The organism is Nocardioides sp. LMS-CY (assembly GCF_018732145.1).
GTDB lineage: Bacteria > Actinomycetota > Actinomycetes > Propionibacteriales > Nocardioidaceae > Nocardioides > Nocardioides soli.
Genome location: NZ_CP076104.1, coordinates 3804958 through 3919526, shown reverse-complemented (window position 1 = coordinate 3919526; position 114569 = coordinate 3804958). Strand labels below are relative to the sequence as shown.

General features: G+C 73.0%; 106 protein-coding genes (2 of these 106 only partly in view). 79 read left to right on the top strand and 27 right to left on the bottom strand.

Features of this window, described 5'->3' with window-relative positions:
* The 11 genes from KM427_RS18645 to KM427_RS18595 form a co-directional block, all read left to right on the top strand.
* On the top strand, positions 1-2151 hold the 3' portion of the coding sequence (locus KM427_RS18645; protein WP_183593324.1) for a DEAD/DEAH box helicase. Its footprint begins 9 nt before the window's first position; only the last 2151 of its 2160 coding nucleotides appear in the window; its start codon lies off the left edge, out of view; it ends in the stop codon at positions 2149-2151.
* 85 nt (positions 2152-2236) lie between these two features.
* On the top strand, positions 2237-2749 hold the full coding sequence (locus KM427_RS18640; protein ID WP_183593325.1) for a sigma-70 family RNA polymerase sigma factor: 513 nt from the start codon (positions 2237-2239) through the stop codon (positions 2747-2749).
* On the top strand, positions 2746-3477 hold the full coding sequence (locus KM427_RS18635) for an anti-sigma factor family protein (protein WP_215524891.1): 732 nt from the start codon (positions 2746-2748) through the stop codon (positions 3475-3477). The genes KM427_RS18640 and KM427_RS18635 overlap by 4 nt, the downstream gene beginning before the upstream one ends.
* Before the next feature lie 94 nt (positions 3478-3571).
* A complete protein-coding gene (locus KM427_RS18630) occupies positions 3572-4576 on the top strand; it encodes an MDR/zinc-dependent alcohol dehydrogenase-like family protein (protein WP_252274654.1) in 1005 nt (334 codons plus the stop codon).
* Positions 4577-4960 carry a 6-pyruvoyl trahydropterin synthase family protein gene (locus KM427_RS18625; RefSeq protein WP_215524889.1) on the top strand — a complete coding sequence of 128 codons (384 nt, stop codon included), beginning with the start codon at positions 4577-4579 and terminating at the stop codon, positions 4958-4960. It abuts the gene before it with no gap.
* Positions 4957-5856 carry a glycosyltransferase family 4 protein gene (locus KM427_RS18620; protein ID WP_215524888.1) on the top strand — a complete coding sequence of 300 codons (900 nt, stop codon included), beginning with the start codon at positions 4957-4959 and terminating at the stop codon, positions 5854-5856. Before KM427_RS18625 ends, KM427_RS18620 begins: the two co-directional genes overlap by 4 nt.
* On the top strand, positions 5853-6617 hold the full coding sequence (locus KM427_RS18615; RefSeq protein ID WP_215524887.1) for a lysylphosphatidylglycerol synthase domain-containing protein: 765 nt from the start codon (positions 5853-5855) through the stop codon (positions 6615-6617). The genes KM427_RS18620 and KM427_RS18615 overlap by 4 nt, the downstream gene beginning before the upstream one ends.
* Positions 6610-7314, top strand: a complete 705-nt coding sequence (locus KM427_RS18610) for a RibD family protein (RefSeq protein WP_215524886.1) — start codon at positions 6610-6612, stop codon at positions 7312-7314. Before KM427_RS18615 ends, KM427_RS18610 begins: the two co-directional genes overlap by 8 nt.
* Positions 7315-7849: 535 nt before the next feature.
* Positions 7850-9541, top strand: coding sequence for an MDR family MFS transporter (locus tag KM427_RS18605; protein WP_215524885.1), 1692 nt, complete (start codon positions 7850-7852; stop codon positions 9539-9541).
* A 55-nt stretch (positions 9542-9596) separates the two neighbouring features.
* Complete coding sequence (locus KM427_RS18600) at positions 9597-9755, top strand: hypothetical protein (protein WP_215524884.1); 159 nt, start codon at positions 9597-9599, stop codon at positions 9753-9755.
* A 72-nt stretch (positions 9756-9827) separates the two neighbouring features.
* Positions 9828-11792, top strand: a complete 1965-nt coding sequence (locus KM427_RS18595) for a TIGR03960 family B12-binding radical SAM protein (protein ID WP_183593340.1) — start codon at positions 9828-9830, stop codon at positions 11790-11792.
* An 84-nt stretch (positions 11793-11876) separates the two neighbouring features.
* Here the strand turns inward: KM427_RS18595 and KM427_RS18590 are convergent, their stop codons facing one another.
* Positions 11877-13112 carry an MFS transporter gene (locus KM427_RS18590; protein WP_502887140.1) on the bottom strand — a complete coding sequence of 412 codons (1236 nt, stop codon included), beginning with the start codon at positions 13110-13112 and terminating at the stop codon, positions 11877-11879.
* A gap of 43 nt (positions 13113-13155) precedes the next feature.
* On the opposite strand from KM427_RS18590, the gene KM427_RS18585 reads away from it, so the two are divergent.
* From KM427_RS18585 to KM427_RS18530, 12 genes are all read left to right on the top strand, one after another.
* On the top strand, positions 13156-14358 hold the full coding sequence (locus KM427_RS18585; RefSeq protein WP_215524883.1) for a winged helix DNA-binding domain-containing protein: 1203 nt from the start codon (positions 13156-13158) through the stop codon (positions 14356-14358).
* Positions 14359-14367: 9 nt separating this feature from the next.
* A complete protein-coding gene (locus tag KM427_RS18580) occupies positions 14368-15078 on the top strand; it encodes a TIGR03936 family radical SAM-associated protein (protein ID WP_183593342.1) in 711 nt (236 codons plus the stop codon).
* A gap of 343 nt (positions 15079-15421) precedes the next feature.
* Positions 15422-18709, top strand: a complete 3288-nt coding sequence (locus tag KM427_RS18575; protein ID WP_215524882.1) for an Rne/Rng family ribonuclease — start codon at positions 15422-15424, stop codon at positions 18707-18709.
* A 205-nt stretch (positions 18710-18914) separates the two neighbouring features.
* Positions 18915-19223, top strand: coding sequence for a 50S ribosomal protein L21 (gene rplU, locus KM427_RS18570; protein ID WP_183593344.1), 309 nt, complete (start codon positions 18915-18917; stop codon positions 19221-19223).
* Between the two features lie 43 nt (positions 19224-19266).
* A complete protein-coding gene (gene rpmA, locus KM427_RS18565; RefSeq protein ID WP_183593345.1) occupies positions 19267-19521 on the top strand; it encodes a 50S ribosomal protein L27 in 255 nt (84 codons plus the stop codon).
* An 86-nt stretch (positions 19522-19607) separates the two neighbouring features.
* Entirely contained in the window at positions 19608-21167 is a 1560-nt protein-coding gene (gene obgE, locus KM427_RS18560) for a GTPase ObgE (protein ID WP_215524881.1), read from the top strand.
* The gene (proB, locus tag KM427_RS18555) at positions 21164-22279 is read left to right on the top strand and encodes a glutamate 5-kinase (RefSeq protein ID WP_215524880.1); all 1116 of its coding nucleotides are present in this window, start codon (positions 21164-21166) and stop codon (positions 22277-22279) included. Before obgE ends, proB begins: the two co-directional genes overlap by 4 nt.
* Positions 22280-22320: 41 nt before the next feature.
* A complete protein-coding gene (locus tag KM427_RS18550) occupies positions 22321-23283 on the top strand; it encodes an endonuclease/exonuclease/phosphatase family protein (protein WP_215524879.1) in 963 nt (320 codons plus the stop codon).
* 21 nt (positions 23284-23304) lie between these two features.
* Complete coding sequence (locus KM427_RS18545; protein WP_215524878.1) at positions 23305-24495, top strand: cysteine desulfurase family protein; 1191 nt, start codon at positions 23305-23307, stop codon at positions 24493-24495.
* Positions 24496-24499: 4 nt separating this feature from the next.
* Complete coding sequence (mnmA, locus tag KM427_RS18540) at positions 24500-25624, top strand: tRNA 2-thiouridine(34) synthase MnmA (RefSeq protein WP_215524877.1); 1125 nt, start codon at positions 24500-24502, stop codon at positions 25622-25624.
* 142 nt (positions 25625-25766) lie between these two features.
* Positions 25767-26780, top strand: coding sequence for a uroporphyrinogen decarboxylase/cobalamine-independent methonine synthase family protein (locus tag KM427_RS18535; protein ID WP_252274648.1), 1014 nt, complete (start codon positions 25767-25769; stop codon positions 26778-26780).
* Positions 26781-26816: 36 nt separating this feature from the next.
* Positions 26817-27356, top strand: coding sequence for a type 1 glutamine amidotransferase domain-containing protein (locus KM427_RS18530; protein WP_183593351.1), 540 nt, complete (start codon positions 26817-26819; stop codon positions 27354-27356).
* A gap of 64 nt (positions 27357-27420) precedes the next feature.
* Here the strand turns inward: KM427_RS18530 and KM427_RS18525 are convergent, their stop codons facing one another.
* Together KM427_RS18525 and KM427_RS18520 are read right to left on the bottom strand one after the other, a co-directional pair.
* Positions 27421-28992 carry an MFS transporter gene (locus tag KM427_RS18525; RefSeq protein ID WP_215524876.1) on the bottom strand — a complete coding sequence of 524 codons (1572 nt, stop codon included), beginning with the start codon at positions 28990-28992 and terminating at the stop codon, positions 27421-27423.
* 16 nt (positions 28993-29008) lie between these two features.
* Positions 29009-29626 carry a TetR/AcrR family transcriptional regulator gene (locus KM427_RS18520; protein WP_183593353.1) on the bottom strand — a complete coding sequence of 206 codons (618 nt, stop codon included), beginning with the start codon at positions 29624-29626 and terminating at the stop codon, positions 29009-29011.
* A 179-nt stretch (positions 29627-29805) separates the two neighbouring features.
* Here KM427_RS18520 and ligA point away from each other — a divergent pair, with 179 nt between their 5' ends.
* The 9 genes from ligA to KM427_RS18475 all read left to right on the top strand — a co-directional run bounded on the left by ligA (position 29806) and on the right by KM427_RS18475 (position 41197).
* On the top strand, positions 29806-31944 hold the full coding sequence (gene ligA, locus KM427_RS18515) for an NAD-dependent DNA ligase LigA (RefSeq protein WP_215524875.1): 2139 nt from the start codon (positions 29806-29808) through the stop codon (positions 31942-31944).
* A gap of 111 nt (positions 31945-32055) precedes the next feature.
* On the top strand, positions 32056-32355 hold the full coding sequence (gatC, locus tag KM427_RS18510) for an Asp-tRNA(Asn)/Glu-tRNA(Gln) amidotransferase subunit GatC (protein ID WP_183593357.1): 300 nt from the start codon (positions 32056-32058) through the stop codon (positions 32353-32355).
* Entirely contained in the window at positions 32352-33863 is a 1512-nt protein-coding gene (gene gatA, locus KM427_RS18505; protein WP_215524874.1) for an Asp-tRNA(Asn)/Glu-tRNA(Gln) amidotransferase subunit GatA, read from the top strand. Before gatC ends, gatA begins: the two co-directional genes overlap by 4 nt.
* Positions 33860-35353, top strand: coding sequence for an Asp-tRNA(Asn)/Glu-tRNA(Gln) amidotransferase subunit GatB (gatB, locus tag KM427_RS18500; RefSeq protein ID WP_215524873.1), 1494 nt, complete (start codon positions 33860-33862; stop codon positions 35351-35353). The genes gatA and gatB overlap by 4 nt, the downstream gene beginning before the upstream one ends.
* Before the next feature lie 443 nt (positions 35354-35796).
* The gene (locus KM427_RS18495) at positions 35797-36837 is read left to right on the top strand and encodes a prenyltransferase/squalene oxidase repeat-containing protein (protein ID WP_215524872.1); all 1041 of its coding nucleotides are present in this window, start codon (positions 35797-35799) and stop codon (positions 36835-36837) included.
* A gap of 10 nt (positions 36838-36847) precedes the next feature.
* The gene (locus KM427_RS18490; protein ID WP_215524871.1) at positions 36848-37735 is read left to right on the top strand and encodes a hypothetical protein; all 888 of its coding nucleotides are present in this window, start codon (positions 36848-36850) and stop codon (positions 37733-37735) included.
* Positions 37735-38829, top strand: a complete 1095-nt coding sequence (locus tag KM427_RS18485) for an energy-coupling factor transporter transmembrane component T (RefSeq protein ID WP_215524870.1) — start codon at positions 37735-37737, stop codon at positions 38827-38829. Before KM427_RS18490 ends, KM427_RS18485 begins: the two co-directional genes overlap by 1 nt.
* Complete coding sequence (locus tag KM427_RS18480; RefSeq protein WP_215524869.1) at positions 38826-40391, top strand: ABC transporter ATP-binding protein; 1566 nt, start codon at positions 38826-38828, stop codon at positions 40389-40391. The genes KM427_RS18485 and KM427_RS18480 overlap by 4 nt, the downstream gene beginning before the upstream one ends.
* Entirely contained in the window at positions 40388-41197 is an 810-nt protein-coding gene (locus KM427_RS18475) for an ECF transporter S component (protein ID WP_252274646.1), read from the top strand. Before KM427_RS18480 ends, KM427_RS18475 begins: the two co-directional genes overlap by 4 nt.
* Here the strand turns inward: KM427_RS18475 and KM427_RS18470 are convergent.
* The 3 genes from KM427_RS18470 to KM427_RS18460 all read right to left on the bottom strand — a co-directional run bounded on the left by KM427_RS18470 (position 41184) and on the right by KM427_RS18460 (position 43590).
* Positions 41184-42353, bottom strand: a complete 1170-nt coding sequence (locus tag KM427_RS18470; RefSeq protein WP_215524868.1) for a PQQ-dependent sugar dehydrogenase — start codon at positions 42351-42353, stop codon at positions 41184-41186. The two genes, KM427_RS18475 and KM427_RS18470, sit on opposite strands and share 14 nt — an antisense overlap.
* 30 nt (positions 42354-42383) lie before the next feature.
* Positions 42384-42602 (bottom strand): hypothetical protein, encoded by a 219-nt coding sequence (locus KM427_RS18465; protein ID WP_215524867.1) that lies wholly within the window; start codon positions 42600-42602, stop codon positions 42384-42386.
* A gap of 112 nt (positions 42603-42714) precedes the next feature.
* Complete coding sequence (locus tag KM427_RS18460) at positions 42715-43590, bottom strand: EamA family transporter (protein ID WP_183593366.1); 876 nt, start codon at positions 43588-43590, stop codon at positions 42715-42717.
* Between the two features lie 80 nt (positions 43591-43670).
* On the opposite strand from KM427_RS18460, the gene KM427_RS18455 reads away from it, so the two are divergent.
* Positions 43671-44744 (top strand): WD40/YVTN/BNR-like repeat-containing protein, encoded by a 1074-nt coding sequence (locus tag KM427_RS18455; RefSeq protein ID WP_252274644.1) that lies wholly within the window; start codon positions 43671-43673, stop codon positions 44742-44744.
* A gap of 108 nt (positions 44745-44852) precedes the next feature.
* Here KM427_RS18455 and KM427_RS18450 read toward each other — a convergent pair whose 3' ends face one another.
* The 3 genes from KM427_RS18450 to ilvD (KM427_RS18440) all read right to left on the bottom strand — a co-directional run bounded on the left by KM427_RS18450 (position 44853) and on the right by ilvD (KM427_RS18440) (position 50066).
* Positions 44853-47417: a glycoside hydrolase family 65 protein gene (locus tag KM427_RS18450; RefSeq protein WP_215524865.1), complete on the bottom strand. Its 2565-nt coding sequence runs from the start codon at positions 47415-47417 to the stop codon at positions 44853-44855.
* The gene (locus tag KM427_RS18445) at positions 47414-48148 is read right to left on the bottom strand and encodes an HAD family hydrolase (protein ID WP_215527675.1); all 735 of its coding nucleotides are present in this window, start codon (positions 48146-48148) and stop codon (positions 47414-47416) included. The genes KM427_RS18450 and KM427_RS18445 overlap by 4 nt, the downstream gene beginning before the upstream one ends.
* Positions 48149-48218: 70 nt before the next feature.
* On the bottom strand, positions 48219-50066 hold the full coding sequence (ilvD, locus tag KM427_RS18440) for a dihydroxy-acid dehydratase (protein ID WP_215524864.1): 1848 nt from the start codon (positions 50064-50066) through the stop codon (positions 48219-48221).
* Positions 50067-50110: 44 nt separating this feature from the next.
* Between ilvD (KM427_RS18440) and ilvD (KM427_RS18435) the strand changes: the two genes are divergently transcribed.
* The 14 genes from ilvD (KM427_RS18435) (at position 50111) to KM427_RS18370 (ending at position 64592) form a co-directional block, all read left to right on the top strand.
* Positions 50111-51805 carry a dihydroxy-acid dehydratase gene (gene ilvD, locus KM427_RS18435; RefSeq protein WP_215524863.1) on the top strand — a complete coding sequence of 565 codons (1695 nt, stop codon included), beginning with the start codon at positions 50111-50113 and terminating at the stop codon, positions 51803-51805.
* A 191-nt stretch (positions 51806-51996) separates the two neighbouring features.
* Positions 51997-52704: a VC0807 family protein gene (locus KM427_RS18430; RefSeq protein WP_215524862.1), complete on the top strand. Its 708-nt coding sequence runs from the start codon at positions 51997-51999 to the stop codon at positions 52702-52704.
* A 92-nt stretch (positions 52705-52796) separates the two neighbouring features.
* Positions 52797-53285, top strand: a complete 489-nt coding sequence (locus tag KM427_RS18425; protein ID WP_215524861.1) for a DUF5994 family protein — start codon at positions 52797-52799, stop codon at positions 53283-53285.
* Between the two features lie 27 nt (positions 53286-53312).
* On the top strand, positions 53313-53567 hold the full coding sequence (locus KM427_RS18420; protein WP_215524860.1) for a hypothetical protein: 255 nt from the start codon (positions 53313-53315) through the stop codon (positions 53565-53567).
* Positions 53568-53679: 112 nt separating this feature from the next.
* Positions 53680-54456 (top strand): IclR family transcriptional regulator, encoded by a 777-nt coding sequence (locus KM427_RS18415; RefSeq protein ID WP_215524859.1) that lies wholly within the window; start codon positions 53680-53682, stop codon positions 54454-54456.
* 100 nt (positions 54457-54556) lie between these two features.
* Positions 54557-55855: an ABC transporter substrate-binding protein gene (locus KM427_RS18410; RefSeq protein WP_215524858.1), complete on the top strand. Its 1299-nt coding sequence runs from the start codon at positions 54557-54559 to the stop codon at positions 55853-55855.
* Positions 55852-56793 (top strand): carbohydrate ABC transporter permease, encoded by a 942-nt coding sequence (locus KM427_RS18405; protein ID WP_215524857.1) that lies wholly within the window; start codon positions 55852-55854, stop codon positions 56791-56793. The genes KM427_RS18410 and KM427_RS18405 overlap by 4 nt, the downstream gene beginning before the upstream one ends.
* Positions 56793-57617 carry a carbohydrate ABC transporter permease gene (locus KM427_RS18400; RefSeq protein ID WP_183593375.1) on the top strand — a complete coding sequence of 275 codons (825 nt, stop codon included), beginning with the start codon at positions 56793-56795 and terminating at the stop codon, positions 57615-57617. The genes KM427_RS18405 and KM427_RS18400 overlap by 1 nt, the downstream gene beginning before the upstream one ends.
* A gap of 65 nt (positions 57618-57682) precedes the next feature.
* A complete protein-coding gene (locus KM427_RS18395; protein ID WP_252275426.1) occupies positions 57683-58621 on the top strand; it encodes an ROK family protein in 939 nt (312 codons plus the stop codon).
* Positions 58622-58628: 7 nt separating this feature from the next.
* Positions 58629-59624: a Gfo/Idh/MocA family protein gene (locus KM427_RS18390; RefSeq protein ID WP_215524855.1), complete on the top strand. Its 996-nt coding sequence runs from the start codon at positions 58629-58631 to the stop codon at positions 59622-59624.
* Positions 59621-60640: a Gfo/Idh/MocA family protein gene (locus KM427_RS18385; RefSeq protein ID WP_215524854.1), complete on the top strand. Its 1020-nt coding sequence runs from the start codon at positions 59621-59623 to the stop codon at positions 60638-60640. Before KM427_RS18390 ends, KM427_RS18385 begins: the two co-directional genes overlap by 4 nt.
* Positions 60633-61769, top strand: a complete 1137-nt coding sequence (gene nagA, locus KM427_RS18380; RefSeq protein WP_215524853.1) for an N-acetylglucosamine-6-phosphate deacetylase — start codon at positions 60633-60635, stop codon at positions 61767-61769. The genes KM427_RS18385 and nagA overlap by 8 nt, the downstream gene beginning before the upstream one ends.
* Before the next feature lie 5 nt (positions 61770-61774).
* A complete protein-coding gene (locus tag KM427_RS18375) occupies positions 61775-62803 on the top strand; it encodes an SIS domain-containing protein (protein ID WP_252275423.1) in 1029 nt (342 codons plus the stop codon).
* A 160-nt stretch (positions 62804-62963) separates the two neighbouring features.
* On the top strand, positions 62964-64592 hold the full coding sequence (locus KM427_RS18370; RefSeq protein WP_215524852.1) for an amidohydrolase: 1629 nt from the start codon (positions 62964-62966) through the stop codon (positions 64590-64592).
* A gap of 282 nt (positions 64593-64874) precedes the next feature.
* On the opposite strand, the gene mnhG is transcribed toward KM427_RS18370, so the two are convergent.
* The 6 genes from mnhG to KM427_RS18340 form a co-directional block, all read right to left on the bottom strand.
* The gene (mnhG, locus tag KM427_RS18365) at positions 64875-65240 is read right to left on the bottom strand and encodes a monovalent cation/H(+) antiporter subunit G (RefSeq protein ID WP_183593381.1); all 366 of its coding nucleotides are present in this window, start codon (positions 65238-65240) and stop codon (positions 64875-64877) included.
* Entirely contained in the window at positions 65237-65515 is a 279-nt protein-coding gene (locus KM427_RS18360; protein ID WP_252274641.1) for an MrpF/PhaF family protein, read from the bottom strand. Before KM427_RS18360 ends, mnhG begins: the two co-directional genes overlap by 4 nt.
* Complete coding sequence (locus KM427_RS18355) at positions 65512-66081, bottom strand: Na+/H+ antiporter subunit E (protein WP_215524851.1); 570 nt, start codon at positions 66079-66081, stop codon at positions 65512-65514. The genes KM427_RS18360 and KM427_RS18355 overlap by 4 nt, the downstream gene beginning before the upstream one ends.
* Positions 66078-67763, bottom strand: a complete 1686-nt coding sequence (locus KM427_RS18350) for a Na+/H+ antiporter subunit D (protein ID WP_215524850.1) — start codon at positions 67761-67763, stop codon at positions 66078-66080. The genes KM427_RS18355 and KM427_RS18350 overlap by 4 nt, the downstream gene beginning before the upstream one ends.
* Positions 67764-67830: 67 nt before the next feature.
* On the bottom strand, positions 67831-68277 hold the full coding sequence (locus tag KM427_RS18345; RefSeq protein WP_183593385.1) for a Na(+)/H(+) antiporter subunit C: 447 nt from the start codon (positions 68275-68277) through the stop codon (positions 67831-67833).
* Positions 68274-71171: a Na+/H+ antiporter subunit A gene (locus KM427_RS18340; protein WP_215524849.1), complete on the bottom strand. Its 2898-nt coding sequence runs from the start codon at positions 71169-71171 to the stop codon at positions 68274-68276. Before KM427_RS18340 ends, KM427_RS18345 begins: the two co-directional genes overlap by 4 nt.
* A gap of 164 nt (positions 71172-71335) precedes the next feature.
* On the opposite strand from KM427_RS18340, the gene KM427_RS18335 reads away from it, so the two are divergent.
* Positions 71336-72418, top strand: coding sequence for a hypothetical protein (locus tag KM427_RS18335; RefSeq protein WP_215524848.1), 1083 nt, complete (start codon positions 71336-71338; stop codon positions 72416-72418).
* Positions 72419-72716: 298 nt separating this feature from the next.
* Here KM427_RS18335 and KM427_RS18330 read toward each other — a convergent pair whose 3' ends face one another.
* Positions 72717-73607 (bottom strand): aldose 1-epimerase family protein, encoded by an 891-nt coding sequence (locus tag KM427_RS18330; protein WP_215524847.1) that lies wholly within the window; start codon positions 73605-73607, stop codon positions 72717-72719.
* A 46-nt stretch (positions 73608-73653) separates the two neighbouring features.
* On the opposite strand from KM427_RS18330, the gene xylB reads away from it, so the two are divergent.
* Genes xylB through KM427_RS18315 form a run of 3 tightly spaced genes read left to right on the top strand, consistent with a single transcriptional unit; the run spans position 73654 to position 77269 of the window.
* Positions 73654-75051, top strand: coding sequence for a xylulokinase (gene xylB / locus KM427_RS18325; RefSeq protein WP_215524846.1), 1398 nt, complete (start codon positions 73654-73656; stop codon positions 75049-75051).
* 8 nt (positions 75052-75059) lie between these two features.
* Positions 75060-76262 carry a kynureninase gene (locus KM427_RS18320; RefSeq protein ID WP_252274639.1) on the top strand — a complete coding sequence of 401 codons (1203 nt, stop codon included), beginning with the start codon at positions 75060-75062 and terminating at the stop codon, positions 76260-76262.
* Positions 76262-77269, top strand: a complete 1008-nt coding sequence (locus KM427_RS18315; RefSeq protein ID WP_215524845.1) for a S66 family peptidase — start codon at positions 76262-76264, stop codon at positions 77267-77269. Before KM427_RS18320 ends, KM427_RS18315 begins: the two co-directional genes overlap by 1 nt.
* A gap of 14 nt (positions 77270-77283) precedes the next feature.
* Here the strand turns inward: KM427_RS18315 and KM427_RS18310 are convergent, their stop codons facing one another.
* Positions 77284-77634 (bottom strand): UBP-type zinc finger domain-containing protein, encoded by a 351-nt coding sequence (locus tag KM427_RS18310; protein WP_183593392.1) that lies wholly within the window; start codon positions 77632-77634, stop codon positions 77284-77286.
* Positions 77621-78259: a Pr6Pr family membrane protein gene (locus KM427_RS18305; RefSeq protein WP_215524844.1), complete on the bottom strand. Its 639-nt coding sequence runs from the start codon at positions 78257-78259 to the stop codon at positions 77621-77623. The genes KM427_RS18310 and KM427_RS18305 overlap by 14 nt, the downstream gene beginning before the upstream one ends.
* Before the next feature lie 36 nt (positions 78260-78295).
* Between KM427_RS18305 and KM427_RS18300 the strand changes: the two genes are divergently transcribed.
* Complete coding sequence (locus KM427_RS18300; protein WP_215524843.1) at positions 78296-79030, top strand: GNAT family N-acetyltransferase; 735 nt, start codon at positions 78296-78298, stop codon at positions 79028-79030.
* On the opposite strand, the gene KM427_RS18295 is transcribed toward KM427_RS18300, so the two are convergent.
* Genes KM427_RS18295 through KM427_RS18285 form a run of 3 tightly spaced genes read right to left on the bottom strand, consistent with a single transcriptional unit; the run spans position 78984 to position 82333 of the window.
* Positions 78984-79646: a response regulator transcription factor gene (locus tag KM427_RS18295; protein ID WP_215524842.1), complete on the bottom strand. Its 663-nt coding sequence runs from the start codon at positions 79644-79646 to the stop codon at positions 78984-78986. The two genes, KM427_RS18300 and KM427_RS18295, sit on opposite strands and share 47 nt — an antisense overlap.
* Entirely contained in the window at positions 79639-81579 is a 1941-nt protein-coding gene (locus KM427_RS18290) for a sensor histidine kinase (RefSeq protein WP_215524841.1), read from the bottom strand. Before KM427_RS18290 ends, KM427_RS18295 begins: the two co-directional genes overlap by 8 nt.
* A 43-nt stretch (positions 81580-81622) precedes the next feature.
* A complete protein-coding gene (locus tag KM427_RS18285; protein WP_215524840.1) occupies positions 81623-82333 on the bottom strand; it encodes a hypothetical protein in 711 nt (236 codons plus the stop codon).
* 170 nt (positions 82334-82503) lie between these two features.
* Between KM427_RS18285 and KM427_RS18280 the strand changes: the two genes are divergently transcribed.
* The 5 genes from KM427_RS18280 to ilvC all read left to right on the top strand — a co-directional run bounded on the left by KM427_RS18280 (position 82504) and on the right by ilvC (position 87232).
* A complete protein-coding gene (locus KM427_RS18280; RefSeq protein ID WP_215524839.1) occupies positions 82504-82920 on the top strand; it encodes a VOC family protein in 417 nt (138 codons plus the stop codon).
* Positions 82917-83600, top strand: coding sequence for a 4a-hydroxytetrahydrobiopterin dehydratase (locus KM427_RS18275; protein WP_215524838.1), 684 nt, complete (start codon positions 82917-82919; stop codon positions 83598-83600). Before KM427_RS18280 ends, KM427_RS18275 begins: the two co-directional genes overlap by 4 nt.
* A 264-nt stretch (positions 83601-83864) precedes the next feature.
* Entirely contained in the window at positions 83865-85622 is a 1758-nt protein-coding gene (locus KM427_RS18270) for an acetolactate synthase large subunit (protein WP_183593399.1), read from the top strand.
* On the top strand, positions 85619-86173 hold the full coding sequence (gene ilvN, locus KM427_RS18265) for an acetolactate synthase small subunit (RefSeq protein WP_183593400.1): 555 nt from the start codon (positions 85619-85621) through the stop codon (positions 86171-86173). The genes KM427_RS18270 and ilvN overlap by 4 nt, the downstream gene beginning before the upstream one ends.
* A 30-nt stretch (positions 86174-86203) precedes the next feature.
* Positions 86204-87232: a ketol-acid reductoisomerase gene (gene ilvC / locus KM427_RS18260; RefSeq protein ID WP_286674201.1), complete on the top strand. Its 1029-nt coding sequence runs from the start codon at positions 86204-86206 to the stop codon at positions 87230-87232.
* A gap of 116 nt (positions 87233-87348) precedes the next feature.
* Here ilvC and KM427_RS18255 read toward each other — a convergent pair whose 3' ends face one another.
* Positions 87349-87828 carry a hypothetical protein gene (locus tag KM427_RS18255; RefSeq protein WP_183593401.1) on the bottom strand — a complete coding sequence of 160 codons (480 nt, stop codon included), beginning with the start codon at positions 87826-87828 and terminating at the stop codon, positions 87349-87351.
* A gap of 96 nt (positions 87829-87924) precedes the next feature.
* The gene (locus KM427_RS18250) at positions 87925-88278 is read right to left on the bottom strand and encodes a DUF6907 domain-containing protein (protein WP_215524837.1); all 354 of its coding nucleotides are present in this window, start codon (positions 88276-88278) and stop codon (positions 87925-87927) included.
* A 164-nt stretch (positions 88279-88442) separates the two neighbouring features.
* Here KM427_RS18250 and KM427_RS18245 point away from each other — a divergent pair, with 164 nt between their 5' ends.
* Positions 88443-88736, top strand: coding sequence for a helix-turn-helix domain-containing protein (locus tag KM427_RS18245; RefSeq protein WP_183593403.1), 294 nt, complete (start codon positions 88443-88445; stop codon positions 88734-88736).
* A 9-nt stretch (positions 88737-88745) separates the two neighbouring features.
* Here KM427_RS18245 and KM427_RS18240 read toward each other — a convergent pair whose 3' ends face one another.
* Positions 88746-89642 (bottom strand): hydroxymethylglutaryl-CoA lyase, encoded by an 897-nt coding sequence (locus KM427_RS18240; RefSeq protein ID WP_215524836.1) that lies wholly within the window; start codon positions 89640-89642, stop codon positions 88746-88748.
* A gap of 32 nt (positions 89643-89674) precedes the next feature.
* On the opposite strand from KM427_RS18240, the gene KM427_RS18235 reads away from it, so the two are divergent.
* The 3 genes from KM427_RS18235 to KM427_RS18225 are packed head-to-tail and all read left to right on the top strand — an operon-like array spanning position 89675 to position 92133.
* Positions 89675-90877: a CaiB/BaiF CoA transferase family protein gene (locus KM427_RS18235; protein WP_215524835.1), complete on the top strand. Its 1203-nt coding sequence runs from the start codon at positions 89675-89677 to the stop codon at positions 90875-90877.
* Positions 90878-90888: 11 nt separating this feature from the next.
* A complete protein-coding gene (locus KM427_RS18230; RefSeq protein ID WP_215524834.1) occupies positions 90889-91545 on the top strand; it encodes an isochorismatase family protein in 657 nt (218 codons plus the stop codon).
* Positions 91546-91554: 9 nt separating this feature from the next.
* A complete protein-coding gene (locus KM427_RS18225) occupies positions 91555-92133 on the top strand; it encodes a cupin domain-containing protein (protein ID WP_215524833.1) in 579 nt (192 codons plus the stop codon).
* An 84-nt stretch (positions 92134-92217) separates the two neighbouring features.
* Here KM427_RS18225 and KM427_RS18220 read toward each other — a convergent pair whose 3' ends face one another.
* Positions 92218-93558 (bottom strand): MFS transporter, encoded by a 1341-nt coding sequence (locus tag KM427_RS18220; protein ID WP_215524832.1) that lies wholly within the window; start codon positions 93556-93558, stop codon positions 92218-92220.
* 76 nt (positions 93559-93634) lie between these two features.
* Here KM427_RS18220 and KM427_RS18215 point away from each other — a divergent pair, with 76 nt between their 5' ends.
* Positions 93635-95266, top strand: coding sequence for a carbon-nitrogen hydrolase family protein (locus KM427_RS18215; protein WP_215524831.1), 1632 nt, complete (start codon positions 93635-93637; stop codon positions 95264-95266).
* Between the two features lie 24 nt (positions 95267-95290).
* Here the strand turns inward: KM427_RS18215 and KM427_RS18210 are convergent, their stop codons facing one another.
* On the bottom strand, positions 95291-96004 hold the full coding sequence (locus KM427_RS18210; RefSeq protein WP_215524830.1) for a GntR family transcriptional regulator: 714 nt from the start codon (positions 96002-96004) through the stop codon (positions 95291-95293).
* Between the two features lie 150 nt (positions 96005-96154).
* Here KM427_RS18210 and KM427_RS18205 point away from each other — a divergent pair, with 150 nt between their 5' ends.
* The 16 genes from KM427_RS18205 (at position 96155) to KM427_RS18130 (ending at position 113092) form a co-directional block, all read left to right on the top strand.
* Positions 96155-97432, top strand: coding sequence for a flavin reductase (locus tag KM427_RS18205; RefSeq protein WP_183593411.1), 1278 nt, complete (start codon positions 96155-96157; stop codon positions 97430-97432).
* Positions 97429-98727: an acyl-CoA dehydrogenase family protein gene (locus KM427_RS18200; protein WP_183593412.1), complete on the top strand. Its 1299-nt coding sequence runs from the start codon at positions 97429-97431 to the stop codon at positions 98725-98727. Before KM427_RS18205 ends, KM427_RS18200 begins: the two co-directional genes overlap by 4 nt.
* A 10-nt stretch (positions 98728-98737) precedes the next feature.
* Positions 98738-100222 carry an aldehyde dehydrogenase family protein gene (locus KM427_RS18195; RefSeq protein WP_215524829.1) on the top strand — a complete coding sequence of 495 codons (1485 nt, stop codon included), beginning with the start codon at positions 98738-98740 and terminating at the stop codon, positions 100220-100222.
* The gene (locus KM427_RS18190) at positions 100219-101112 is read left to right on the top strand and encodes an isocitrate lyase/PEP mutase family protein (RefSeq protein ID WP_215524828.1); all 894 of its coding nucleotides are present in this window, start codon (positions 100219-100221) and stop codon (positions 101110-101112) included. The genes KM427_RS18195 and KM427_RS18190 overlap by 4 nt, the downstream gene beginning before the upstream one ends.
* Positions 101109-102314, top strand: coding sequence for an FAD-dependent oxidoreductase (locus tag KM427_RS18185; protein ID WP_215524827.1), 1206 nt, complete (start codon positions 101109-101111; stop codon positions 102312-102314). Before KM427_RS18190 ends, KM427_RS18185 begins: the two co-directional genes overlap by 4 nt.
* Entirely contained in the window at positions 102311-103756 is a 1446-nt protein-coding gene (locus tag KM427_RS18180) for an aldehyde dehydrogenase family protein (RefSeq protein WP_215524826.1), read from the top strand. Before KM427_RS18185 ends, KM427_RS18180 begins: the two co-directional genes overlap by 4 nt.
* 168 nt (positions 103757-103924) lie before the next feature.
* Positions 103925-104740 carry a hypothetical protein gene (locus KM427_RS18175; RefSeq protein WP_215524825.1) on the top strand — a complete coding sequence of 272 codons (816 nt, stop codon included), beginning with the start codon at positions 103925-103927 and terminating at the stop codon, positions 104738-104740.
* Positions 104741-104744: 4 nt separating this feature from the next.
* A complete protein-coding gene (locus KM427_RS18170; RefSeq protein ID WP_215524824.1) occupies positions 104745-105734 on the top strand; it encodes an alpha/beta hydrolase family protein in 990 nt (329 codons plus the stop codon).
* A gap of 9 nt (positions 105735-105743) precedes the next feature.
* A complete protein-coding gene (locus KM427_RS18165; RefSeq protein ID WP_183593418.1) occupies positions 105744-106973 on the top strand; it encodes an aromatic ring-hydroxylating dioxygenase subunit alpha in 1230 nt (409 codons plus the stop codon).
* The gene (locus KM427_RS18160; protein ID WP_215524823.1) at positions 106970-107767 is read left to right on the top strand and encodes a hypothetical protein; all 798 of its coding nucleotides are present in this window, start codon (positions 106970-106972) and stop codon (positions 107765-107767) included. The genes KM427_RS18165 and KM427_RS18160 overlap by 4 nt, the downstream gene beginning before the upstream one ends.
* A complete protein-coding gene (locus tag KM427_RS18155) occupies positions 107764-108732 on the top strand; it encodes a hypothetical protein (protein WP_215524822.1) in 969 nt (322 codons plus the stop codon). Before KM427_RS18160 ends, KM427_RS18155 begins: the two co-directional genes overlap by 4 nt.
* Positions 108729-109535 carry an SDR family NAD(P)-dependent oxidoreductase gene (locus tag KM427_RS18150; RefSeq protein ID WP_215524821.1) on the top strand — a complete coding sequence of 269 codons (807 nt, stop codon included), beginning with the start codon at positions 108729-108731 and terminating at the stop codon, positions 109533-109535. The genes KM427_RS18155 and KM427_RS18150 overlap by 4 nt, the downstream gene beginning before the upstream one ends.
* On the top strand, positions 109535-110215 hold the full coding sequence (locus KM427_RS18145) for a hypothetical protein (protein ID WP_183593420.1): 681 nt from the start codon (positions 109535-109537) through the stop codon (positions 110213-110215). Before KM427_RS18150 ends, KM427_RS18145 begins: the two co-directional genes overlap by 1 nt.
* On the top strand, positions 110212-110958 hold the full coding sequence (locus KM427_RS18140) for a maleate cis-trans isomerase family protein (protein ID WP_215524820.1): 747 nt from the start codon (positions 110212-110214) through the stop codon (positions 110956-110958). Before KM427_RS18145 ends, KM427_RS18140 begins: the two co-directional genes overlap by 4 nt.
* Positions 110959-110990: 32 nt before the next feature.
* Positions 110991-111149 (top strand): hypothetical protein, encoded by a 159-nt coding sequence (locus KM427_RS18135; protein ID WP_215524819.1) that lies wholly within the window; start codon positions 110991-110993, stop codon positions 111147-111149.
* Between the two features lie 698 nt (positions 111150-111847).
* A complete protein-coding gene (locus KM427_RS18130; RefSeq protein ID WP_215524818.1) occupies positions 111848-113092 on the top strand; it encodes a DUF222 domain-containing protein in 1245 nt (414 codons plus the stop codon).
* 28 nt (positions 113093-113120) lie between these two features.
* Here KM427_RS18130 and KM427_RS18125 read toward each other — a convergent pair whose 3' ends face one another.
* Positions 113121-113774 carry a class E sortase gene (locus tag KM427_RS18125; protein ID WP_215524817.1) on the bottom strand — a complete coding sequence of 218 codons (654 nt, stop codon included), beginning with the start codon at positions 113772-113774 and terminating at the stop codon, positions 113121-113123.
* Between the two features lie 94 nt (positions 113775-113868).
* On the opposite strand from KM427_RS18125, the gene KM427_RS18120 reads away from it, so the two are divergent.
* Positions 113869-114569: the 5' end (the start) of a hypothetical protein gene (locus tag KM427_RS18120; protein WP_215524816.1), read on the top strand. 1360 nt of this gene lie beyond the right edge of the window; the window shows 701 of its 2061 coding nt (coding positions 1-701); its start codon is at positions 113869-113871; the stop codon falls past the right edge of the window.

Sequence of the window (114569 nt, the reverse complement as noted above, 5' to 3'; positions counted from 1 at the left end):
CAGGGCCAGCAGCAGACGGCGAGCCGCCGTACGTCCAACCGGTCGTCGCAGCGCACCGGTCAGCGCAACGGGCGGCGGCGCCCGCTCGACAACGACGGGATCATCCCGATCCTCGCCCGCGCCGTACGCGAGGTCGAGAACGCCGTCGCGCGGCGCTCGAACGTCCCCGGCGTCCGCAGCAAGTTCCAGGTCGTCGCGCTGCTGGCGCGCGAGGAGCGGGCCCGGGTGAAGGCCGACGCGGCGATGACCGACGCCCAGCGCAACGAGCAGCTCAAGCGGCTCGACGGCATCGCCACGATCCTCGCCAAGACCGCCGCCCAGGAGCCGTCGCTCTTCGCGCTGCTCGCCGAGGACGCGACCGTCTCCGACTCCGCCAAGGCGCTGCGCAAGGAGATGATCGCCGCCGCCGGGCTCGAGGTCGAGGAGGAGCCCGAGCCGGAGCCCGAGCCCGAGGTCGACCCCGGAGCCGAGCGCCGGGTGGTGCCCCAGTCGGTGCTCTCCCGGCAGCTCGCCAACCCGTTCCAGGTGCCCGACTTCACCGCCGTCGAGCACCGCAGGCCGCTGACCCACCGGCTCGCGACCTGGGAGCTCCTCGGCCCGCTCTTCCGCTCGTTCGAGTCGGCGGCCGCCGGCGCCACCTCCTGCATGGAGCTGCCCGAGCCGGCGTCGCTCCAGGCGCCCGGTGGGCACGTGCTGATGCGCCACCAGGCCGAGCTCGTCGAGGCCGCCCGCCAGGGTCACCGCACCTTCCTGCTCGCCGACGAGCCGGGCCTCGGCAAGACGGCCCAGTCGCTGCTGGCCGCCCAGGCAGCCGACGCGTTCCCGCTGCTGGTCGTCGTCCCCAACGTCGTCAAGATGAACTGGGCCCGCGAGGCCGGCATCTGGACGCCGCACCGCACCGCGACCGTCATCCACGGGGACGGCGAGGAGATCGACGGCTTCGCCGACATCGTGATCGTCAACTACGAGGTGCTCGACCGCCACGTCGGGTGGATGGCCAGCCACGGCTTCCGTGGGATGGTGGTCGACGAGGCGCACTTCATCAAGAACAAGACCTCCCAGCGCTCCCAGCACGTGCTGCAGCTCTCGGACCGGATCCGCGAGCGCATCGCGCGGCCGCTGCTGATGGCGCTCACCGGCACGCCGCTGATCAACGACATCGAGGACTTCCGGGCGATCTGGCAGTTCCTCGGCTGGATCGACGAGAAGAAGCCGCTCGCCGAGCTGATGGCCGCCCTCGAGGACACCGGCCTGACGCCCGCCGACCACGCCTTCTACCCGGCCGCCCGCCGCTGTGTCGTCGACATGGGAATCGTCCGGCGCCGCAAGGTCGACGTCGCCGCCGACATCCCGGCCCGCCGGGTCGCCGACCTCCCGGTCGAGCTCGACGACGAGGTCGGTCGCTCGATCCGCGACGCCGAACGCGAGCTCGCCCGCCGGCTCGTCGAGCGCTACGAGATGGCGCTCGCGACCCGCAAGTCCGGCAGCGTCGTCGACGGGATCGACCACGGGCTGGTGCGTCAGGTCGCGACCTGGGAGCGCGAGGACACCGACAGCTCGACCGGCGAGAACGTCTTCACGATGATGCGCCACATCGGCAAGGCGAAGGCCGGCCTGGCGGCCGACTACGCCGCCCAGCTGGCCCGCAACGTCGGCAAGGTCGTCTTCTTCGCCAAGCACATCGACGTCATGGACACCGCCGAGGAGACCTTCGCCCGGCGAGGGATCCGCTACGCCACGATCCGCGGCGACCAGACGACCAAGGCCCGCGAGAAGAACATCAGCGACTTCGTCACCGACCCCGAGGTCGAGGTCATCGTCTGCTCGCTCACCGCGGCCGGCGTCGGCATCAACCTCCAGGTCGCCTCGAACCTCGTGCTCGCCGAGCTCTCCTGGACCGACGCCGAGCAGACCCAGGCCATCGACCGGGTGCACCGCATCGGCCAGTCGATGCCGGTGACGGCCTGGCGGATCATCGCCGCGCAGACCATCGACACCCGGATCGCCGAGCTGATCGACAGCAAGGCCGGCCTGGCCGCCCGGGCCCTCGACGGCGCCGGCGAGACGGTCGCGACCTCGGTCGACGTCCAGCTCGAGGCGCTGATCACGCTGCTCACCGACGCTCTCGAGGAGAAGTCGGCCGCGTCCTGAGCGGCCCTGGATGAGAAGTGGCCCGACAATGGACGGGCACTGAACCGGACCCCGCCACGGCTCGTGTGAGGTGTGGGAGGTGGTGATGGCCGATAGCCCGGTCGTCCTGATGCAGCAGCTGCACGACGAGCACGCTGCCGCGTTGTGGGGCTACTGTCTGCGCCTGACCGGCAACGACCGGTCCCGGGCGGAGGACGTGGTCCAGGAGACCCTGCTGCGCGCGTGGCGCAACCTCGCGAGCCTCGACGAGTCGCAGGGGTCGGTCCGGGCATGGCTGTTCAAGGTGGCACGGAACATCGTGATCGACGACTGGCGGACCAAGCGCTCGCAGAGCGAGGTGAGCGTCGCCGACGTACCGGACGGCGCCGGTGAGGCGGACCGCACCGACCAGGTGCTGCTGTCGTGGGTGGTCGCCGAGGCGCTGACCCGGCTGTCGGCCGAGCATCGCGCGGTGCTGCTCGAGTGCTACTACCGCGGGCTGCCGGTCGCCGAGGCCGCCGAGCGGCTGGGGGTGCCGGCCGGGACCGTGAAGTCCCGCACCCACTACGCGCTGCGCGCCCTGAGGCTCGCCCTCGAGGAGATGGGGGTGGTGGCATGAACACCCGACCGGCCACCGGCTGCGAGTTCGCGCACGACGACGGCGCCTACGTGCTCGGGGCGCTGCCGCCGGCCGATCGGCTGGCCTTCGAGCGCCACCTGGCGACCTGCCCGGAGTGCGCGCGGTCGGTCGGCCGGCTGGCCGGGCTGCCCGGGCTGCTCTCGCGGGTGCCGCTCGACGTGCTCGAGTCGGCGCCGGCACCCGAGCCGCTGCCCGCCACGCTGCTGCCGGCGCTCCTCGACGAGGTGCGCCGGGGCGAGCGGCGTCGCCGGCGCCTGGTCGGTCTCGCCGCGGCGGCCGCCGTCGCCGCGATCGCCGGGGCCTCGGTGGTGGCCGTCGGCGCGCTCGACCACGACGGCGCCGGGCCGCAGGCGGTCCCGTCGTCCGCGGTCAGCACCGCACCCGCTCAGGAGATGACGCCCCTCGCCGACGGCGACGACACGGCCACCGTCGCGCTGACCCCGGTCGCGTGGGGCACCCGCCTCGACCTGGAGTGCCGCTGGGGGAGCGACCGGGCCGCGGAGCCGGGCTACGACCACGCCGGGGCCGGCAGCTACGCGCTCGTCGTCCGCTCCACCGCGGGCGAGGTGCAGCAGGTCGCGACCTGGCGGGCGCTGCCGGGCAGGACGATGCGGGTCACCGGCGCGACCTCGCTCGACCGCGCCGAGATCGCGGCGGTCGAGGTGCGGACGGCCGACGGTCGGCCGGCGTTCGAGCTGACCGGCTGAGCGGGCTGACCGCGGGTGGCTCGCCGCCGCCGCACCGGCGACTGAACCACCCACGGAGCACCTGCGTGTCAGGGGTGTGACCAGCCATGCGCAGGTGCCCCCGCGGGTCCCGGCCGGGACCCGGGTCGCCACGGCCTACTGGCTGTGCGAGCCGGGCCGGGGTCAGCTGCGCGAGGAGCCGCTGCCCGAGCCCCGGCCCGGTGAGGTGCTGGTGCGCTCGCTGCACTCGGGCATCAGTCGCGGCACCGAGCTGCTCGTGCATCGCGGCGCGGTCCCGGCCGGCCAGCACGACGCGATGCGGGCGCCGTTCCAGGCGGGGCGGTTCCCGGGGCCGGTGAAGTACGGCTACCTCGCGGTCGGCGTCGTGGCCGAGGGCGACGCCGCTCTGCTGGGGCGCACGGTCTTCTGCCTGCACCCGCACCAGTCGGCGTACGTCGTCCCGGCCGCGGCGGTGAGCGTGGTCCCCGCCGATGTCCCGGCCCGCAGGGCGGTGCTCGCCGGCACCGTCGAGACCGCGCTGAACGCCCTGTGGGACCTCGGGCCGCTGGTCGGCGACCGGATCGCGGTGGTCGGCGCGGGCATGGTCGGGTGCAGCGTGGCGCGGCTGCTGGCGCGCCTGCCCGAGGTCGAGGTGACCCTGGTCGACGTCGACCGCGACCGCGCGGAGGTCGCGAGCAGGCTCGGCGTCGGCTTCGCGACCCCGGAACGGGCGAGCGGCGACCGCGACGCCGTCGTGCACACGAGCGCCACGGCCGCCGGCCTCCAGCGCTCGCTCGAGCTGCTCGCGCCCGAGGGCACCGTGCTCGACCTCAGCTGGTACGGCGACCGGCCCGTCCAGCTGTCGCTCGGCGGCGCCTTCCATGCCGCCCGGCTGGGCATCCGGGCCAGCCAGGTCGGCGCCGTGGCGGCGTCGCGGCGGGCCCGGCACACCCATGCGGACCGGCTCACGCTCGCCCTGCGGCTGCTCGCGGACCCCGCCTTCGACGCCCTGCTGACCGGCGACTCGCCGTTCGCCGAGCTGCCGGAGGTGATGCGCGCGCTGGCCGCCGGCCGGCTGCCCGGCCTCTGCCACACGATCCGGTACGGCGAGGGGGCCTGAGTGTTCACGGTGACCGTCCGCGACCACATGATGATCGCGCACAGCCTCCCCGGCGAGGTGTTCGGCCCGGCGCAGCGTCTGCACGGCGCGACGTACGTCGTCGACGTGGCCTTCTCGGGCCCCGAGCTGACCCGCGACGGCATCCTCGTCGACATCGGACGGGCCGCCGCCCTGGTGCACGAGGTGCTCGGCGGGCTGACCTACCGCAACCTCGACGACGATCCCGACCTGGCCGGCACCACGACGACGACCGAGGTGCTCGCCCGCGTGATCGCCCACCGGCTGGCCGCGCGGATCGACGAGCTCGGCACCGGGGTCCGGCGCCTCCTCGTCACGCTGCACGAGTCGCACGTCGCGTGGGCGAGCTACGAGAGGCAGCTGTGAGCGTCCACGTGGTGCGACCCGCGAACGTCGACGACCCGACGTGGCCCAGCGGCGGCAACGTCTACGACCGCCGGGTGATCGACGGGCTCGGCGCCGCCGAACACACCACCACGGCCACCGTCCCGGACGGTGCCCTGACCGTCGTCGACGGGCTGCTCTCCGGGCCCGGCCTGCTCGCCGAGGCGACCCGCCTGCGGCTGGTCGCGCTCGTGCACCTGCCGCGGTGGGAGCCGTGGGAACGCGCCCTGCTCGCGGCCGCCGCCGGGGTGATCACCACCAGCCGGTGGACCCGCGACCAGCTGGTGGCTCGGTACGACCTCGACCGGGTCGTCGTCGCGGAGCCGGGCGTCGATCCGGCGCCGCTGGCTCCCGGCTCGGTCGCCGGCTCCGCCCTGCTGACCGTGGGGGCGGTCACGCCGGCGAAGGGGTACGACGTGCTCGCGGCCGCGCTCGGTCGCCTCGGCGACCTCGCCTGGACCTGCCGCGGGGTCGGGTCCACCGTGATCGAGCCCGAGTTCGCGGCCGGGCTGGGAGACACCGTCCGGCTCACCGGTCCGCTGGACCGCGCCGACCTCGACGCGACGTACGCCGCGGCCGACCTGCTCGTGCTCGCCTCGCGGGCCGAGACCTACGGGATGGTCGTCACCGAGGCGCTCGCCCGCGGGCTGCCGGTGGTCGCGAGCGACGTCGGCGGGGTGCGGGAGGCGCTCGGCGACGGCGGGGTGCTGCTGCCGCCCGGTGACGCGGACGCGCTCGCGGCGGCCCTGCGCCGCTGGCTGACCGACGAGCGGCACCGGTCCTCCCTGCGGGTGGCGGCCCGCCGGCGGCGGACGACGCTCACCGGCTGGGACCGCACCGTCGGGCTCGTCGGCGCGGCGCTGGAGGCGCTCCGATGAGGTGGCTCGAGGTCCTCGGCGGCGCCACGATCCTCGTGGTCGTGGGGTGGCGGGTCGGTCCTCAGCCGTTCGCGGACGCGGTCCGCGCCGCCGGGCCGGCGCCGCTGCTGGCCGCGCTCGCGATCACCGCCGTGACGACGGTGGCCTGCGCGTGCCGCTGGCGCGCCCTGGCGCACGGGCTCGGCGTCGAGCTGCCGCTGCGGGAGGCGGTGGCGGCGTACTACCGCTCGCAGTTCCTCAACGCCACGCTGCCCGGCGGCGTGGTGGGTGACGTGCACCGGGCGGTGCGACACGGCGCGCTCCCGGTGGTCGCCGACCGTGGCGCCGGCCAGGCCGTCCAGCTGGCGGCCGCGGGCGCGGTGCTGCTCGTCGGGCCGGTGCCCTGGGCCTCGGTGCTGCTCGCCGCCGTGGTCGTGGCCGCGCTGGTGCGCTGGCCCGCGGTGGTCGCTACCTCGCTCGTCGCGGCGGCCGGACACGTGGTGGTGTTCCTCGTCGCGGCGCGCGCGGCCGGCACCGCGGCGCCGCTGTCGGAGCTGCTCCCGCTCGCCCTGCTGGTGATGGTCGCGGCCGCGATCCCGCTCAACGTCGCGGGTTGGGGCCCGCGCGAGGGCATCGCCGCCTGGGCCTTCGCCGCGGCCGGGCTCGGCGCGGCCCAGGGCGCGACCGTGGCCGTGCTGTACGGCGTGCTCGCCCTGGTCGCGACGTTGCCCGGCGCGGTGCTGCTGACCGGGCGCCTGGCGCGGGGAGCGGCCCGTGGCTGAGCGCCCCTACACCCTGCTCAGCTGCTCGATGTCGATCGACGGCTACCTCGACAGCGCCGAGGGCGAGCGGCTGATCCTCTCCAACGAGGCCGACCTCGACCGGGTCGACGAGGTGCGGGCGGGCTGCGACGCGATCCTGGTCGGGGCCACCACGGTGCGCAAGGACAACCCCAGGCTGCTGGTGCGGCGCGCCGAGCGCCGCGAGGAGCGGGTCGCCCGCGGGCTGAAGCCCTCGCCGGTCAAGGTCACCGTCACCTGTCGCAGCGACCTCGACCCGGCGGCGCGCTTCTTCACGACGGGGGAGTCGGAGAAGCTCGTCTACTGCCCGGCCGCCAGGATCCCCGCGGCCCGGTCGCGGCTCGGAGCGGTCGCGACCGTCGTCGACGGAGGGGAGCGGGTATCGATGCGCGCGCTCAGTGAGGACCTCGCGGACCGCGGCGTCGGCCGGCTCATGGTCGAGGGCGGCGGCACCATCCACACCCAGTTCCTCGCCGACGACCTGGCCGACGAGCTCCAGCTGGTCGTCGCGCCGTTCTTCGTCGGCGACTCGCGAGCCCGCCGGCTCGTCGACGACGGCCGGTTCCCGGCCCGCCCGGGACACCCGGCCACGCTGGTCGACGTGCGCCGGATCGGCGAGGTCGTGCTGCTGCGCTACGCGCTCTCGCCCCGTTTCGAGGACTCCGGCGAAGTGTCCTGATCGGCCCCGAACTCGGCACTGGTGCCGTGCGTCAGAAGCTCTGGTGCGCTTCGCGCACCCATGGCACACGCGCTGCGGCGTGGCCGTCGCTTGCGAGACGAGCGGGTACGGCTGCGCTCCGGCGCCTGGCAGCGCACGCACCGTGAGCACGCCAACCGGGCAACAACTTCCGACGCACGACACTAATCCGAAAATCAGCCGGAGCCGGACACACGACAACCTTGCGCCGTTCCGATGGCTCGGTGCTGCGTGTCGGCTTCAGTTGTGGACGGGTGACCTCCGCGCTGTTGGAGCAGGGGTGTGACAGGTGACCGCCCGGGGGGACTGATGAGGTGGATCGAATCTAATCCTCGTGCTCTGACCCTGAAGGGTCGTGGCGACATCGAAGGGCACATGGCCGGTCCCCGCGCGCAGGCTAGTCCACGGCCTCGTAACGGACCATAGGGTGAGCGTCGTCGACCGGGCGGCCACCCACCGATTTTCAGCCCGGAACGGGCGCCCCCGCAAGGGGGCAGGATGGCTAGTCTGACTACCGATGAGCGAGAACGCGCGGCCGAGCGCGCCCACGGTCGAGGGCCACTCCGGCGAGTACACCCACCGCCAGGTGCTCACCATCCTCTCCGGCCTGATGCTCGGCATGTTCCTGGGCGCCCTCGACCAGACCATCGTGAGCACGTCGATCCGCACCATCGCCGACGACCTCCACGGGCTCTCGGTCCAGGCATGGGTCACCACGGCGTACCTGATCACGGCCACGATCACCACGCCGATCTACGGCAAGCTGGGCGACCTCTACGGTCGCAAGAAGCTCTTCATGTTCGCGATCACGGTCTTCATCGCCGGCTCGGCGCTGTGTTCGTTCGCGTCGACGATGTACGAACTGGCGGCGGCCCGGGCGTTCCAGGGGCTCGGCGCCGGCGGCCTCTTCACGCTGGTGCTCGCGATCATCGGCGACATCGTGTCGCCGCGCGAGCGGGCCCGCTACACGGGCTACTTCATGGCGATGTTCGGTACGGCGAGCGTGCTCGGGCCGCTGATCGGCGGCTTCTTCGCCGGCGCCGACACGATCCTCGGCATCGACGGCTGGCGCTGGGTCTTCCTCGTCAACGTGCCGATCGGCATCGTCGCGCTGGCCGTCGTCTATCGCACGCTGCACGTGCACCACGATCAGCGCACGGGCATCCGCATCGACTGGTGGGGCGCGGCCGCGCTGGTCGTCGGCCTGGTGCCGCTGCTGATCGTCGCCGAGCAGGGCCGCGCGTGGGGCTGGGACTCGCCGCGGGCGATGGCGGCGTACGTCGTGGGCGGCCTCGGGCTGGTCGCGTTCTTCCTGGTCGAGCGCGCGATGGGCGACTCGGCGCTGATTCCGCTGCGGATCTTCCGGATCCGGGCTGCCGCGGTCACGATCGCCGCGAGTGTGATCGTGGGCGTGGCGATGTTCGGCGGGATCATGCTGCTGCCGCTCTACATGCAGATCGTGCACGGCGCGACGCCCACCGAGTCCGGCCTGCTGATGCTGCCGATGGTGGCCGGCATGATGGCCGGGTCGATCGGCTCCGGCGTGGTGATCTCCCGCACCGGCCACATCCGGCTGTTCCCGATCTTCGGGTCGGCGGTGATGTCGATCGGGCTCTTCCTGCTGTCCTTCACGACCGCCGACACCCCGCTGCTGCTGGTCGACCTGGCGATGCTGGTGCTCGGCCTCGGGCTCGGCAACTGCATGCAGCCGCTGCTGCTCATCGTGCAGAGCGCGGTGCCGCCGACCGAGATCGGCGTCGCGACCAGCTCGGCCACCTTCTTCCGGCAGATCGGTGGCACCATCGGCGTCGCGGTCTTCCTCTCGGTGCTGTTCTCGAGCGTCGGTGCCAACATCGCCGACGCGCTCCAGGAGGACGCCCGGACCGACGCCTGGGCGCAGACGGTGCGCGACCCCGACGTGCTGGCGGACCCGATCGACGGTCAGGTCATCCGCGAGCTCGAGCACCCGACGCCGGGTGGCGGCGTCCTCGCGCGGGTCCAGGACGACTCCTCGATCATCGACCGGATGGACCCCGTGCTCGCGCACCCCTTCAAGCAGGGATTCGCGGACTCGATGGCCCGGGTCTTCCTGATCGCCGGGTCGGTGGGCGTCGTCGGCTTCCTGATCCTGCTGCTGCTCCCACCCGTCGAGCTGCGGGCGACCTCGGCCAGCGTCGCCGCTCGGGCGCAGGCCGAGACCGGGCCCTAGCGCGGCTCTCGGCCGTGCGGCGGCTCGTTCGGCCGTCGTCTGTTTGGATGGATCCATGACGGACCGTGAGTACGAGCCCGAGATCGTCGAAGCCGTGCAGCAGGTCGCCAACCGCTACGGCGTCGGTGGCCTGGAGGACCTGATCGACCTCGCGCAGCAGGAGCTGGTCGTGGCCCGCAGCGCGCTCGAGGAGCTGTCGGCGGGCGACGACTGACGGTTCGGTCTCGCGGCCGGGGGCGTCGTACCCTTGATCGTTCCCCAGCGTCGAATCCTGCGAGGTAGCTGCATGTCCGCACCCTCGAGCGCCCCCGAGTCGGTCTTCTCCCGGCTCGAGCCTCGGCTCCCGTCGGTGTCGAAGCCGATCCAGTACGTCGGCGGCGAGCTCAACTCGACCGTGAAGGACTGGGACTGCGCGCCCGAGGGCGACACGGTCCGCTGGGCGCTGATGTACCCCGACGCCTACGAGGTCGGGCTGCCCAACCAGGGCGTGCAGATCCTCTACGAGGTGCTCAACGAGCGCGACTGGATCGTCGCCGAGCGCACCTACGCCGTGTGGCCCGACCTGGAGCAGGTGATGCGGGAGGACGGCATCCCGCAGTTCACCGTGGACGCGCACCGGCCGGTCCGGGAGTTCGACGTCTTCGGCCTGAGCTTCTCGACCGAGCTCGGCTACACCAACATGCTCAACGCGCTCGACCTCGCTGGCATCCCGCTGCACGCGGCCGACCGCACCGACGACGACCCGATCGTGCTGGCCGGCGGCCACGCGGCGTTCAACCCCGAGCCGATCGCCGACTTCGTCGACGCGGCCGTGCTCGGGGACGGCGAGGAGGTCGTGGTGGCGATCTCCGAGGTCGTGCGCGACTGGAAGGGGGAGGGGCGCCCCGGCGGCCGTGACGAGCTGCTGCGCCGGCTGGCGGTCAGCGGCAACATCTACGTGCCGCGCTTCTACGACGTCGCCTACGCCGCCGACGGCACGATCGAGGCCGTCGTGCCGAACCGGCCCGGCATCCCCTTCCGGGTCCGCAAGCACACGCTGATGGACCTCGACGCCTGGCCCTACCCGGCCAAGCCGCTGGTGCCGCTCGCCGAGACGGTGCACGAGCGCTACTCGGTCGAGATCTTCCGCGGCTGCACCCGCGGCTGCCGGTTCTGCCAGGCCGGCATGATCACCCGGCCGGTGCGCGAGCGGTCGATCGAGACCATCGGCGACATGGTCGAGAACGGCATCCGCAGGTCGGGCTTCGAGGAGGTCGGCCTGCTGTCGCTGTCGAGCGCCGACCACACCGAGATCGGCGAGGTCGCGAAGGGCCTCGCCGACCGGTACGACGGCTCGAACGTGTCGCTGTCGCTGCCGTCGACCCGCGTCGACGCCTTCAACATCACGCTGGCCAACGAGTTCTCCCGCAACGGCCGCCGCTCGGGCCTGACGTTCGCCCCCGAGGGCGGGTCGGAGCGGATGCGCAGGGTGATCAACAAGATGGTCACCGAGGAGGACCTGATCCGCACCGTCGCCACGGCGTACTCCCACGGCTGGCGCCAGGTGAAGCTCTACTTCATGTGCGGCCTCCCGACCGAGACCGACGACGACGTGCTCGCGATCGCCGAGCTCGCCAAGCAGGTGATCGCCAAGGGCCGCGAGGTCTCCGGCCGCAACGACATCCGCTGCACGGTCTCGATCGGCGGCTTCGTGCCGAAGGCGCACACGCCGTTCCAGTGGGCCGCGCAGCTCGACCACGAGACCACCGACGAGCGGCTGAAGAAGCTGCGCGACACGGTCCGCGAGGACAAGCGCTTCGGTCGAGCCATCGGCTTCCGCTACCACGACGGCAAGCCCGGCACCATCGAGGGACTCCTCTCGCGCGGCGACCGCCGCGTGGGTCGGATCATCGAGGAGGTGTGGCGCGACGGCGGCCGCTTCGACGGCTGGAGCGAGCACTTCTCGTACGACCGCTGGGTCGCGTCGGCCGAGCGGGCGCTGGCCGGCACCGGCGTCGACCTCGACTGGTACACCACCCGCGAGCGCGACTACGACGAGGTGCTCCCGTGGGACCACCTCGATTCGGGGCTCGACAAGGACTGGCTGTGGGCCGACTGGGAGGACGCCCTGGCCGCCGCTGACGGTGCCGACATCGAGGTCGAGGACTGCCGCTGGACGCCCTGCTACGACTGCGGTGTCTGCCCCGAGATGGGCACCGAGATCCAGATCGGCCCGACGGGCCGGAAGCTGCTTCCGCTCAGCGTCGTCTGACGAGCGCTGCCCGGGCGGCGGTGCGTCAGCAACCGTCGAGCCCGTGCCGAAGGTTGCCTGCTCACCGCCCGCGGGCCGGCTCGGCTACCGGGGCTGCTGCGCCGAGAGCGGGTCGTGGTCGGGTCGGTCGGTCAGCTGGTCCTCGACGAAGAGTGGCCGGCTGACGTACGCCGCGAGGGGGAACAGGGGCAGGGAGAGCACCAGCATCAGGGCCAACGGGAGCGTCCAGCCGCCGGTGGCACTGTGCACGACGCCGACGAGGAACGGCCCGGCGATGGCGATCACATAGCCGGTCGACTGGGTGAACGCCGACAGGGTGGCGGTGCCCTCCGGAGTCCGCGCCCGGAGCCCGATCAGGGTGAGGATCAGCGGGAACGTGACGGTGCCGATGCCGACGACGAACGCCCACAGCAGGGCGAGGGAGCGCGGTTCGATCATCAGGCCGACGTACCCCACGGGGTAGGTCGCGATCACGGCGAAGAGGACCCGTTGCGGGTGGGCGCTGCGGGCCAGCACGTTGGGCAGCCACAGCGACAGCGGGATGGCGGTGCCGGCCAGCAGGCCCGCGAGCACGCCGGCGGTCGTGGCCGAGTAGCCGTTGTCACGCCACAGCTGGGCGAACCACCCGAAGATCGCGTAGGCCTGGAGCGACTGCAGGCCGAAGAACACCGCCATCACGGGACCGAGCCGGGTGCGGGCGACATCGCGGAAGGAGATCGTGCGGGGTGCCTGCTCCAGGTGCCGGTCGTGCGCGACCAGACCGAGCCAGGGGAACGCGGCCACGACGGCCACCAGGGCCCACGCGCCCAGCCCCCAGCGCCAGCCACCGAGCGCGTCCGCCATCGGCACCGTGAGCATCAGCGAGCCGGTCAGGCCGATCGCGAGCGCCGTCGTGTAGATCGCGGTCACGAGCCCGATCCGGTCGGGGAAGTGCAGCTTGACCAGCGACGGCATCAGCACGTTCGCGACCGCCAAGCCGGCCAGCGCCACCATCGACAGCAGCAGGAACAGCGCCTCGCTGCTCGTCAGGGACCGCCCGATCAGCCCGAGGATCGCCGCGATCAGGGCGACCAGCGTCACCCGGTGCAGTCCGATCCGGTGTGCCGCGGCGGGCGCCATCGCGCCGAACACCGCGAACCCGATCACCGGCAGCGCCGTCAGCAGGCCGGCGGCCGGACCGCTCATCGAGTACGCGTCGCGGATCTCGGAGAGCACGGGTCCGACGCTGATCGCCGCGGGCCGGAGGTTGAAGGACAGCAGGATGATGCCGGCCAGGACCAGCGCCGTCGTCCGGCGCGCGCGCGTGCTCACTCGGGGCATCGTCTCAGGTGCCGTGTCGGCGGTCTCCGGCAGGATGTGCCACATGCGCCTGGTGACCGACGTGGAGCGCCGACACCGGCTCGCCCGACGACACGCCCTCGCCCCCGGCCACCGGGCCGTCGACCCCGAGGCGGCGACCCGGGCGATGACCGTGCTGCACGCGACCGAGGCGCCCAGCGTCTACCTGTCGCTGTGGGCCCGCGTCGACGGGCTGACGGTCGCCGACGTCGACCGGGCGCTGTACGACGACCGCACCATCGTCAAGCAGCTCGCGATGCGCCGCACGCTGTTCGTGTTCCCGCGCGACCTGCTGCCCGCGGCCTGGGGGAGCGCTTCGGCCCGGGTGGCGACCGCACTGCGCAGCCGCTTCGTGAAGGAGATCGAGCAGGCCGGCGTCTGCGCCGACGGCGCCTCCTGGCTCGAGGCGGCGGAGGCCGCCACGCTCGAGCGCCTCGCCGACGGCTCCGAGCTGTCGGCCCAGCGGCTCCGCGAGGAGGTCGCCGAGCTGGCCGGCCGCCTCGACATCGGCAAGGGGAGGTACGCCGCCAACGTCTCGGTCGCCCCGCGGGTGCTCACCCAGCTCGGCGTCGAGGGTCGCGTCATGCGCGGCCGCAACGACGGCCACTGGCGCACCGCCCGACCGCAGTGGACGGCGACGCGGAGCTGGCTCGGCGACGTACCCGAGCCCGCGCCGCAGCGCGAGGGCTACGCCGAGCTGGTGCGCCGGTGGCTGACGACCTTCGGTCCGGGCACCGAGGGCGACCTCGTCTGGTGGCTGGGGTCGACGAAGACCGCGGTCCGCGGCGCGCTCGCCGATGTCGGTGCCGTCGAGGTCCGGCTCGAGACCGGCCCCGACGGGGGTGGCCTCGGCTACCTGCTGCCCGACGACCCGCTGCTGACCGACGGCCCGGAGGGCGACCAGGAGCCGTGGGGTGCGCTGCTGCCGGTGCTCGACCCCACGGTGATGGGCTGGAAGGAGCGCGGCTTCTACCTCGGTCCGCACGGCCCGCTGCTCTTCGACACCAACGGCAACGCCGGCACCACCGCGTGGTGGGACGGCCGGATCGTCGGCTGCTGGGCCCAGGACCCCGACGGCGTGGTCGTGCTCAACCTCCTCGAGGACGCCGGGGCCGACGCGCGCGCCGCGCTGGCGGTCGAGGCGGAGCGGCTCACGGCCTGGTTGGCCGGGCACCGGGTGAGCACGGTCTACCCGTCGATTGCGATGAAGGAGGCGATCTCCTCGTAACCTTGACCGGTGCGTGACCAGCCCGAGCAGCAAGCCCCGCCGGTCCAGCGGCTGCGGATCCGCTACGCGAAGCGTGGCCGGCTCCGATTCACCAGCCACCGTGACTTCAGCCGTGCCTTCGAACGGGCCATCTTCCGGGCCCGGGTGCCGATGGCCTACTCGTCGGGTTTCAACCCCCACCCGCGCATCTCGTACGCCGGGGCCGCGCCGACCGGGGCCGCCAGCGAGGCCGAGTACTTGGAGATCGCGCTCGCCGAGGTCGTCGACCCGACGGTGATCCGTGCCCAGCTCGAGGAGGCGCTCCCCGACGGGCTCGACGTCCTCGAGGTGGTCGAGTCGGCCGGCGGCGCGCTGGCCGACCTGCTCCAGGGCAGCCGCTGGCTGATCGATCTCGACGTGGACAGCACCCGCGCGCAGGCCGCGGTCGCCGCGTTCCTCGCGACCGACGGCGTGCCGGTCCAGCGGATGACGAAGAAGGGCCTGCGCGAGTTCGACTGCCGTGCGGCCGTCATCGCGCTCGCGGCGACCGAGCGCACCGGGGGCGTCCGGCTCGACCTGGTCCTGCGCCACGGCGCGCCCGCGGTCCGGCCGGACGACGTGCTGTCCGGGCTGGCCGCCGTGGCGGACCTGAAGCCGGTCGGCGCTCCGCTCCTCACCCGCCTGGCGCAGGGTCCCCTGGACGAGGCCACGGGGACGGTGGGCGACCCGCTGTCGGTGTGACGGTGTCGGTTCCGGGCCGGTCGTGTGCGATACTCGCCATGGTTGGCCCGGGCACCCTGTCCGGGACGACAGACGACGTTCTCGCCGGTCCCTCGTGGCCCGGCACACCACGAGACGCGATCGTCGCCAGACCGCGACGCGGCCGGCAGGTCGGTGACAGCGACCCGCCACCAGGTCCATTCGGACCTTGGCCCTGCGACCGCGGCGGGCGTCGGGCGTCGTCCCGGGTGACGCCCAGCGGAGAGTGTCGCCGCCACCGCAGGCTTTGCGTCATCGCGCTCTGAGTACTCGAGCCGGTGGCGTCGGACCGCCCGCCTCGGCGCGGGCGCTAGGAGTGCACCAGATGGCCGACGACCTCCAGGCCGGAACCGCAGAACCCACCACCGCGCCGGCGGAGACCGGCGCCCCGCCGGACGAGAAGCCGGCGAAGAAGACGACCGCCAAGAAGGCCGCCGCCAAGACCGCGGCCAAGAAGACGGCGGCGAAGAAGACCACCGCCAAGAAGGCGGCCACGAAGAAGGCGACCGCCAAGAAGACCGCGGCCGCCGAGCCGGGCGCCGACGAGCAGCTCGACCTCGGCGTCGACGAGGCGCCCGCGCCCGCGAAGAAGGCGCCCGCGAAGAAGGCCGCGGCGAAGAAGACCGCCGCCAAGCGGACCACGGCGAAGAAGGCCGCGACGAGCAAGACCGCCGACGCGCCGGTCGAGACGGCCGTGGCCGAACCGGCCGAGGGTCCGGACGGCGACCCGGCCGCACCCGAGCAGCCGGCCGTGACCGGGGCGGCGGTGCTCTTCCAGGCACCCGAGACCACGAAGAAGGCGCCGGCCCGGCGTACGCGCAAGGCGGCCGCGAGCGTGGACGAGACGCCGGCCGAGGGCACCGAGCCTCCCGCCGCCCCCTCCGACGGGAGCGCCGACGAGGGCACGGCCGAGGAGCAGCCTCAGCAGAAGGCCGCGAAGAAGACCACCAAGAAGACTGCCCAGAAGACCGCCCAGAAGACCGCCCAGAAGGCCGCGAAGAAGACCTCTCCGAAGGCCCCGGCCGAGGACGCCCCGTCGGGCGAGGAGCCTCCCGTCGACGGGGTGGCCGAGGCCACCGTCGAGGCCGACGATGCGGTCGCCGATGTGGCTGTCGATGAGGCTGTCGACGCGGACGAGACCGAGGGCGCCGACGTCGAGGCGGACGGTGCCGAGGGCGTCGAGGGCGAGGAGCAGTCCGGTGAGGGCGGTGGCGCCGGCCGGCGGCGCCGTCGTCGCGGCGGTCGCCGTCGCCGCAAGTCCGGCGACTCCGCTGCTGACGGGGACGACGGCGAGTCGGGCGAGACCGACTCCGACGACGCCGGCGAATCCGCCGGCGAGGAGGGCCAGGGCGAGAGCTCGTCGTCCCGCCGGCGCCGCCGCCGTCGCCGTGCCGGCGAGGAGGGTGGCGACGCCGCCGACGACCCGGAGAACACCGTGACCCGGGTCCGCAGCAAGCGCTCGGTCGAGGACGAGATCACCGCGGTCACGGGCTCGACCCGCCTCGAGGCCAAGAAGCAGCGGCGCCGCGAGGGCCGCGAGGCCGGCCGTCGCCGGGCGCCGATCGTGAGCGAGGCCGAGTTCCTGGCCCGCCGGGAGTCGGTCGACCGCGTCATGGTGATCCGCCAGCGTGCGGACCTGACCCAGATCGGCGTCCTCGAGGACCGGGTGCTCGTCGAGCACTACGTCGCGCGCGAGTCGCAGACCTCGCTGATCGGCAACGTCTACCTCGGACGGGTGCAGAACGTGCTGCCCTCGATGGAGGCGGCGTTCATCGACATCGGCAAGGGCCGCAACGCGGTCCTGTACGCCGGCGAGGTCAACTGGTCCGCGCTCGGTCACAAGGAGGGCCAGCCCCGCAAGATCGAGTCGGTGCTGTCCTCCGGCCAGACCGTGCTCGTCCAGGTGACCAAGGACCCGATCGGGCACAAGGGCGCCCGCCTGACCAGCCAGATCAGCCTCGCCGGCCGGTTCCTGGTCTACGTGCCCGACGGCACCACCAGCGGGATCTCGCGCAAGCTGCCCGACACCGAGCGCAACCGCCTCAAGACGCTGCTCAAGGAGATCGTCCCCGACAGTGCGGGGGTCATCGTGCGCACCGCCGCCGAGGGCGCCAGCGAGGACGAGCTGACCCGCGACGTCGAGCGGCTGAAGGCACGCTGGGAGGACATCGAGGGCAAGGCGAAGGGCAGCGCGCCGCAGCTGCTCTACGGCGAGCCGGACCTGACCCTCAAGGTCGTGCGCGACCTGTTCACCGAGGACTTCTCCAAGCTGGTCATCCAGGGCGACGAGGCCTGGGAGACCGTGCAGGGGTACGTCGCACACGTCGCCGCGGACCTCGAGGAGCGCCTGGTGCGCTACGACCCCGGTCCGGACGGCCAGGGTGGCAAGGCCGACGTCTTCGCGGAGTACCGCATCGACGAGCAGATCTCGAAGGGCCTCGACCGCAAGGTCTGGCTGCCCTCGGGCGGCTCGCTGATCATCGACCGCACCGAGGCGATGACCGTCGTCGACGTCAACACCGGCAAGTTCACCGGTTCGGGCGGCAACCTCGAGGAGACCGTCACCAAGAACAACCTCGAGGCCGCGGAGGAGGTCGTCCGCCAGCTGCGGCTGCGCGACATCGGCGGCATCATCGTCGTCGACTTCATCGACATGGTCCTCGAGTCCAACCGCGACCTGGTGCTGCGCCGACTGGTCGAGTGCCTGGGCCGGGACCGCACCCGCCACCAGGTCGCCGAGGTCACCTCGCTCGGCCTGGTCCAGATGACCCGCAAGCGCATCGGCACCGGGCTGCTCGAGGCCTTCGGGGAGACCTGCGAGCACTGCCAGGGCCGCGGCGTGGTCGTCCACGACGCGCCGGTCGAGGCCAAGCGCTCCGAGGAGGAGCCGCGCCGCGGCGGCCGCCGCGGGCGGGGCCGTGGCCGCGGTCAGGACCAGGACTCCGGGGGCTCCGGCAGCGCCGGCGCCCCGAAGCCGCCCTCGCCCAAGGACGTCGCCGCGATGGCCCGTCCGGACGCCGAGCCGGTCGTCGACGTCGACGAGCAGGTGGAGCCGGTGGCCGTGGAGCCGGTGGCCGTGGAGCCGGTGGCCGTGGAGCCGGTGGCCGAGGCAGCGCCCGAGACGGCCCCCGAGACGGCCCCCGAGACGGCCCCCGAGACGGCCCCCGAGCCTGCGCCTCAGCCCGAGCAGCCGAAGGTGACGACGCGGACCCGCGGTCGCCGCTCGGCGAGCCGTCCGGCCGCCGCACCGGAGCCGGTCGAGGAGAAGGCCGCCGAGGAGGTGACCGCCGGTGAGCCGCCGGTGGCGGAGTCCGCGGCACCGGAGCCGGTGGCACCGGAGCCCGTGGTCGAGCAGCCCGAGGCCGCACCGGAGCCGCCCAAGGTCGTGACCCGCACCCGTGGCCGCCGGGCCAGCCGCCCGGCCGGGCCGCCGGAGGGCGCTGACGAGAGCCTGCCGTCGACCCCGGCCTCGGTCGGGAGCGTCGGGGCGCCGCCCGTGGACGGGACGGTGGAGCCCGGCACGGCGGAGTTCGAGCCGGCGGCGCCGGCGGCCGAGGAGCCGCCGCACGTCGAGCACGTCCCGATCAAGAAGAAGGGCTCGCGGAAGCGTTGAGCGTTGCCCGGCCCGGCGTCGTTGCCCGGCCGGGCCGGGTGACCCTCACGTTTTGCGGTGCGGCTTCCCGATCCGTACTATTGACCCTCGGTGCGCGCTCAGGAGCGCGCCCTCTCTGTGCCAACGCGACGCGGGCGACGTCGTCCGAGCGTTGCGACCCAGACCCAGACGTTCGAAGTTCAGTTGATCGACGAAGGAGACCGCGGTGTACGCGATCGTGCGCGCTGGCGCCACCCAGCAGAAGGTTGCCGTGGGCGACGTCATCGAGATCGACCAGGTCGCGACCGCGGTCGGCGAGTCGCTCACGCTCCCGGTCGTCCTCGTCGTCGACGGTGAGAAGGTCACCTCCGACGCCGCCAAGCTCGGCAAGGCGTCGGTGACCGCCGAGGTCCTCGGCGGCACCAAGGGCCCCAAGATCGTCATCCAGAAGTACAAGAACAAGACCGGCTACAAGAAGCGCCAGGGTCATCGCCAGAAGTACACCCAGGTCAAGGTCACCGCGATCAACGCCTGATCAGGCCTGAACGCACCCACGACTCCCTCGAAGGACTGAAGAGATGGCACACAAGAAGGGCGCCGCGTCCACCAAGAACGGCCGCGACTCCAACTCGCAGCGCCTCGGCGTCAAGCGGTACGGCGGCCAGGTCGTCAACGCCGGCGAGATCATCGTGCGTCAGCGCGGCACCCACTTCCACCCGGGCAGCGGCGTCGGCCGCGGCGGCGACGACACCCTGTTCGCGCTTGTCGGCGGTGCCGTCGAGTTCGGCACCCGCCGCGGTCGCCGCGTCGTCAATGTCGTCCCGGCGGAGTGACTGACGCACTCAGCAATCCAGATCGTTAGCACCGGAGGGCGTCCCTAGAATCGGGACGCCCTCCGGTCATTTTCTCAGGAGTTCCCATGGCCCTGCCCACCTTCGTCGACCGGGTCGCGCTGCACGTCAGCGCCGGCCGGGGCGGCAACGGCGTCGCCTCGGTGCATCGCGAGAAGTTCAAGCCTCTCGGCGGCCCCGACGGCGGCAACGGCGGGCCCGGCGGCTCGATCATCCTCCGCGTCGACCCGGACGTGACCACGCTCCTCGACTACCACCACAGCCCCAAGCGACGCGCCGAGCACGGCGGCCAGGGCGCGGGCGCGCACCGCAACGGCGCCCACGGCAAGGACCTGGTGCTGCCGGTGCCCGACGGCACCCTGGTGACCGACCCGAAGGGCGGCGTGCTGGCCGACCTGGTCGGTCCCGGCACCGAGCTGGTCGTGGCCCAGGGCGGCCGCGGCGGCCTCGGCAACGCCGCGCTGGCGTCGTCGAAGCGCAAGGCGCCTGGCTTCGCGCTGCTCGGCGAGCCGGGGGAGGAGCTCGAGATCGTCCTCGAGCTCAAGGTGGTCGCCGACATCGGCCTGGTGGGCTTCCCCAGCGCCGGCAAGTCCAGCCTGATCGCGGCCATCTCCCGCGCCCGGCCCAAGATCGCCGACTACCCCTTCACCACGCTGGTGCCCAACCTCGGCGTGGTGAGCGCCGGCGACACGACGTTCACGGTCGCCGACGTGCCCGGTCTCATCGAGGGCGCGAGCGAGGGCCGCGGCCTGGGTCACGACTTCCTGCGCCACATCGAGCGCTGCGCCGCGATCGTGCACGTCGTCGACACGGCCAGCATCGAGCCGGGCCGCAACCCCGTCGACGACCTCGACGTGATCGAGCGCGAGCTGAGCCGGTACGGCGGGCTCGAGGACCGGCCGCGACTGGTGGCGCTCAACAAGATCGACGTCCCCGACGGGCGCGACATCGCCGGGTTCGTCGTCGACGAGCTCCGCGAGCGCGGCCTGCGGGTCTTCGAGATCTCGGCGGCCTCGGGCGAGGGCCTGCGCGAGCTCACCTTCGCGATGGCGCAGATCGTCGAGGCGGCCCGGGCCGACAAGCCGGTCGCCGAGGCGAAGCGGATCGTGCTGCGTCCGGCGTCCGCCGACGGCAGCGACGCGTTCACGATCAAGCGCACGGGCGAGGGCTGGCGGGTGCGCGGCGAGAAGCCCGAGCGCTGGGTGCGGCAGACCGACTTCAGCAACGACGAGGCCGTGGGCTTCCTCGCCGACCGGCTCAACCGCCTCGGCGTCGAGACCCGACTGGTCGAGCTCGGGGCCGAGGAGGGCGACGCCGTCCTCATCGGCCACCCCGACAACGCCGTGGTGTTCGACTTCAAGCCCGGCATCGACGCCGGTGCGGAGAGCTTGACCGGATTCACGGGAAGTCGCCGTGGCGAGGACCAGCGGTTCGACGAGTCCCGGCCCGCGGCCCGCCGCCGCCGGGCGATCGACGAGGCGATGGCCGACCGGGCCGAGGGGGAGACCCGCGCCGACGTGGCTCGCCGTCTCGACCGCCCCGAGCAGCACGGGCCCACGTCGTACGAGATCGGCGGCAGCGACGATCCCGACTGGGCGGAGGACGACCCGGGGGAGTCACGGGAGTGAGCATCCGTACCCAGGTGACCGGGGCGAGGCGCGTCGTGGTCAAGGTCGGGTCCTCCTCGCTGACCACCGCCGCTGGGGGCATCGACCCGCAGCGCATGCGCGACCTGGTCGACGTGCTGGCCAAGCTCCGCGCCGGCGGCGTCGAGGTGGTGCTGGTCTCCTCGGGTGCGATCGCGGCCGGGCTCGCCCCGCTCGGGCTGAAGCGGCGCCCGAGGGCACTGCCGGCCCAGCAGGCCGCCGCGTCGGTCGGCCAGGGTCTGCTCGTGCACCGCTACACCGAGGAGCTGGCCCGGCACGGCGTGGTCGCGGGGCAGGTGCTGCTGACCGTCGACGACGTCACCCGGCGCTCCCACTACCGCAACGCCTACCAGACCTTCGCGAAGCTGCTCGAGTACGGCGTGCTGCCGATCGTCAACGAGAACGACACCGTCGCCACCAGCGAGATCCGGTTCGGCGACAACGACCGCCTCGCCGCGCTCGTCGCCCACCTGGTGCACGCCGACCTGCTGGTGCTGTTCAGCGACGTCGACGGGCTGTACGACGCCAAGCCGAGCGACCCCGGCAGCACACTGCTCAGCGAGGTGACCTCGGTCGACGACCTCGACGGCGTACGCATCGGCAAGGCCGGCGCGGCGGGCCTCGGCACCGGCGGCATGCAGACCAAGGTCGACGCCGCCCGGATCGCGACCGGCGCCGGCATCCCGGTCGTGCTCACCTCGGCCACGAACGCCGCCGCTGCCTTCGCGGGCGAGCCGGTCGGCACGCTCTTCCACACGACCGGCCGGCGCCGGCCGACCCGGCTGCTGTGGCTGGCCCACGCGACCGAGCCGCGGGGCACGCTGGTCCTCGACGCCGGCGCGGTGCGGGCCGTCGTCGAGCGCCGGGCATCGCTGCTGGCCGCCGGCATCACCGCCGTCGAGGGCAGCTTCCACGCCGGCGAGCCGGTCGACCTCGCCAGCCCCGACGGCACCCCGGTGGCTCGGGGGCTGGTGAACTTCGACGCCGAGGAGCTGCCTCAGCTGCTCGGCCGCAGCTCCAGCGAGCTCAAGCGCGAGCTGGGCAAGGGCTACGAGCGCGAGATCGTGCACCGCGACGACCTGGTGCTCCTCTAGCCTCCCGCCGAGGCCCGCCGGTCGCGGCTACCTTGGGGCCCGTGCGTGCGCGGGTCGTGGTGTTCTGGGCAGTGGTCGGCGTCCTCGGGCTGCCCGCGCTGCTGCTGACCTTCACCCGGTTGGTCGAGCCGTACGGCGAGCTCTGGATCCAGGTCGAGGCGTTCACGCCGCTCGGCCTGCTGCTGTACGCCGTGGTGCTCGCGGCGCTGGTCGCCCGGCTGCTGGCGGTGCGCCGGTGGTGGTCGGTCACCTCGGTCGCGGCGGTCGTCGCGCTCGGATGCCTCGGCCTGCACGGCTGGTGGTACGCGCCGCAGGTGACCGGGGCGAACCCGCCGCCGGCGCGGGACGCCACGCCACTGGTGGTGATGACCGCGAACCTCCAGTTCGGCGGGGCCGACGGGGTCGAGGTCGTGCGCCGTGCCAGCGCGGCCGAGGTCGGCCTGCTGGTGGTCCAGGAGATCACCCCCGCGGTGCTCGCCGACATGGACCGGGCCGGCCTGGCCGACCTGCTGCCGCACCGGATCGGCGTGCCCGGCGGTGGCGCCCGGGGCACGATGGCGTTCGCGCGGGGTGAGCTGTCCGGGTCGATGCCGCTGTCGACGACCAACGACAGCTGGTCCTTCCGGTTGGACGACCTGACGGTGATCGCGGTGCACGCGGCGTGGCCACCCGACACCAGCCGCTGGTACGCCGACCACCACGCGATCGCCCGCGCCACCGATCGGCTCGAGCCCGACCTCGTGGTCGGCGACTTCAACGCCACCGACGACCACGCACCGATGCGCGCGCTCGCCGACGCCGGCTATCGCGACGCCGGCGAGCTCGCGAACGAGGGCTGGCAGGCGACCTGGCCGACCAGCGGCCTCTTCGACGTGGTCGGGGTGCCGCTCGCGCAGATCGACCACGTGCTGGTCGGCGGCTCGCTCGCGGCGCTGTCGACGCGGACCGTCGGCGTGCCCGGCAGTGACCACCGGGCCGTGCTGGCCACCGTCGCCCCGAGGTGACCCCGTACTCTGGTCGGTGCGATGAACGACCCGACGACCGTCTACCTCGACCACGCGGCGACCACCCCGATGGTGCCGGCGGCCGTCGAGGCGATGACGGCCCACCTGCTCGAGGTCGGCAACCCGAGTTCGCTGCACGCCTCCGGCCGGCGTGCCCGGCGCATCGTCGAGGAGTCGCGCGAGACGATCGCCCAGGCACTCGACTGCCGGCCGGGCGAGGTGGTCTTCACCTCCGGCGGCACCGAGGCCGACAACCTGGCGCTCAAGGGTGTCTACTGGGCCCGCCGGACGGCCGCCCCGCGGCGTACCCGCATCCTCACGACCGCGATCGAGCACCACGCCGTGCTCGACCCGCTGCACTGGCTGGCACGTGCCGAGGGCGCCGAGGTCGAGCGGCTGCCGGTCGACGGGCACGGGCGCCTCGACGTGAACGCGCTCCGCGGGTCCGTCGAGCGCGATCCCGGCTCCGTCGCGCTGATCTCGGTGATGTGGGCCAACAACGAGGTCGGCACGCTGCAGCCGGTCGACGAGGTCGTCGCGATCGCGGCCGAGCACGGCATCCCCGTGCACACCGACGCCGTGCAGGCGATCGGGGCGGTGCCGGTCGCGTTCGCGCGCTCCGGGGTCGACGCCCTGACGCTCACCGGCCACAAGGTCGGCGGCCCCTTCGGCGTGGGTGCGCTCGTCGTCCGCCGTGAGCTCGCCGTGACGCCGCTGGTCCACGGCGGCGGCCAGGAGCGCGACATCCGCAGCGGCACCATCGACACGCCCGCGATCGCCGGCTTCGCCGCGGCGGTCGAGCTCGCCGTCAAGCAGCAGGCCGAGCACGCCGCCCGGGTGTCCGCACTGCGCGACGACCTGGTGCGGCGGGTGATCGAGGTGGTGCCCGACGCGCACCTGCACGGGGCGCCGTTGAGCCCCGGGGCCACCGGTCGGCTCCCCGGCAACGCCCACCTGGGCTTCCCGGGCTGCGAGGGCGACTCGCTGCTGATGCTGCTCGACGCCCGCGGCATCGAGTGCTCCACCGGCTCCGCCTGCTCCGCGGGCGTGCCCCAGCCCTCGCACGTGCTGCTCGCGATGGGCTGCGACGACGAGCAGGCGCGGCACTCGCTGCGGTTCTCCCTCGGACATGCTTCGACGGCCGCCGACGTCGACGCGGTCGTCGAGGCGATCGGACCCGTGGTCGAACGGGCCAGGGCGGCTCGGCGGTGATCTGATGAGGGTCATCGCCGCCATGTCCGGCGGCGTCGACTCCGCCGTCGCCGCGGCCCGCGCGGCCGAGGCCGGCCACGACGTCACCGGCATCCATCTCGCGCTGTCGCGCAACCCCGCGTCGTACCGCTCCGGCGCCCGCGGCTGCTGCACGATCGAGGACGCCAACGACGCGCGGCGGGCCGCCGACGTCATCGGCATCCCGTTCTACGTGTGGGACCTCTCCGAGCGCTTCCACGAGGACGTGGTCGAGGACTTCATGGACGAGTACGCCGCCGGGCGGACGCCCAACCCCTGCCTGCGGTGCAACGAGAAGATCAAGTTCGCCGCCGTGCTCGACCGCGCGCTGGGGCTGGGCTTCGACGCGGTCGCGACCGGCCACTACGCCCAGTTGCGGACGGGTGCGGACGGGCTGGTCGAGATGCACCGATCGGTCGACCACGGCAAGGACCAGTCCTACGTGCTCGGCGTCCTGGACCAGGAGCAGCTGCGACACTCCCTCTTCCCGCTCGGCGACTCGACCAAGACCGCCGTGCGGGCCGAGGCGGCGGCTCGGGGGCTGCTGGTGGCCGACAAGCCCGACAGCCACGACATCTGCTTCGTGGCCGACGGGGACAACGCCGGCTGGCTGCGCGAGAAGCTCGGCGACCGGGCGCCGAACCAGGGCGGCGCCGTCGTCGACGAGTCCGGCGCCGTCGTCGGCACCCATACGGGAACCTACGCCTTCACCATCGGCCAGCGGCGCGGCCTGCGGCTCGGGCACCCCGCCCCCGACGGGAAGCCGCGGTTCGTGCTCGACATCGAGCCGGTCTCGGGCACCGTCACCGTCGGTCCTCGCGAGCGGCTGGCGGTCGACCGGCTGACCGGCATCCGGCCGCGCTGGTGCGGCGCCGCGCCGACCCGGCTCGCCGGCCCCGGCGTGACCGTGCAGCTGCGTGCCCACGGCGACGAGCACCGCGCCGTCGTGACCGCGACCGACTCCCCGGACGGCCCGGTGGTGGAGGTCGAGCTGCTCGACCCGGCGTACGGCATCGCGCCCGGCCAGGCGGCCGTGATCTACGACGGCACCCGGGTGGTCGGCTCGGCCACGATCTCGGCCACGGCGCGGGTGTCGGCGGTGCAGCGGTGAGCAGGCAACCATCCGCCGGCACCAATCGGTTGCTGACTCACCGCCCGAGGGCGGCTGCGCCGGGCAGCGGTGAGCAGGCAACCGTTTCTGTCGCGCATTCGGTTGCTGGCTCACCGCCGCACGGGACCGGCGGGCAGCCGTGGTGACCGCGACCGGCATCGGATCGATGCCCGGCGACGACCAGCCTGCGTACGACGAGGCGCTGCGGGTGGTGCTCGGCGAGCTGGCCCCGGATCGGCACGGCCTGCCCCATCTCCCCGAGGTGCCGGGTCGCGGCGCGATCGCGAGCATGACCGGTCGGGGTCTGGCGGTGCTCGCCGACCTCGACGCCGACCTCCAGCCCGCCGGCTGGCGGCTGACCGGCACCCACGGCCGTTCCGGGGTCGACCATCGACGGGCGCGCAGCCTGCTCGCGCAGGACCTCGACGCGCTCGAGGAGCAGGCGCAGGGCTACGCGGGCGCGTTCAAGATCCAGGTCGCCGGCCCGTGGACGCTGGCCACGACCGTGGAGCGGCCGCGCGGCGACAAGCTGCTCGCCGACCACGGTGCCCGGCGCGAGCTCGCGCAAGCGCTCGCGGAGGGACTGCGCGGCCACGTCGCCGACGTACGCCGCCGGCTGCCGGGCGTCGGCCGGCTCGTCGTCCAGGTGGACGAGCCCGCGCTCGCGGCCGTGCTCGACGGCGTGGTGCCGACGGCCTCCGGCTTCCACCGACACCGCACCGTCGACCTTCCCGAGGCGTCCCAGGCGCTCGAATGGGTGCTGGAGGCGATCGCCGAGACGGACGCCGAGCCGTGGGTGCACTCCTGTGCATCGGGTGTCCCGTGGGCGATGCTCCGCAAGGCGGGCGCCCGGGGACTCTCGGCCGACCTCGCCACGCTGGCGGCCGCCGACCACGATGCCCTCGCCGAGGCGCTCGAGTCCGGGGAGTCGGTGGCGCTGGGCGTCGTCGCGGCCCTCGACCCGGCGACCGCGCCCACCGACGGCCAGCTCACCGAGTCGGTGCTGCGCTGGCTCGACATGCTGGGCCTCGACCCCGACGGGGTGGGGGAGCGGCTGCTGGTCACACCGACCTGCGGCCTGGCCGGTGCCTCCCCGGGGTGGGCGCGCCGGGCGCTCGTCCTTGCCCGCGCGACGGCGGCTCATGTCGCGGGCTGACGCATCCGGACCCGGTCGGCGGGTACCGCTCGGGGCATGAGCGACCTGACAGGGAAGACCGTGGCCATCATCGCGACCGACTTCTTCGAGGAGGCGGAACTGGTCGAGCCGCGCGATGCCCTGCGCGAGGCGGGAGCGACGGTGCGGATCTACTCCACCGGCACCGACCCGATCCAGGCCGTCGAGGGGGACACGAGGCCCACCCAGCAGGTGGAGGTCGACGGCACGCTGGGCGAGCTCGACGTCTCGGCCGTCGATGCGGTCGTCGTGCCGGGCGGGACCGTGAACGCCGACCGGATCCGCACCGAGGTGCGGGCCCAGGAGATCGCGAAGCAGGCCGTCGAGGACGGCAAGCCGCTCGCGGTGATCTGCCACGGCCCGTGGCTGCTGGTCTCCTCCGGGCTGGCCCGCGGCAGGCGGCTGACCAGCTACCACAGCCTCGCCGACGACGTGCGCAACGCCGGCGGCACCTGGATCGACGAGGAGGTCGTCGTCGACGGCAACCTCATCACCAGCCGCGACCCCGGCGACCTTCCCGCGTTCATCAAGGCCGTCGAGGACGCGCTCGTCGCCTGACGCCGCGACGGGTCGTCCGCCTCAGCAGGGCGCAGAGACCCTCTCGAGGCGGACGACCGTGCTGTCAGCCGACGTGGACCGGTGCGCTCTCCGGGCCGTCGGTGGCCAGCTCCTGGTGCTTCACGGTGAGGAAGATCCAGGTCACGAGGGAGGCGACCAGCATCAGCCCGGCTCCGAGCAGGAACGCGTCGCTCGCGCCGGCGGTGAAGATCTGGTGCTGGGCGATCGTGAGCTGCTCCGGACTGATCGGGACGCCGGCGGTCTGTGCGGCCTTGGTGAGGGTGGCGCCGAGGTCGTCCATGGTCTGCGTGGCGATGGTGCCGAGCAGGGACAGGCCCAGGGCGCCGCCGACCTGCTGCATGGTGTTCAGTACGCCGGAGCCGATGCCGGTGTCCTCCGTACGCAGGTGGTGGACCGCCGTCAGCGTCAGCGGCACGAACGTCATGCCCATGCCGAAGGCCATCAGCAGGATGTACGGCAGCAGGTCGGTCACGTAGTCGCCCTGCAGGTCTGCCATCGGGATCGAGGTGTCGTGGGGCAGCCGCGAGAAGCCGAGCAGCGCGCCCGCGGCCATCAGGGTGCCGATGCCGGCCAGGACCCGCGGGTCGATCCGGTTGATCAGGTTCGACGAGATGCCGGCCGCGACCACCAGGCCGATGCAGAACGGCAGGAACGCGACGCCGGCCTTGATCGAGCTGTAGCCCATCACGGTCTGGATGTACTGGCTGAGGTAGAAGAACATCGCGAACATCGCGGCCGGGGCGAAGAACATCGCCAGGTAGCTCGCCGCCCGGGTGCGGTTGGCGAACACGCGGACCGGCAGCAGGGGGTGCGCGACGCGACGCTCGAGGAGCAGGAACGTCGTGAGCAGCAGCAGGCCGGCGGCCAGGCTGACGATCGTCCAGGTGTCGCCCCAGCCGTCGGTGCCGGCGCGGCTGATGCCGTAGACGAGGCCGAGCAGGCCGAGGGTGCCGGTGACCGCGCCGGGCAGGTCGAGCTCACCCGGGTGCGACTCGGACTCCTTGAGGAAGCGCGGCGCGAGCAGCGCGGTCGCGATGCCGATCGGGGTGTTGATCAGCAGCGTGAGCCGCCAGCCCTCGACGTCGAGGCCGAAGACGCTGTCGAGCCCGGTCAGCCAGCCGCCGAGCAGCAGGCCGACCGCCGCGCCGACGCCCGACATCGCGGCGTACACGGCGAAGGCGCGGTTGCGCGCGGGGCCGGCGGGGAACGTCGTCGCGATCAGTGCCAGCGCCGCGGGGGAGGCGAGCGCGGCGCCGAGGCCCTGGAGGGCCCGGGCGGCGAGCAGCGTGGCCTCGCTGGTCGCGAGGCCGCCGAGCAGCGAGGCGATGCCGAAGATGACCAGGCCGATCATGAAGATCCTGCGGCGGCCGTAGAGGTCGCCGAGGCGGCCGCCGAGCAGCAGCAGGCTGCCGAAGGCGAGCGCGTAGCCGGTGACCACCCAGCGCAGGTTCTCGGGCGCGATGTCGAGGTCGTGCTCGATGAAGGGGAGGGCGATGTTCACGATGGTGCCGTCGAGCACCACCATCAGCTGCGCCACCGAGATGAGCACGAGGGCCCACCCCAGGTGGCGACTCTTGTCCGGGGCGGATTGCGCCTCGGTCGTCAGTTCGGTCATCGCGTTCGGTCTCTTCCTAGTCGGACTCGGGGTGGGAGTCGTGCGGAGTGGCCGGACCGCGGATCGCGGCCGGCAGGATGATCTGGTCGATCACACGAGTGATCACGTCGGGGTCGGGGAGCTCGCCCATCACGAACATGCGGTGCAGGACGATCCCGGCCAGGGCGGGCTCGAAGAGATCGAGATCGAGGCCGTCCCGCAGCTCGCCGCGCTCGCGGGCACGTTCCCAGAGCAGGCGCGAGGCCGCGATCTTGGGCCCGACGAAGTCGCGGCGGAAGGCCGCGGCGAAGTCGGCGTCGCGGGAGATGGCGGTCAGCACGCTCGCGAAGGTGGCCACCGCCTGGGTGTCGGCGAGCCCGCCGATGCCGCAGAACGCCGCCTGCAGGTCGCCGCGGAGCGACCCGGTGTCGGGCAGCTCCTCGAAGCCCTTCATGTGCTGGAGCGCCTCGATCACGAGGCTGACCTTGTTGGTCCACCGCCGATAGAGCGTGGCCTTGGACGCCTTGGCCTGGGCGGCAACGGCGTCCATCGTGAGCCGGTCGTAGCCGGATTCGGCGAGCACCTGGAGGGTCGCGTCGAGGATCTCCTGCTCGCGGTCACCCTCGATGCGGGGGCGTTCGGTGCGGGGGGTCATCGCGTGGTCCTCGCGCTGTTCGTCGGTGGTTAACCTGGATGAAACGAAACGGTTTCGTTTCATCCGGAACAGCGTAGGTCGGCGGGTTCATTCCGCCCAAGTCGATTTTTCTCGGATTTCTTCCCGGACCGGCTCCCGCCCCCGGAGCCGACGTCGGTGCGGCCCGGCAGAATGCGAACATGAGCACTCCCGTCGAGCCCCCTTCCGGCAGTCAGGTCGAGACTCACACCGAGACCCAGGTCGACGCGGCGCCCGCAGACGTCCGGGAGGAGCACCGCCTCCTGGCCGAGGAGGTCGAGGAGGCGCGCTGGCGCTACTACGTGCTCGACAGTCCGACGATCGACGACGCCGACTTCGACAAGCGGCTGCGCCGGCTGGAGGCGCTCGAGGAGGAGTTCCCCGAGCTGCGGACGCCGGACTCGCCGACCCAGAAGGTCGGGGGCGCGGTCTCCACCGAGTTCACCGCGGTCGACCACCTACGTCGCATGGAGAGCCTCGACAACGCCTTCTCCTACGAGGAGCTGGAGAGCTGGTACGCCCGGCTCGGTCGCGACGGCATCGAGCAGCCGGCCCTGCTGTGCGAGCTCAAGGTCGATGGCCTGGCGATCAACCTGCTCTACGAGGGCGGCCGCCTGGTCCGCGCGCTCACCCGGGGAGACGGCACCACGGGCGAGGACGTGACGCCCAACGTGAAGACGATCGCGTCGGTGCCACACCGCCTCACCGGCACCGACGAGTTCCCCGTGCCCGACCTGGTCGAGGTGCGCGGCGAGGTGTTCCTGCCCGTCGAGGCCTTCGAACGGCTCAACGACTCGCTGCTCGAGGCCGGCAAGGCGCCGTTCGCCAACCCGCGCAACTCCGCCGCCGGGTCGCTGCGGCAGAAGGACCCGCGGGTCACCGCTACCCGGGCGCTGGGCATGGTGTGCCACGGGCTCGGGGAGCGCCGCGGCTTCGAGCCGGAGGCGCAGTCGCACTCCTACGAGGCCCTGCGCGCCTGGGGCCTGCCCATCTCCGACCAGGTGAAGGTGGTGCCGACGCTCGAGGAGGTCGAGGCCTACATCGAGAACGCCGGCGCCCACCGGCACACGATCGTCCCCTACGAGATCGACGGCGTCGTCGTGAAGGTCGACGACGTGTCGCTCCAGCGCCGGCTCGGTTCGACCAGCCGGGCGCCGCGCTGGGCGATCGCGTTCAAGTACCCGCCCGAGGAGGTCAACGCCAAGCTGCTCGAGATCCGCGTCAACGTCGGTCGTACCGGCCGCGTCACGCCGTACGGCGTGATGGAGCCGACCCGGGTCGCCGGCTCGACCGTCGAGAACGCCACGCTGCACAACGGCCACGAGGTGAAGCGCAAGGACGTGCGCCCCGGCGACACCGTGATCCTGCGCAAGGCCGGCGACGTGATCCCGGAGATCCTGGGCCCGGTCCTGGCGCTGCGCCCCGAGGGCCTGCCCGAATGGGTGATGCCGACGCAGTGCCCCTCGTGCGGCACCGAGCTCGCCGAGCAGAAGGAGGGCGACAAGGACCTGCGCTGCCCCAACCACGAGAGGTGCCCGGGCCAGGTCCGCGAGCGGGTGTTCTTCGTCGCCGGCCGGAGCGCGTTCGACATCGAGGGGCTCGGCTACGAGGCGGCCACCGCGCTGCTCGACGCCGGGGTGATCGCCAACGAGGGCGACGTGTTCGGGCTCACCGCGGCCGACCTGCTGCGGACCGAGCTCTTCACCCGGGCGGCCAAGAAGGACGAGGAGGGTGAACGTGTCCTCTCAGCCAACGGCCAGCGGCTCCTGGACAACCTCGGCGACCGTCTGGACGTGCCGCTGTGGCGGGTCCTGGTCGCGCTCTCGATCCGGCACGTCGGGCCGAGCGCGGCCCGCGCGTTGGCCACCGAGTTCGGCTCGATGGCGGCGATCCGGGCCGCGGCCGAGGAGCAGCTGGCCGCCGCCGAGGGCGTCGGCCCGACGATCGCCGAGGCCGTGATCGCCTGGTTCCAGGTGCCGTGGCACGTCGAGATCGTCGAGAAGTGGGAGCGCGCCGGCGTGCGCATGGCCGACGCTCGCGACGAGTCGGTGGTCCGGACCCTGGAGGGCCTGACGGTCGTGGTCACCGGGTCCCTGGTCGACTTCAGCCGCGACTCGGCCAAGGAGGCGATCGTGTCCCGGGGCGGCAAGGCGTCCGGCTCGGTGTCGAAGAAGACCGACTACGTCGTGGTCGGCGACAACGCCGGCTCCAAGGCCGACAAGGCCGAGCAGCTCGGCGTCCCGATCCTCGACGAGGATGGCTTCAAAGCGCTGCTGGAGAAGGGTCCCGACCCCCTGTAAGCCTCCCGGACGTCATACGGACAGTGTGTCCCCTTCCTCGGTGCGTATGACGTCCCGGTCCGAACCCGACCGCCGCACGGCGTGGAGGCAGTCTCTCCTAGGATTGGCACCATGCCTGAGATCACCCGAGCCGAGGTCGCCCACCTGGCGAACCTCGCCCGGATCGACCTGTCCGACGACGAGCTCGACCACCTGGCGCCCCAGCTGTCGGTGATCCTCGAGTCGGTCGCCTCGATCAGCGGCGTCGCCGGCGACGACGTGCCGCCGACCTCCCACGCGCTGCCGCTCACGAACGTCTTCCGCGAGGACGTCGTGACGCCGGGCCTCACGCCCGAGCAGGCGCTGTCGGGCGCCCCGGCGGTCGAGGAGCAGCGCTTCTCGGTCCCGCGGATCCTGGGGGAGGAGCAGTGATCACCAGGACCGCCGCCGAGCTGGCCGCCGCGCTCGCCGCGGGCGAGACGACCTCCGTTGCGGCCACCCAGGCCCACCTCGACCGGATCGCCGAGGTCGACGGGGCCGTCCACGCCTTCCTGCACGTCGACGCCGAGGGCGCGCTCGCGCAGGCCGCGGAGTCCGACGCCCGCCGTGCCGCGGGCGCGACACGGTCCGCGCTCGACGGGGTGCCGATCGCGGTCAAGGACGTGCTTGCGACCGAGGGCCTGCCGACCACCTGCGGCTCGAAGATCCTCGAGGGTTGGATCCCGCCGTACGACGCGACCGTCGTGCGCCGCCTCAAGGCGGCCGGGCTGCCGATCCTCGGCAAGACCAACATGGACGAGTTCGCGATGGGCAGCTCGACCGAGCACTCGGCGTACGGCCCGACGCGCAACCCCTGGGACCTGGACCGGATCCCGGGCGGCTCCGGTGGCGGCTCGGCCGCGGCGGTGGCCGCCTTCGAGGCGCCACTCGCGATCGGCACCGACACCGGCGGCTCGATCCGCCAACCGGGCGCCGTGACCGGCACCGTCGGCGTGAAGCCCACCTACGGCGGGGTCTCGCGCTACGGCCTCGTCGCGCTGGCGAACTCCCTCGACCAGGCCGGCCCCGTCACCCGGACCGTGCTCGACTCCGCCCTGCTGCACGAGGTGATCGGCGGCCACGACCCGCTCGACTCGACCAGCATCGACCAGCCGCTGCCCGCGCTGGTCGAGGCGGCGAAGCGGGGCGCGGCCGGCGACCTGTCCGGCCTGCGGGTCGGTGTGATCACCGAGATGTCTCGCCAAGAAGGAGGGCTGCGCGGGTGGCAGGCCGGAGTGCTGGCCCGGTTCCAGGAGTCGGTCGACCTGCTGGTCAAGGCCGGCGCCGAGGTCGTCGAGGTCTCCTGCCCGAGCTTCGTGCACGCGCTCGCGACCTACTACCTGATCCTGCCCGCGGAGGCGTCGAGCAACCTCGCGAAGTTCGACGCGATGCGCTACGGCCTCCGCGTCTGGCCGGAGGCGGACGCGAGCGCCGAGGAGGTGATGCGCGCGACCCGCGACGCCGGCTTCGGCGACGAGGTCAAGCGCCGGATCATCCTGGGCACCTACGCGCTGTCCAGTGGCTACTACGACGCCTACTACGGCCAGGCCCAGAAGGTGCGCACGCTGATCTCGCGCGACTTCGACGCGGCGTTCGAGCGCGCCGACGTGCTGGTCTCGCCGACGGCACCGACGACGGCCTTCAAACTGGGGGCGAAGCTCGACGACCCGATGGCGATGTACCTCAACGACCTCGCCACGATCCCGGCCAACCTCGCGGGTGTGCCCGGCATCTCGGTGCCCAGCGGCCTGGCCGACGAGGACGGCCTGCCGACCGGCTTCCAGATCCTGGCGCCGGCGCTCGCCGACGACCGCTGCTACCGGGTCGGCGCCGCCCTCGAGGCCGCGTTGCTCGAGCAGTGGGGCGGCCCGCTCGTTCCCCCCGAGGAGAAGCTGTCATGACGGACACCCTGGTCGCCTTCGACGACGTGCTCGCGACGTACGACCCCGCCATGGGCCTGGAGGTCCACGTCGAGCTCAACACCAACTCGAAGATGTTCTGCGGCTGCCCGACCGAGTTCGGTGCGGAGCCGAACACCCAGGTCTGCCCGACCTGCCTGGGGCTGCCGGGCGCGATGCCCGTCGTCAACGGCAAGGCCGTCGAGTCGGCGATCCGGATCGGGTTGGCGCTCAACTGCGACATCGCGGAGTGGTGTCGGTTCGCGCGGAAGAACTACTTCTACCCGGACATGCCGAAGAACTTCCAGACCTCCCAGTACGACGAGCCGATCTGCTTCGACGGCTACATGGACGTCGACGTCGACGGCGAGACCTTCCGGGTCGAGATCGAGCGCGCCCACATGGAGGAGGACACCGGCAAGTCGCTGCACGTCGGCGGCGCCACCGGTCGCATCCACGGCGCCGACCACTCGCTGGTCGACTACAACCGCGCCGGCATCCCGCTCATCGAGATCGTCACCAAGCCGATCCGGGGCGCGGGGGCGAAGGCGCCCGACGTCGCGCGGGCGTACGTCGCGCAGCTGCGGGACCTGATCGTCGCGCTCGGGGTGTCCGACGCGCGGATGGACCAGGGCTCGATCCGCGCCGACGTGAACCTCTCGCTGTCGCCGAAGGGCTCCGGCACCCTCGGCACCCGCACCGAGACCAAGAACGTCAACTCGCTGCGCTCGGTCGAGCGGGCGGTGCGCTACGAGATGTCGCGCCACGCGGCGGTGCTCGACGCGGGGGAGAAGATCCTCCAGGAGACCCGGCACTGGCACGAGGACACCGGCGTCACCACGAGCGGGCGTGAGAAGTCCGACGCCGAGGACTACCGCTACTTCCCCGAGCCCGACCTGGTGCCCGTGGCGCCGAGCCGGGAGTGGGTGGAGGAGCTGCGCGGCACGCTGCCCGAGAACCCGACCGCGCGCCGGGCCCGGCTGCAGGCCGAGTGGGGCTTCTCCGACCTGGAGATGCGCGACACCGTCGGCGCGGGGGCGCTCGACGTGATCGAGCAGACCATCGCCGCCGGCACCACGCCGCAGGCCGCCCGCAAGTGGTGGCTCGGCGAGCTCGCGCGCCGGGCGAACGAGCAGGGCGTGCTCGTCGACGCGCTGCCGGTGACCCCGGCCGACGTCGCCCGGGTGCAGGCCCTGGTCGACGAGGGCAGCCTCAACGACAAGCTCGCCCGCCAGGTCTTCGACGGGCTCTTCGCAGGCGAGGGCACCCCCGACGAGATCGTCGCCGCCCGCGGGCTCGCGATCGTCTCCGACGACGGTGCGCTCTCGACCGCCGTCGACAACGCGATCGCCGCGAACCCCGACGTCGCCGACAAGATCCGCGACGGCAAGGTCGCCGCGGCCGGTGCGCTGATCGGCGCAGTGATGAAGGAGATGCGCGGTCAGGCCGACGCGGGTCGCGTGCGCGAGCTGATCCTGGAGAAGCTCTCCTGATCCTGGGCCTAACCCTGGGCCTGACCCCGGGCGGGGGTATGCCGGGCCGTGCCGGCCGGCGGTGAGCCTGCAACCGTTTCGTCGGGCCGGATGGTTGCTGGGCCACCGCCGGGCTGCAGGTCGACCGATCGGCGGTGCCACAGCAACCGTCTCGCCGGGCCGGATGGTTGCCTGCTCACCGCCGCACGGCGGCGCGGACACGGGGCGGGCGTCGCGGCGCGCGCGGGATATGCTGCCGGGGCACACACAACTGCACGCCCGTGGTGGGGGAAGCCGGTCCGAGTCCGGCGCTGACCCGCAACCGTAGGCCGCCTTCCGCCGTGGAGGCAGCGAGCCGGAGCACCCGTCACGACGCGTCCTGATCACACGCTGTCGTGGAAAACAGCGGGTGGCCACCGGGCAAGGGCCCCGGGCCTCCCGCTGGAGCAGCGGGAAGGAAACCCATGATTCGCATGCCTCGCCTCGTCGCGGCGCTCGCCTCCGGAGCGCTCGCGCTCGGCCTGACCGTCGGTGCGACCGGCACCGCCTCGGCCGCCCCGGCCGACCGTGCCGGGAACTGGCTCGAGAAGCAGCTCACCGGCGGACTGATCCACAACGACATCTACGACTTCGACGACTACGGCCTGACCGCCGACACCGGGATGGCGCTGGTCGCGGTCGGCGGACACCGCAAGGCCGTCAAGCAGGTGTCGCGCGCGCTGGCCACGAACGTCGACAGCTGGACCACCGGTGTCGACTTCGGCAGCAGCGACGTCTACGCGGGCTCGGTCGCGAAGGCGCTCGTGTTCGCCCAGACGGCCGGCGCGAACCCGAAGGACTTCGGCGACGTCAACCTCGTGAAGCGGCTGAACGGCCGGATCAGCTCCGAGAAGGGGACCGTCGGACGGCTCCGGGACAAGACCTCGGAGACCGACTACGCCAACACCCTCGGACAGGCGTACGCCGCGGCCGGGCTGACCAACGCGGGCTCGAAGAAGGCCAAGGCCGCGGTGCGGTTCCTGCTGGCGCAGCAGTGCGAGGCCGGCTTCTTCCGCCTGTACTTCGCGGACGCCGACGCGTCGGACCAGACCTGCGACGGCGCGGCGAAGAAGAAGGACCGGGCGCCGGACACCGACGCCACCGCGATCGCCGTGGTCGGGCTCCAGTCGATCGACAAGCCGTCGGCGCAGGTGCGGAAGTCGATCGCCTCGGCGCTCGCGTGGCTCGCCCGCACCCAGGCCCGCGACGGCGGCTTCGGCGGCGGCCCGAGCACCAAGGCGCCGAACGCCAACAGCACCGGACTCGCCGCGTGGGCGCTCGCCCAGGGCGGTGAGTGCGGGGCGGCGAAGCAGGCCGCGGCCTGGGTGCGCAAGCTCCAGCGCAAGAACGGCGCGGTCGCCTACGACAAGGCCGCGCTGAAGGCCGGGGTCTCCGCCGACACGCTCGACCAGTGGCGGCGCTCCACCGCCCAGGCCGCACCCGGCCTGGGCCGGCCGGGCTGCTGAGCAGGCCCTGATGGCTCGGCGGGCACTCCAGGTCGCCGTCGCCGCCCTCGTGGTGGCGGCGACGGCACTGGTGCTGCCCTCCGGGCCGGCCGCGGCGGCCGGCTGCTCCAGCGCCGACGGCGTCAGCGTGGTCGTCGACTTCCACGAGCTCGGCGGCGGCCTGCAGAGCGGGTGTGTCGCCGACGGCGGCGGGAAGAGCGCGGCCACCCTCCTCGGGGCGGCCGGCTTCCCGCTCACGTTCGTGCAGCGCCAGCCGGGGTTCGTCTGCCGGGTCTCGGGCCAGCCGGCGTCGGACCCGTGCGTGAACACGCCACCGGCCGACGCGTACTGGGGGCTCTACTGGTCCGACGGCTCGACGCGCAACTGGACCTACTCCACCCTCGGCGTGGGCTCGCTGACGGTGCCGGACGGCGGCTCGGTGGCGCTGTCGTGGATCGGCGGCTCCGGGCGGTCCCAGCCGGGCGTCGCACCCGCGGTGCACGAGCGGTCGACGCCGACGGCACGGCCGACCCGGAAGCCGACCGACAAGCGGAGCGACAAGCCGGTCAGCAAGCCAACCGCCAAGCCGAAGCCGACGAGCGCGGCCACCCCGTCGGCGACCGCCACGCCCACCGAGCCGGCCGACGCAGGGTCCGGCACCACGCCGTCCCCGAAGCCGACGGACCAGCGGACCACCAAGCCCAAGCCCACGACCAAGCTCACGCCCACGACCAAGGCGAGCGAGCCGGCGAGCGAGCCGGCGAGCGAGCCGGCGAGCGCGACACCCGAGCCGGCGTCGGCCGAGCCCGACGGGTCCGACGGGGGTCTGCCCGCCTGGGTCGGACCGGTCGTGGTCGCGGTGCTCTTCGCGGCCGTCGCGGCCGTGGCCGTCGTACGCCGGCGCCGGGACCCGAGCTGATGCCACGCGACCTCCACCCGGTGGCCTGGTGGCTGTGGGCGGTCGGACTCGCGATGGCCGCGTCGTTCACGACCAATCCGCTGATCCTGCTGATGCTGGTCGGCGTCGCCTCGCTGGTGGTCTCGCTGCGCCGCTCCGACCAGTCCTGGGGCCGGTCGTTCCGCCTCTACGTCTGGCTCGGGGTGGCGATCATCGTGGTCCGGGTGGCGTTCCGGGTGGTCTTCGGCGGCTGGTTCGGCGGCCGGGTGCTGCTCGACCTCCCCGAGATCCCGCTGCCCGACTGGGTCGCGGGCATCACGCTGCTCGGACCGCTCTACGTGCAGGGGCTGCTGTTCGCGCTGTACGACGGGCTGCGGCTCGCGACCATCGTGATCTGCGTCGGCGCCGCCAACTCGCTGGCGAACCCCAAGCGGCTGCTGCGGTCCGTGCCGCCCGCCCTCTACGAGATCGGCACCGCGCTGGTCGTGGCCGTCACCGTGCTGCCGCAGTTCGCCGACAGCGTGCGCCGGGTGCGCGCCGCGCAGGCGCTGCGCGCGGGAGAGACCGGTCGGGTCGGGCGGCTGCGGCGGCTGCTGGTGCCGGTGCTGGAGGACGCGTTCGAGCGCTCGCTCGCGCTCGCGGCCGGCATGGACACCCGCGGCTACGGCCGCGCCGGCGGCGCCACCCGCGCCCAGCGCCGGGTCACCGGTGCCCTGATGCTCGCCGGGCTCGTCGGCATCTGCGTCGGCACGTACGCCGTGCTCGACCGCACCGCACCCCGGCTGCTCGCGCTGCCGATGCTGGGCCTCGGCGTCGCGGCGGCGGTCGCGGGCCTGCTCAGCGCCGGCCGCCGCGTCGAGCGCACCCGCTACCGGCCCGATCCGTGGCGCTGGCCCGAGACGGCCGTGGTCGCCTCCGGCGTCGTGGTCGGCGCGCTGGGTCTGTGGATCAGCCGGAACCAGCTCGCCGTCGCCTACCCGCCGCTCGACGCCTTCCCCACGCTCAGCGCGGTCGCGCTCGCCGTCGGCGCGGTGGCGCTGCTCGGGCCGCTGTGCTCGCCGCCGCAGTCCCGCCCGGCGGTCGTCGTACCGACCCGCGAGGAGGTCGCCGCGTGATCGAGCTGCGTGACATCCGCTTCGGATACGACGACGCCGGCCCCGTGCTGAGCGACGTCGACCTGGTCGTCGACGAGGGCGAGCTGGTGCTGGTGTCCGGCCCGACGGGGGTCGGGAAGTCGACGCTGCTCGGCATCGTCACCGGCCTGGTCCCGCGCTTCTCGGGCGGCACGCTCGACGGCGACGTGCTGCTCGACGGCGTCAGCATCGTGCGCACCCCGCCGCGGGAGCGGGCCCACGCGATCGGCTACGTCGGGCAGAACCCCGCCGCCGGCTTCGTCACCGACACTGTCGAGGAGGAGCTCGCCTACGGCATGGAGCAGCTCGGGCTGCCGCCCGAGACGATGCGCCGCCGGGTCGAGGAGACGCTCGACCTGCTCGGCATCGCGGACCTGCGCCACCGCGATCTGCGGACGCTGTCCGGCGGCCAGCAGCAGCGGGTGGCGATCGGGTCGGTGCTGACCATGCATCCGCGACTGCTCGTGCTCGACGAGCCGACCTCCGCCCTCGACCCGACCGCGGCCGAGGAGGTGCTCGCGACGCTGACCCGGCTGGTCCACGACCTCGGCGTCTCGGTGCTGCTGGCCGAGCACCGGCTCGAGCGGGTGATCCCGTTCGTGGACCGGATGTGCCTGCTCGCCGGAGACGGCCGGGTCACCGTCGGCGAGCCCGGTGAGCTGCTGGTCACCTCGCCGGTGGTGCCGCCGATCGTCGAGCTCGGCCGGGCCGCCGGCTGGAGCCCGCTGCCGCTCAGCGTCCGCGACGCCCGCCGCCGGGTCCGCGAGCTGCGCCTCGACCCGCCGTCGGTCGACGGGGAGCCGGCGACGACCGCCGCCGCCGTGGTACGCCGCCTCGACGTCGTGCACGGCCGGACGGCCGCGGTGCGGGGCCTCGACCTCGAGCTGGGCGCCGGACGGGTCACCGCGCTGATGGGCCGCAACGGCTCGGGCAAGTCGTCCCTGCTGTGGGCGGTGCAGGGCAGCGGACGGCGTACGTCGGGCCGGGTGGACGTCGACGGCAGCGACCCGGCCGACCTCGCACCGGCCGCCCGCCGCGCGCTCGTGGGCCTGGTGCCGCAAAACGCGGCGGACCTGCTCTATCTGGAGACCGTCGACGAGGAGTGCGCGGCCGCCGACGGCGGCAGCGGCGCCTGCCGGGCGCTGCTGGACCGGCTGGTGCCCGCCATCCCGGGGGACCAGCATCCGCGGGACCTCTCGGAGGGGCAGCGGCTCGCGCTCGCCCTGGCGCTGGTGCTGGTCTCGCGACCGCGGCTGCTGCTGCTCGACGAGCCGACCCGGGGTCTCGACTACGCGGCCAAGCACGTGCTGGCCGGCATCCTGCGCGGCCTGACCGACGACGGCCACGCCGTGCTGGTTGCGACCCACGACGTGGAGTTCGTGGCGCAGGCCGCCGACGAGGTCGTGGTGCTCGCCGAGGGCGAGGTCGTGTCCTCCGGCCCGGTGCGCCGGGTGGTCGCCGAGTCGCCGGCGTTCGCGCCGCAGGTGACCAAGGTGCTCGGCGCGCCGTGGCTGCGCGTCGACGAGGTCGTGGCGGCACTGTGAGCACTCCGAACACCGCCGTCCGCATCTCCCCGCGCTCGATCGTGGTGCTCGGTGTCGCGTCGTTCGCCGGGCTGATGATGCTCTGCTGGCCGCTGCTGCTGCGCGCGGGCGCGGGGGAGCGGGTCGACCCGCCGTTCCTGTTCCTCGCGCTGCTGCCGGTCGTCATCGCGGTGGTGCTGGCCGAGCTCAACGAGGGCGGACTCGACCCGCGGGTGCTGGCGATCCTCGGCGTGCTCAGTGCCGCCGGTGCGATCCTGCGCGGCGTGTCGCCCGGCACGGCCGGGGTCGAGCTCACGTTCTTCCTGCTCGTGCTGGGCGGGCGGGTGTTCGGGCCGGGCTTCGGCTTCGTGCTCGGCTGCACCACGCTCTTCGCCTCCGCGCTGATGACCGCCGGCGTCGGTCCGTGGCTGCCCTACCAGATGCTGTGCGCGGCCTGGGTCGGCATGGGGGCCGGGCTGCTGCCGCGCCGGCTCACCGGGCGGGTGGAGATCGCGGCGCTGGCGGCGTACGCCGTGGTGGCGTCGTACCTCTTCGGGCTGTTCATGAACCTGTCCGGCTGGCCCTTCATCGCCGGCATCGCCGTCGAGGGCCACGAGGGCTCGCTGTCCTACGTGCCGGGTGCGCCGGTGCTGGACAACCTGCACACGTTCCTCGTCTACACGCTGCTCACCTCGACCGGCAGCTGGGACACGGTCCGCGCGATCACGACCGCCGTGGCGATCGTGGTGCTCGGGCCCGCCATCCTGGCCACGCTGCGGCGCGGCGCGCGCCGCGCCACGGTGACCGGCGTCGTCAGGGGCGGATGACCAGGATCCGGTCGTCGTGCTCCGCCGGGTCGCCGCGGCCGTCGCGGTTGCTGGTCGTGACCCACAGGTTGCCGTCGGGAGCGGCGACCACGGTGCGCAGCCGGCCGTAGCTGCCCACGAAGAAGTCCGTCGGGTGGCTGGCCCGGCCGCCGTCGACGTCGACGCGCCACAACCGCTCGCCGCGCAGCGCCGCGAGCCAGAGGTGGCCGTCGAGGTAGGCGAGGCCCGACGGGGAGGCCTGGTCGGTGTCCCACACGACCTGCGGGTCGGTGAGACCCTCGCCGCCGCCCTGGTCACCGGCTTGGCCCTCGACCATCGGCCACCCGTAGTTGTGGCCCGGCTTGATCAGGTTGAGCTCGTCGTACCGGTTGTCGCCGAACTCCGAGGCCCACAGCCGACCGTCGGAGTCGAAGGCGAGGCCCTGCACGTTGCGGTGGCCGTAGGACCAGATCGGCGAGTTCGGGAACGGGTTGTCCGGCGCCGGCTTGCCGTCGACGGTGATCCGCAGGATCTTGCCGGCCGTCGTGTCCTTGTCCTGGGCGAGCTCGGGCTGGCCGGTCTCGCCGGTCGAGGCGTAGAGGTAGCCGTCGGGCCCGAACGCCAGTCGCCCGCCGTCGTGGATGTGGCCCTGCGGGATCCCGTCGAGGATCACCCGGGGCGTGCCCAGCCGGCCGCCGCGCAGCGGCGCCTTCACGATGCGGTTGTCGTGGTCGGTGCTGAAGTAGAAGAACAGCATCCGGTCGCGGTCGAACGACGGCGACACCGCGACGCCGAGCAGTCCCGCCTCGCCACCGAGGTCGCCCAGCCCGACGGCACCCGCGATGCTGCCGATCGTGCGCACGTCGTACGACGGGGCCTCGAGCAGCAGCACGCGCGTGCTGTCGCGCTCGGTGACGACGGCGTCGCCGTTCGGCAGGAACGCGATGCCCCACGGCGTCGCCAGGTCGGTGGCGATGGTGTCGACGACCTTCGGGGGACCCGGGTCCTCCGTCGGGCTCTCCGACGGCGGGATGCTCGGTGCCTCGCTCGTCGGGCTCTCCGTCTGCGGCGTCGCGGTGACCGTCTCGCTGGGCCGGTCGTCGCCGTCGTCACCGCAGGCGGCGAGTCCGGCGATCGCGAGGACGGCCACGCTGGCCAGGGCGGCGACGCGTCTCATACGGAGACCCTACGCGGCGCCGGGAGCCGCTCAGCCGTGTGCGGCCCGGCCCGCCGCCTCCCACGCTCCGACGCGGTCGTGCGCGGCCAGGAACTCCGCCACCTCGTCGCGCTCCGCACGCCGTTGGGCGAGCGCCGTCGAGGCGATCATCGCGTTGCGTCGGGAGCGCTGCTGGGAGGCGACGGGCCACCGCCGTACGGCGCCCACCACACCCGCCATCCGTGAGACCGGGCGTGCTACCAGGTGCATCGTGGCTCCTCTGGGTGTCCGAGTGACGGCGCGCTCCACGCTAGGTGCGGCGCCGACACCCGCGGGTCAACGCCGTGTGACGGTTGTGTGAACTCGGACCGGGGCCGGGCGCTCAGTCCGGAGCGGGCGCGACGGTGCGCGAGGACCGCGTAGCGCCGACCGAGGCGATGATGATGCAGACCATGGCGAGCCACTGCTCGAGGCTCAGGAACTCCTGGAGCACCACGATGCCGGCGAGCGCGGCCGCGGCGGGCTCGAGGCTCATCAGGATGGAGAAGACCGACGGCCGGATCGTGCGCAGGGCGACCATCTCGCAGCTGTACGGGATCACCGACGAGAGCAGCCCGACCGCGGCGCCGAGCGCGAGGATGCGCGGGTCGAGCAGGTCGCCGCCCGCGGTGCCGACGGCCGCCGGGGTGAGCAGCAGCGTGGCCACCACGGAGGCGACGGCGAGGCCGTCGAGGCCGGGCCAGCGCCGGCCGGTGGCGCCGCTGAGCAGGATGTACGCCGCCCAGCACGCTCCGGCCAGCAGCGCGAACAGGGCGCCGGCGAGGTTGAGCGAGCCGCTGCCGCCGGCGAGGCCCAGCACGGCGACGCCGACCGCGGCGAGCGCGACCCAGACGAGGTCCCGCATTCGCCGCGAGCCGAGCACGGCGAGGGTCAGCGGTCCGACGAACTCGAGCGTCACCGCGACCCCCAGCGGGATGCGCAGGAAGGACTGGTAGATCGCCCAGTTCATGACCCCGAGCGAGACCCCGAGGCCGATCGCCGCGAGCCAGTCGGCTCGGGACCGCCCGCGCAGGACGGGGCGGGCGATCAGCACCAGTACGAATGCGCTGGTGACCAGGCGCAGCCACACGATCGTGGTCGGGGCGATCTCGTCGAACAGCGACTTCGCGACGCCCGCGCCGAACTGCACCGAGAGGATCCCGACCAGCACCAGCCAGACGGGCGAGACCAGGCGGAGCGATGAGTTCCGGGTGGTCACCGGGTCAATGTAGACGGCAGGGTGGACCCCAGCAGATCGGGAGGCGAGAGATGGCGGACCGGACCCAGTCCAATCGGACGATGCTGATGATCGGGACCCGCAAGGGTCTGTGGCTCGGTACCTCGGACGAGTCGCGCGCGGAGTGGGCGTTCACGGGCCCGCACTTCGACATGGAGGAGGTGTACTCCTGCCTGATCGACACCCGTGGCGCGGCGCCGAGGCTGCTCGCCGGCGCCTCGTCGATGTGGCTCGGCCCGCAGGTACGCCGTTCCGACGACCTCGGCGCGACCTGGCAGGAGACCGCCAACGGCGCGGTGCGCTTCCCCGACGACACCGAGGCCAACGTCGAGCGGGTCTGGCAGCTGGTGCCCGGCCCCGAGGAGGGTGTCGTGTACGCCGGCACCGAGCCGGCCGCGATCTTCCGGTCCACCGACCGGGGCGAGACCTTCGCCCTCGAGCGCGCGCTGTGGGACCACCCGCACCGGCCCGACTGGGGCGCCGGCTTCGGCGGCCAGGCGTTCCACACGATCCTGCCCCACCCCGACGACCCCCGGTCGGTGACCGCGGCGCTGAGCAGCGGCGGCGTCTACCAGACCGGCGACGGCGGCGCGTCGTGGGAGGCGCGCAACCACGGCATCCGCGCCGAGTTCCTCCCCGAGGGCGAGCAGTACCCCGAGTTCGGGCAGTGCGTCCACAAGATCACCCGTCACCCGGCTCGGCCCGAGCGCCTCTACCTGCAGAACCACGGCGGCGTCTACCGCTCCGACGACGAGGGCGGCACCTGGAAGTCGATCGCCGACGGCCTGCCCGCCGACTTCGGGTTCCCGATCGTGGTCCACCCCCACGAGCCCGACACCGTCTACGTGTTCCCGCTCGACGGCAGCGCCGGCAGGCACCCGGTCGACGGCAAGGCCCGGGTCTGGCGGTCCCGCGACGCCGGCGAGACCTGGGAGGAGCTCGGCGCCGGGCTGCCCGACTCCTTCTACGTCGCGGTGATGCGCGACGCGATGTGCGCCGACGACCATCGGACGCCCGGCGTCTACTTCGGCACCCGCAACGGTGCCGTCTGGGGGTCGGCCGACGAGGGCGACACCTGGCGCCAGCTCGTCAGCGACCTGCCCGACGTGATGGCCGTGCGCGCGGCGGCGATCTGAGGCACGGTCGAGTCGTACCTTCCGGACAACTCAATCGGGGGTACTGGTCAACGTGTTGTCCGGAACCCACGACTCAGGTGTCCGGAAGTCACGACTCAACCTCGTGACCTAGATGGGCGGCATCGGCGGGTCGGGAACGTACGCCGGGATCTCGCCGGTGTGCTCCATCTCCTCGGGCGGCTGGATCGGCTCCGGTACGCCGGCGGTGATCCGGCTGCCGTCGGCACGGGTGCCGCCGGTGACCGGGCGGTCGCCGAGCAGGCCGTCGACGCGGTCGCCCTGGTCGGGGAGCGGTACGACGACCGGGGTGTTGGGCGCCACGACGTACGACGTGCCGCGCACCGTGACCGGGACCTGGCCGTCGCCCCCGATGATCGAGAACCGCACCCGCTCCTGGGCCAGCTCGACCAGCATCCGGGAGCCGCGCCAGCAGAGTCGGAAGGTCAGCGACGGCCAGGTGGCCGGCAGCCGGGGGTCGAAGGACAGCTGGCCTCCGTAGTCGCGCAGCCCGCCGAACCCGTTGACCAGGGCGCTCCACACGCCGCCCGCGGACGCGACGTGCAGCCCGTCGACCGTGTTGTGGTGGAGGTCGGCCAGGTCGACGTACAGCGACTGGTGGAAGTAGTGGAGCGCGGCGTCGTGGTAGCCGACCTCGGCGGCGATCACGGACTGCACGACCGCCGAGAGCGTCGAGTCGCCGGTGGTGATCGGGTCGTAGTACTCGAAGTCGGCGCGCTTCTCCTCGAGCGTGAACCGGTCGCCCTGGAGGAAGAGCGCCAGCACGACGTCGGCCTGCTTGAGCACCTGGAACCGGTAGATGACGAGCGGGTGGTAGTACAGCAGCAGCGGGCGGGTCTCGGGTGGCGTGCGGGAGAGGTCCCAGACCTCGCGGTCGAGGAAGAAGTCGTCCTGCGGGTGGATGCCGAGGCCCTCGTCGAAGGGGATCGCCATGCCGTCGGCGCAGCGCTGCCACTCCTCCGCCTCGCCGTCGGTGATGCCGAGGCGGGCGGACACCCGCACCCAGCCCTCGGGGTCGTGGGTGCGGATCCGGTGCACCGCCCGCGCCGCCTCCTCGAGGTTGGCCCGGGCCATCACGTTCGTGAACAGGTTGTTGTTCACGACGGTCGTGTACTCGTCGGGTCCGGTGACGCCGTGGATGTGGAAGGACCGGTCGCCGTTGCTGCGCCAGAAGCCCAGGTCCGCCCACATCCGGGCGGTCTCGACCAGGATGTCGATGCCCTCGCGGACCAGGAAGCCGGCGTCGTCGGTCGCACGGACGTACTTCATCAGCGCGTAGGCCACGTCGGCGTCGATGTGCACCTGGGCCGAGCCCGCCGCGTAGTACGCCGAGGCCTCCTCCCCGTTGATCGTGCGCCACGGGTAGAGCGCGCCGGTCTGCGCCATCTCCCGCGCCCGCTCGCGCGCGGCCGGCAGCATGACCGACCGGAAGTGGAGGGCGTTGCGCGCGACCTCCGGCGAGACGTAGGTCAGGAACGGCAGGACGTAGACCTCGGTGTCCCAGAAGTAGTGGCCCTCGTAGCCGGAGCCGGTCACGCCCTTGGCGGGCACGCCGAGCCCGTCGATGCGCGCCGTGGCCTGGGCCAGCGAGAACAGGTTGAAGCGGATCGCCTGCTGCACGGCCCGGTGCTGCGGGGTCGGGGTGGCGATCTCGACGTCGGCGGCGGCCCAGAACCGGGCGTACCAGTCCCGCTGGTCGCTGACGTAGTGGGCGACGCCGTAGCGGGCGGCCCGGTCGAGGGTGCGGTCGCAGCGGTCGGAGAGCTCCCGCACCGGTACGCCGCGCGAGGAGTGGTAGGTGACGAGCTTCTCGAGCCGCGTGGTGGTGCCCTCGGTCGCGTCGATCCGGTAGACCATCTTGGCCTGGTCCTCGTCGGCACGGGCCACGACCTCGTGTCGGTCGGTGGTCGTGAGCACGTGGTCGGCGGCGACCGCGATCGTCATCCCGGAGCTGGCGCACTGGTAGCCGAGCAGCATCCGGTCGTCGTTGGCGTAGTGCATCCGCGGCAGCAGCACCCGGTCGGTGAACGCGCCCGCCTTGCGCGGGTCCAGGGGCTCGACGGCGGTGGCGATGTTGCGGCCGTGGTACTCGTCCCGGCCGTCCTGCCGGTTCAGGATCTGCGAGGAGATGACGACGGGCGCGTCGCCCTTGAGCATCCGCACCTCGAGGGTCATCAGCGCGAGGTGACGCTGGGTCATCGACACCATGCGGGTGGTGTCGACCTGGACGAGCTTGCCCGACGGGGTGCGCCAGATCAGCTGGCGGTGCAGCACGCCGTCGCGGAAGTTGAGGTGCCGCTGGTAGTGCTCCAGGTCGGACGTGCCGAACGTGAGCGGCTCGTCGTCGACGTACAGCTTGAGGACCTTGGTGTCGGGGACGTTGACGATCGTCTGCCCGGTCCGCGCGAAGCCGAAGGCCGCCTCGGCGTGCCGGATCTCCCAGGTCTCGTGGAAGCCGTTGACGTAGGTGCCGTTGGAGTACGCCGGGCGGCCCTCCTCGGGGTTGTCGCGCATGCCGAGGTAGCCGTTCGCGACCGTGAACAGCGTCTCGGTCAGCCCGAGGTCGACGGTGCTGTAGCTGGTCTCGACCAGGCCCCACTCGTCGACCGGGAACCGGCCACGATCGAGCGGGTCGGATCCCACGCGGCGGCTCATGCGGGGTCCTCGCGAACGAGCTCGGCCAGGTCGGCCACGACGAGATCGGCGCCGGCCTCGGTCAGTAGCTCGACACCGGCGCCGCGGTCGACGCCCACCACCAGGCCGAAGTCCCCGGCCCGGCCCGCGCGAACGCCCGAGACGGCGTCCTCGAGCACGACGGACCGGGCGGGGGAGGAGCCCAGCGCCTCGGCCGCGTGCCGGAACGTGTCGGGGGCCGGCTTGCCGCGCAGCCCGAGGTCGTGGGCGACGGCGCCGCTCACGACGGTGCCGAACCGGTCGAGCAGCCCGGCGGCTTCGAGCACCGCCGGCGCGTTGGCCGACGACGACACGACGCCGAGCGGCAGGCCCAGGCCCCGGAGGTGGTCGAGCAGCAGCACCGAGCCGGGGTACGGCGTGACGCCGTCGCGCTCGAGCACGGCGTTGAAGGCGTCGTTCTTGCGGTTGCCCAGGCCGCAGACGGTCTCGGCGCTCGCGGGATCGTCGGGGGAGCCGTCGGGCAGCTCGATGCCGCGCGACCCCAGGAAGTCGCGGACGCCGTCGTAGCGCGGCTTGCCGTCGACGTGGGCGAAGTAGTCGGCGTCGACGTACGGCGCGCGGTCGCCGGGTCCGGCGTACGCAGCGAGGAAGGCGTTGAACATCTCCGACCACGCCCGCATGTGCACCTCGGCGGTCGGGGTGATCACGCCATCGAGATCGAACAGCACGGCGTCGTACTCGGCCCAGGTCACGGTCACAGCAAAATGCTAGGGCCCCCGGCCCCGGCGCGCCGAGATGGCCCGGCGCGCGGCGAGTCAGGGATCAGTCCGGGACGCGACGGTACGCGCCGTCGGAGGCCGCGGTGGCCATCGAGGCGTAGGCACGCAGCGCGCCCGAGACGACCCGCTCCCGGCTCACCGGGGTGAAGGGTCGCTCGCGCTTCTCCTGCGCGGCCCGGCGCTGGTCGAGCACCAGCGGGTCGACCTCGAGGACGATCGAGCGGTTCGGGATGTCGATCGAGATGGCGTCGCCGTCCTCGACCAGCGCGATCGTGCCGCCGCCGGCCGCCTCGGGGGAGACGTGGCCGATCGAGAGGCCCGACGTGCCGCCGGAGAAGCGGCCGTCGGTGATCAGGGCGCACTTCTGGCCCAGGCCCTTCCCCTTGAGGTAGGAGGTCGGGTAGAGCATCTCCTGCATGCCCGGACCACCCCGGGGACCCTCGTAGCGGATCACCACGACGTTGCCGGCCCGGACCTTGCCGTTGAGGATGCCCTCGACGGCGTCGTCCTGGCTCTCGAAGACGATCGCGGTGCCGGAGAAGGTCCACACCTCCTCCGGGACGCCGGCGGTCTTCACGACGCAGCCGTCCTCGGCGAGGTTGCCCTTGAGGATCGCGAGGCCGCCGTCGCGGGTGTAGGCGTGCTCGACGTCGCGGATGCAGCCCTCGGCCGCGTCGGTGTCGAGCGAGCCCCACCGGTTGTCGGTCGAGAACGCCTCCGTCGTACGCACGCCGCCGGGCGCCGCGTGAAAGAGCTCGAGCGCGGCGTCGCTGGCGGTGCCGCTGCGGATGTCCCACTCGTCGAGCCACTGCTGGAGCGACGGGCTGTGGATCGAGTGCACACCCGTGTTGAGCATCCCGCCTCGGTGGAGCTCGCCCAGGAGCGCGGGGATGCCGCCGGCCCGGTGGACGTCCTCCATGTGGTACTTCGGCGTGTTGGGCGCGACCTTGGACAGGCACGGCACCCGGCGCGAGACGGCGTCGATGTCGTCGACCGAGAACGTCATCCCGGCCTCCCGTGCGGCGGCGAGCAGGTGCAGCACCGTGTTGGTCGACCCACCCATCGCGACGTCGAGGGCGAAGGCGTTCTCGAAGGCCTCGTGGGTGGCGATGTTGCGGGGGAGGACCGACTCGTCGTCGTCCTCGTAGTAGCGCTTGGCGAGCTCGACGACGAGCCGTCCCGCCTCCTCGAAGAGCCCGCGTCGAGAGCTGTGGGTCGCCAGCGTGGAGCCGTTGCCGGGCAGGGACAGGCCGATCGCCTCGGTCAGGCAGTTCATCGAGTTGGCGGTGAACATGCCCGAGCAGGAGCCGCACGTCGGGCAGGCCGAGCGCTCCACGACGTCGAGCTGCTCGTCGGTGACGGCGTCGTTGACGGCCAGCACCATCGCGTCGACCAGGTCGAGCTTGGAGTGGACGATCCCCTCGATCGCCTGGGTCTTGCCGGCCTCCATCGGGCCGCCGGACACGAACACCACCGGGATGTCGAGCCGGAGTGCGGCCATCAGCATGCCGGGGGTGATCTTGTCGCAGTTGGAGATGCAGACCAGCGCGTCGGCGCAGTGCGCGTTGACCATGTACTCGACGGCGTCGGCGATCAGCTCGCGGCTGGGCAGCGAGTAGAGCATGCCGGCGTGGCCCATCGCGATGCCGTCGTCGACCGCGATGGTGTTGAACTCCTTCGCGACGCCACCGGCCGCCGCGACCTGCTCGGCCACGATCTTGCCCAGGTCGCGCAGGTGCACGTGGCCGGGCACGAACTCCGTGAAGGAGTTGGCAATGGCGACGATCGGCTTCCCGAAGTCGGAGTCGGTCATCCCGGTCGCGCGCCAGAGGGCACGCGCACCGGCCATGTTGCGGCCCGAGGTCGACGTCGCGGAGCGGAGGATCGGCATGGCGCAAGGTTATGCCGGTGCTGGCCCTCCCCTACCCTCGGTCCATGACCCAGACGCCTCCGACTCCCGACATCAAGCCTCGCTCCCGCGACGTCACCGACGGCCTCGAGAGGGCCGCCGCCCGTGGCATGCTGCGAGCGGTGGGGATGGGGGACGACGACTGGGCGAAGCCGCAGGTCGGCGTCGCGTCGAGCTGGAACGAGATCACGCCCTGCAACCTGTCGTTGCAGCGCCTCGCGCAGGCGGTCAAGAACGGCGTCCACGCGGCGGGCGGCTACCCGCTGGAGTTCGGCACCATCTCGGTGTCCGACGGCATCTCGATGGGTCACGAGGGCATGCACTTCTCGCTGGTCTCGCGTGAGGTGATCGCCGACTCGGTCGAGACGGTGATGATGGCCGAGCGCCTCGACGGCTCGGTGCTGCTCGCCGGCTGCGACAAGTCGCTGCCCGGCATGCTGATGGCGGCCGCGCGCCTCGACCTCGCGAGCGTCTTCCTGTACGCCGGCTCGACGATGCCCGGCCAGGTCGACGGCAACGACGTCACGATCATCGACGCCTTCGAGGCGGTCGGCGCCTGCCTCGCAGGCAAGATCAGCCGCGACGAGGTCGACCGCATCGAGCGGGCGATCTGCCCCGGCGAGGGCGCCTGCGGCGGCATGTACACCGCGAACACGATGGCGGCGGTCGCCGAGGCGATCGGGATGTCGCTGCCGGGCTCGGCCGCGCCGCCGGCGGTCGACCGTAGGCGCGACGGCTTCGCGCACCGCTCCGGTGAGGCGGTGGTGAACCTGCTGCGCCAGGGCATCACCGCGCGTCAGGTGCTGACGAAGGAGGCGTTCGAGAACGCCATCGCGGTCGTGATGGCGCTCGGCGGCTCGACCAACGCCGTCCTGCACCTGCTGGCGATCGCCCGCGAGGCCGACGTCGACCTGACCCTCGACGACTTCAACCGGGTCGGCGACAAGGTGCCGCACCTCGGCGACCTCAAGCCCTTCGGCCGCTACGTCATGAACGACGTCGACAAGATCGGTGGCATCCCGGTCGTGATGAAGGCGCTGCTCGACGCCGGCCTGATGCACGGGGACTGTCTCACCGTCACCGGCAGGACCATGGCCGAGAACCTCGCCGAGCTGTCGCCGCCCGACCTCGACGACGACGTGCTCCGCAGGCTCGACCGGCCGATCCACGCCACCGGCGGACTGACGATCCTCAAGGGCTCGCTCGCCCCCGAGGGCGCGGTCGTGAAGAGCGCGGGCTTCGACGAGTCGGTCTTCTCCGGTACGGCGCGGGTCTTCGACGGAGAGCGGGCCGCGATGGACGCCCTCGAGCGCGGCGAGATCAAGCCGCGCGACGTCGTGGTGATCCGCTACGAGGGCCCCCAGGGCGGCCCGGGCATGCGCGAGATGCTCGCGATCACCGGAGCGATCAAGGGCGCCGGCCTCGGCAAGGACGTCCTGCTGATCACCGACGGCCGCTTCTCCGGCGGTACGACGGGCCTCTGTGTCGGCCACATCGCACCCGAGGCCGTCGACGGCGGCCCGATCGCGTTCCTGCGCGACGGCGACCGGATCACCCTCGACGTCGCCAACCGCACCCTCGAGGTCGCGATCACCGACGAGGCCGAGTGGGAGGCCCGGAAGGTCGGCTGGGAGCCGCTGCCGCCCAAGTACACCCGCGGCGTACTCGGCAAGTACGCCAAGGTGGTGCAGTCCGCCGCCCACGGCGCGATCACCAGCTGAGCCCCCCGCCCCGCCGACCCCGGACCCGGCCGGACGTCATACGGACAGTGTGTCCCCTTCCTCGGAGCGTATGACGTCCCGGGCAGTACACTCGAGGAGTTGAGGAACCCTCAGGCGTCGAGCCCACGTCGTCTTTTCTCGGCGAACCTGGCTCACGCCCGGCCGTTCCGCGGCCGGCGGGATCGGCTCTCATGCGCTCTCACGGCACGCTGACCACGGTCACCCCCGCCACCTCCCCGTGCGCGGCGGCGGAGCCGCACCGCCCCAACCTCCTCGCGGTGATCCGGCATGTCTCGGTGAGCCTGGTGATCGCGATGGTCATCCCCGCCGTGGTCTTCTACGGCCTCTTCGTGCTGGTCGACGTGTGGACCGCCATCATCGTGGCGCTCCTGTGGTCGTACGGTGCCATCGCCTGGCGCGCGGTCACCGGGCGGCGTACGTCGGGCCTGCTGATCCTGGTGGCGATCCTCCTGACGGGCCGGACCGTGCTCTCCGTGGTGGCGGACAGCACGTGGCTGTACTTCCTCCAGCCGATCATCAGCGACGGCGTTATCGCGGCGTTGTTCCTGCTCTCGCTCGCCAGCGCTCGCCCGATGGTGGCGCGGCTCGCCGGCGACTTCTACCCGATGGACCACGAGCTGGCGACGCGACCGCGGGTCCGGCGCCTCTTCTGGCACCTGACGGCCCTGTGGGCGGTGCTCGGGTTGGCGAAGGCGACGATGACGCTGTGGCTGCTGCAGTCGCAGTCGCTCGAGACGTTCGTGCTCGTGAAGAGCATCCTCATGCTGTCGGTCAACGTGCTGGCCGCGTCGTCCACCATCGCGCTGGCCGCCCTGGTGGCCCGCAAGGAGGGCCTGATCGGTTCGACGCGACTGGTTCCCTCGGCCGCGCACGGCTGAGGCTGCTCAGGCGAGCAGGAGTACGCTCGAGAGTAACCGACCTGCCGAGCCAGCTCGTCCGAGCTGCAGGACAGGAACGAAGGGCGGGCGTCATGACGACGTCACCGCGAATCCCGACCGCCGTCGCTCCGACGCGGTCACCGCTGCGTCTCCATCTCGAGGCCTCCGCTGACGGCCGCACCGATGGAACCTGGTGGCCGCAGTCGCGCGACCTGCAGTCCGAGGCGGCCGACCTGGTCGACAGATTCCCGGTGGAGGCCGGGTACATCAATCGGCTGCTCTTCTCACGGCCGGACTGGGACGACTCGTCGGCCGAAGGCCGAGGAGTGCGCCGGATCCAGGCTCGGCGCGGTCCGGTGAAGGTCGGCTCCTTCCCCCGCGACGACACCCACCTGATGGTCCTCTCGATGTCGACGGGAGAGCGACTGAGGATCGAGGTGATCCCCAGTGCCACCGAGGCAGCCGAGGGCGCCCGGCTGATGCGCGGTGGCCGACCCGTCAGCACCCCGACCGGGGCGGACCGGATCACGAGCACCAGCATGGACACCGCGCGCTGGGACAACGAGAGTCCGGCTGGCTGAGGTGCGCCCCATCCGTAGGAGGCCACGATGGCCTACGTGATGTTGTACGGCGTCGGCTGGACTCAACGCTGGCGCATCCCGGACGGGTCGGTCGCGTTCGTCCGGGCCGAGATCGATCGTGTCGGCCGCAACGAGACCGGCCACCTGCCTGTCGTCGACCCGAGTTCGGAGGAGGACATCGTCCTCGTGATCGCCTGGCAGCACGTCGCCGCGGCCGTGGTCCTTGGCGGCGAGGGCGGCGATGACACCGACGCTTCGGAGACGCTCGGTCAGTACCGCTGAGCGCCGCAAGCCTGGCTGGATCCCTTGATGATGCGCCGCAAGCGGGCCAGGAAGCCCCGCTCCGCCCGTCCCGGACTTCCCACGCCCGCCGCCCGCACGGCATCATCCCACCGTGGACGAGGACGACGACGTCGTGGTGAGCGACGACGGCCGCCGGCTGCGGCCGGTCAAGTCACTGTTGCGGGCCCTGGATGTGCTCGAGGTGCTGGCCGCCAGCGACCGGCCGCTGACCGTGGCCGAGATCGCCGCGGGTGCCGGGGCCTCGCGCACCGCGGCGTACAACGTCATCACCACCTACGAGATCCGCGGCCTGCTGCGCCGCGACTCCCAGGGTCGCTACCTGCTCGGCTGGGGTCTCTTCGAGCTGGGGGAGCGGGCGCGGTCGCACTCCGACCTCAGCGGTGCCGCGCGCCCGGTGGTCGAGGACCTCGCTGAGAGCACCGGAGAGACCGTGCTGCTCGGCGTGCTCGACCAGGGCTCGGTGATCTACGTCGAGAAGGCCGAGAGCCGGCGCTCGGTCCGGATGGTCGAGGCTCCCGGCCGGCGCCTCGCGCTGCACGAGTCCGCGACCGGCCTGGTCCTCCTGGCGTACGCCGCGCCGGCGTTCCGGGAGCGCTATCTCGCGGACGGCGGCGTCCCCGATCGGCTGGTCGAGGTGACCGACGAGATCCGGGCGCGCGGCTACGCGGCCTCGGTCCAGGACCTCGACCCGGACCTGACGAGCGCGTCCGTCCCCGTGCCCGGACCGCACGGCGATCCGGTCGCGGCGCTCACCGTCGCCGGGCCCGCGAGCCGGTTCACCCGCGAGCGGGTCGAGGAGTTCCTGCCGCGGATCCTCGGCGCGGCCGCGGCGATCAGCAAAGCCCTCGGTGGTCGAGTCGGCTCTTGACAGTGCCGACGCGCGTCCTTACCTTCGACTGCATCTCGTCTGTGTCACAGATGACATGTCTGTGTGACAGACACACGCAGGACTGAACCGGAGGGTGCACATGCGCCGGAACATCGTCAGGAAAGCGACCACTCTCGGGGTCCTCGCCGTCTGCCTCGCCGCGGCCGGCTGCTCGGGTGAGAGTGCCACCCAGCAGCGCGACGGCGGCGACGGTGACGGCGACGGGGGCAGCGTCACCATCAGCCACTGGCAGCACCACAGCGACGCCCGGGCGGAGCTGGTGCAGAACTTCGCCGACGAGTACGACGGCGCGAGCATCGACTTCCAGTCGATCCCGTACGAGTCGTACTTCCAGAAGCTGGGAGCCGCGCTCGAGGCGGGCAACGGCCCCTGCGTGTTCCAGCTCCCCGCGAACATCCTGGCCGAGTTCCACGACCGCGGGCAGCTCGCCCCGGTGCCGGACTCGGTGATGTCCGCCGACGAGATCGAGGAGGCGTTCACCCCGGCGTCGATCCGGCTGCTGAAGATCGAGGGCGAGTACTACGCGCTGCCCACCGATGTGCAGACGCTGATGCTCTTCTACAACGACGACCTCTTCGAGGAGGCCGGTCTCGACCCGACCCAGGACTTCGCCACCTGGGAGGACCTGCGCCAGGCCGCGATCGCGCTGACCAAGACCAACGGCAGCAAGCTGACCCAGGCCGGCCTGGACATCTCCTCCTCGCCCTACCAGTGGTACTACAGCGCGCCGACCCTCGCCTACGAGGACGGCCTGGTCAACGACGAGACCAACGACGTCAACTACGACTCCGAGCCCGGCTACCAGGCCTGGGACCGGCTGACCAGCCTGGTCCTCGACGACGGCGTGGACTCGCCGGAGTTCCTCGCCGAGCAGAGCAAGTTCGCGATCGGCAAGGCCGGCATGACCTTCCGGGAGTACACCTTCACCGGGGTCTACAACCTGACCGCGCCCGACCTCAACTTCAGCGTCCACGTTGCGCCGCCGGTCGCCGACGAGACGTTCGCGCCCGTGGCCAGCACCTCGTGGTCGTACGCCGTGTCAAAGGACTGCGCCGACCAGGACGCCGCCTGGGAGTGGGTGTCCTACCTGACCTCCGAGGACGCCCAGCGCACCTGGACGGCCGAGGGCGGCGAACTGCCGTCGCGGTCCGCGCTGCTCGAGGACGAGTCGCTCCAGGACGACCCGAACGTCGCGGCCGGGTTCGCCTCGCTCGACGGCGCCGTGCCCTACGACTCCCTGGGCTGGGACGACGCGTTCGCGATCCAGCAGGAGATCTGGGACCAGATCGTCCTCAACGGCAAGGACGTCCAGTCGGCCGTCGACAAGGGAGCCGAGGAGGAGCGCGCACTGTACCGGCGCAAGGGCCTGCTCGAGTGAGCTCCGTCGCCGTACCCCGGGGACGCGGGGCGAGGCCGAGGGGAGGCCTGCGACGTCACCAGACGAAGTGGGCCTTCATCTTCCTCGCCCCCGCCCTCGTGCTCTTCGGGCTCACCGTCTTCTACCCGATGGCGCGGGCCCTGCAGTACAGCCTCTACAAGTGGCCGCTGGGCGGCGCCAAGGAGTTCGTCGGCCTCGACAACTACCGCCGACTGCTGTTCGACGACTCCGGCTTCCGGCAGTCGGTGGAGGTGACGCTGTACTTCACGGTGCTCAGCGTGCTGCCGACCATCCTGCTGGCCCTGGTCGTGGCCGTGCTCCTCAACGACGCGCGGCTGCGCGCCCGGGGCCTGTTCCGCACCATCTACTTCGTGCCGGTGGTGACCTCCCTGGTCGCGGTCGGCTACGTGTGGAAGGCGCTCCTGGAGCCGTCCTTCGGCCTCGTCAACACCGTGCTCGGCTGGGTGGGCATCTCGGGCCCGGGCTGGCTCGCCAGCCCCGACTGGGCGCTCGACGGCATCGTCTTGATGACCGTCTGGCGCGACCTCGGGTTCTACATGGTGGTGTTCCTGGCCGGCCTCCAGGCGATCCCGCGCGACGTCATGGACGCGGCGCGGATCGACGGCGCCGGCGCCTGGCAGCGGTTCCGGCACATCACCATGCCGCTGCTCAACCCGAGCATCGTGCTCGCCGCCGTGATCGGCGTGATCAACGGCCTCCAGCTGTTCACCCAGGTCTACGTGATGACCGGGTCCGCCCAGCAGTTGCCGGGCGGCCCGCTGGGCAGCACCCGCTCGGTCGTGTTGTACGTCGTGGAGCAGACCTTCCGGCCGCTGGAGATGGGCTACGGCTCGGCGGCGGCGTTCCTGCTCTTCGTGCTGATCATGATCGCCACCCTGATCCAGTTCCGGCTCATCCAACGGAAGTTCGAGTACTGATGCGCGCCGCGACCCGGACCCTCGACGTCACCAAGTACCTGCTGCTCAGCGTGGGCGCGGTGGCGATGCTGACCCCGCTGCTGTGGATGGTGCTGGCGTCGTTCAAGACGCTGCCGGAGATCCTGACCTTCCCACCGACGTTCCTGCCCGAGCAGGTCAACCTCGACAACTACCGCGCGGTCTTCGACACCGCGGACTTCGTCCGCTACTTCCTCAACAGCGTGCTCGTGGCCGCGATCAGCGTCGTGAGCGTGCTGCTGACCAGCTCGATGGCCGGCTACGCCTTCGCCAAGTTCTCGTTCTGGGGCCGTGACGTGCTGTTCGTCGTGGTGCTCGCGACGCTGATGATCCCGTTCCAGGTGCGGGTGATCCCGCTCTACGTGCTGGCGAGCGACCTCAAGCTGCTGAACACGTACGCCGGCATGGTGATGCCGACGCTCGTCGACGCCTTCGGGGTCTTCCTGATGCGGCAGTACATGATGACGATCCCGAACGAGCTGATCGAGAGCGCCCGCGTCGACGGCGCCGGAGAGCTGCGGATCTTCTTCCGGATCGTGCTGCCACTGGCCAAGCCGGCGCTGTCGGCCCTGACGATCTTCACGCTGGTGGTCAGCTGGGAGTCGTTCCTGTGGCCGCTGCTGGTGGCGTCGACCTCCGACATGTACACGCTGCCGCTGGGCCTGGCCCAGTTCGCCGGCCGCTACGTCGATCGGACCGACCTCCAGATGGCGGCGGCGACCATGACCGTCCTCCCGATCCTCATCGCCTTCCTGTTCATGCAGAAGCGGTTCATCGAGGGCATGGCCACGACAGGGATGAAGTGAGACCGGGACGGCGCTGGGTCGCGACCGGGACGAGGAGACAGGACGAGAGGGGGAGTGGCGTGGACATGGCAGAGGCGGGATCGCCGTCCGGCGGCATCGGCATCGACGTGGGCGGCACCAAGATCGCCGGAGTCGTGATCGAGCCCTCCGGCTCGGTGGTGGCGCGACAGCGGATCCCCACACCGCGCGAGGGCGGCGCCGCCGTCGTCGAGGCCTGCATCGAGGTCGCCTCGGGCCTGCTCACCGTGGCTCGCTCGGGTGGTCTAGCCGTCGGCCCCGTGGTGCTGGGCATGCCGGGGACCATCGACTCGGTCCGCGGCGTCGTCCGTGACTCGCCGGTGCTCAAGATGACCGACTGCGAGGTCGTGGCCGAGGTGCAGAGCGCGGTCGGTCATCCCGCCAACGTCATCCACGACGTGAAGGCCGCGGCGTTCGGTGAGCTGATGGCCGGCGCCGGCATCGGCCAGGCCGACGTGGCCTACCTGAACCTCGGTACCGGCGTCTCCATGTCCTTCGTCTTCGACTGGCAGGTGCACCGGGGCGTGAGCGGGCTCGCCGGCGAGATCGGCCACGTCCGCGCCGTGCCGGACGGCATCCGGTGCAACTGCGGGCGCTACGGCTGTCTGGAGACCGTCGCGTCCGGGCCGGCGATCGCCCGGGCGGCCGGTCTCCCCGGAGGCGGTGTCGAGGCGGTGTCGGCCGCGGCGACGGCGGGCGACGAGCGCGCGATCGCCGCCATCACCGACGCCGCGAGCCACCTCGGGCGGGTGCTGGCCGACTACCTGACCGTGCTCGACCTGCACCTGCTGATGGTCGGCGGCGGCGTGTCCGAGGTCGGGCCACTGCTGCTCGACCGGCTCCAGGAGACGATCGACGAGAACCTCGCCGACGTGGCCAACTCGGTGCGGGTGGTGCCGGCCGCGCTCGGCGCCGAGTCCGGCGTGCTGGGTGCGGCGCACCGCTCACGGCTGCTCCGCGACGACCGGCGGTCGACCCGGTGGTGACGTCGTGGTGAGGGTCGCCCTGGTCGGCGCCGGCTACATCGCGGGCTCCCACGCCGCGGCGTACGCCGCGCACCCCGACGCCGAGATCGCCTACGTCGTGGACCCGGTCGCGGAGAAGGCGGCCGCCCTGGCCGAGCGGTACGGCGCCCGCCCGCTCGCCGACGTCGAGGCGCTGCTCGACTCCGACGTCGAGGCGCTCAGCGTGTGCACCCCGTCACCGACCCATGCGGACATCGCGGTCGCGGCGCTCGCGGCCGGCAAGCACGTGCTCTGCGAGAAGCCGGTCGCCCGGACGCTCACCGACGGCGAGCGGATCGTCGAGGCGGGTCGTCGCGGCCCGGGCCTGCTGATGATCGGGCACGTCTCCCGCTTCGAGCCCGATCACCGGGCCGCCCGCGACGCCGTGCGCGACGGTCGGATCGGCGAGGTGCGGATGATGTCGCAGTCGATCACCGGCGAGCTGCCGGGCTGGAGCGAGCAGGGCTGGCTGGCCGATCCCGACCAGTCGGGCGGGCCGCTGCTCGACCTCGCGATCCACAGCTTCGACTACCTGACCTGGGTGTGCGGCGGCGTCCCCGAGCGGGTCCACGCGGTCGGCGCCACCCGACCCGACGGTCTGATCGACTACGCGGTCGCCACCGTGCGCTACGACAGCGGCGCGCTCGCCGTCGTGGAGACCAGCTGGGCGCACCCGGCCGGGCACGGCCTCGAGCTGGCCACCGAGCTGTCCGGCAGCGCCGGCCGGATCGCGTGGGACTACGCTGGCGTCGCGGTCGGCAGCGTGAAGCGGGCCGGCGCCGCGCCGCAGGCGATCAGTCAGCTCGGCGACCGGGGCTTCCGGGCGGAGTTGGCCGCGTTCCTGGACGCGGTCGCGACCGGCGGCCCGAGCCCGGTGCCCGCCGAGGAGGGCCTGCTGGCGCTCCGGGTCGCGCTCGCGGCGGTCGAGTCGCTGCGCACCCGCCGGACGGTCCACCTGCCCCGTCGCGGATCGGAGTCACCGTGATCGACGTCGTCCTGCTCGGCTGCGAGCACCTGCCCCACGCCAGGTCGTACGCCGCCGCGCTGCAGCGCAGCCGCGGCGGCCGACTGGTCGGCGTGTACGACGGGTCGCCCCAGCTCGGCGGCCCGTTCGCCGAGAGGCTGGGCGTGCCCTTCGACGCGGACCCCGACCGGCTGCTGGGCCGGCTCCGTCCGGCGGCCGCCGTGGTCTGCAGCGCGACCGCCGGGCACCGCGACCTCGTCGAGCTGGCCGCCTCGCACGGCGTCCACGTGCTGTGCGAGAAGCCGCTGGCGACGACGGTCGCCGACGCCGAGGCGATGGTCGCGACCTGTGCCGAGCACGGAGTGCAGCTGCACACGGCGTTCGTCTCCCGGTTCTACCCCGCGCTCCTGGACGCCCGGGACGTCGTCGCCCGGGGCGAGCTCGGCCGGGTGCGCGGCATGGTCGGCGGGAACCGCGGCCGTCCACCGCTGGCGCCGCGCTACCCGTCCTGGATCACCGAGGCCGGGCCGGCCGGCGGCGGCGCGCTCATCGACCACTCCGTGCACGTGCTCGACGCGATGCGCTTCGTCACCGGACTCGAGGCTCGCGAGGTGCTGGCCGAGACCGCGACGCTCTTCGTCGACACCGAGGTCGAGGACAGCGCACTCGTCTCGGTCGTCTTCGAGGACGGCGTGCCCGCCAGCATTGATCCCAGCTGGTCGGTCACCCCGGAGAGCCCGTGGGACTACGACTTCTACCTGCGGCTCCTCGGCAGCGAGGGCTCGCTCACGATCGCGACCGGACGGGAGTCGCTCGCCGTCTCGGGTCGGCACGACGGCCGCACCCACGCGCACGTCCCGTTCGAGCCGGACATCGACCAGGCCATGGTCGAGGCGTTCCTGCGGTCCGTCGCCCACGGGCGAGTCCTCGATCCGTGCGCCACCGGCGAGGACGGACTGCGCGCGGTCGAGGTCGCCTGCGCGGCGTACGCCTCGGTGGCGGCGGAGGGGTTCGTCACGACGGACGACCGTGGCTGAGACGGCGGTCCTCGCCGGCCGCGCGCTGGTCGAGGGTCAGCTCGTCGGGCCGGTGACGCTCACGATCGCCGACGGCCGCATCGCCGGCATCGAGACGCCGCGTGCCGCGGGCGTGCTCGACGCGTCCCGCGCGACCGTCGTGCCCGGGCTGATCGACCTGCACACCCACGGCGGCGCCGGAGTCCAGGTGATCGACGGTCCGGACGCCGACCTCGACCGGCTCGCGACGTTCTACGCCGAGCACGGGGTGACCGGCTTCCTGGCCACCGTCGGCGGGAGCCGCGAGCACATCCTCGACGGCATCGCCGCCGTCCGGGCGCGCCTCGCCGCCGGACCGCCCCGGGGCGCCCGGATCCTCGGGGTCCACGTCGAGGGCCCCTTCATCAGCCCGCACGCGCTCGGGGCGTTCCGCCCCGACTCCGTGCGGACGCCGGACCCGGACCTCCTCCGGGAGATGCTCGCCGCGGCCGATGGCCACCTCCGCCTGATGACCGTCGCGCCGGAGGACTCCGTCGGCGTCATCGCGCTCGCGGTCGAGAACGGCGTGGTCTGCTCGGCGGGGCACTCCGTCGCCTCGGCCGGGCAGACCACCCGTGCCGTGGACGCTGGGGTCCGCAGCGTCACGCACCTCTTCAACGGGATGGCGCCCTTCCACCACCGCGAGCCCGGCCTGATCGGGGTCGCGCTCACCGACGATCGGCTCGTCTGCGAGGTGATCGCGGACGGCGTCCACGTGCACCCGACGGCGATCCGCCTCGTCGCGCGGGCGAAGGGGGTGCGCGGCATCGCGCTGGTCAGCGACTCGATCTCCGCGACCGGCCTGCCCGCGGGGGAGTACGAGCTGGAGGAGCAGCGCGTCACGGTCGCGGACGGCGCCGTGCGGCTGGCCGACGGCACCCTGGCCGGGAGCACGCTCACGCTCGACCGCGCGGTCGCCAACTTCGCCCGGTGGGCGGACGTCCCGTGGGAGGAGGCGGTCCGCTCCGCCACGGAGGTGCCGGCCCGGCTGCTCGGCCTCGGGGCCAGCCACGGCACGATCGCGGTCGGCAGGAACGCGGACCTCGCCGCGTTCGACGACCGGCACCGGCTGCTCTGGACGATGGTCGGGGGCGAGGTGCACCCCGCGTGACCACGATGATGCGCGAGGAGATCCTCGAGCAGCCGGCCGCGATTGCGCGGACCGTCGCGGCCCTGCGCCCGCGCACCGACGACGTGCGCCGCTTGGCGGTCGGCCGCCGGCAGGTGCTGTTCGCGGCGCGCGGCTCCTCCGACAACGCCGCGACCTACGGCCGCTACCTCACCGAGATCGTCGCCGGCCGCGCCGCCGCCGCCCTCGCGCCCAGCGTGGCCACGGCGTACCGCCGCCGCGTCGACCTGGGCCACGCGCTCGTCGTCTGTCTCTCGCAGTCGGGCGAGACCGCCGAGCTGGTCGAGACGCTGGCCTGGGCCCGGACCTGTGGAGCGGCGACCGTGGCCGTCACGAACGTCGGCGACAGCGCCCTCGCCCGCGGCGCCGATCTCGCGCTCGTGACCGCGGCCGGACCGGAGCGGGCGATCCCGGCCACGAAGACCTTCACCGCCCAGCTGGTGGCCATGGCGCTCCTGGCCGATGCGCTCGCGCCCACGCCGGGCGCGGTGCCGGGGATCGAGCGGGTGCCGGACGCCGTGGCCGAGCTGGTCCGCGGGCGATCCGGCATCGAGCGGGCCGTCGACGTGCTGCTCGGCCGGCCGCGCACCCTCGTCACCGGCCGCGGCCTCGGGTACGCCGTCGCGGCGGAGCTCGCACTGAAGCTGGAGGAGACCTGCCTGCGCCCGGTGCCCGGGTTGTCGTACGCCGACCTGCGACACGGGCCGATCGCGATCGTCGACGACCGGGTCGCCGCCATCGTCGTCGCGCCGCGGGACGGGCCGGTGCTCGCCGGTCTCACCGGCCTGGTGCCGGAGCTCCGCTCGCGCGGCGCCGCCGTGGTCGGGATCGGCCTGGCAGCAGGCGTCGACGCCCACGTCGCCGGCCCGGACCTGCCGGAGATCCTCGCCCCGATCGGCCTCGTGGCCGCCGGCCAGCTGGTGGTCGAGGGCCTGGCGCGCGGCCTCGGGCTCGACCCCGACGCGCCTCGTGGCCTGCGCAAGGTCACCCAGACCGACCCTGAGGAGGCCGGATGAGCGCGGTGACGACGGGCGGCGGTGGCTGGTCCACCGACCACGCTCGGGAGAAGGTGGGGGACCCACCGCCGCTGAGCCCGGCCGGCGGGCGGCGGTGGCTGGTCCACGTGCCGGACAGTGGATTCGGTGCGTCACCCACCGCTGGCACGGGATCGACCGGATGAGCCGCCCCCTGGACCTCCTGATCCGCCACGCCACGGTGCACACCATGGACCCGAGCCGTCCCCGGGCCACCAGCATCGGCATCTGGAACGGCCGGATCGTCGGCGTCGACGACGAGGTCGCCGGCTGTCGCGCAACCCACGTCGTCGACCTGGACGGCGCCACCGTGGTGCCGGGCCTCCACGACGCGCACTGCCACACCACGTCGTACGGCGTCGCGGCCACGCAGCTCGAGCTCAGCGACGCCCCGACCACCGAGGCCGTGCTCGACCGGGTGGCCGAGCACGCCGACGGCCTGCCGGACGGCGCCTGGGTCGTCGGCGTCGGCTACCGCGACCGGGACCGGCCGGAGCGCCACCCGACCAGCGCCGAGCTCGACCGGGCGGCGGGCGGTCGCCCGGTCTGGCTCACGCACCGCTCCGGCCACCTGTGCGCGGTCTCGTCCGCGGTGCTCCGGCTGCTGCCGCACCCGCTGCCCGCCGCCGCGGTCGACTACGTGGGTCGCGACGCGAACGGCGAGCCGACCGGCCTGCTGGAGGAGGCCGCGATGGAGCTCGTGAAGGAGGTCGTGGGACCCGGGTCGGTCGAGGACATGGTCAGCGCGATCGAGGTCGCGACCCGGCAGTACGTCAGCGAGGGAGTCACCAGCATCACCGAGGCCGGCATCGGCTGCCCGGGCGTCGACCACAGTCCGCTCGAGATCGGTGCCTGGCAGCTCGCCGCCCGCACCGGCCGGGCGCACACGCGCGCGCACCTGATGGTCTACAGCGAGCTCCTTCACGAGCTGCCGCACCACCCCGCCGACGCCGCCCGGTTCGGCCTTGACCTCGGGCTGCACACCGGCTTCGGTGACGACCGGGTCCGGATCGCCGCGATGAAGGTGTGGCTCGACGGCGCCGGATCCGCGGGCGGGGCCGCGACCGGCGCCGACGGCGACCCCGACGCCCACCTCGTCGACGATCCGCGCCGACTGCGCCGGATCATCGTCGATGCGCATCGTGCCGGATGGCAGGTCGCCGCCCATGCGATGGGCGACCGGGCGGTCGACCTCCTCCTCGACGCGCTGGAGGAGGCCGGATCCGTCGCGGAGGTGCGCCGGCGCCGGCATCGTGTCGAGCACGGCGGGCTGATCAGGCCCGATCAGGTCGACCGCCTGCGTCGGCTCGGCATCGTGGTGGTCATCCAGCCCGCGTTCATCAGTGAGTTCGGCGACGCGCTCGCGCACCACTTCGGCGCCGCTCGCGTCGACTGGTCGATCCGGCAGCGCAGCCTGCTCGACGCGGGCGTCGTCGTGGCCGCGAGCTCGGACCGGCCGGTCGCCCCCGGGGCGCCGCTGCTCGGGATCCGCGCCATGGTCGAGCGGCGCACCGACTCCGGCGAGCCGTACGGCACCCGCGAGCGCGTCTCGGCCGAGGAGGCCCTGCGGGCGTACACCGTGCACGCGGCGTACGCCGCCGGGCGGGAGCACGAGGTCGGCACGATCGCCGGTCGCCGGCTCGCCGACCTGGCGGTGCTCGACGACGACCCGACCACCGTCGACGCCGCGGCGATCGAGGGGATCCGCGTGCTGGCCACCCTCGTCGACGGTGTGGCCGCGCACGATCCGGGCCTGCTGTTCGGCGGCTGACCGACCGGCTCTCGTGCTGGATCCGTCGAGCCCGGCGTCTGGAGCGCCCTCGCGGGTTTCGGCTGCCGGCAGCCGGAACCCGCACGGCACGCCGTGCCGACTCGGCGTGCCGTGCGGGCTTCGGCTGTCAGGTGGGCGCCGGGGCGCTGGTGATCCGCCGGACCCGACTGCGCAGGTGCCTGGGCCGCCCACCCTGGGCCGCCCACCCCGGGCCTCGGGCGCACACGACTCTGCACGATCCGAGCAGGTGCGACGAGAGCGGGCCGACCGGGCAGCCGAGGGTCAGTCGCCCTCTCGGGGCCTTTCGTCCGCGAGCAGGTCGGTGAGCTCGTCGACCACCAGCAGGTCGCGGCGCACCTGGCCGGCCCGGAACGACGCCCGCCCGACCATGTGGCTGGCGATCGGCGAGGTCACCAGCTGGAAGAGGGCCACCATGGCGAGCAGCCCGATCGTGCCGGGATCGCGCAGCCGGAAGCCGAGGCCGACCAGGATCAGCAGCAGGCCGAGCACCTGGGGCTTGGTCGCCGAGTGCATCCGGGTGAGCACGTCGGGGAACCGGAGGACCCCGATCGCCGCCACCAGGGCGAGCAGCGCACCGGTCACCAGGCACGCCGCGGCGATGCCGTCGGCCAGCGCGGTCCAGCTCATGACGCCTCCGCCTCGACGTCGTCGCTGCCCGGGCTGAACCGGGCGACGCTCACCGAGCCCACGAACCCGAGCAGCGAGAGCACCACCAGGATCGGCAGCGTGGTCGTGTGCCGGTGGACCGCGGCCTCGAGTGCGAGTCCGCAGATCACCACCGCCACCAGTACGTCGAGCGCCACGACGCGGTCGAGCATCGTGGGCCCCAGGGAGATCCGCGCGACCAGGAGCAGGGCGGCCACGCCCAGCACCACCACGCAGACGACGAGTACGACGCTCACGGTGTGCCTCCCTCGGGCAGGCGCTGGGTCTCGGTGCCGAGCGCGCGGACCACGCGGCGTTCGAGTGCGTAGACCTGGGAGCGCATCTTGTCGACGCCCGCCGTGTCCCGCGCGTCGAGCACGTGGAGGAACAGGGTGTGGGTGGACCGCCGGGCCTCGACCACGAGGCTGCCCGGCACCAGGGAGACCATCTCGGCGACCACCGTGAGCACGAAGTCGGACGACGTCTCGAGGTCGACCTCGATCACCGCGTTGCGCGGCTCGCGCCAGAACCGCAGGGTGATCCAGGCGACCTCGACACTGGCGACGACCACGTCGCCGAGGAACCGGAGCACGAGCCAGACCAGTCGCAGCGGGCGGACGTGGAGATCCATCGGCAGGGTCGGCAGCGGGAACACCAGGCAGACCACTATGGAGACCACGAGTCCGAAGACGACGTTGGCGGCCGACAGCTCGCCCCAGAGCGCCACCCACACCAACGTCAGCCAGAGCACGACCGGCAGCTGCAGGACGCGCAGGCGCGCCCTGGGTGTCACCCCGCGGCGCTGCTTCGGGACCGGCCTCATCGTGACCCCTCGCCCAGCACCGAGGAGACGTAGATGCCGCGGTCGAGGATGTCGCGGGCCGCGCGCCCGGTGTAGTCGAAGACCGGGCCGGCCGCGACGGTCAGGGCCAGGCTGAAGGCGATCAGAGCGGCCGTGGCGCCGACCATGGTCCGCGGCAGCCGGGAGGGGACCGTGCCCGCCTCGATGCGCTGGTGGAAGTCCTGGTGGCTGTCGTCGTCCTCGTCGAGGATGCTGCGGGCCTCGTCCAGGTCGCGCGCCCCGAAGGTGTTGGCGCCGACGTGCACGTGCCCCCGGTGCTGGACGACCTCGCGCGAGCCGGGCCAGCCGGTGGGGTCGGACAGCTCCTGCGCCATCTCGTGAGCCTGCCCGGGGGTGCGCCAGAAGGCGAGGTTCCAGGCCTTCGCCACGGCGTACAGCGTGAGCAGGCTGGTGACCATGCCCGCCGCGACGACCGTGTACGCCAGCGGGGTGCCGACCTGCAGGCCTCCCTCGGTGAGCGCCACCTTGCCGAGGAAGCCGGACATCGGGGGGATCCCCGCCAGGTTCATGGCCGGCACGAAGTACAGGACGGCGAGCAGCGGCGCGTACCGGGCCAGCCCGCCCAGCTTGATCAGGCTGGTGCTGCCGGCCTGTCGCTCGATCAGGCCCAGCACCAGGAACAGGGCGGTCTGGATGGTGATGTGGTGGACGACGTAGAAGATGGCGCCGGAGTAGCCCGTCATCGTGCCCAGGGCGATGCCGAACACCATGTAGCCGATGTGGCTGACGAGCGTGAAGGACAGCATCCGCTTCATCTCGGTCTGCGCGACCGCGCCCAGGATGCCGACCACCAGCGTGAGCAGCGCGGCCCACAGCAGCAGGTCGGTGAGCGGGCTGTCGGGGAAGAGGAGGGTCTGCGTCCGGATGATCGCGTACACGCCGACCTTGGTGAGCAGGCCGGCGAACACGGCGGTGACGGGTGCCGGCGCGGTCGGATAGCTGTCGGGCAGCCAGAAGGACAGCGGGAACACCGCCGCCTTGATCGCGAAGGTCGTGAGCAGCAGGAGCTGCAGCAGGAGCGCGACCGACCCGGGCAGGTCGTCGAGCCGGCCCGCGAGCTGGGCGAGGTTGAGGCTGCCGGTGGCGGCGTAGACCGCGGCCAGCGAGATCAGGAAGAGGCTCGACGACAGCACGTTGACGACGACGTAGATCGTGCCCGCGCGGATCCGGGCGCCCGTGCCGCCGAGGGTCAGCAGCACGTAGCTCGCGAACAGCAGGATCTCGAAGCTCACAAACAGGTTGAAGAGGTCCCCGGCCAGGAAGGCGTTGGAGACGCCGGCGCTGAGCACCAGGAACGTCGGGTGGTAGATCGTCACCGGCGTCTCGTGCTCGTCGCCGGTCATGCCCTGGCCGATCGAGTAGACGAGGACCGCGAGCGTGACGATCGCGGAGACCAGCAGCATCACGGCGGACAGCCGGTCCGCGACCAGGGAGATCCCGAGCGACTCCTGCCAGGCGCCGATCGCGATCACCTGGGGACCGTGCCGGTCGGCCTGGTAGACCAGGATCGCGGCGACCACCACGACGACGGCCAGCACGGTGGTGCTCACCGCGCGCTGGAGCCCGGGACGCCTGCTCAGCATCAGGGTCAGGCCGGCCCCGAGCAGGGGGAGGATCACCGGCAGCGGCACCAGGGCGTTCATGCGGGGTCCCCGCGGAAGTGTGGGCCGGAGGAGCGGAGCGGGGGAGGCCCACAGTCTCGTGGGGTGTTCATGCCGGGCGCCCCTCTTCCTCGGGTACGTCGAGGTCGTCGTCGGCGTCACCCTGGCGGGACAGGTCGAAGCTGTCCGAGGCCTGGTCGGTGAGGGCCAGGCGCCGGATCGCGGCGTCCTCGACGTCGTCCTGCACGTTGTCGCCCCCGGTGAGCTGCCAGCTGCGGTAGGCCATCGCCAGGATGAACGCCGTGGTGGCGAGGCTGATCACGATCGCGGTCAGCACCAGGGCCTGGGGGAGGGGGTCGCTCATCGCCCCGTCGCCGCCGCCCACGATCGGGGCCCGGCCAGCGGGGCCGCTGGAGATCAGGAACAGCAGGTTCACGCCGTTGCCGAGCATGACCAGCCCGACCAGGACCCGGGTGAGGCTCCGCTCCAGGATCAGGTAGACACCGCAGCCGATCATCGCCGCGGCCGCCAGGATCAGCGACAGGCTGGTGCTCATGCGGGTACCCCGCTGTCGGGGGCGGGCTCGGACTCGGACTCCTCGTCGCGGATGTGCCGGTCGATCCCGGCGCCGAGGCTGCGCAGCAGGTCGAGCAGCAGGCCGACCACCACCAGGTAGACGCCGACGTCGAAGAAGACCGAGGTGACCAGGTGCAGGTCGCCGAGCAGCGGCAGGTGCAGGTCGACGACGGCGCTCTGCAGCACCGTCCCGCCGAAGGCCAGCGGCGCCAGGCCCGAGCCGGTGGCGACGAACAGCCCGAGGCCCATCAGCGCGCCGGCGTCGACCGGAGCGGCCTCGTCGAGCTCGTACCGACCGCCGGCGAGGTAGCGGACCACGAGCGCGAGCCCGGTGACCAGGCCGGCCGCGAAGCCGCCGCCGGGGTTGTTGTGCCCGGAGAAGAGCAGGTAGATCGAGAACACCACGATGGTGTGGAAGACCAGTCGGGTGATGACCTCGAAGATGATCGAGCGCCGCTCCGGGGCGAGGGTCCGGCCGCCGGGCAGCCACACCGGCCGGCCCGGTGCGGTCGCCGGCCGGTCGCTCGGGACCTTCGGGGTGAAGTCGGCGACCCGCTTGATGATGGCGGTCCGGCTGCCGATGAAGACCAGGCTCGCCACGCCGGTCGCCGCCGCGACGAGGACCGCGATCTCGCCCATGGTGTCCCAGGCGCGGATGTCGACCAGCGTGACGTTGACGATGTTCCGGCCACCGCCGAACGCGACCGCCTCGCGGGGGAAGGCGGCGGAGACCGGCGTCTCGGTGCGCGCGCCGGTGGAGACGACCATGAAGCCGGCCACTGCGGCCGCCACCAGCGCGCCGATCGCGATCCGCCAGTACCGGCTGCGGGTCAGCGGCCGGTCGGTGAAGTACTCCGGGAGCCGCCGCATCACCAGCACGAAGACCACCAGGCTCACCGTCTCGACGAGCACCTGGGTCAGCGCCAGGTCCGGAGCCCCGTGCAGCAGGAACAGTGTGGCGCTCCCGTAGCCCGTGACGCCGAGCAGCAGCACCGCCTTGAGCCGGCGTCGGGACCTGACCGTGAGGACGGCGGCCACCACGATGACCACCGCGACGACCAGCTGGCCGGGGTTGTCCCACAGGACCACGTCGTGCGGGCCGCCGATCGCGTCGACCAGCGCTGCGCCGGGCAGGAGCACCAGGACCGACAGGATCACGCTGAGGTAGATCGCGACCGAGCCCCGCTGGGTGAGTCCGGTGACCTCGACCGCCGTCCGGTCCACCCGGCGCATCAGGCTCAGGTAGGCGTGCTCGGTGCTCCAGGAGGAGGGGGAGAGCGCGGCCTGCACGAGGGCGACCAGCTCGCGTCGCCAGAACAGCAGCAGACCCAGCGCGAGCGAGACGACGGACAGACCGAGTGCCAGGCCGGGCCCGTGCCAGAGGGCGAGCTGGGCGTGGTGCTCGCTGGGTGGGAACTGGTCGGCGTACGGCGCGATCATCCGGCTCTCGGGCCCGCCGAGGAAGCCCAGGACCACCGACAGCGTGGCGAGCAGCGCGGGGGCGGCCAGGAACTCGGTGCGGATCGGCCGCACCTCGGTGGGCGGCACGCCCGCCTTGGTCGCGAAGGTGCCCCACAGGAACCGCGCCGTGTAGGCGACCGTGAGCGCCGAGCCGAGCACCACGCCGATCAGCAGGGTCCAGCCGGCGACGGGCCCGATGCCGGTGCCGTCGCCGTCGCGGGCGACCCCGATGAGGGCGGCGTACACGCTCTCCTTCGCGACGAAGCCGGTGAAGGGCGGGAGCGCGGCCATCGACGCGCCGGCGAGCAGGGCGACCGCGGCCAGGGCCGGCGCGGACCGGCCGACGCCGGAGAGCCTGCGCAGGTCGCGGGTGCCGGTCTGGCGGTCGACGATCCCGACCACCAGGAACAGCACCGACTTGAACAGGGCGTGCGCACCCAGCATCGCCACTCCGGCCAGGGCCGCGGACCGGGTGCCGACGCCGACGATCACCAGCAGGAAGCCGAGCTGGCTGACCGTGCCGTAGGCGAGCAGCAGCTTGATGTCGAGCTGTCGCAGGGACCGCCAGCCGCCGAGCAGCATCGTGATCAGCCCCAGGGACAGCAGGATGCCGTGCCAGCCGGGTACGTCGGCGAACGCCGGCGCGAGCAGCGCGACCAGGTAGACGCCGGCCTTCACCATGGCTGCCGCGTGCAGGTAGGCGCTGACCGGCGTGGGGGCCGCCATCGCCCCGGGCAGCCAGAAGTGGAAGGGGAACAGCGCCGACTTGCTGATCGCCCCGAGCAGCAGGAGCACGACCGCGACGGTGACCGTGGTGCCGACCGGCGGGTCGGCGAGGATCTCGCTGATCCGGAAGGTGCCCGCCTCCAGGCCGATCAGCAGGATGCCGACCAGCATCGCCAGCCCGCCGAAGGTGGTCACGATCAGCGCCTGCATGCCGGCCGCCCGGCTCGCCCGCTTCGTCGGGTCGTGGCCGATCAGCAGGTAGGAGAACACCGTGGTGAGCTCCCAGAAGACGTAGAGGACCAGCAGGTCGTCGGCCAGCACCAGCCCCAGCATCGCCCCGGCGAACGCGACGAAGTGCCCCGCGAAGGCGGTGAGCCCGGGCTCGTCGTCCGAGAAGTACCACGTGCAGTAGAACAGCACCAGCGCGCCGATCCCGGTGACGATGAGCATCATCACCCACTGCAGCGAGCCCAGCGCGAAGGCGAGGTCGAGGTTCAGTGCCGGCACCCAGCCGGTCACGGCGTACTCGACGCCGCCGTCGGCCACCGTGGAGGTCTGCGCGACCGCCCAGCCGAAGGCGCAGGCGGGCACGAGCGCGAGCACCAGGAACGCCCGCCGACCGAGCGCGCGGACCAACGACGGCGCCAGGGCGGCTCCCACGAAATGGGAGACCACCAGAACGAGCATCTGGGCGTCCTCCGACGGCTGGTCGATCGCGGGCAGCTGATCACCACCCTAGGGGTCGCGGGGAAATGGGAGCGCAGGGAGCGCCCGTCGTCTCAGCCCTGGGGCCGCGGTGGTGCGGCGCGCGTGCGATGGGTAGGGTCCGGCCAGACCCGCCCGGAGGACGCATGCGCCAGGACCACCAGCCCGACCAGCGCGGGCCGATCCTCTTCCTCGTCCTGCTGGCGATGATCGCGCTGCTCGTCGTCGCCTGGGGCGCGGGCCAGGAGGAGGCGGACGGCGCACCCACGACCGGCGCGCCCAGCGAGCCCCTCGGGCCCTCGTCGCCGCTGTTCCGGCCGACCGACCCGCCGATGGTCGAGATCGCACCGCCGGAGCCCTCCTCGGAGACCTCGTCCTCGGGAGCCGAGCCGGTCGAGTCCTCGGGAGCCGAGCCGGTCGAGGAGGTCGCACCCGAGCCGCCCGTCGAGCTGCCCGGAGGCGGGACCCGGATCTTCGCGGACAACCGGTTCCTGGTCGCCTACTACGGCACCGGGCAGACTCCCGCGATGGGGGTGCTCGGCGAGACCGACCCCGACACGATGGACCGGAGGCTGCACCGAGCCGCCGCCCCGTTCCGGCGTCCGGGCCAGCCGGTGCGGCACGTCTACGAGCTGATCGTGACCATCGCGGACGCGTCCCCGGGACCCGACGGCGACTACAGCCACGACATCCCGCGCTCGGAGGTGCGGCGCTACATCCGGGCGGCGCACCGCAACGACGCGCTGCTGCTGCTCGACATCCAGCCCGGCCGCTCCGGGTTCCTCGAGACCGCGCAGCGCTGGGCGTGGGCGCTGCGCGACCCGTGGGTCGGCCTGGCGCTCGACCCCGAGTGGCGGATGCGCCCGCACGAGGTGCCCGGCCGCACGATCGGCCAGGTCGGCGCGCGCGAGGTGAACCGGACCTCTGCCTGGCTGGCGAGGCTGACCAAGGACCAGGGTCTGCCCGAGAAGCTCTTCGTGCTGCACCAGTTCCGCACCGACATGATCGAGGACATCGACCGGATCCGGCAGCGGGCGAACCTCGCGATGGTCCAGCACGTCGACGGATTCGGCACCCGCGGGCAGAAGCTCGCGACGTACCACCACGTCGCCCGGCCACGGCAGTTCGCGATGGGCTTCAAGCTCTTCTACGACGAGGACGTACGCCGGATGGGGCCGCGCGAGGTGCACGCCGTGCGGCCGAAGGTGCGGTTCGTCAGCTTCCAGTAGGCGCGTCGACCGTCCGTCGGCCGTCGTCCACAGCCTCGGGATCGTCGTTGTCGTGGCCGGCCCGCTCGGCGATGCTGATGGGGCCGGGCCGACGAAGCCGACGGAGCAGCGCGATGAGGAACACCCCACGGCACCACCCGCCCCCTGAGCAGGCGCGACTCATCGAGCGCGGGCTTGCCCGGCGTCGCGCAGTTCGAGGCCGAGGAGGGCGCGTTCACCGAGGAGGAGCTGGCCGAGGCGCGTGCCTTGATCGCCGCGGACCGCGGCGACCCCGTCGACCGGTGACCGCCGACGGTGTTCACCCGCTGATCGTGCACGACACGATGTGGGTCTCGCCGGGCGCGAGCACGACGAGGTCGACGCCGGAGCGGAACGCGTCGGGTGGCGCGGTCGTCGGCTCCACCGCGAGTGACTCGCGCACGCCCCAGGGCAGCGGGTCGGCGGTGAAGACGTGCAGCCAGCCCAGTCCCTCGCCCACGGTCAGCCGCACCGCGCGCCCGCTGTCGGGGTCGGCGAGCACCGCCGTCGACCCGGCCGGCACGTCGCCGAACGGGTGGTCGAGCACCACGCCGCCGAGCAGCCGCGGCTCACGGAAGTCGTACGCCGTGCCGTCGACCGGGCGGGCCGGCGCGGGCAGGCCGCGTTCGTCGGTCTCGCACCACGTGCCGGCCGGGAGCGTCAGCACGCACTCGTCTACGCGGCGGCCGACGGTCAGGTAGGGATGCATCCCGGTGCCGTACGGCGCGGCTGCCCCGGACCGGTTCGTCGCGCTCAGCGTGGTGGTGAGTCCGTCGTCGTCGAGCGCGTAGGTCACCTCCAGGTCGAGCGACCACGGGTAGCCGGGCTGAGCGGGCAGCTCGTAGCGCAGCACGGCGCGCCCCTCGGTGTGCTCGGCCACCGTCCACGGCACCCAGTGGGCGAGCCCGTGCAGGGCGTTGCGGCGCTCCGGCTCGGTGAGCGCCAGCCGGTGCCGCGCGCCGGCGAACTCGTAGCTGCCGTCGCCGATCCGGTTCGGCCAGGGCATCAGCACCGCGCCACGGAAGTCGGCGCACATCTCGCCGGCCGGGGTGCCGGCGACCAGGTCCAGCCCGTCGCGGGTCAGCGTGCGCAGACCCGCCCCGACCGTGACGACCTCGGCCTCGTAGGGGCCGTGGGCGAGAGGGAGGGGAAGACCGGCGGCGGCGCGCACCCTGCACACCCTGACAGCCCCGACGGGGTGTGGCTAGTGTCGGCACGTGCGTCTGGTCGCGGGCGTGGACTCCTCCACGCAGTCCTGCAAGGTGGTGGTCTGCGACGCGGAGAGCGGTGAGCTCGTCCGCAGCGGGGCGGCGCCCCATCCCGGCGGCACCGAGGTCGCCCCGGAGGCCTGGTGGGAGGCGCTCCAGGCGGCGATCGCCGCGGCGGACGGCATCGACGACGTCGAGGCGGTCGCGGTCGGCGGGCAGCAGCACGGCATGGTCTGCCTGGACGAGTCGGGCGCCGTCGTCCGGCCCGCCCTGCTGTGGAACGACACCCGCTCGGCGCGGGCCGCGCTCGACCTGATCGACGAGCTCGGCGGGCGACAGCCGTGGGTGGACGCGGTCGGCCTGGTGCCGGTGGCGTCGTTCACCGTCACGAAGCTGCGCTGGCTGCGCGACCACGAGCCCGACCACGCGCGGCGTACGGCGGCGGTGTGCCTGCCGCACGACTACCTGACCTGGCGGCTGGCGGGTGCGCCCGGGCCGGCCGCGCTCGTCACCGACCGGAGCGACGCGAGCGGCACCGGCTACTGGTCGCCGACGACCGGGGACTACCGCCGCGACCTGCTCGAGCTGGCGCTCGGCCACGACGCGATCCTGCCCCGGGTCCTCGGCCCGGCCGAGGCCGGACCCTGCACGTCGTCCGGCGCCGTGCTCGGCCCCGGCACCGGCGACAACGCCGGCGCGGCGCTCGGGCTCGGTGCGACGGCCGGCGACGTCGTCGTCTCGATCGGCACCTCGGGCGTCGCCTGCGCCGTCGCCGACGAGCCGGTGGGCGACGTGACCGGCGCGGTCGCCGGCTTCGCCGACGCGACCGGACGCTTCCTGCCGCTGGTCGCCACCCTCAACGCAGCGCGCGTGCTCGACGCCGCCGGCCGGCTGCTCGGCGTCTCCCACGAGCAGCTCTCCGACCTCGCGCTGTCCGCGCCCGCAGGTGCGGGCGGGCTCGCCTTGGTGCCCTACCTCGAGGGCGAGCGCACCCCCAACCGGCCCGACGCGACCGGGGCGATCCACGGCCTGCGGCTCGAGACCGCCACCCCGGCGTACCTCGCGCGCGCCGCGGTCGAGGGCATGGTCTGCGGGCTCGCCGACGCCGTCGACGCGGTGCGCGCCCTCGGCACTCCCGTGGAGCGGATCATCCTGATCGGCGGAGCCGCCCGGTCGCCCGCCGCGCGTGAGATCGCCTCGGCCGTGCTGGGGCTGCCGGTCTCGGTGCCCGAGCCGGGGGAGTACGTCGCCCGCGGCGCCGCCCGCCAGGCCGCCTGGGTGCTGGCCGGCGGCGACGAGCCCCCGGAGTGGCCGCTGTCCGGGGTGACGGAGACCCGGGCCGAGCCGACACCCGGGGTGCGGGAGCGGTACGCCGAGGTGCGCGATCTGACGGCGAGACGCCCATGATGGGGGCCATGACGCACCGACTCGACGCGACCGACCCGCTGGCGTCGTACCGCGACCGTTTCGTCGGCGCGGAGACACCACTGGTCTACTTCGACGGCAACTCGCTGGGCCGTCCGCTCACGGCCACCGGGCCGCGCCTGTCGCGCTTCGTCGAGGAGGAGTGGGGTGGCCGGCTGATCCGCGGCTGGGACGAGCGCTGGCTGGAGCTGCCGCAGCGCATCGGCGACGACCTGGGTCGGGTCGTGCTCGGCGCCGCGGCGGGGCAGGTCACGATCGGCGACTCGACCACCGTGCTGCTCTACAAGCTGATGCGCGCGGCCGTCGCCGCCCGGCCGGGGCGCACCGAGATCGTGCTCGACCGCGACAACTTCCCCACCGACCGGTACGTCGCCGCCGGGGTGGCCGAGGAGTGCGGGCTGACGCTGCGCTGGATCGACGTCGACCTCACCGCCGGGGTCACGCCCGAGCTGCTGGCCGACGCCGTGGGGGAGCGGACCGCGCTGGTCGTGCTGTCGCACGTCGCCTACCGGTCGGCGTGGCTCGCCGACGCTCCCGAGCTGACCCGGATCGCCCACGACGCCGGTGCCCTCGTGCTCTGGGACCTGTGCCACTCGGCCGGGTCGGTGCCGGTCTCGCTCGACGAGTGGGGGGTCGACCTGGCCGTCGGGTGCACCTACAAGTATCTCAACGGCGGCCCGGGGTCGCCGGCCTTCTGCTACGTCGCCGAGCGGCACCTGCCCGAGCTCACCCAGCCGATCCACGGCTGGCTGGGCTCGGTCGACCCGTTCCTGATGGGGCCGTCCTACGCGCCCGCGCCCGACATCCGCCGGTTCCAGTCGGGCACCCCGCCGATCCTCGGCATGCTCGCGATGCAGGACATGCTCGCGCTGGTCGAGGAGGCCGGCATCGGGGCGGTGCGCGCGAAGTCGGTCGCGCTCACGTCGTACGCCGTCGAGCTCGGCGACGAGCTGCTCGCCCCGGCCGGCGTCGTGCTCGCCTCGCCGCGCGACCCGGCGCGGCGCGGCGGCCACGTGACCTTCACGCATCCGCTGATGCGCGAGGTCACGGCCGCGCTGTGGGAGCGCGACGTGGTCCCCGACTACCGCGACCCGGGCGGGTTGCGGCTGGGGCTGTCGCCCCTGTCGACGTCGTACGCCGAGGTCGAGCGCGGGATGCGGCTGGTCCGCGAGGCCCTGGCGGGGCTGACCTGATGCGCTGGCCCCGTCCGCTGCGTCCCGGCGACCTGGTCGCCGTCACCGCTCCGTCGAGCGGGGTCGGGGCGGACTCGCGGCCGCGCCTCGATTTCGCGCTGCAGTGGCTGCGCGACCGCGGCTACGAGGTGGTCGTGGGCGAGTGCATGTCGGGCGAGCAGGTCCGCTCCGCGCCGGCCGAGCAACGCGCCGCCGAGCTGGTCGACTTCCTCTGCGACCCTGCCGTCGCCGCGGTCGTCCCACCCTTCGGCGGCGAGCTGGCGATCGACCTCCTGGACCTCCTCGACTGGGACCGGCTGGCGGTCGCGGAGCCGACCTGGCTGGTCGGGTGGAGCGACATCTCCACGCTGCTCGTGGCGCTGACGACCCGTCTCGGCTGGGCGACCGCGCACGGCTGGAACCTGATGGACACGCCGCTCGCCCCGCCCGACGGGCTCGCCCACTGGACCGACCTGCTGGCCGCGACCGGCGACGTCGTGCAGCGCAGCCCGGGCCGCACCCGCGCCGGATGGGGCGACTTCCGCGTGGCGGACACCACGCGGATGACGCTGGACCTGCCGACGGACTGGGCGGTGCTCGGCGGCGGGGAGGTGGACGTCTCCGGCCGGCTGATCGGCGGCTGCCTCGAGGTGCTCTCGCCGCTCGCGGGCACGCCGTACGCCGACATCGCGGCCTTCGGCCGCGCGCACTCCGACGAGGGCCTGCTCGTCTACGTCGAGGCGTGCGAGCAGGGGGCCTACGACATCTGCCGGATCCTCCACGGGCTGCGGATGTCGGGCTGGTTCGAGCACGCGAACGCCGTGCTCGTCGGCCGGACCCCGGCGCCCGACGCGCCCGACCTGACCCAGCTCGAGGCCGTCGAGGAGACGCTCGGCGGGCTCGGCGTACCCGTGATCGCGGAGATGGACATCGGCCACACCCAGCCGTTCCTGCCGCTGGTCAACGGCGCGCCGGCGCGGGTGGTCGTGCGCGACGGCGTCCGCGAGGTCACCCAGACCCTCGGCTGAGCCCGCGGGCCGGGCTACCGATGGATGTGGTCGCGCCAGTCGTCGGGCACCCGGTCCGCGGGTCCGGGCGCCGGCTGGTCCTCGGGGTGCTGCAGCGGCGGGGCGAGCTGCGGCCCGAGGAACCCGCTCTCGGCGCCGAAGTCCCAGAACCAGTCCTCGCCCGGCTCGTAGGTCCGGATCACCGGGTGCCCGGTCGCGCGCCAGTGCGCCGTGGCGTGCTGTGCCGGCGACGAGTCGCAGCACCCGACGTGACCGCACTGGGCGCAGCGGCGCAGGTGCACCCACCAGCCGCCGGCCTCCTCGCACTCGACGCAGCCCGGGCCGCTCGGCGGCACCGACGGGTCGACTCCCTCACGCTCGCTCATGGGTCGACGGTAGCCGCCGGTCCAGGTACGCCGCACCGGCGAAGAGCCCGAGGAAGAGCAGGGTGATGCCGCCGCAGGTCGCCAGCACCGAGGGCCAGCCCTTCGCGTCGAAGTCCAGGAACGGATAGGGGAACCAGCCGGTCGCGGCGCCCATCGCGAGCGTCCATGCCGTCCAGGCGACCGGCCACCCCAGCGCCCGGGCGACCACGCGTCCGCTGACCCGCGGTCGCGGACCGAAGAGCAGCCAGCCCGCGATCGCGAGCAGCGGCACGACCAGGTGCAGCAGCCGATCGCAGACCAGGCTCCAGCCGTGCAGTTCCAGCAGTGGGCGCAGCAGGAGGAAGTGCACCAGCCCGGTGACCGTGATGCCCACGAGCCCGGCCAGCCGGAGCACCCGCCAGCCCCGCCCGTCGCGCCCCGGGGCGACCGCGAGCGTGATCGCGCCGGCCGCGACCAGCAGGTTGCTCTGGATCGTGAAGTAGGAGATCAGCCGGCCCAGCCGGACGTTCAGCGGTGGCTGCTCCACGTCGAGGAGCGCGCCGTACCCGGTCACCACCAGCACCGACTGGAGCACCAGCGCGACCACGGCGACCACCGCGGTGACCGTGTGCCACGCCCGCGCCATGGCCGAACCCTAGTGTCACGACACTAAGGTTCGGCCATGCCCGAGACCAACGAGCACGACCAGCAGGTGGGCGACCTCGTCGGGGGCTGGAGCCGGCGGCCCTGGCCGGCGCCGGTGCGGCTGGAGGGCCGGTACGTCGCGCTCGAGCCGCTCGCGGTCGCGCACGCGGCCGACCTGCACGCCGCGCTGTGCGGCCCGGCGGACCCGCCGCTGTGGACCTACCGCCCCGCCGACCCGCCCGTCGACGTGCCCGCGATGGCGGCCCACGTCGAGGAGCACCTCGCCGCGCCGGGCATGGAGACGTTCGTCATCGTGCCGGTCGGGTCGACCGCGCAGGGGCTCGCGGCGTACCAGCGGATCGAGCCGGCGCACGGCCAGGTGGAGATCGCCGGCGTCCTCTTCTCGCGCGCGCTCCAGCGCACCCGGGCCGCGACCGAGGCGATCCACCTGACCATGCGGTACGCCTTCGACGACCTCGGCTACCGCCGGTTCGAATGGAAGTGCGACTCGCTCAACGAGCCGTCCCGACGGGCCGCGGCGAGGCTGGGCTTCGCCTACGAGGGGCGGTTCCGCCACCACCTGGTGACCAAGGGTCGCAACCGCGACACCGACTGGTACTCGGTCACCGACACCGAGTGGCCGGCCGTCCGCGCGGCCCACGAGGGCTGGCTCGACCCCGCCAACTTCGACGCCGCCGGTGCCCAGCGCACCGCGCTGAGCGACCTCACTGCCCGGATCCGTCGCCGCCCAACCCCTCGTCACGCGCCTTGATCATGGCCTGCGCCCGGTCGGGGACGCCGAGCTTGGTGAGCACGTTGGAGACGTGGTTGCGGACGGTCTTGGGGGAGAGCACCATCCGGCGGGCGATCGTGGCGTTGTCGTAGCCGCGGGCGAGCAGGTCCAGCACCTCGCGCTCGCGGTCGGAGAGCTCGGGGAAGGGCACCCGCACGGCCGTCCGGCCCGAGGTCAGCGTCGCCATCGCGCGGGCGGCCACCTGGGGTCCGAGGATCGCCTCGCCGTTCGCGACGGCCCGGATGCCACGCTCGACCTCGGCGGGCGACGCGCTCTTCAGCAGGTAGCCGCGCGCCCCGGCGCGCATCGCCGCCACCACGGACTCGTCGTCCTCGTCCATGGTGATGACCAGCACCGCCAGGTCCGGGAGGGCGCGCACCAGGTCGCGGGTGGTCTCGATGCCGGAGTCGTCGCCGAGGTGGAGGTCCATGAGCACGACGTCGACGGTCGCGTCGATCCGCTCCAGCGCCCGGGTGGCGTCCTCGGCCTGCGCGACGACCTCGATCCCGTCGAGCGAGCCGAGCAGGCCGGCCATCCCGAGCCGGAAGACGGGGTGGTCGTCGACGACGGCGACGCGGATCGATCTCTCAGCCATGGGTCACCACGAGAGGGAGCGTAGCGACGACCTCGGTGCCGCCGCCGATCCGATCGCGGACCTCGAGGGTGCCGCCCTGCTCCTCGGCCCGCTCGCGCATCGACCGGGTGCCGACGCCGACGGTCGCGTCGCCGTCGCGGCCCCGGCCGTCGTCGGCGACCACGAGCAGCAGGCTGCCGACGGGATGCCGCCGGGCGACGATGCGGCAGTGGTCGGCGGCCGAGTGCCGGAGGACGTTCGTGAGCGCCTCGCCGACGATGCCGTACGCCGCCGCGGCCACCCGCGGGTCGAGACCGTCGAAGCGGTCCGCCTCGACGGTGACGTGGAGCGCCCCGCTGTCGAAGCGTCCGGCGAGCTCGGTCAGCGCCGGGACCAGCCCGAGCTCGTCGAGCACCGGCGGCAGCAGGTGGTGGGAGAGGCCGCGGACGCTGTTGGCCGCCGTCTCCACCTCGCCCTGCAGGTGGGCGAGCAGCTCGTAGCCCGCGCGCGCGTCGGTCAGCAGCAGGTTGCGCGCGCCCTGGAGGCCGAGACTGATGCCGGCCAGCGACGGCCCGAGGCCGTCGTGGATCTCGCGGCGGAGCACCCGGCGCTCCTCGAGCCGCGCCGCGGCCAGGCGGCTGCGCAGCTCCTCCAGGTCCGCCGCGCCGCGCCCGATCACGACGGCGGCCGCCACCACCGAGGCGACGTCGCGCAGGGTGCTGAGGTCGCGGGCCGACAGCTGCGCGCCCGGCAGCGCGGTGACCTGGAGCAGGCCGACCAGCTCACCGCTGTGCCGCAGCTCGACCTCGGCGCCCGGACCGCTCGGCTCGCCCCACCTGACCGGGGCCAGCGCGTCGCTGACCACGATCACGGACTCCAGCCGCATCGACTCCCCGAGGTCGGCGGTCAGGCCCGCCAGCAGCTCGTCGGTCGAGTCGCTCGAGACCAGCTGGGTGCCGAGCCGCCGGGCCACCCGGTGCGGATCGGCCGCGTCGCCGTACACGAGTCGGCGCACCCGCCGGCCCGCGGTGAGGCGCAGCGGCTGGACCGCGGCCGCCACGGTGCCCGCCGCCAGCAGCTGCGGTACGCCGTCGCCGGGGAACAGCTCGCCGAGGAGCAGGGTCACCGCCAGGTAGACGACGAGCAGGCCGCCGGTGAGGAGCCCGCCCAGCACGGCGCGGCTGACGACCAGCTGCAGGTCCCACAGCCGGTTGCGCAGGACCACGACGAGCACGGCCGCCGGGAAGACCGCCTGCGAGGCCAGGTGCAGGACCGGCGTGAGCCAGTAGGGCAGCCAGGGGATCGTGGTGAGCACCGGCACGAACGACACGGCGAGGATCGCGGTGCCCACCGCGAGCCAGCCCAGCCCGTTGCGCTCCCCGGTCGGCCCGAACCGGCGGCGCCACGCCACGGACAGCGCGGTGACGAGCCCGAGCCCGATCGCGCACCAGTACATCTCGTCGAGGTGCGGCGCCTCGTCGTCCAGGATCACCGCCACGCCGGTGGCCACGCTGAGCGTCGCGCCCGCGGCCAGGCCCACCCACTCCAGCCGGAGCGGGTGGTCGCGCACCAGCCAGGGGACGACCAGGAAGAGCGCCAGGGTGCCCGGCACCCAGGCCGTGTTCGCCAGCCGGGCGATCGCGTCGGTCCCCGTGAGCGTGCTCTGGTCGAGGGCGCTGCTGTGCGCGAAGCCGAAGGCCGCCAGTCCGCCGCCCACGGCGGCGATCGCGAGCAGCCAGGGGACCGGGTGCGACCGGCGCACCAGGATCACCGCCGCGACCGTCCCGTAGACGCACGCGACGGTGATGTCGACGAGGAAGAAGAGCAGGTTCTCGTCGACCGGCGGCTGGCCCACGACCAGCAGGGCGACGGACAGGACGGCGAGTGCCCAGGCGGCCACGGCGATGGCCGTGGCCGCCCGGGTTCGCCCGATGCTCGAGTGGGGGGCGGGCATCGGGTCTGGGATGCCGGTCCGGAGGGATCGAACCAGCACGTTGTCAGTCCGTCGGGCTCGGGCGCCGGTCGCCGAAGGTGAACCCCAGCCCGAGCACCAGCACGAGGACGGGGCCGGTGAAGCCGGCCAGGTACTGCAGCGGCGAGAGGCCGACGAGCAGCGTCACGCCGCCGAGCACGGCGGCGAGCCAGCCGATCCATCGGGGCGCCGCCGCGTGCCGCAGGGCGGCGACCGCGACGGCGACGCCGGTGACGCCGGCGCCGACCCAGAGCCAGGGCACGGTGCCGACCCAGTGGCCGACGACGGCCGCGAACTCCGGGTCCAGAGGCGCGTCGTCGCTCTCGAGCCCGAAGATCACCTCGGTGCTGAACGCCGCGCCCATCAGCGCGGCGACCGAGGTCAGCAGCAGGCCACCGGCCGCGATGTCCGGCAGCAGGCTCACCGCCGGCGCCTGGCCCTGCAGCCGACGGCGCAGGCCGGCCGCGAAGATCAGGAGCAGGACGGCGGCGCCGGTCATCGCCAGGTGCAGGGTCAGCAGCTGGGGGACGAAGTCGCCGAGCCGGTCGGTGATCCGCCCGGCGTCCCCGGCGTAGCGCTCGTCGTACGCCGCGTCGATCCGCAGCGACGCCTGGATCCCGACGATCCCGAGCAGTCCGGCCGCCGCACCGACGATCGCCCAGCCGCGGCCGACGGTCGGCGCCACCGGGCGCGGGCGGGCGTCGAGTGCCGCTCGGGTGCTGCTGGTGGTGGCCACGGGCGCTGCTCCTCAGGTCTCGGACGATGACGACCCCACGTTCGACCACCCGGCGTCCCGGCCGTCAGGGCGGCGCGTCCCGAATCGCCGGGCAGCGGGCGCCAGGCTCCGCCGATCCCCCCGTCCGGTGGCCGGTGTCGGGTGTCGGACGGCTGTGCCAAGGTGGGGAGGTGGACCAGCGACTGAGCTTCGTCACCCTCGCGGTGCGCGACCTCGAGGCGACCCGGGCCTTCTACGTCGACGGGCTGGGGTGGCAGGCCGCGCTCGAAGTGCCCGGCGACGTGCTGATGATCCAGCTCGGGCAGCACCTGCTGCTGTCCCTGTGGGCCGAGGGCGGGTTCGAGGCCGAGGTGGGGGAGATCCGGCGCGGGCCCGGCCTGGTGCCGATCACGCTCGCCCACAACGTGCCGACCCGCGACGAGGTCGACGCCGTCCTGGCGACCGCGCGGGCCGCGGGCGCCGATCCGGTGAGCCCGGCCGTCGTGCGCGAGTGGGGCGGCTACACCGGCTACTTCGGCGATCCCGACGGCTACCGCTGGGAGATCGCCTACAACCCCGGACCGATCGGACAGGTGGTGCTGCCATGACCGACAACCAGACCGACAGGACCATCCGCGGCTACGACGAGGTCAAGGCGCTGGGCCTCGGCGACTGGCGCTGGCTGGTGGGTGCGCTGCACGCGCGTTTCGCGACCGGCGACTTCGCGACCGGCATCGCGCTCGCCGACGCCATCGCCGCCGCGGCCGAGGAGGCCGGTCACCATCCCGACCTCGACCTCCGCTACCCCCACCTCTCGGTGCGGCTGCTCAGCCACGACGTGGGCGGGGTGACCGACCGCGACCTGCGGCTGGCCCGGCGGATCAGCGAGCTGGCGGCCGCCCGGGGTGTGGCCGCGGCGCCCGACGCGATCGTCGCGCTCGAGCTCGGCCTCGACACCGCCGACCACGCGACCGTACTGCCGTTCTGGCGGGCCCTGCTCGGGTACGACGACAGCCGGATCTACCCCGGGCGCGAGATCCTCGACGGCGCCGGTCGCCTGCCGGCCGTCTGGACCCAGCGCACCGAGGCCCACGAGACGCCCCGGCAGCGTTGGCACCTCGACGTCATCGTTCCCATCGAGCGGGCGCAGGACCGGATCGACGCGGCCCTCGCCGCCGGCGGGACCCTGGTCTCCGACGAGGCGGCTCCCGCGTTCTGGGTGCTGGCCGACCCGGAGGGCAACAAGGCGTGCGTGTGCACCCCGGAGGGCCGCTCGGAGGTCGGCTGAGACGGGCGTGCTGCCGCGGCCGGGCCCGACCGCATCTCGGGATCGCTGTCCCGGATGCTGGGACTCCTGTCACACTCGGATGCGGGCGAACGGGTCGGGCCGCTACCGTTGGGGTCATGCGCAAGGACATTCTTGTACGCACGCGACGTGTGGGCTGAGTCGAGACCGACTCCAGCGCGCACGTCGACCCCTCGTCGCCCAAGCCGGGCCGAGGGGTTTTTTGTTGGTCAGGCACGGCAGCACTAGTAGAGGGAAGTCAGATCGATGAGCGAGCAGATGACGGGCGCGCAGAGCCTGATCAGATCGCTGGAGGCCGCGGGCACCACGGAGATCTTCGGGATCCCGGGCGGCGCCATCCTCCCGGCGTACGACCCCCTCATGGACTCCTCGATCCGGCACATCCTGGTGCGCCACGAGCAGGGCGCCGGCCACGCGGCGCAGGGGTACGCCGCCGCCACCGGCCGCGTGGGCGTCTGCATGGCGACCTCCGGCCCGGGTGCCACCAACCTCGTCACGCCGATCGCCGACGCCCACATGGACTCCGTCCCGCTGGTGGCCGTCACCGGCCAGGTCGGTGCCGCGATGATCGGCACCGACGCCTTCCAGGAGGCCGACATCCGCGGCATCACGATGCCGATCACCAAGCACAACTTCCTGGTCACCGACCCCGCCGAGATCCCGCGCACGGTCGCGGAGGCCTTCCACATCGCCTCGACCGGTCGCCCGGGCCCGGTCCTGGTCGACGTCGCGAAGTCGGCGCTGCAGGCGATGACGACCTACGCGTGGCCGACCGAGCTCAACCTCCCCGGCTACCGCCCGGTGACCCGGCCGCACTCCAAGCAGATCCGCGAGGCGGCCAGGCTGATCCTGGAGTCGCGCCGCCCGGTGCTCTACGTCGGCGGCGGCGTGATCCGCGCCCGGGCGGCCCAGGAGCTGCGGGTGCTCGCCGAGCTGACCGGCATGCCGGTCGTGACCACGCTGATGGCCCGCGGTGCGTTCCCCGACAGCCACCCGCAGCACCTCGGCATGCCCGGCATGCACGGCACCGTCGCGGCGGTCGCGGGCATGCAGAAGTCCGACCTGATCATCAGCCTGGGTGCTCGCTTCGACGACCGGGTGACCGGCAACCTCGACTCGTTCGCCCCGGGCGCGAAGGTCATCCACGCCGACATCGATCCGGCCGAGATCGGCAAGAACCGCGCGGTCGACGTCCCGATCGTGGGTGACTGCCGCGAGGTGATCAGCGACCTGGTCGTCGCGCTCCGGGCCGAGATCGACGCCGGCCACACCGGCGACTACGAGGCCTGGGTCGCCTTCCTCGCCGGCATCAAGCAGACCTACCCCCTCGGCTACGACAAGCCGGCCGACGGCAGCCTCTCGCCGCAGTACGTGCTCGAGCGGCTCGGCGCGATCGCGGGCCCCGAGGCGGTGTACGCCGCGGGCGTCGGCCAGCACCAGATGTGGGCCGCGCAGTTCGTGGGCTACGAGCACCCCAACACCTGGCTCAACTCCGGGGGCCTCGGCACGATGGGGTACGCCGTGCCGGCGGCGATGGGCGCCAAGGTCGGCCGCCCCGACGCGACCGTGTGGGCCATCGACGGCGACGGCTGCTTCCAGATGACCAACCAGGAGCTGGCCACCTGCACGATCAACGACATCCCGATCAAGGTCGCGATCATCAACAACGAGTCGCTCGGCATGGTCCGGCAGTGGCAGTCGCTGTTCTACAACGAGCGCTACTCCAACACCGACCTGCACTCCAAGCGGGTCCCCGACTTCGTCAAGCTCGCCGACGCCTACGGCTGCGTGGGCCTGGCCTGCGAGAGCCCGGACGACGTCGACGCCACGATCACCAAGGCGATGGAGATCGACGACGCCCCCGTCGTCGTGGACTTCCGCGTGCACCGTGACGCGATGGTCTGGCCGATGGTCGCCGCCGGCACCAGCAACGACGACATCAAGTACGCCCGCGACCTGGCCCCGAAGTTCGACGACGACGCAGATGTGGAGCTCCGCCCGTGACCACGACGCAGAACACCAAGCACACGCTGTCGGTGCTCGTCGAGAACAAGCCCGGCGTGCTGGCCCGGATCGCGGGGCTCTTCAGCCGCCGCGGCTTCAACATCGACTCGCTCGCGGTCGGCCCGACCGAGCACGCCGAGGTCTCCCGGATGACGATCGTCGTCGACGTGGAGGGCACCCCCCTCGAGCAGGTCACCAAGCAGCTCAACAAGCTCGTCGAGGTGATCAAGATCGTGGAGCTCGACGGCTCCGCCTCGGTCAACCGCGAGCTGCTGCTGGTCAAGGTCAAGGCCGACGTCGAGGCCCGCGGGCAGGTGCTGGACGCCGTCCAGCTCTTCCGTGCGAAGGTGGTCGACGTGGCCCCCGACGCGATCACGATCCAGGCGGTCGGCAACGCCGACAAGCTGGCGGACCTCCTGCGGGTGCTCGAGCCCTTCGGCATCCGCGAGCTCGTCCAGTCGGGCATGGTCGCCATCGGCCGTGGCTCCCGCTCCATCTCCGAGCGCACCCTGCGCCCGGTGACCATCCCCGCCCCGCCTGCCGCGGGCTGATCAGTAACACAACGAGAAGGAGAAGCCCCAGTGGCTGAGATGTTCTACGACGACGACGCGGACCTGTCCCTGATCCAGGGCAAGAACGTCGCGGTCATCGGCTACGGCAGCCAGGGCCACGCCCACGCGCTGTCCCTGCGCGACTCGGGCGTCGACGTGCGGGTCGGCCTGCAGCCGGGCTCGAAGAGCCGCGCCAAGGCGGAGGCCGAGGGCCTGCGGGTCCGGACGCCGGCCGAGGCCGCGGAGGAGGCCGACGTCATCGTCATCCTCGCCCCCGACCAGCACCAGCGGAAGCTCTACGCCGAGGAGATCGCGCCGCAGCTCGCCGAGGGCGACACCCTGGTCTTCGGCCACGGCTTCAACATCCGCTTCGGCTTCATCGAGCCCCCCGTTGGCGTCGACGTCTTCATGGTCGCCCCGAAGGGCCCGGGCCATCTGGTCCGCCGCGAGTACGTCGACGGCCGCGGCGTCCCCGTACTCGTCGCCGTCGAGAAGGACGAGTCGGGCAACGCCTGGCCGCTCGCGCTGTCGTACGCCAAGGCGATCGGCGGCCTGCGCGCCGGCGGCATCAAGACGACCTTCACCGAAGAGACCGAGACCGACCTCTTCGGTGAGCAGGCCGTCCTCTGCGGTGGCGCCTCGCAGCTCGTCATGTACGGCTTCGAGGTCCTCACCGAGGCGGGCTACCAGCCCGAGGTCGCCTACTTCGAGTGCCTCCACGAGCTCAAGCTGATCGTCGACCTGATGTACGAGGGCGGCATCGCCAAGCAGCGCTGGTCGGTCTCCGACACCGCGGAGTACGGCGACTACGTCTCCGGCCCGCGCGTCATCACCCCCGAGGTGAAGGCCAACATGCAGGCCGTGCTCGCCGACATCCAGAACGGCACGTTCGCCAAGCGCTTCATCGACGACCAGGATGCCGGCTCGCCGGAGTTCACCGAGCTGCGCAAGAAGGGCGAGCAGCACCCGATCGAGCAGACCGGTCGCGAGCTGCGCAAGCTGATGGCCTGGGTGAAGTCGCACGACTCGGACTACACCGAGGGCACCGCCACCCGCTGACCCAGCCACGAGTCGGCGCGTCCACGACCTGGTCGTGGACGCGCCGACTTGTCGATTTCGGGCCCGGCTGCGCCGTCGGTGACGCGGCGTCCCCTCGGCCGGTCACGGGACGGGCCTCAGGTGTCGAGGAAGCCGCGTCCGCCGGGCGGCCCGCCGGGGGTGACGGCCGCGACGACCTCGTGGAGCGCGGGGACGACGGCGTAGTCCTCCACCATCTCGACGATGGCGAAGATCTCGGAGACGTCGGCCTCGCTCGGGGCGTCGAACCGGATCGGGCCGAGGTCGCGGCCGGCGACGTACTCGCCGCCGAGCAGGCAGTAGCCGATGTCCAGGGCGGCGCCGCGCGGCACGGCCCAGTGCGCGGTCTGGTAGCGGCGCAGCCGGGGCCGCCTCGGCCGCAGGATCAGGCACCGGCGCTTGCTGCGGCTCCGCCCGCGCCCCGTCCGGACGGTGCGGAGGCGCATCGTGACCGGCGGCCCGACCTCCTGCACGTACCTCGCGAGCGCGCGCAGGTACGCGTCCGCGAGGTCTGCGGCCCGGGGCACCACCCGATGGTCGGAATGGATGACGCTGATGTCGTCGACCCGGATCGCCATCGTGACCTCCGCTCTCTCGGATGGCCATATGAGTATGGCCATCTATAGATTGCCACATGTCGCGGTCCACCACTCCGGAGGGTCGGGGTCGGCGGGTCAGTGGATCCGATCGGTGAGGACGGCGAGCAGGGCCCGGGCGCTCTCGTCGGAGAGCAGGAGTCGGCTGGAGCGTCCCTCGCTGTCCTCGATCTGCCACCAGCTGCGATGTGGCGGGCCGACCGGGAGGAAGCGCCGCACCGTCAGCTCCGTCGACCGCGGGTGGATGGTCAACGTGTCGGGGTCGACGTCGCCGGCGACCGCGGCGATGGCGACCCCGTCGTCCTGGTGCCTGCGGTCCTCGGGGTGGTCGGACTCCCGGTGGACGCGCGTGCACCACTCGGGGCACGGCTCGTGCAGCCACGAAGGGCGGCCCGGTCCGCGTGACTCAGGCGAGGCTCGCTCCTCGGTCATGCCATCGTCTCCGTGCCGTCGCTTCGTGCTTCCCCGGTACCTTAGGTCGAGCCACCGACACTCGCTGTCGGCCCGGCTCGGCCGTCCGGATTCGGTTGGACCATCCATAGATTCCCATACTCGTATGGCCATCTGGTGCAGGCGGCGCCAGCAGGCTGGTCGGTGTGGCGCGCAAGAGGGTCGAGAAGAAGGTCGATCTCACCTGGGAGACCTTCGCGCGTGACCTGGGCCTGAACCTGCTGCGCGCTCGCGAGGCGAAGGGGCTCAGTCAGGAGCGGGTCGCCCATGCGGCGGGGATCGCGGCGTACACGTACCAGAAGTTCGAGAAGGGCGAGTCCCGACCGGGCACGCCGATGAACCCGCGCCTGACCACGCTCGTGGCGTTGAGCCAGGTGCTCGAGATCCCGCTGCCGGAGCTGCTGCCGGCCGAGCTGCCGGACCTGACGGCGGGCCGCTGACCGCGGCCACTAGCGCGGGAAGCCGCCCGCGCGGCCGAGCATGGCGGGCGCCTGGGAGTAGCCGACCAGCTCGCTGATCCAGGTGCCGGTGGCGGCGATCGCGGGGAGGTCGACGCCCGAGGGGACGCCGGAGCGCTCGAGCAGGTAGGCGAGGTCCTCGGTGGCGATGTTGCCGGTGGCTCCAGGGGCGAACGGGCAGCCGCCGATGCCGCCCGCGGAGGCGTCGAGCACGCCCACGCCGGACTCGATCGCGGCCACCGCGTTGGCATAGCCGGTGTTGCGGGTGTTGTGGAAGTGGGCGCGCAGGGGCAGGTCGGGGGCGAGGATGCGCAGGCCCGCGACGATCGAGCGCACCTGGGCGGGCACCCCGACGCCGATCGTGTCCGCGATCGCCAGCTCGTCGGGGCCGGCGTCGAGCACGGCGCGGGCGACCTCCAGTACCCGGGAGGTCGCCACCTCGCCGTCGAAGGGGCAGCCGAACGCCGCCGCGAGGATCACCGTGGTCGCCAGGCCGGCCGCGCGCGCGTCGTCGGCCATCGCCCGCCAGGCGGCGACCTGGGTGGCGGTGTCCACGCCCTGGTTGCGCACCGCCAGCCCGTCGGAGCAGACCACGACGACGGTGGCCTCGTCGCAGCCGGCCGCGATGGCCCGGTCCAGCCCGCGCCGGTTCAGCACCAGGCCGATCGAGCGCAGGCGCGGGTCGTCGCGCACCTCGGCCATCACGGTCTCCGCGTCCGCCATCTGGGGCACCCGCTCGGGGTGGGCGAACGCCGTCACCTCCACCCGGCGCAGCCCCGCGTCGAGCGCCCGGCGTACCAGCGTCACCTTGTCCTCGGTGGAGACGAGGCGCTGCTCGTTCTGCAGCCCGTCACGGGGGGCGACCTCGACGATCTGGACATCCGGCATGGAGACAAGTCTATCGGATATATGATCGAGCTATGACGAGTGTGGGACCTCTGGCAGGGGTGCGCGTGATCGAGGCGGGCCAGCTGCTCGCCGGGCCGTTCGCCGGTCAGCTGATGGGCGACCTGGGCGCCGACGTGATCAAGGTCGAGCCGCCCGGCGTCGGCGACCCGATGCGCCAGTGGGGCCGCGAGAAGTCCGAGGGCAGCTCGCTGTGGTGGCCGGTCGTCGGCCGCAACAAGCGCTCGGTGACGCTCAATCTGCGCGAGGCCGCCGGCCAGGACCTCCTCGTCGAGCTGATCAGGCAGGCCGACGTCTTCGTCGAGAACTTCCGCCCCGGCACGCTCGAGAGGTGGCGGCTCGGGTACGACCGGCTCCGCGAGATCAACCCGCGACTGGTGCTGGTCCGGGTCAGCGGCTACGGCCAGACCGGGCCGTACTCGTCGCGCGCCGGCTACGGCTCGATCGGCGAGGCGATGGGCGGGCTGCGCTACATCACCGGCGAGCCCGACCGGCAGCCCTCGCGCACCGGGATCTCGATCGGCGACGCACTCGCGGCGATGCATGCGACCATCGGTGCGCTCGCCGCGCTGCGGCACCGCGACGTCACCGGCGAGGGGCAGGTCGTCGACAGCGCGATCTACGAGGCCGTGCTCGCGATGATGGAGTCGACGGTCACCGAGTGGGACGTGCAGGGCTACCAGCGCGAGCGCACCGGCGCGGTGCTCCCGAACGTCGCGCCCAGCAACGTCTACCCGACCGCCGACGGCCAGCTGATCCTGATCGCCGCCAACCAGGACTCGGTCTTCGGCCGGCTCGCCGCCCTCATGGACGAGCCCGAGCTGGCCGCCGAGGGCAGTCGGTACCACGACCACTCCGGTCGCGGCGAGCATCAGCAGGAGCTCGACGACCACATCGCCGTCTGGACCGCGAAGCACGACTCCGACGCGCTGCTCGCGCTGCTGCACGAGGGGGGCGTGCCCGCCGGTCGGATCTACAAGGCGGCCGACATGCTCAGCGACCCGCACTTCATCGCCCGCGATGCGATCATCCGGGTCGCCGACCCGAGGTTCGGCGAGCTGGCGATGCAGAACGTCGTGCCCAAGCTCTCCGCCACCCCCGGCAGCATCCGCTGGACCGGTCCGGATCTCGGGCAGCACAACGACGAGGTGTACGGCGACCTCCTCGGGCTCGACGCGGCCCGGCGGGCGGAGCTCGCCGAGTCCGGCGTCATCTGATGGACCGCCCGGTGAGCCGTGAGGACGACTACGCCGGTGTGGGCTTCCGCGGCCGGATCGGCTGGGGCGGCCGGCCGGCGGTGGTGGTCGTCGACGTGGTGACCGCCTACCTCGAGGGCGGCCCGCTCACCGACGCCGGCGGCCGCTTCGAGAGCGCCCGGGCCAGCGTCGAGCGGGTCGTCGACGCGGCCCGCGGGGCCGGGCACCCGGTCGTGTTCACCGCGGTGCGGCTGGCGCCGGGCGGCGCGGACGCGGGCTGGTTCGGGGTCAAGGTGCCGGGGCTGAGCGTCTTCGAGGACGGCTCGCCGTACGCCGGGTTCCCGCCCGCGCCGGCCCCGCTGCCGGGCGAGGTCGTGGTGAGCAAGCAGTACGCCTCGTCGTTCTTCGGCACCAGCCTGGTCGCGACCCTGACCGCCGGGCGCGTCGACACGGTCGTCGTCACCGGCTTCTCCACCAGCGGCTGCGTGCGCGCGACCGCGCTCGACGCGCTGCAGCACGGCTTCCGGCCGGTCGTGGTCGCCGACGCGTGCGGCGACCGCGATCCGGCCACCCACGACCAGAACCTCTTCGACCTCGACTCCAAGTACGCCGACGTGCTCTCGGAGGCCGAGGTCGTGGACCACCTGACCACCCACCCCGCCGACCGATCAGCCACCGATCAAGCCTGAGGAGAACCGATGACCCTCGTCGACCTGGACGCCGCCGACCTCGAGTGGCGCGAGCACCACATCGCCGGCTCGGACCTGCCCGCGCGACTCGTGCTGCTGCACGCCGACGCCGAGCGACAGACCCGCACCGTCCTGGTGCAGTTCCCGCCGGGCTGGAGCCGCGACGCCGTCGGCCACCAGCCGGCGGGGGAGGAGATGGTGATCCTCTCCGGCGCGCTGAGCATCAGCGGCGTCACGGCCGGCCTCGGCGACTACCTGGTGGTCGAGCCGCGGGCTACTCGCGCGGCGACCTCGGTCCAGGACGACACCCGGGCGGTGGTGTGGTTCTCCGGGCCCGGCGGCGGCTGGACCGACGGCGAGGCCGCCGACGCCGGCACCGCCTCGGTGGCCGCGCTGGTCGCCGGGCAGCAGCGCGGGCCGCACGCCGAGCTGGTGGGCACCGTCACCGTCCACGACCAGCTGCCCGAGCAGGCCTTCGACGCCGACGTCGACGTGCTCTGGACCGCCGACGCCACCTGGGCGCACGTGCCGGCCGGGGACGTCGTGCCCGCCCGCGCCGGGCAGGCGATCGTCCACCACTGGGGCTGAGGATCGAGGCCCTGCACTTCTCGGCCACTGCCACCCCAGAACCGACGGGATGGCCCGAGAAGTCGTCCTCTCGATCTCGCCGGCCTACGTCAGTGCGCGGCGGGCGTCCTCGTCGTAGTGCCGGCCGGTGCGCTGGAGGAGCACGATCGCCACGAAGAGCGGCGGGATCAGCGCCAACAGGGCGATCCGCAGCGAGCCGACCGCGTCGGAGATCAGGCCGATCAGCAGCGGGCCGGCGGCGCCGCCGAGCGTGGTCACGAACTGCAGGACCGCGAAGCCGAGGCCGCGCTGGCGGGCGGGTACGACGTCGGCGGAGGCGGCCGTGAGGTTCGGGATCGCCCCGGCGAAGCCGACGCAGGACAGCGCCACGAGGGTGAGCCGCAGCGGCAGGCCGGGCAGCAGCACGGCACCGGTGAGGGCGAGGGCGCCGAGCGCGAGGAAGCCGACGCCGGTGCGCAACCGCCAGGCGGACCGGGTGCCGTGGTGCCGGTCGCCGATCCGGCTGCCGAGCACGATGCCGACGACGATCCCCATGCCGCCGACGCCGCCCGCGAGGCCGGCCGCGGCGTCGTAGTCGAGGCCCTCGGTGCGCTCGAGGAAGGTCGGCAGCCAGTAGAAGAGGCCGCCGAGGCCGAGGTAGAGCAGCGACAGGCCGACGATGACGCCGCGCAGTGAGCCGATCCGCAGCACCTCGCGCGCCTCGCCGAGCATCGAGGCGCGCAGCGTGGTCTCCGGCGCCTCGTCCGCGCCGGTGGCGCCGCGCAGTCGGTCGATCCGGTCGCCGAGGCCGCGCAGCGGCTCGCGCACGGTGAAGACGAGCAGCGCCACGACGACGCCCGGGACGGCGACGATGAAGAACACCGATCGCCAGCCGACGGCCTGCGCGAGCGCGCCTCCGATCGCCACGCCGACCGGGAGGCCCAGGTAGTAGCCGGCCCGCTCGAGGCCGTAGGCCTTGCCGCGGGCCCGGCCGGGGTAGTAGTCGGCGAGCAGGCTCGACGCGGGCGGGTTGTAGAGCTGGCCGGCCGCGCCCAGCAGGATCCGGCTCGCGAAGAACAGGGCGAACGTCGTGGCCACGCCGCTGAGCACCGAGCAGGCCGCCCAGGTGAGCACCACGAGGCCGATGATCGACGTACGCCGGCCCCGGTCCGCGAGCCGGCCCGCGGGCAGCAGCAGGATCACCCCGGCGATGGCGGAGGCGGTCGGGATCGCGCCGGCCAGGGTGTCGCCGAAGCCGAAGTGCTCCTGGATCGCGGGCAGCGCGCCGGCGACCAGGTTGTACTCGACCCGGTCGATGAAGGCGACCAGGGCGACGACGATCGCCGCCCACCAGCCGAACGGCGCGACCTTCCCGGGGTCGACCGTGACCGGCGGCCGGCCGGGGAAGGCCTCTACCCGGACTTCCTCATGGGTCGCTTCCGGCATGCGGCCTGCTCCTATCGTTCGGGGACGGGGTGTGCGAGGGTGTCCCGGAAGCGTAGATCATATATAGGAGTCATGGATGCCGATCGTTCGTGTGGCCGCCGCCCAGTTCGCCGTGACCGAGGACGTGGCCGCCAACCTGGCCACCTGTCTGCGGATGTCCGACCGGGCGGCGGACGAGGGCGCCCGGGTCGTCGTGCTGCCGGAGTTCTGCAATCACGTCTCGTGGTACGACGACCGGGCGCACGCCCGCCGGATGGCGCTGACCCTCGACGGGCCGTTCGTGGCTGCGCTGGGCGCGAAGGCGCGCGAGCGCGGCATCCACCTGATGGCCAACTGCACGCTGGCCCGCGAGGACGGCCGGACCACCGGGAGCAACCTCCTGTTCTCGCCCGCGGGGGAGATCCTCGCGGTGACCGACAAGCAGGTGCTGATGGGCAGCGAGCGCGACCACCTCGACCCGGCGATCGCCGCCTCGCCGGTCGTCGACGTCGAGTTCGGCCGGGTCGGCCTCTACTCGTGCATGGACGGCGTCATCAACGAGACGCCGCGGATGCTCGGCGTCGGCGGCGCGCAGGTGCTGCTCAACAGCCTCAACTCGTTCGCCCTCGACGAGGCGTCGCTGCACGTGCCGGTGCGCGCCGTCGAGAACCGGGTCTGGGTGGTGGCCGCCAACAAGGTCGGGCCGCTGGTCCCGGCGCGCAGCATCGACGTGGTCGCCGAGCGCGTCGGCGTGCCGGCCGGGCTGCTGCACGGCGCGGGGGAGAGCCAGATCGTGGCGCCCGACGGCACCGTGGTGGCGATCGCGCCGCGCACGGGCGAGGCGGTGGTCGTCGCCGACATCGACGTCGCCGCGGCCGACGACAAGCGCCGGCCGGACGGCACCGACGTGATGGCCGCGCGCCGCCCCGAGCTCTACGGGCCGATCGTGGCTGCTCCGCGCGGACGGCAGCGGCCGGCGGGGGCGGAGGAGCTGGCGGCGGCGGTGGTCACCCCGGCCGACGGTGACGACCTGTCGGCACTGCTGGCGAACGCGCTGGCCACCGGCGCCCGGCTCGTCGTGCTGCCCGAGCTCGCCGGCCTCGAGCCCGAGCGGATCGTCGCGGCGCTCGCGGGCTCCGATGCCGTCGTGGCCACCAGCGTGGCCGACGGCGACGTCCACGCGGGGCTGGTGCTCTCCGCGGACGGGATGGTGCTGCGCCAGCCGCAGCTGCACGCGTGTGCCCGGCACGCGTGGGCGACGGCGTACGGCGACGGGCTGGCCGTCGCGGACCTGCCATGGGGCCGACTGGCGCTGGTCGTCGGCGACGACGCGCTCTACCCCGAGACCTTCCGGCTCGCGGCGCTCCAGGACGTCGACGTGGTGGCCGTGCCGTTCACGGTCCAGGCGGCCACCGACCTCGACCCGCTGCTCCTCGAGCGCGCGGCCGAGAACCGCCTCAATGTCGCGGTCGCGAGCCGGCGCGGGGCGCACGGCGGGGGCGCGCTGTTCCCGCTGTCGACCGACTTCACGCTCTGGGCACCCGGCCGCGGTCCGTTCGCCGGGATCATCAGCCGTCCCGAGCCGGTGCGCGCCGCGGGGGCCGTCGAGACGGCGACGCTGCGCCCGGCGTGCGCGACCAACCGGTTCGTCAGCAAGGGGACCGACGTCGTCGACGGCCGTCCCTGGGACCTGGCGGCGGCCCTGGTCGCGATGCCGTCCGGGGCCTGAGCGCTCCCGCTCGGGCCCCGGTGCTCAGGCCTCGGCGGCGTGGGTCTCGGGGTCCGACCCGAGCGCGGCCAGCAGCGCGTTCTCCGTGCTCTCGAGATGGGCGATCCAGGCGTCGCGGAGCTCCGTGGCCTGACCCGCTCGGGCCAGGTCGAGCAGCTCCCGGTGCTCGTCGATGCGCGCCCGGGTGGTCTCGGGCGCGGTGTCGAGGTTGTCCATGAGCAGGTGCAGGTAGCGGTCGGCCGAGTGCCAGAGGATCTCCAGCACGCGACGGTCCACCCCGCCGGTCACCTCGTCGAGGATCGCGGCGTGGAAGGCGTGGTGGGCCGCGGCGAGCGAGGCCGGCTCGCGCTCGATCTCGGCGTACTCGTCCAGCGCGACCTGCGCCCGGGCGAGCCGCTCCTCCGACATCGTCTCCATGGCGCGCAGGACCAGGTCGCCCTCGATGATCTTGCGCAGCCGGTAGATGCCGGACAGGTCCTCCCGGCTGAGTGAGGCCACCAGGGCGGAGCGGCCCGGTCGCAGGCTCACCAGCCCCTCGCTCTCGAGGCGGCGCAGCGCCTCGCGTACGGGGATGTGGCTGACGTCGAACTGCTCGCACAGCTCCACGATCGACACCGCGGCACCGGGCTTGATGTCGCCGTTGAGGATGGCGCGGTGGAGCTCGTCGGTCACGCGGTCGACCAGTGACAGGTGGGCGATGGGGCGTACCGACGCTCCCGTGCGCGGCGTGCGGGCCATGCGGGCTCTCTTCCTGGGCTTTCGATGCTGCGGTGTTCCGGTCCGGATCCGACCGTGGCCAATCGTGGCATGTCCGACATGAGTTGTGGTGAACGGCTTGCGCCCGGATCCTATTCGATATTGTATATTCTCTAGTGAAAGGGGGTGTCGATGGTCGACCCCGCGACGTTCCGTGACGTCATGGCGCAGTGGCCCAGCGGCGTCACCGTGGTGACGACACTCGTGGACGGTGCCTGGCACGGCATGACCGCCAGCTCGTTCTCGAGCGTGAGCCTGGACCCGCCGCTCGTCTCGGTCTGTCTGGACCGGCGGCTCTACTCCCACGGACTCATCTCCGGCTCCGGCGTCTTCGGCATCAACGTCCTCGCCAAGGACCAGGCCGAGGTGGCCCGCCGCTTCGCCGGCATGGTGCCCGGGGTCGAGGACCGGTTCGCCGGCGAGACCTGGACGACCGCCGACACCGGGACGCCGCTGCTCGACTCCGCCCTCGGCTGGCTCGACTGCCGGGTGGTGCACGAGTACCCCGGCGGCGACCACACGATCTTCGTCGGCGAGGTCGTCGCCGGCCACGCGGCGCGGCGTACGGCGCCGCTGCTGTTCCACTCGCGCGGCTGGGGCCAGTTCGCCGACGTGCTTCCGGACGTGGCCACCCTCGCCGACGGCGGTGTGATCGCGGCGCTGCGGGCGCGTCGCCACCCCGACGCGGCGGTGCTGCGGGTGGCCCGCGACGTCGCCGAGAGCGGCGTCCGGGTGCGCCTGCTCGACCTGGCCCGGTCCGAACGGCAGCCGGTCGAGCTCACCGAGCGGCTGGCCACCGGGGCCAGCGCGCTGGTCGCGACGCGGGAGCAGCGCGACCGGGCCCTGGCGCTGGGCGTGGACGTCGTCGAGGTCGCCCTGGACCCGTCGCGGCCCGGCGCGCTCGACCGGGTCCGCGAGATCGTCGACGGCGAGGCCGAGCGGTCGTCGGTGATCATCCGACACGCCTTCGCGCCCGAGCACGCCGACACCGTGCTCAACGCGATCGTCGCGCTCGCCGAGGCGCGCGTGCTGGAGATCGGGATGTCCGACAGCTACGGCGCGGCGACCCCGCTCCAGGTGCGCTCGGTGCTGCAGGACGCCGTCGGGCTGGCCCGGCCGGTGCCGCTGCGGGCCCGGCTCGGCGACCGGGACCGGCTGGGCCTGGTCAAGGCGCTCACCGCGCTCAAGAGCGGTGTCCACCACTTCAACACGACCCTGGCCGGGCTGGACGGCTCGGTGGCCACCGAGGACCTCGTGCGTCTGCTCGGCGAGCTCGACGTCGACACGCCCGCGGATGCCGCGCGGGTCGGGCTCGTCGCGGACACCCTCCGCATCTCGCTCGCCCCCTCTCCGGGGACCCACCTCGAGGCCGACCCGGCCCCGACCAACCCAGTAGGAGCCGCAGGATGACGGCACAGCTGCCCGCCCCCTTGACCGCGGAGTACCTGCTTCCGGACCTCACCGGTGCCGAGCGCGAGCGCGCGGCCCGGGTCGAGTCGGTGCTGCCGGCGATCGCCGCCGCCGCCGAGGCGGCCGACGAGGCCGGAGCGCTGCCCGAGGGGCACCTCAAGCTCCTCGGCGACGCCGGCCTGCTCGGCCTGGTCGTGCCGGAGGAGTACGGCGGCCTCGGCGGCGGCCTGCGCGACCTGGCCGCCACGACGTACACCCTCGGCAAGGCCTGCGGCTCGACCGCGCTCGCCTACTTCTTCCACTGCTCCTCCTCCTCGCGCGGGCTGCTGCCGCTGGCGGCGCTCGAGGCCGGGCTGTACGACGCCGACGAGGCGCCGGTGGTCCGGGCCTTCGCCGAGCGGGTGCTGCACCTGATGGGCACCGAGCAGAAGGCCATCGGCAACTTCGCGAGCGAGGCGGTCAAGGCCTCCAACGCCAACGTGCTGATCCGCACCACCGCCACCCGTGCCGACGGCGGCTGGGTGCTCGACGGCGAGAAGTCCTTCGGGTGCCTGTCGGGCTCGGCGGACTACTACCTGGTGACGGCCCGCCGCGAGGACGTCGAGGGTCTCGACGCCCTGACCCTCTTCCTGGTGGCCCGCGACTCCGAGGGTGCGCGGCCACGCTCGCCGTGGACGGGCCTGGGCATGCGGGCCTCGGACAACAACGGCCTGGTGCTGGAGGACTGCTTCGTGCCCGACGAGCTCTCGCTCGCCGTCCCCGGCGCCTTCACCCGGGCCACCTCCATGTCGCGCGGGTCCTGGGTCGGCAACCAGATCGCGATCGCGGCCATCTACGCCGGTGTCGCGCAGGGCGTCTGGGACTACGCGATGACCCGCACGATGGGTGCGAGCTTCGCCGACACCGGCAAGCCGATCGCCTCCAGCCCGATGCACCAGGTGCTGATCGGCGAGGGAGAGCGGCACCTTGGCGAGGCGAACCTCTGGCTGCGGCGCCAGATCGACCTCGAGGCCAGCGAGCCGCCGATCCTGCCGAAGCACGAGGTCGTGCAGAGCTGGAAGCTCGCCAAGGGCGCCATCTGCGAGCATGCGCACGAGGTGGCGCTGACCGCGCTGAAGATGTGCGGCACGTCGGGCGCCCTGATGGGCAACCCGGTCGGCCGGGCGGTGCGCGACACCGCGATGGGCCTGGTCCAGGCGTTCCCGGCCGAGCGCGGCAAACTCGACCTGGCGAAGATGATCGTCGAGAACGAGGGCTGGGCGGGTCTGACCACCACCGACAGCTTCACGAAGTAGGGACCACAGAGTGACCAACGCGAACATCGAGCTGCCGGAGCCCGGCCAGCTCGTCGCCGGCGAGTGGACGACGCCCACCCAGCAGCTCGACCTGGTGCTGGAGGACCCGTTCCGCGGCGTCCCGCTCGGTGCCGCCGCGGCGACCTCCGACGCCGACGTGGAGCGCGCGATCGCGAGCGCGGCGGCGGCGTACGACGAGGGTGGCTGGCTGGCCCTCGCCGTCGAGCGTCGCGCGGAGGTCCTCGACGCGATCGGGGATGCGCTCGAGGCGGAGCTGCCGCGGATCGCCGCGCTCGAGGCGTTCGCGACCGGCGTGCCGGTGCGGCAGACCTCGATCGTCGGGGTGATCGTGCCCGGGGCGTTCCGACTCGCGGCGCAGATGCTGCGGGGCGGGGTGCTGCGCGACGACCGGACCTCCGAGGGCGGCCACCCGGTCGAGGTGCACCGGCTCCCGCTCGGCCCGGCCGTGTGCCTGGTGCCGTGGAACGCCCCCGCGCCCATGGCCGCCCACAAGGTCGCGAGCGCGCTCGCGGCCGGGGCGCCGACGATCCTCAAGCCGAGTGAGTACGCGCCGTACGGCACCTCCGAGCTCGCCCGCGTGGTTGGCCGGGTGCTCGCCGAGGCCGGCGTCCACCCGGGCCTGTTCCAGCTGGTGCAGGGCGGTCCGCACGTCGGCGGCCTGGTGGTCCGCGATGGGCGGGTGCGTGCCGTGTCGTTCACCGGCGGCGCGATCGGCGGCCGCGCGGTGGCGGCGGCCTGCGCCGAGGACTTCACCGCGCTCCAGCTCGAGCTCGGTGGCAACAACCCGCTGGTTGTGATGCCGGACGCCGATCCGGAGGCGGCCGCGACCGCCGCCGTCGACCTGCTGACCACGCTCAACGGCCAGTGGTGCCGGGCGCTGGGCCGCCTCGTCGTCCCGGCGACAATGGCCGACGAGGTGTTGGGTCGGGCGCTCGACCGGCTCGCGCGGCTGCGCGCCGGCGACCCGCTCGACCCCGAGACCGACCTCGGCCCGATGGTCCACTCCCGGCACGCGGCCCGGCTGCGTCAGGAGATCGCGACCCGTGCGGCCGCCGGTGGCACGGCGCACGCGAGCACCGAGCTCCCCGCGGGCTCGGGCAGCTTCCTCGCCCCGACCCTGGTGACCGGCGTGCCGGAGGCGGCCGCGACGGAGGAGATGTTCGGACCGGTCGCGACCGTGCACACCTACGAGACCGTTGCCGAGGCGGTGACGCTCGCCAACGGCACGCCGTTCGGCCTCGAGGGGTACGTCGTCGGCACCGACACCGAGCGCGCCCTCGCGGTGGCCCGGCAGGTCCGCGCGGGCGAGGTCAAGGTCAACGGCTCGACGATCATGAGCCTGCACCTGATGACGCCGCGCCCGGCCTGGGGCCTCTCCGGCCTCGGCGAGGAGGGCACCGTGGAGACCATCCGGATCTTCACCGGCGCCCGCGTCGTCGGCGTCGAGGGCATGACCGCCCTGCACGGCCGATGACCGCCCAGCCGGCGGCGCAGCAGCTCCGCGCGATCCTGGGCGGCCCCGACCTGGTCCACTTCCCGGGCGTGTACGACGCGGTCGGCGCCCGGCTCGCGGTGCGTGCCGGCGTCCGCGGTGCGCACCTGTCGGGTGCGGTCGCCTCCGCCGTCGGGCTCGGCCTGCCCGACCTCGGCTTCGTGCACGCGGGCGACATCGTGCGGGTCGCGCGGGGCGTCGTCCCCGCGCTCGACGGGCAGCCGCTGCTGGCCGACGCGGACACCGGGTACGGCAACGCGCTGCAGGCCCGCGCGACCGCGCAGGCCTACGCCGCGGCCGGCATCGCCGGGCTGCACCTGGAGGACCAGGTCGCCCCGAAGCGATGCGGCCACCTCGCCGGCAAGCAGGTCGTGGACGTGGCCGAGGCGGCCGCGCGGGTGCGCGCGGCGGTGGAGGCCGGCAGCGGGATCGTCGTCGTCGCGCGCACCGACGCGCTCGGCGTCGAGGGGGTCGCCTCGGCGACCGAGCGATGCGTGGCGTTCGCCGAGGCCGGCGCGGACGCCGTCTTCGTCGAGGGTGCGGGCCTGTCGGACCTGGCTCGGGTGGTCGAGGGGGTCATCCGAGCGGCCGGCGCCTGCCCGCCCCTCGTCGTCAACCGGTCCGAGGCGGCCGGCGACCAACCGGCCCTGGACCACGACGCCCTGGGTGAGCTAGGCGTCCGGGTCGTCATCCACCCGGTGTCCGCCCTGCTCGCCGCGGCCCGCGCCCAGGAGGCGGTCTACGCCGCCATCGCCGCGACCGGTGACGCCGGCGGTGTCGACCGGCTCGGCTGGACCGACCTCACCGACCTGGTCGGGCTTCCCGGCCTCCTCGCCCTCGAGCAGCGGTACGCCGCAGGAGATGCCTCATGACCCACCCTCACGTGATCGTCGCCGGTGCCGGCCCGGTCGGCCTGACCGCGGCGCTGCTGCTGGCCCGGGGCGGCGTGCGGGTGACCGTCCTGGAGGCCGGTGGGTCGCTGGCGGGGGAGTCGCGGGCATCGACGTTCCACCCGCCGAGCCTGGAGATGCTCGACGAGCTGGGGGTGCTCGAGCCGCTGCTGGAGCGCGGCATCGTGTCCACCGGCTTCCAGTACCGCGACCGTCGTACCGGCCCGATCGCCGACCTCGACCTGGGCGTGCTGTCCGAGGACACGCGGTTCCCGTTCCGGGTCCAGCTCGAGCAGTCGAAGCTGACGCCGATCCTCCTCGAGGTCCTCGAGGGCATGGACGACGTGACGGTGCACTTCGGTCAGCGCGTGGTCACGGCCGAGACCGACGGCGAGACCGCGACCGTGACGACCGAGGCCGGCGACACGTTCACCGCAGACTGGGTGCTCGGTGCCGACGGCGCCAACTCCCAGGTGCGGCAGACGGCCGGGTTCACCTTCGAGGGGATGACCTACCCGGAGCGGTTCCTGGTCGCCTCGACCACCGAGGACCTCGAGTCGATCCTGCCGGGCATCTCCGCGGTCAACTACGTCTTCGACCCGACCGAGTGGCTGGTGCTGCTGCGCACCCCCGAGCACTGGCGGGTGCTCTTCCCGACCGACCCGAGCACCCCGGACGAGGTCGAGAGCGACCCGGTGCGCGTGCAGGAGCGGCTGCGCGGCGTGGCCGACCTCGGCCGCGAGTGGCAGGTGCTGCACACCACCCTCTACCGCGTGCACCAGCGCGTCGCCGACACGTTCCGCAGGGGCCGGCTGCTGCTGATGGGCGACGCCGCCCACATCAACAACCCCCTGGGCGGGATGGGCATGAACAGCGGCCTCCACGACGCGTACGTCGAGACCCGGGCGCTGCTCGCCCTGATCCGGGGCGCCGGCACCCTGGAGCAGCTCGACGAGGCGTGCGAGGCGCGCCGCGAGGTCGCCCTCTCCTACGTCAAGACGATCACCCACGACAACTGGGAGAAGCTGCGCCAGGACGACCCCGAGGCGATCCGGGCCTACCACGACGAGCTGCGCGAGCTGGCCGCCGATCGCGAGCGGATGCGCAGGCACCTGCTCAACACCTCGATGATCAACTCCCTCCGGTCCGGCAAGGTCGTCGACATGGTGGGCGTGCAGCCGTGATCCAGCGGGAGAACCCCGCTCGGGTCGACGAGCTCGTCGGCAGCGTGGAGGCGACCGACCCGGTCGGCGTCGACGCTGCCGTGGCCCGGGCCCGCTCCGCGCAGCGGGCCTGGGCGGCGAGCTCCCTCGCCGAGCGGTGCGCCGCCGTGCGGGCGGGCGCCGATCGCGTCGCCGCCGAGATCGACGACCTTGCGGTGCTGATGGCCCGGGAGACCGGCAAGGTGCTGCCCGACTGTCGCGGCGAGCTGGGCTTCGCCGTCACCGTGCTGCGCTGGTCGGCCGACCGCGCCGAGGCGCTGCTCGTCGACGAGGTCGTCGACGACGAGGCCGGGCGGCTGGTCATCCGGCGCCGTCCGTACGGCGTGGTCGCGGCCGTCACGCCGTGGAACGCTCCTGTCATCCTGGCCGCGCTCAAGCTCGGCCCGGCGCTGGTGTCGGGCAACGCCGTCGTCGTCAAGCCGTCGCCGCTGGCGCCGTTCGCGATCGCCCGGGTGGTCGACCTGCTCGGCTCCGCGCTGGGGGCCGTCGGCCCCGACCTCGTGCAGGTCGTCCAGGGCGACGCCGCGACCGCGACCGCCCTGGTCGGGCACGCCGGCGTCGACCGGGTGGCGTTCACCGGTGGCGAGCGGGCCGGGCGCGCCCTCGCGGCGCTGGCCGGGCGGTCGCTCACCCCGTCGCTGATGGAGCTCGGCGGCAACGATCCGGCGCTCCTGCTCGACGACGCCGACCTCGGGCCCGACGCGATGGACCGGCTGGTGATGGCGACGTTCGCGACCTCGGGGCAGGTCTGCATGGCGGTCAAGCGACTGCTGGTCCCGCGCCGCCGCCACGACGAGGTCGTCGACGCCTACCGCGCCGCGGCCGCCCGGGTGCTGCGGCTCGGCGACCCACTGCACGCGGGCGTCACGATCGGTCCGGTCGTGTCGGACGACTCGGCCGCCCGGGTGCGGGGACTGGTCGACACCGCCGCGGCGCGCGGTGCGGAGGCGTTCGTGCTCGGCGAGGTCGACGACGCGACCGATCTCGGTCGCGGCTACTACCTGCGTCCCACCCTGGTGGTCGGCGCCGCGCCCGAGCACCCGCTCGTGGTCGAGGAGCAGTTCGGCCCGAGCCTGCCGGTGCTCGCCTACGACTCGGTCGACGAGGCCGTCGCGCAGGCCAACGCCGGGGACCTGGGCCTGGCCGCCTCGGTGTGGTCGGCCGACGAGGAGCGGGCCTTCGCCGTGGCCGCCAGGATCGACGCCGGCTTCACGTTCGTGAACACCCACAACCGCACCGGCATGTCGCTGCGCGCGCCGTTCGGCGGGGTCAAGCGGTCCGGCTGGGGCCGCGAGTACGGCGACGAGGGCGTGCTCGAGCACACCCAGCCCTGCGTGGTGCACGCCCCCGGTGCGTTCCGGGCCGGCGGGTCCGGGCTGGCGGCCGCGGCGTACCCGGGCTGACCCGGGCCCCCGGCGGCACCGCGGCGATTATCGGTCGACGGCCGGTCGAAATTCGGGACTTTGGTCCCGACTTCGGCGGATGCTTGATCCGAGGGTGGATCTCCCCGATCCCATGTCGTAGATTATATATACTTTCCGAACCCGATCGAGCCGGCTGCGAGGAGCACGATGAGCCAGACCCTGAAGTCCGTGCGCGAGTTCTACGACGAGGCTCCGCCGACCGACATCACGGAGATCTTCGGCACCTGGATGGAGCTGGTCGACGGCCTCGAGGCCAAGGTGGCCGACCGGTTCGAGCTCACCCGAGACCCCTCGACCGAGGTGCTGGAGAGCTTCGGCGGCGAGAACGGCGGCCCGACCGGCCGGATCCGCGGCTACGCCGGCCCGGAGATCGACTGGATGGTGCACTCCCACATGGAGAACGCGACGCTGGGCTTCGCGAACATCCACCTGACGATCTGGCTCGGCCCGCAGGTGAAGGTGCCGCACTTCGGCCTCGCGCTGGGTGCGTTCCCCCAGGCCTGGATCTTCGTCGACTCCGTGCCGCGCACCAACCTGCTCACCGACACCGACTCCTTCGACCGCTACTACGGCCCGCTCAACGCGGAGTGGGAGCAGGTGCAGCAGGAGAACGACTTCCTCGCCCCGTTCGTGAGCCGCAGCGGCTTCGTCCGGGCGAGCGTCTCACCGATGGGGCACGCGTACACGGCGCCCACTGACGGCCGCACCACCGACGTGGTCACCCAGCTCGCGACCGACCACCTGGACCGCTGGCTGCGGTGGGTCGACGAGGCCGAGCGGGTCCCCGCCGAGGAGCAGGCCGCCCTGGCCGCCGACGACCTCGCGACCCGGCGCAACATCGCCGAGCGCGACCCGGCCAACGAGATGGGGGACCGCTTCTTCGGCAAGGAGCTCACGAACACCCTGGTGCGCGCCCTCTGGGGTGGGGACCGCCGGCTGCCGCGCGCACACGAGCAGGGCTGACGTCTTGTCCGTCCTGGTCCGCAGCCTGCGCGCGGCGACGCGCGTCCCCGGGGCACCGGCGCCGTACGACACCGTGCACCTGACCGTGCGCTACCCGGCGCTGCCACCGCGCGACGACGCCGAGCGGATGAGTGGGCGTCTCGCGGCCGACGCCGCCGGCGCGCCGTACCCCGTCGTGGTGCTGGTCTCGGGCGTCAACTGCCCGGCGGACGCCTACCGGTGGCTGGCCTTCCGCCTGGTCGAGGACGGCTTCGTGGTCGTCGGCTACGACTGGGTGGGCGAGCTGTTCCCGGGGGAGCACGGACTGACGCCGGGCGTCGACATCGTCGCGGCCGGGCCCGACCACTACGGGGAGCGGCCGACGACGCCCGCGCTGCGACCGGTGCTCGACGCGCTGGCCGGCCTCCATGAGACCGGCCCACTGGCCGGCCTGCTCGACCTCGAGCGCGTCGGCGTGCTCGGCCATTCGGCCGGCGGCACGGTGCTGCTGCAGTCGGCGAGTCGGGGATGGTTCCCCGAGGTGCGCGCGGTCGTGGCGTACGGCGCGCACACGATGGCGTCGCAGCTGATCGGCTACCCGCCGGGCACGCTGCTGCCGGCTCCGGTCCAGGCGCCCACCCTGCTGGTCGCGGGCACCCACGACGGCGTGGTCGCCGCGAGCGCGATCCGGTACGGCGAGCAGCCGGGTGCCCCGGGGCACGACCCGGTCGAGCGCACCTGGCGCGAGGCGCTGCCGGCGACCACCGAGGCCTGGCTGGTCCGGCTCGCCGGCGCCGGCCACATGCTGGTCGCGCACCCGGAGGACCCGTCCACGGCGCGCGGCTTCCTCGAGACCCCGACCGACGCCGACCAGGACCGGCTCCGCGCGGTGTTCGCCGAGGTCGTGTCGGCCTTCCTGGCGGCCTGGCTCACCGACCGTCCGGACGCCACGACCCAGTGGGAGCGGCTCACCGAGCACGCTCCGCCCGAGATCGCCGACCTCCGTCGCAGCTAGGAGAAGCAGATGTTCAAGAACTTCTGGTACGCCGTCGAGTTCAGCCACGACGTGCTGCCGGGCAAGCCGAAGAAGGTCAAGGTCCTCGGGCAGCAGCTGGTGCTCTACCGCAAGACCAGCGACAACTCCGTGGTCGCCATGTCGGACCTCTGCGTGCACCGCGGCGCCGCGCTGTCGGGCGGTGAGATCAAGGGCGACTGCATCGTCTGCCCGTACCACGGCTGGGAGTACAAGCCGAACGGCGAGGTGCAGAAGATCCCCGCCCACCCCGACAAGGGCATCCCGCGCAAGGCCCGGATCGACTCCTACCCGGTGGTCGAGAAGTACATGTTCGTGTGGGTCTACATGGGCGACCTCCCCGAGGAGGAGCGGCCGCCGATCCCAGACTGGTCCGACATCGACGACACCGAGACCTATCGCGCGGTGACCGGATCCTTCCTCTGGAAGTCCAACTACGAGCGGATCCTCGAGAACGGCGTCGACGTGGCGCACACGCCGTTCGTGCACGGCGGCGTCTTCGGCAACCGGGAGAAGCCGGAGGTGCCCGAGTTCGAGATCGACAGCTCGCCGTGGCACTGCAAGGTGTCGGTGGAGCTCAACCCGCCGCGCTCCAAGGGCATCTGGGGGCTGATCAACCCCAACAAGCAGAAGGCGCTCCAGGACCGCCCGCCGGTCCCGGTGTCCACGACGTGGTGGCTGCCGAACATGATCCTGCTGCACATCAAGACGCCGATGGGCGACCTGAAGATCTTCGACGTCAACGTGCCGATCGACGAGGAGACCACGCTGGTCAAGTTCGTCGCGCTGCGCACGTTCTTCAAGGGCAAGTGGGCCGACCGCGACGCCAAGCGCCGCGTCTTCAAGGTGCTCTACGAGGACCAGGCCATCGTCGACGCGGTCCGGCCCGAGCTGCTGCCGTTCGACCTCTCCGACGAGCTGCACGTGAAGAGCGACTACAACGCCGTGCTCTACCGGCGCCGGCGCCAGGAGCTGATCGAGGCCGGTTGGAGCGTCGAGGGCAACACGATCGTCGGCGAGGGCCCGGCCCGCGTCGAGGCGCGGGTGATCCCGTCGCCGGTGCGCAAGGAGGTGCCCGAGCTCGCGAGCGCCTGGAACTTCAAGGAGGTCCGCAGCAAGCAGCTGCGCGGCGGCATGGCGGAGCGCGAGGAGCGCGGCGACCTGCCGCGCACCGACTCCGGGATCGACGGCGACCAGACCGTCAAGGAGGTCAAGGCATGAGCGACACCCACATCAGCCTGCCCGCGGCCCTGTGCCACGACACGCTCGACGCCATCGTCGAGCGCGGCGGCCTCACCGAGGTCGGAGGACCCGACGGCGCGCCGTACCTCGAGCTGGTCTCGGTGATGGGACCGCAGCCGGTGGGCGAGGTCCGGGTCTTCACCGGCGAACGGATCGCGAAGGTCGTGTACGTCGGCCTGTCCGTGCCCCAGATCGGGCTCGACAGCCACATGGTGTTCGCCTTCGCGCCGGCCGACGTCGCGGTCCCGCACTTCACCCTCGACTCGGTCGAGGGCCAGGGCAGCTACGCCTTCCACCTCGACCTGATCCCGCGCGTCGACCTCGGCACCCACCTGGCCTACCTCGACTGGGCGCACACGCCGCTCGACGCGACGTACGAGGAGGTCGAGGCCCGGCCGGGCCTGACCAGGACCACGATCGGCCCGCGGCAGTTCGCGATGATGTCGCCCTGGATGCTGGTGCACCGCGCCGACGCCGACGCGTTCCGGGCCATCGACGGCCCGGTCCGGGCCTACCTCGACCACTGGTTCTCCCTGGTCGAGGCCGGCGTGCCCGCGGAGGTCGTCGCGGACGTCGCCGACACCGATCTCGCCGCGCGCGACGAGCGCAACCGGGCCAACATCTTCAGCCCCGAGGTCGACCAGGTCTGGGCCCAGGTCCAGCGGCTGCTCGGCCTCGACCTCGCCGAGCGGGTGCGCGTCCAGCTCGTCGACAACTCCCTTCCCACGAGCCTTCCCACGAGCCTTCCCACGAGCACGGAGGTGTCCGCGTGACCGCGGTGTCGGAGAATCCCATCGAGACCAGTGAGTGGCAGCGGCGCATCGAGGGGGAGTGGCACGGTCGCCCCGGGCTCTTCGACGCGCAGGGCAACCACGTCGGCTTCGAGCGGGTCGATCGGGCCAGCGTCGTCGAGGACGGCGTCGCGCGCTACTGGATGAACACCCAGCTCGACGCCAGCGGCCCGCTGCGCAACCGTTTCGAGCTCGGCGCGCAGTTCGACTTCGGCATCGTCGACTCCGACGAGAACCGCGTCTACTGCGGCCCGGACTTCTACGGCACCGGACAGCCCTACGGCCTGTTCGTCGACGCCCACTACTACTCGCCGGGCTGGCAGGCCGACCTGCGGACCTGGAACCAGGTGCTCGCCGACGGCGAGACCCAGGTCTACTCCTCGGTGCTGCACGACGGGTGGGCGGTGTGCGCGGTCTTCAACGGCGTCTACAAGCGCACCTTCGACGCCGACACCAACCCGGAGACCAGGCGGCTCGTCGACGAGTGGATCGCGCTGGAGACCAGGCGCGGCTCGGTGCCGCAGGTGCTGCCGACCAAGGAGAAGGGCGCCTGGACCGGCAGCCTCTTCGTCAACGGCGCCGACCAGCGCTCGCTGGGCGAGGTGCAGGTGACCATCGAGCACGAGCCGCTCTCGCTGCGCCGCGCCCGCCAGCAGGTGACATGGGCCGGCGCGCTGGATCGCAGCTACGGCTTCGAGCGGGTCCGCGACGGCGCCCGCACCCAGTACGAGGGGCCCGAGGTGTTCGGCAACGCCACGTCGTACGGGCGCGCGCTCTTCACCAGCCAGCACCTCGTCGGCCCGGACGCCCGCGGCGTGGAGAAGATCAGGGGCCGCGAGGTCCTCATCGATTCCGACTCCCGCGAGCTCGCCGTCGTCTGGCAGCTCTTCCGCGGCGACACCACCACCCACTTCGTGCACGGTCTGCTGACCTGGGAGGCCCGGTGACCGGCCGGGTCGTCGTCGTCACCGGCGGCACCCGCGGCATCGGCCTGGGCCTGGCCCGGGAGCTGCTGGCCCGCGACTGCCGCGTGGTGCTCTGCGGCCGCTCGGAGGAGAGCGTCCGGGGGGCGCTCGCCCGGCTCGACGCGGGCGACCGGGCCAGCGGCGTGCCCGCCGACGTGACCTCGCGGGCGTCGCTGCAGGCGCTGTGGGACCACGCGGTGGCGACGTACGGCCGGGTCGACGTCTGGATCAACAACGCCGGCGTGTCCGCGCCGCGCCGGCCGCTCACCGAGGTCGCCCCGGAGACCGTGGAGTCGGTCTTCGCGACCAACACCTTCGGTGCCGCCAACGGCAGCGTGGTCGCGCTCGCCGGGATGCAGCGGCAGGGGAGCGGCTGGATCTGGAACATGGAGGGCTTCGGCTCGACCGGGCAGGTCCAGGCCGGGATGGCGACGTACGGCGCGTCGAAGCGGGCCGTCACCTACCTGACCGAGACCCTGGTCAAGGAGGTCCGGGGCAGCGACGTGAAGGTCGGCCTGCTGTCGCCGGGCATCGTCGCCACGGACCTGCTCGTCGACGACTACGCCGGAGATCCGGAGGCGTTCGAGAAGGCGCGCAAGATCTTCAACATCCTCGGCGACCGGGTCGAGACCGTGACGCCCTGGCTGGCCGAGCGGCTGCTCCGGGCGCAGAAGTCCGGCACGCGCGTCGCCTGGCTGACCACCCCGAAGGCGATGAGCCGTTTCCTGACCGCGGGCCTCCGCAAGCGCGACATCTTCGCCGACGCCACGCCGGGTGCCGCCTGATGGTGGTCGACCCCTGCACCGAGTACGGCCTGGCCCTGGCGATCGAGGACTTCGTGCCGGTGCTGCTCGCCGGCGCCGGCTCGGTGGTGCTCGGGTCGGCGGCCGGGCGGGTGCTGCCCGCCGTACGCCTGCCCGCGCTGCTGGCCGGCGCGCTGGTGACCCTCGGCGGCTTCGCCAAGGCGCTGTGGAAGCTGCTGGTCGCGGCCGAGCCGTGCCGCGACTACCCGGTGCTGGAGAACCTGCTCTTCCCGTGCCTGGCCTTCGGGTTCGCCGGCATCGCGTGCGCCCTGTGGGGCGTCCGGAATCGGCGTCAGGTGCCGTGGCCGCCGTTCCTGGTGCTGCCCGTGCTCGCCGGCGTCGCCGCGCTGGTCGTGATGGACACCTGGCCGCTGCTGGTCGCGTCCGCGATCGGCGCCGTCACCGTCGGCGTGCTCGGCATCGGCATCTCGCGCCGTGAGGGTCACCGCCTCGGCGTCCTGTTCTTCGTCGTCTACATCGTCGGCACGCTCGTGCTGCCGCCGCTGGCCGCGCGCCCCCACCAGTCCGAGGAGCTGCAGTGGGGCGAGCAGCTGACCAACTCGATCGTCCAGCTGTGCTTCCTGCTCGGTGCCCTCGGCATCCGCAAGCGGGCGACGCCGGCCGCGGACCCCACCCCCACCCAGGTAGGAGCACTCCAGTGACGGACCGCCTCGGCTACCGCCGCAAGTTCGGCGTGATCGCCCCGAGCACCAACACCATCGTCCAGCCCGAGTTCGACATGATGCGGGTCCCGGGCGTCACCTCGCACTACGGCCGGATCCTGATCCGCGACGGCCGGATCGCCGACGACGAGGGGATGCAGAACCTGCTGGTCCAGATCCGGGCCGCGATGGCCGACTGCGTCGAGGGCGTCATGACCATGGAGCCCGACTACATGGTCATGGGGATGAGTGCCGAGACCTTCTGGGACGGCGTCGAGGGCAACCGCCAGTTCGTCCAGCAGATCAAGGATCTCTCCGGCGGTCTCGGCGTCGCCACCGGCGCCGAGGCGTGCGAGCGGGCGCTGCAGCTCTTCGGCGCGAGGAAGATCGGCATCGTCACGCCGTACACCCCGATCGGCGACGAGAACGTCCGCACCTTCTTCACCGAGCTCGGCTTCGAGGTCGGCGGGATCCGCGGCCTCTCCTGCGAGAGCGCCGTCGCGATCGCGCACGTCTCCGAGCAGACCCTGCGCGAGGCGATCCTCGAGGTCGACGGGCCGGACGTCGACGCGATCGTGCAGTGCGGCACCAACCTGTGCATGGCCGAGCTTGCCGACGAGGCCGAGCGCTGGCTGGGCAAGCCCGTCATCGCGATCAACGCGGCCACCTGGTGGATGGCGCTGCGCGAGAACGGCATCGAGGACAAGGTGCACGGCTTCGGCACGCTGCTCCGGGAGCACTGAGCGCCGGTCCGGGCCGCTCTACGCTGACGTCCGTGTACGCCGCTCTCTGGCGCCTGCTCCCCGGGCCGACCTGGCTGAAGGTCGCCCAGGCGCTCGCCCTCGTCGCCCTCCTGACCTGGGCGCTGCTCGCCTGGGTCTTCCCCGCCGTCGAGCCCCACCTGCCCTTCGACCGCATCACCGTCGGCGACTAAGCACCCGCGGGTGTCGGCGGTCGAGGCGCGTCCACGGTGGTTGAGGAAGGCGCGCCCACGGTGGTTGAGGAAGGCGCGCTAGCGCCTGTCTCGAAACCACCATCCGGGTCGGGGCTGGGTCGTGTGGGGTGCGTGGTTTCGAGACGGTTGCTAGCGCAACCTCCTCAACCACTGTCCTCGGCACTGCGATCGCTCACGGTGGTTGAGGAAGGCGCGCTGGCGCCTGTCTCGAAACCACCTGCCGCGCGGTGGGGCTGGTGTCGTCGTCCTCCCGGCGGCGCCAGTGTGGGCGCGCGTCCTCCGCCGTCAAGGATTCCCTGCGGCGGCTTCGCCGTCCTTGACGGCTCCTCCCGCGCACCCCGTTGGCGCCTATCGGGAGGACGCCGACCTGTGGTCGGGACGCGCGTTGGCTGGGTGGGTTTCGAGACGGTTGCTAGCGCAACCTCCTCAACCGCCGTCGTCGGGGGTCACGGTGGTTGAGGAAGGCGCGCTGGCGCCTGTCTCGAAACCACCCGCGCCGGGACACGGTGGTTGAGGTGCGAGGGCCGCCAGGCCCGAGCCTCGAAACCACCCTCCACAGGACATCGGTCCGGGTGTGGAGAAGCGCCCCGGATCGTGACCTGTTCGTGACCCAGAACCCTGTGGAATAAGGGGATTCTCGCCCCAGAGTGTCGGTGGCGGGTGCTTGAGTAGGGGGCATGACAGCACAGGCCACGCCGCGACACCGGGTGTCGACGACGACCGCGCGGATGCGCGACCTCGCCGACGCCGTGGCCGATGCGTCGGTGTGGTCCATGGACCCCGCGGAGGCCGGCGCGACACTGGTCGAGCTGACCCGGCTGGCCGCGCAGGTCGCCGAGCTGCAGGCCCGGGTCGCCGCGCACGCCGACACCATCCACGTCGGCGAAGAGGTTGGCGCGTCGTCGGCGGCGAACTGGCTGGCCCACACCACGAAGACCACCCGGGCGGCGGCGTACGGCGCGGTGCGGCTCGGCCACGACCTCGAGACCCACCCGTCCACTCGCGATGCACTCGCGGCCGGGGACATCGACGTCGAGCAGGCGCGGGTCGTCATCCGGTGGGTCGACCGACTCCCCACCGACCTCGGCCCCGAGACCCTCGCGAAGGCCGAGGCGCATCTGGTCGCGGAGGCGCGTCATCACGACGCGAAGGCGTTGGGGCGGCTGGGGCGTCGGCTGTGGGAGGTCATCGCGCCTGAGGAGGCCGACGCCCGAGAGGCCGAGATCCTGCAACGCCAGGAGGCGGCCGCGCTGCGGGCCTGCTCGGTCACGATGGTCGACGACGGCGACGGCACGACCCGGGGCCGGTTCACGCTGCCGACCTACCACGCCGCCGCCCTCAAGAAGATCCTGATGGCCTTGGCCGCACCCAAGCACCTCGCGGCCACCCAGGGCCCGGGCATCGAACGCAGGCCCGGTCCCGAGGCACTCGGTCGGGCGCTGTGCGAGCTGATCGAGCGCTACCCGGTCGACCGGCTCCCGGCCACCGGCGGTGTGAACGCCACCGTCGTGGTGGTCATCGACGAGGACTCCCTGATGGGCCGGTTGGAGAAGGCCGGGGTCCTGGACACCGGCGACCGGATCAGCCCCGCCATGGCCCGCCGCCTCGCCTGCGAGGCCGGCATCATCCCCGCCGTCCTCGGCAGCGCCTCGGTCCCGCTGGACCTGGGCCGTCGGAGCCGCTACCACACCGAGCACCAACGGATCGCGATGTTCCTGCGCGACCGAGGCTGCCGCGCCGAAGGCTGCGACCGCACGATCGGACTCCACGCCCACCACCAGCAGCGCTGGGTCGACGGAGGCCACACCAACCTCACCGACAGCGCCTCCCTGTGCGCCTGGCACCACACCCTCATCCACGACCCCACCTACCAGGCCACCCACCTCCCCACCGGCAAGATCCGCTTCCACCGAAGAACGTGAGGGCGACCAGTTCGGGGATCGCCGGCGTTCAGGCGATCGCGGGCGGCGGGCCGGCGTCGGCGGCACGCCGCTCAACGAGCTGAGCGCCGACGACGAGGCGCTCGGTGGAGCTCCACCGAGGGTTGCAGGTGACGAGGGTGAGCGTGCGCTGGGTCGCCTTCTCGCCGGGATGGCCGGCGACGGGCGCCAGCACCTCGGTGGCGTTCGGGCTGAGGATGCGTACCCAGGTCACGTCGTAGGTGAGCCAGCCGCCGTGGGTCTCCACGACGATGGGGTCGCCGACCTCCAGCTCGTCGAGGTGCGCGAACGGCTCGCCGTGCGTCGCCCGATGGCCGGCGACGGCGAAGTTGCCGACCTCGCCGGGTAGCGCGGTCGTGGGGAAGTGGCCGGGGCCGCGGGCCAGGTCGCCGTCGCCGACGCCCTCGACGACGACCCAGCTCCAGTCCGCGCCGAGCGCGGGGATGTGCAGGATGCCGAGGCCCTCGCCGGACTCGGGGCGTTCGCCGCGCTGCTCCTTGACCTGGCCGGTCCGCTGCTGCGCGTGGAAGTCGTCCTTGAGGTCGTCCTGGGCGGCGGCCGTGCGGTGGTTGGTCCACACCAGCAGGTAGAACACGAAGACCGCGAGCACGACTCCGGCGGTGATCGCCAGCTCGGCGCCCGCCCGAATAGTGATCCGTGCCACTGAAGTCCACCCGCCCTGCACCGAATGAATATATCATCGCGGAATTGTCCGAACGGGCTCCGACGGTGGAGGTGTCGATGAGGCTGGCCGAAGCATGAGGCGGGTTCGCGCCGTCGCCGCGCTGCTCCTGGCCGGCACCGCCGTGTCGTACGGCGCGGCGGTCGCGCCGGCCGCCGCGGTCGCGAGTCCGGCGGGTGGCTGCTGGGCCTACGTGCCGGGCGGTGCCGCACTCGACTCGCCGCCGGCCTCCGACATCTCCGTCGGGCTGGGGGCGTGGACCACCGTCCCCGACGGTGGGTTCGGCCTCGAGACCACCGGCGCCACCGCTGTGGGCGGCACCCGCGTGGCACAGGTCGAGATCGCGAGCGGACCGATCCTCTCCGCGCAGGACGACCTCAGCGGCACCGCGACGTTCCTGCTCTCGGTCGACGGGGTCCCGTTGGCGGCGCCGGCCGAGGCGGCGTTCACCGTCGCGGCCGGTGAGCCGGTCGAGGGTCTGGAGGCCAGCGTCCCGATCCCGATCGCCGCCGCGGGCCCGCACCAGGTCCGCCTGGAGGCCGTCTACTTCGACGCGCCCGCGTCGTCGTTGCGCGTGGCCTGCAACGGCCAGACGCAGGGCCAGCCATCGCCCGGGACGAATCCGGCGACCACGCCGACCGCGACCGACGTGACGGCGGACTTCACCGCGGCCCCGGCCGCGTCGGCCACGATCACGGCGGTCGCCGACCAGGCCGTGCTCGACGCCGGCCGGCCCGCCGACCTGGCTTCCATCCGGATCGCTGGTCTGGCCTCGTC

Excerpts from the sequence above, each read along its gene's own strand:
- KM427_RS18640 (WP_183593325.1), top strand. The coding sequence starts at position 2,237 with ATGGCCGATAGCCCGGTCGTCCTGATGCAGCAGCTGCACGACGAGCAC.
- KM427_RS18635 (WP_215524891.1), top strand. The coding sequence starts at position 2,746 with ATGAACACCCGACCGGCCACCGGCTGCGAGTTCGCGCACGACGACGGC.
- KM427_RS18615 (WP_215524887.1), top strand. The coding sequence starts at position 5,853 with ATGAGGTGGCTCGAGGTCCTCGGCGGCGCCACGATCCTCGTGGTCGTG.
- KM427_RS18605 (WP_215524885.1), top strand. The coding sequence starts at position 7,850 with ATGAGCGAGAACGCGCGGCCGAGCGCGCCCACGGTCGAGGGCCACTCC.
- KM427_RS18600 (WP_215524884.1), top strand. The coding sequence starts at position 9,597 with ATGACGGACCGTGAGTACGAGCCCGAGATCGTCGAAGCCGTGCAGCAG.
- KM427_RS18595 (WP_183593340.1), top strand. The coding sequence starts at position 9,828 with ATGTCCGCACCCTCGAGCGCCCCCGAGTCGGTCTTCTCCCGGCTCGAG.
- KM427_RS18590 (WP_502887140.1), bottom strand. The coding sequence starts at position 13,112 with ATGCCCCGAGTGAGCACGCGCGCGCGCCGGACGACGGCGCTGGTCCTG.
- KM427_RS18585 (WP_215524883.1), top strand. The coding sequence starts at position 13,156 with ATGCGCCTGGTGACCGACGTGGAGCGCCGACACCGGCTCGCCCGACGA.
- KM427_RS18575 (WP_215524882.1), top strand. The coding sequence starts at position 15,422 with ATGGCCGACGACCTCCAGGCCGGAACCGCAGAACCCACCACCGCGCCG.
- rpmA (WP_183593345.1), top strand. The coding sequence starts at position 19,267 with ATGGCACACAAGAAGGGCGCCGCGTCCACCAAGAACGGCCGCGACTCC.
- obgE (WP_215524881.1), top strand. The coding sequence starts at position 19,608 with ATGGCCCTGCCCACCTTCGTCGACCGGGTCGCGCTGCACGTCAGCGCC.
- KM427_RS18545 (WP_215524878.1), top strand. The coding sequence starts at position 23,305 with ATGAACGACCCGACGACCGTCTACCTCGACCACGCGGCGACCACCCCG.
- mnmA (WP_215524877.1), top strand. The coding sequence starts at position 24,500 with ATGAGGGTCATCGCCGCCATGTCCGGCGGCGTCGACTCCGCCGTCGCC.
- KM427_RS18530 (WP_183593351.1), top strand. The coding sequence starts at position 26,817 with ATGAGCGACCTGACAGGGAAGACCGTGGCCATCATCGCGACCGACTTC.
- KM427_RS18525 (WP_215524876.1), bottom strand. The coding sequence starts at position 28,992 with ATGACCGAACTGACGACCGAGGCGCAATCCGCCCCGGACAAGAGTCGC.
- KM427_RS18520 (WP_183593353.1), bottom strand. The coding sequence starts at position 29,626 with ATGACCCCCCGCACCGAACGCCCCCGCATCGAGGGTGACCGCGAGCAG.
- ligA (WP_215524875.1), top strand. The coding sequence starts at position 29,806 with ATGAGCACTCCCGTCGAGCCCCCTTCCGGCAGTCAGGTCGAGACTCAC.
- gatC (WP_183593357.1), top strand. The coding sequence starts at position 32,056 with ATGCCTGAGATCACCCGAGCCGAGGTCGCCCACCTGGCGAACCTCGCC.
- gatB (WP_215524873.1), top strand. The coding sequence starts at position 33,860 with ATGACGGACACCCTGGTCGCCTTCGACGACGTGCTCGCGACGTACGAC.
- KM427_RS18495 (WP_215524872.1), top strand. The coding sequence starts at position 35,797 with ATGATTCGCATGCCTCGCCTCGTCGCGGCGCTCGCCTCCGGAGCGCTC.
- KM427_RS18490 (WP_215524871.1), top strand. The coding sequence starts at position 36,848 with ATGGCTCGGCGGGCACTCCAGGTCGCCGTCGCCGCCCTCGTGGTGGCG.
- KM427_RS18485 (WP_215524870.1), top strand. The coding sequence starts at position 37,735 with ATGCCACGCGACCTCCACCCGGTGGCCTGGTGGCTGTGGGCGGTCGGA.
- KM427_RS18470 (WP_215524868.1), bottom strand. The coding sequence starts at position 42,353 with ATGAGACGCGTCGCCGCCCTGGCCAGCGTGGCCGTCCTCGCGATCGCC.
- KM427_RS18465 (WP_215524867.1), bottom strand. The coding sequence starts at position 42,602 with ATGCACCTGGTAGCACGCCCGGTCTCACGGATGGCGGGTGTGGTGGGC.
- KM427_RS18455 (WP_252274644.1), top strand. The coding sequence starts at position 43,671 with ATGCTGATGATCGGGACCCGCAAGGGTCTGTGGCTCGGTACCTCGGAC.
- KM427_RS18450 (WP_215524865.1), bottom strand. The coding sequence starts at position 47,417 with ATGAGCCGCCGCGTGGGATCCGACCCGCTCGATCGTGGCCGGTTCCCG.
- ilvD (WP_215524864.1), bottom strand. The coding sequence starts at position 50,066 with ATGCCGATCCTCCGCTCCGCGACGTCGACCTCGGGCCGCAACATGGCC.
- ilvD (WP_215524863.1), top strand. The coding sequence starts at position 50,111 with ATGACCCAGACGCCTCCGACTCCCGACATCAAGCCTCGCTCCCGCGAC.
- KM427_RS18430 (WP_215524862.1), top strand. The coding sequence starts at position 51,997 with ATGCGCTCTCACGGCACGCTGACCACGGTCACCCCCGCCACCTCCCCG.
- KM427_RS18425 (WP_215524861.1), top strand. The coding sequence starts at position 52,797 with ATGACGACGTCACCGCGAATCCCGACCGCCGTCGCTCCGACGCGGTCA.
- KM427_RS18420 (WP_215524860.1), top strand. The coding sequence starts at position 53,313 with ATGGCCTACGTGATGTTGTACGGCGTCGGCTGGACTCAACGCTGGCGC.
- KM427_RS18410 (WP_215524858.1), top strand. The coding sequence starts at position 54,557 with ATGCGCCGGAACATCGTCAGGAAAGCGACCACTCTCGGGGTCCTCGCC.
- KM427_RS18400 (WP_183593375.1), top strand. The coding sequence starts at position 56,793 with ATGCGCGCCGCGACCCGGACCCTCGACGTCACCAAGTACCTGCTGCTC.
- KM427_RS18395 (WP_252275426.1), top strand. The coding sequence starts at position 57,683 with ATGGCAGAGGCGGGATCGCCGTCCGGCGGCATCGGCATCGACGTGGGC.
- KM427_RS18375 (WP_252275423.1), top strand. The coding sequence starts at position 61,775 with ATGATGCGCGAGGAGATCCTCGAGCAGCCGGCCGCGATTGCGCGGACC.
- KM427_RS18370 (WP_215524852.1), top strand. The coding sequence starts at position 62,964 with ATGAGCCGCCCCCTGGACCTCCTGATCCGCCACGCCACGGTGCACACC.
- mnhG (WP_183593381.1), bottom strand. The coding sequence starts at position 65,240 with ATGAGCTGGACCGCGCTGGCCGACGGCATCGCCGCGGCGTGCCTGGTG.
- KM427_RS18355 (WP_215524851.1), bottom strand. The coding sequence starts at position 66,081 with ATGAGGCCGGTCCCGAAGCAGCGCCGCGGGGTGACACCCAGGGCGCGC.
- KM427_RS18350 (WP_215524850.1), bottom strand. The coding sequence starts at position 67,763 with ATGAACGCCCTGGTGCCGCTGCCGGTGATCCTCCCCCTGCTCGGGGCC.
- KM427_RS18345 (WP_183593385.1), bottom strand. The coding sequence starts at position 68,277 with ATGAGCACCAGCCTGTCGCTGATCCTGGCGGCCGCGGCGATGATCGGC.
- KM427_RS18340 (WP_215524849.1), bottom strand. The coding sequence starts at position 71,171 with ATGCTCGTTCTGGTGGTCTCCCATTTCGTGGGAGCCGCCCTGGCGCCG.
- KM427_RS18335 (WP_215524848.1), top strand. The coding sequence starts at position 71,336 with ATGCGCCAGGACCACCAGCCCGACCAGCGCGGGCCGATCCTCTTCCTC.
- KM427_RS18320 (WP_252274639.1), top strand. The coding sequence starts at position 75,060 with ATGACGCACCGACTCGACGCGACCGACCCGCTGGCGTCGTACCGCGAC.
- KM427_RS18315 (WP_215524845.1), top strand. The coding sequence starts at position 76,262 with ATGCGCTGGCCCCGTCCGCTGCGTCCCGGCGACCTGGTCGCCGTCACC.
- KM427_RS18310 (WP_183593392.1), bottom strand. The coding sequence starts at position 77,634 with ATGAGCGAGCGTGAGGGAGTCGACCCGTCGGTGCCGCCGAGCGGCCCG.
- KM427_RS18305 (WP_215524844.1), bottom strand. The coding sequence starts at position 78,259 with ATGGCGCGGGCGTGGCACACGGTCACCGCGGTGGTCGCCGTGGTCGCG.
- KM427_RS18300 (WP_215524843.1), top strand. The coding sequence starts at position 78,296 with ATGCCCGAGACCAACGAGCACGACCAGCAGGTGGGCGACCTCGTCGGG.
- KM427_RS18295 (WP_215524842.1), bottom strand. The coding sequence starts at position 79,646 with ATGGCTGAGAGATCGATCCGCGTCGCCGTCGTCGACGACCACCCCGTC.
- KM427_RS18290 (WP_215524841.1), bottom strand. The coding sequence starts at position 81,579 with ATGCCCGCCCCCCACTCGAGCATCGGGCGAACCCGGGCGGCCACGGCC.
- KM427_RS18275 (WP_215524838.1), top strand. The coding sequence starts at position 82,917 with ATGACCGACAACCAGACCGACAGGACCATCCGCGGCTACGACGAGGTC.
- KM427_RS18270 (WP_183593399.1), top strand. The coding sequence starts at position 83,865 with ATGAGCGAGCAGATGACGGGCGCGCAGAGCCTGATCAGATCGCTGGAG.
- KM427_RS18255 (WP_183593401.1), bottom strand. The coding sequence starts at position 87,828 with ATGGCGATCCGGGTCGACGACATCAGCGTCATCCATTCCGACCATCGG.
- KM427_RS18250 (WP_215524837.1), bottom strand. The coding sequence starts at position 88,278 with ATGACCGAGGAGCGAGCCTCGCCTGAGTCACGCGGACCGGGCCGCCCT.
- KM427_RS18240 (WP_215524836.1), bottom strand. The coding sequence starts at position 89,642 with ATGCCGGATGTCCAGATCGTCGAGGTCGCCCCCCGTGACGGGCTGCAG.
- KM427_RS18235 (WP_215524835.1), top strand. The coding sequence starts at position 89,675 with ATGACGAGTGTGGGACCTCTGGCAGGGGTGCGCGTGATCGAGGCGGGC.
- KM427_RS18225 (WP_215524833.1), top strand. The coding sequence starts at position 91,555 with ATGACCCTCGTCGACCTGGACGCCGCCGACCTCGAGTGGCGCGAGCAC.
- KM427_RS18220 (WP_215524832.1), bottom strand. The coding sequence starts at position 93,558 with ATGCCGGAAGCGACCCATGAGGAAGTCCGGGTAGAGGCCTTCCCCGGC.
- KM427_RS18215 (WP_215524831.1), top strand. The coding sequence starts at position 93,635 with ATGCCGATCGTTCGTGTGGCCGCCGCCCAGTTCGCCGTGACCGAGGAC.
- KM427_RS18210 (WP_215524830.1), bottom strand. The coding sequence starts at position 96,004 with ATGGCCCGCACGCCGCGCACGGGAGCGTCGGTACGCCCCATCGCCCAC.
- KM427_RS18205 (WP_183593411.1), top strand. The coding sequence starts at position 96,155 with ATGGTCGACCCCGCGACGTTCCGTGACGTCATGGCGCAGTGGCCCAGC.
- KM427_RS18200 (WP_183593412.1), top strand. The coding sequence starts at position 97,429 with ATGACGGCACAGCTGCCCGCCCCCTTGACCGCGGAGTACCTGCTTCCG.
- KM427_RS18190 (WP_215524828.1), top strand. The coding sequence starts at position 100,219 with ATGACCGCCCAGCCGGCGGCGCAGCAGCTCCGCGCGATCCTGGGCGGC.
- KM427_RS18185 (WP_215524827.1), top strand. The coding sequence starts at position 101,109 with ATGACCCACCCTCACGTGATCGTCGCCGGTGCCGGCCCGGTCGGCCTG.
- KM427_RS18175 (WP_215524825.1), top strand. The coding sequence starts at position 103,925 with ATGAGCCAGACCCTGAAGTCCGTGCGCGAGTTCTACGACGAGGCTCCG.
- KM427_RS18165 (WP_183593418.1), top strand. The coding sequence starts at position 105,744 with ATGTTCAAGAACTTCTGGTACGCCGTCGAGTTCAGCCACGACGTGCTG.
- KM427_RS18160 (WP_215524823.1), top strand. The coding sequence starts at position 106,970 with ATGAGCGACACCCACATCAGCCTGCCCGCGGCCCTGTGCCACGACACG.
- KM427_RS18145 (WP_183593420.1), top strand. The coding sequence starts at position 109,535 with ATGGTGGTCGACCCCTGCACCGAGTACGGCCTGGCCCTGGCGATCGAG.
- KM427_RS18130 (WP_215524818.1), top strand. The coding sequence starts at position 111,848 with ATGACAGCACAGGCCACGCCGCGACACCGGGTGTCGACGACGACCGCG.